The organism is Rhizobium sp. G21 (genome assembly GCF_014158035.1).
Taxonomy (GTDB): domain Bacteria; phylum Pseudomonadota; class Alphaproteobacteria; order Rhizobiales; family Rhizobiaceae; genus Rhizobium_E.
The window spans coordinates 1,356,429-1,471,236 of record NZ_JACFXW010000001.1; the positions used below are offsets into that span (position 1 = coordinate 1,356,429).

Annotated in this window: 96 protein-coding genes, 1 tRNA gene and 18 pseudogenes (2 of these 115 only partly in view); 53 read left to right on the forward strand and 62 right to left on the reverse strand. The window is 63.4% G+C overall.

Annotation, left to right across the window (positions count from 1 at the left end):
- The 4 genes from H2O14_RS28415 to H2O14_RS28805 form a co-directional block, all read right to left on the reverse strand.
- Positions 1-38 carry the 5' portion of a hypothetical protein gene (locus H2O14_RS28415; protein ID WP_281409979.1) on the reverse strand. It extends 88 nt beyond the left edge of the window, so the window shows 38 of its 126 coding nt (coding positions 1-38); it begins with the start codon at positions 36-38; its stop codon lies beyond the left edge, outside the window.
- A 355-nt stretch (positions 39-393) separates the two neighbouring features.
- Positions 394-3,852: an AAA family ATPase gene (locus H2O14_RS07015; RefSeq protein WP_182827077.1), complete on the reverse strand. Its 3,459-nt coding sequence runs from the start codon at positions 3,850-3,852 to the stop codon at positions 394-396.
- On the reverse strand, positions 3,852-4,532 hold the full coding sequence (locus H2O14_RS28800) for a hypothetical protein (protein WP_312858561.1): 681 nt from the start codon (positions 4,530-4,532) through the stop codon (positions 3,852-3,854). Before H2O14_RS28800 ends, H2O14_RS07015 begins: the two co-directional genes overlap by 1 nt.
- Positions 4,421-5,107 (reverse strand): DNA repair exonuclease, encoded by a 687-nt coding sequence (locus H2O14_RS28805; RefSeq protein ID WP_312858562.1) that lies wholly within the window; start codon positions 5,105-5,107, stop codon positions 4,421-4,423. Before H2O14_RS28805 ends, H2O14_RS28800 begins: the two co-directional genes overlap by 112 nt.
- Positions 5,108-5,273: 166 nt before the next feature.
- On the opposite strand from H2O14_RS28805, the gene H2O14_RS07025 reads away from it, so the two are divergent.
- Positions 5,274-5,642, forward strand: coding sequence for a hypothetical protein (locus tag H2O14_RS07025; RefSeq protein ID WP_246697315.1), 369 nt, complete (start codon positions 5,274-5,276; stop codon positions 5,640-5,642).
- Here the strand turns inward: H2O14_RS07025 and H2O14_RS07030 are convergent.
- The 4 genes from H2O14_RS07030 to H2O14_RS07045 all read right to left on the reverse strand — a co-directional run bounded on the left by H2O14_RS07030 (position 5,639) and on the right by H2O14_RS07045 (position 10,139).
- The gene (locus H2O14_RS07030) at positions 5,639-5,968 is read right to left on the reverse strand and encodes a TIGR01244 family sulfur transferase (RefSeq protein WP_182827078.1); all 330 of its coding nucleotides are present in this window, start codon (positions 5,966-5,968) and stop codon (positions 5,639-5,641) included. The genes H2O14_RS07025 and H2O14_RS07030 overlap by 4 nt on opposite strands.
- Positions 5,969-6,249: 281 nt before the next feature.
- Positions 6,250-8,046, reverse strand: coding sequence for a polysaccharide pyruvyl transferase family protein (locus H2O14_RS07035; RefSeq protein WP_182827079.1), 1,797 nt, complete (start codon positions 8,044-8,046; stop codon positions 6,250-6,252).
- A 263-nt stretch (positions 8,047-8,309) separates the two neighbouring features.
- On the reverse strand, positions 8,310-9,065 hold the full coding sequence (locus H2O14_RS07040) for a DeoR/GlpR family DNA-binding transcription regulator (RefSeq protein ID WP_182827080.1): 756 nt from the start codon (positions 9,063-9,065) through the stop codon (positions 8,310-8,312).
- A 63-nt stretch (positions 9,066-9,128) separates the two neighbouring features.
- Positions 9,129-10,139: a 2-hydroxyacid dehydrogenase gene (locus tag H2O14_RS07045; protein WP_182827081.1), complete on the reverse strand. Its 1,011-nt coding sequence runs from the start codon at positions 10,137-10,139 to the stop codon at positions 9,129-9,131.
- Between the two features lie 240 nt (positions 10,140-10,379).
- On the opposite strand from H2O14_RS07045, the gene H2O14_RS07050 reads away from it, so the two are divergent.
- Together H2O14_RS07050 and H2O14_RS07055 are read left to right on the forward strand one after the other, a co-directional pair.
- The gene (locus H2O14_RS07050; protein WP_182827082.1) at positions 10,380-10,589 is read left to right on the forward strand and encodes a hypothetical protein; all 210 of its coding nucleotides are present in this window, start codon (positions 10,380-10,382) and stop codon (positions 10,587-10,589) included.
- 107 nt (positions 10,590-10,696) lie between these two features.
- Positions 10,697-11,017, forward strand: a complete 321-nt coding sequence (locus tag H2O14_RS07055) for a DMT family transporter (RefSeq protein ID WP_182827083.1) — start codon at positions 10,697-10,699, stop codon at positions 11,015-11,017.
- A 5-nt stretch (positions 11,018-11,022) separates the two neighbouring features.
- Here H2O14_RS07055 and H2O14_RS07060 read toward each other — a convergent pair whose 3' ends face one another.
- On the reverse strand, positions 11,023-11,613 hold the full coding sequence (locus H2O14_RS07060; RefSeq protein ID WP_182827084.1) for a hypothetical protein: 591 nt from the start codon (positions 11,611-11,613) through the stop codon (positions 11,023-11,025).
- Between the two features lie 197 nt (positions 11,614-11,810).
- Between H2O14_RS07060 and H2O14_RS07065 the strand changes: the two genes are divergently transcribed.
- A complete protein-coding gene (locus H2O14_RS07065; protein ID WP_182827085.1) occupies positions 11,811-12,641 on the forward strand; it encodes an alpha/beta fold hydrolase in 831 nt (276 codons plus the stop codon).
- A gap of 6 nt (positions 12,642-12,647) precedes the next feature.
- Here H2O14_RS07065 and H2O14_RS07070 read toward each other — a convergent pair whose 3' ends face one another.
- The 3 genes from H2O14_RS07070 to H2O14_RS07080 form a co-directional block, all read right to left on the reverse strand.
- On the reverse strand, positions 12,648-12,920 hold the full coding sequence (locus tag H2O14_RS07070) for a DUF6074 family protein (protein ID WP_182827086.1): 273 nt from the start codon (positions 12,918-12,920) through the stop codon (positions 12,648-12,650).
- A gap of 95 nt (positions 12,921-13,015) precedes the next feature.
- The gene (locus tag H2O14_RS07075; protein ID WP_182827087.1) at positions 13,016-14,095 is read right to left on the reverse strand and encodes a helix-turn-helix transcriptional regulator; all 1,080 of its coding nucleotides are present in this window, start codon (positions 14,093-14,095) and stop codon (positions 13,016-13,018) included.
- Between the two features lie 586 nt (positions 14,096-14,681).
- Positions 14,682-14,924, reverse strand: coding sequence for a hypothetical protein (locus tag H2O14_RS07080; protein WP_182827088.1), 243 nt, complete (start codon positions 14,922-14,924; stop codon positions 14,682-14,684).
- Between the two features lie 271 nt (positions 14,925-15,195).
- On the opposite strand from H2O14_RS07080, the pseudogene H2O14_RS07085 reads away from it, so the two are divergent.
- From H2O14_RS07085 to dinB, 3 genes and pseudogenes are all read left to right on the forward strand, one after another.
- A pseudogene (locus tag H2O14_RS07085) lies at positions 15,196-16,355 on the forward strand (winged helix-turn-helix domain-containing protein).
- A gap of 165 nt (positions 16,356-16,520) precedes the next feature.
- Positions 16,521-18,595 (forward strand): annotated as a pseudogene (locus H2O14_RS07090) (ATP-dependent helicase).
- Positions 18,596-18,620: 25 nt separating this feature from the next.
- Positions 18,621-19,712, forward strand: coding sequence for a DNA polymerase IV (gene dinB, locus H2O14_RS07095; protein ID WP_182827089.1), 1,092 nt, complete (start codon positions 18,621-18,623; stop codon positions 19,710-19,712).
- A 73-nt stretch (positions 19,713-19,785) separates the two neighbouring features.
- Here dinB and H2O14_RS07100 read toward each other — a convergent pair whose 3' ends face one another.
- Positions 19,786-20,022, reverse strand: a complete 237-nt coding sequence (locus H2O14_RS07100) for a hypothetical protein (protein WP_182827090.1) — start codon at positions 20,020-20,022, stop codon at positions 19,786-19,788.
- A gap of 212 nt (positions 20,023-20,234) precedes the next feature.
- On the opposite strand from H2O14_RS07100, the gene H2O14_RS07105 reads away from it, so the two are divergent.
- Positions 20,235-21,320, forward strand: coding sequence for an ABC transporter ATP-binding protein (locus H2O14_RS07105; RefSeq protein WP_182827091.1), 1,086 nt, complete (start codon positions 20,235-20,237; stop codon positions 21,318-21,320).
- A gap of 54 nt (positions 21,321-21,374) precedes the next feature.
- Here the strand turns inward: H2O14_RS07105 and H2O14_RS07110 are convergent, their stop codons facing one another.
- The 8 genes and pseudogenes from H2O14_RS07110 to H2O14_RS07145 form a co-directional block, all read right to left on the reverse strand.
- On the reverse strand, positions 21,375-22,217 hold the full coding sequence (locus H2O14_RS07110; RefSeq protein ID WP_182827092.1) for a carbohydrate ABC transporter permease: 843 nt from the start codon (positions 22,215-22,217) through the stop codon (positions 21,375-21,377).
- Positions 22,214-23,096 (reverse strand): annotated as a pseudogene (locus tag H2O14_RS07115) (carbohydrate ABC transporter permease). The gene H2O14_RS07110 and the pseudogene H2O14_RS07115 overlap by 4 nt, the downstream one beginning before the upstream one ends.
- 73 nt (positions 23,097-23,169) lie before the next feature.
- Positions 23,170-24,444 carry an extracellular solute-binding protein gene (locus tag H2O14_RS07120; RefSeq protein ID WP_182827093.1) on the reverse strand — a complete coding sequence of 425 codons (1,275 nt, stop codon included), beginning with the start codon at positions 24,442-24,444 and terminating at the stop codon, positions 23,170-23,172.
- 46 nt (positions 24,445-24,490) lie between these two features.
- Positions 24,491-25,999 carry an alpha-N-arabinofuranosidase gene (locus H2O14_RS07125; protein WP_182827094.1) on the reverse strand — a complete coding sequence of 503 codons (1,509 nt, stop codon included), beginning with the start codon at positions 25,997-25,999 and terminating at the stop codon, positions 24,491-24,493.
- A gap of 103 nt (positions 26,000-26,102) precedes the next feature.
- Positions 26,103-27,026, reverse strand: coding sequence for an ArsR/SmtB family transcription factor (locus tag H2O14_RS07130; RefSeq protein ID WP_182827095.1), 924 nt, complete (start codon positions 27,024-27,026; stop codon positions 26,103-26,105).
- Between the two features lie 187 nt (positions 27,027-27,213).
- Positions 27,214-28,422, reverse strand: coding sequence for an MFS transporter (locus H2O14_RS07135; protein WP_182827096.1), 1,209 nt, complete (start codon positions 28,420-28,422; stop codon positions 27,214-27,216).
- A gap of 58 nt (positions 28,423-28,480) precedes the next feature.
- The gene (locus tag H2O14_RS07140) at positions 28,481-29,464 is read right to left on the reverse strand and encodes an AraC family transcriptional regulator (RefSeq protein WP_182827097.1); all 984 of its coding nucleotides are present in this window, start codon (positions 29,462-29,464) and stop codon (positions 28,481-28,483) included.
- 231 nt (positions 29,465-29,695) lie between these two features.
- Positions 29,696-29,770, reverse strand: a tRNA-Gln gene (locus H2O14_RS07145).
- A 382-nt stretch (positions 29,771-30,152) separates the two neighbouring features.
- Here H2O14_RS07145 and H2O14_RS07150 point away from each other — a divergent pair.
- From H2O14_RS07150 to H2O14_RS27225, 5 genes and pseudogenes are all read left to right on the forward strand, one after another.
- Positions 30,153-30,713, forward strand: a complete 561-nt coding sequence (locus H2O14_RS07150) for a type 1 glutamine amidotransferase domain-containing protein (protein ID WP_182827098.1) — start codon at positions 30,153-30,155, stop codon at positions 30,711-30,713.
- A gap of 155 nt (positions 30,714-30,868) precedes the next feature.
- Positions 30,869-31,165 (forward strand): cupin, encoded by a 297-nt coding sequence (locus H2O14_RS07155; protein ID WP_182827099.1) that lies wholly within the window; start codon positions 30,869-30,871, stop codon positions 31,163-31,165.
- A gap of 2 nt (positions 31,166-31,167) precedes the next feature.
- Positions 31,168-32,076, forward strand: a complete 909-nt coding sequence (locus tag H2O14_RS07160; protein ID WP_182829294.1) for an MBL fold metallo-hydrolase — start codon at positions 31,168-31,170, stop codon at positions 32,074-32,076.
- A gap of 81 nt (positions 32,077-32,157) precedes the next feature.
- A pseudogene (locus tag H2O14_RS29335) lies at positions 32,158-32,493 on the forward strand (glycosyltransferase family 2 protein); the annotation flags it as partial.
- Positions 32,494-32,530: 37 nt separating this feature from the next.
- A complete protein-coding gene (locus H2O14_RS27225) occupies positions 32,531-33,436 on the forward strand; it encodes a hypothetical protein (protein ID WP_246697316.1) in 906 nt (301 codons plus the stop codon).
- Here H2O14_RS27225 and H2O14_RS07175 read toward each other — a convergent pair.
- The gene (locus H2O14_RS07175; protein ID WP_182827102.1) at positions 33,378-34,271 is read right to left on the reverse strand and encodes a DUF1499 domain-containing protein; all 894 of its coding nucleotides are present in this window, start codon (positions 34,269-34,271) and stop codon (positions 33,378-33,380) included. The two genes, H2O14_RS27225 and H2O14_RS07175, sit on opposite strands and share 59 nt — an antisense overlap.
- A gap of 181 nt (positions 34,272-34,452) precedes the next feature.
- Between H2O14_RS07175 and H2O14_RS07180 the strand changes: the two genes are divergently transcribed.
- Together H2O14_RS07180 and H2O14_RS07185 are read left to right on the forward strand one after the other, a co-directional pair.
- Positions 34,453-34,848, forward strand: coding sequence for a hypothetical protein (locus tag H2O14_RS07180; protein ID WP_182827103.1), 396 nt, complete (start codon positions 34,453-34,455; stop codon positions 34,846-34,848).
- A gap of 78 nt (positions 34,849-34,926) precedes the next feature.
- Entirely contained in the window at positions 34,927-35,823 is an 897-nt protein-coding gene (locus H2O14_RS07185; RefSeq protein WP_182827104.1) for a DMT family transporter, read from the forward strand.
- A gap of 29 nt (positions 35,824-35,852) precedes the next feature.
- Here H2O14_RS07185 and H2O14_RS07190 read toward each other — a convergent pair whose 3' ends face one another.
- From H2O14_RS07190 to mutY, 5 genes and pseudogenes are all read right to left on the reverse strand, one after another.
- The gene (locus H2O14_RS07190) at positions 35,853-38,045 is read right to left on the reverse strand and encodes a methyl-accepting chemotaxis protein (RefSeq protein WP_246697317.1); all 2,193 of its coding nucleotides are present in this window, start codon (positions 38,043-38,045) and stop codon (positions 35,853-35,855) included.
- Positions 38,046-38,677: 632 nt separating this feature from the next.
- Positions 38,678-39,112: a type II toxin-antitoxin system HicB family antitoxin gene (locus tag H2O14_RS07195; RefSeq protein ID WP_182827105.1), complete on the reverse strand. Its 435-nt coding sequence runs from the start codon at positions 39,110-39,112 to the stop codon at positions 38,678-38,680.
- Position 39,113: 1 nt separating this feature from the next.
- Positions 39,114-41,784, reverse strand: a pseudogene (ppdK, locus tag H2O14_RS28425) (pyruvate, phosphate dikinase).
- 176 nt (positions 41,785-41,960) lie between these two features.
- Positions 41,961-42,590: an HAD family phosphatase gene (locus tag H2O14_RS07205; protein WP_182827106.1), complete on the reverse strand. Its 630-nt coding sequence runs from the start codon at positions 42,588-42,590 to the stop codon at positions 41,961-41,963.
- Positions 42,580-43,670: pseudogene (gene mutY / locus H2O14_RS07210) on the reverse strand (A/G-specific adenine glycosylase). The gene H2O14_RS07205 and the pseudogene mutY overlap by 11 nt, the downstream one beginning before the upstream one ends.
- Positions 43,671-43,807: 137 nt before the next feature.
- Between mutY and H2O14_RS07215 the strand changes: the two are divergent.
- Complete coding sequence (locus tag H2O14_RS07215) at positions 43,808-44,314, forward strand: DUF721 domain-containing protein (RefSeq protein WP_182827107.1); 507 nt, start codon at positions 43,808-43,810, stop codon at positions 44,312-44,314.
- A gap of 45 nt (positions 44,315-44,359) precedes the next feature.
- Here H2O14_RS07215 and H2O14_RS07220 read toward each other — a convergent pair whose 3' ends face one another.
- Together H2O14_RS07220 and H2O14_RS07225 are read right to left on the reverse strand one after the other, a co-directional pair.
- The gene (locus H2O14_RS07220; protein WP_210275423.1) at positions 44,360-44,611 is read right to left on the reverse strand and encodes an addiction module antidote protein; all 252 of its coding nucleotides are present in this window, start codon (positions 44,609-44,611) and stop codon (positions 44,360-44,362) included.
- A 47-nt stretch (positions 44,612-44,658) separates the two neighbouring features.
- Entirely contained in the window at positions 44,659-44,994 is a 336-nt protein-coding gene (locus H2O14_RS07225) for a type II toxin-antitoxin system RelE/ParE family toxin (RefSeq protein ID WP_182827108.1), read from the reverse strand.
- A gap of 209 nt (positions 44,995-45,203) precedes the next feature.
- Between H2O14_RS07225 and H2O14_RS07230 the strand changes: the two genes are divergently transcribed.
- Both H2O14_RS07230 and H2O14_RS07235 read left to right on the forward strand, forming a co-directional pair.
- Entirely contained in the window at positions 45,204-45,980 is a 777-nt protein-coding gene (locus H2O14_RS07230; protein WP_182827109.1) for a DsbA family protein, read from the forward strand.
- Positions 45,981-46,073: 93 nt separating this feature from the next.
- Positions 46,074-49,528, forward strand: a pseudogene (locus H2O14_RS07235) (chromosome segregation SMC family protein).
- A gap of 32 nt (positions 49,529-49,560) precedes the next feature.
- Here H2O14_RS07235 and H2O14_RS07240 read toward each other — a convergent pair.
- Both H2O14_RS07240 and H2O14_RS07245 read right to left on the reverse strand, forming a co-directional pair.
- On the reverse strand, positions 49,561-49,962 hold the full coding sequence (locus tag H2O14_RS07240) for a very short patch repair endonuclease (RefSeq protein WP_182827110.1): 402 nt from the start codon (positions 49,960-49,962) through the stop codon (positions 49,561-49,563).
- 39 nt (positions 49,963-50,001) lie between these two features.
- The gene (locus tag H2O14_RS07245; RefSeq protein WP_312858563.1) at positions 50,002-51,117 is read right to left on the reverse strand and encodes a DNA (cytosine-5-)-methyltransferase; all 1,116 of its coding nucleotides are present in this window, start codon (positions 51,115-51,117) and stop codon (positions 50,002-50,004) included.
- 177 nt (positions 51,118-51,294) lie between these two features.
- Here H2O14_RS07245 and H2O14_RS07250 point away from each other — a divergent pair, with 177 nt between their 5' ends.
- The 5 genes from H2O14_RS07250 to H2O14_RS07270 all read left to right on the forward strand — a co-directional run bounded on the left by H2O14_RS07250 (position 51,295) and on the right by H2O14_RS07270 (position 57,369).
- Entirely contained in the window at positions 51,295-53,196 is a 1,902-nt protein-coding gene (locus H2O14_RS07250) for a potassium transporter Kup (RefSeq protein WP_246697319.1), read from the forward strand.
- A gap of 3 nt (positions 53,197-53,199) precedes the next feature.
- Positions 53,200-54,711, forward strand: a complete 1,512-nt coding sequence (locus tag H2O14_RS07255; RefSeq protein ID WP_182827111.1) for an ATP-binding protein — start codon at positions 53,200-53,202, stop codon at positions 54,709-54,711.
- Positions 54,711-55,394: a response regulator gene (locus tag H2O14_RS07260; protein ID WP_182827112.1), complete on the forward strand. Its 684-nt coding sequence runs from the start codon at positions 54,711-54,713 to the stop codon at positions 55,392-55,394. Before H2O14_RS07255 ends, H2O14_RS07260 begins: the two co-directional genes overlap by 1 nt.
- Positions 55,395-55,607: 213 nt before the next feature.
- Positions 55,608-56,813 carry a hypothetical protein gene (locus tag H2O14_RS07265; protein WP_182827113.1) on the forward strand — a complete coding sequence of 402 codons (1,206 nt, stop codon included), beginning with the start codon at positions 55,608-55,610 and terminating at the stop codon, positions 56,811-56,813.
- The gene (locus tag H2O14_RS07270) at positions 56,794-57,369 is read left to right on the forward strand and encodes a hypothetical protein (protein ID WP_182827114.1); all 576 of its coding nucleotides are present in this window, start codon (positions 56,794-56,796) and stop codon (positions 57,367-57,369) included. Before H2O14_RS07265 ends, H2O14_RS07270 begins: the two co-directional genes overlap by 20 nt.
- 10 nt (positions 57,370-57,379) lie before the next feature.
- Here the strand turns inward: H2O14_RS07270 and H2O14_RS07275 are convergent, their stop codons facing one another.
- On the reverse strand, positions 57,380-58,288 hold the full coding sequence (locus H2O14_RS07275) for a hypothetical protein (protein ID WP_182827115.1): 909 nt from the start codon (positions 58,286-58,288) through the stop codon (positions 57,380-57,382).
- Between the two features lie 178 nt (positions 58,289-58,466).
- A complete protein-coding gene (locus H2O14_RS07280) occupies positions 58,467-59,600 on the reverse strand; it encodes a site-specific DNA-methyltransferase (protein WP_182827116.1) in 1,134 nt (377 codons plus the stop codon).
- A 400-nt stretch (positions 59,601-60,000) separates the two neighbouring features.
- Here H2O14_RS07280 and H2O14_RS07285 point away from each other — a divergent pair, with 400 nt between their 5' ends.
- Complete coding sequence (locus H2O14_RS07285; RefSeq protein ID WP_182827117.1) at positions 60,001-60,771, forward strand: carbonic anhydrase; 771 nt, start codon at positions 60,001-60,003, stop codon at positions 60,769-60,771.
- Positions 60,772-60,905: 134 nt separating this feature from the next.
- On the forward strand, positions 60,906-61,562 hold the full coding sequence (locus tag H2O14_RS07290) for a glutathione S-transferase family protein (RefSeq protein WP_182827118.1): 657 nt from the start codon (positions 60,906-60,908) through the stop codon (positions 61,560-61,562).
- A gap of 99 nt (positions 61,563-61,661) precedes the next feature.
- On the opposite strand, the gene H2O14_RS07295 is transcribed toward H2O14_RS07290, so the two are convergent.
- Positions 61,662-62,006, reverse strand: coding sequence for a RidA family protein (locus H2O14_RS07295; protein ID WP_182827119.1), 345 nt, complete (start codon positions 62,004-62,006; stop codon positions 61,662-61,664).
- Positions 62,007-62,140: 134 nt separating this feature from the next.
- A pseudogene (locus H2O14_RS07300) lies at positions 62,141-62,496 on the reverse strand (DUF4406 domain-containing protein).
- Here H2O14_RS07300 and H2O14_RS07305 point away from each other — a divergent pair.
- Both H2O14_RS07305 and H2O14_RS07310 read left to right on the forward strand, forming a co-directional pair.
- Positions 62,489-62,695 carry a hypothetical protein gene (locus H2O14_RS07305; protein WP_182827120.1) on the forward strand — a complete coding sequence of 69 codons (207 nt, stop codon included), beginning with the start codon at positions 62,489-62,491 and terminating at the stop codon, positions 62,693-62,695. The pseudogene H2O14_RS07300 and the gene H2O14_RS07305 sit on opposite strands and share 8 nt — an antisense overlap.
- Positions 62,692-63,822, forward strand: coding sequence for an alpha/beta hydrolase (locus tag H2O14_RS07310; protein ID WP_182827121.1), 1,131 nt, complete (start codon positions 62,692-62,694; stop codon positions 63,820-63,822). Before H2O14_RS07305 ends, H2O14_RS07310 begins: the two co-directional genes overlap by 4 nt.
- Before the next feature lie 36 nt (positions 63,823-63,858).
- Here the strand turns inward: H2O14_RS07310 and betA are convergent, their stop codons facing one another.
- From betA to betC, 4 genes and pseudogenes are all read right to left on the reverse strand, one after another.
- Complete coding sequence (gene betA, locus H2O14_RS07315) at positions 63,859-65,508, reverse strand: choline dehydrogenase (RefSeq protein WP_182827122.1); 1,650 nt, start codon at positions 65,506-65,508, stop codon at positions 63,859-63,861.
- Positions 65,509-65,698: 190 nt separating this feature from the next.
- Positions 65,699-67,162: a betaine-aldehyde dehydrogenase gene (gene betB, locus H2O14_RS07320; RefSeq protein WP_182827123.1), complete on the reverse strand. Its 1,464-nt coding sequence runs from the start codon at positions 67,160-67,162 to the stop codon at positions 65,699-65,701.
- A gap of 261 nt (positions 67,163-67,423) precedes the next feature.
- Positions 67,424-67,684 carry a DUF1344 domain-containing protein gene (locus H2O14_RS07325; protein WP_182827124.1) on the reverse strand — a complete coding sequence of 87 codons (261 nt, stop codon included), beginning with the start codon at positions 67,682-67,684 and terminating at the stop codon, positions 67,424-67,426.
- Positions 67,685-67,965: 281 nt separating this feature from the next.
- A pseudogene (betC, locus tag H2O14_RS07330) lies at positions 67,966-69,494 on the reverse strand (choline-sulfatase).
- A gap of 258 nt (positions 69,495-69,752) precedes the next feature.
- On the opposite strand from betC, the gene H2O14_RS07335 reads away from it, so the two are divergent.
- The 3 genes and pseudogenes from H2O14_RS07335 to H2O14_RS07345 all read left to right on the forward strand — a co-directional run bounded on the left by H2O14_RS07335 (position 69,753) and on the right by H2O14_RS07345 (position 73,422).
- A complete protein-coding gene (locus H2O14_RS07335) occupies positions 69,753-71,564 on the forward strand; it encodes a bifunctional diguanylate cyclase/phosphodiesterase (RefSeq protein WP_182827125.1) in 1,812 nt (603 codons plus the stop codon).
- A gap of 58 nt (positions 71,565-71,622) precedes the next feature.
- Positions 71,623-72,626 (forward strand): annotated as a pseudogene (locus H2O14_RS07340) (NAD(P)H-quinone oxidoreductase).
- Between the two features lie 106 nt (positions 72,627-72,732).
- The gene (locus H2O14_RS07345) at positions 72,733-73,422 is read left to right on the forward strand and encodes an HAD family phosphatase (RefSeq protein WP_182827126.1); all 690 of its coding nucleotides are present in this window, start codon (positions 72,733-72,735) and stop codon (positions 73,420-73,422) included.
- Between the two features lie 254 nt (positions 73,423-73,676).
- Here the strand turns inward: H2O14_RS07345 and H2O14_RS07350 are convergent, their stop codons facing one another.
- The gene (locus H2O14_RS07350; protein ID WP_210275424.1) at positions 73,677-74,267 is read right to left on the reverse strand and encodes a hypothetical protein; all 591 of its coding nucleotides are present in this window, start codon (positions 74,265-74,267) and stop codon (positions 73,677-73,679) included.
- Between the two features lie 245 nt (positions 74,268-74,512).
- Here H2O14_RS07350 and thrC point away from each other — a divergent pair.
- The 5 genes and pseudogenes from thrC to H2O14_RS07375 all read left to right on the forward strand — a co-directional run bounded on the left by thrC (position 74,513) and on the right by H2O14_RS07375 (position 81,277).
- Positions 74,513-75,909: pseudogene (gene thrC, locus H2O14_RS07355) on the forward strand (threonine synthase).
- Positions 75,910-75,932: 23 nt separating this feature from the next.
- The gene (locus H2O14_RS07360) at positions 75,933-77,234 is read left to right on the forward strand and encodes a pitrilysin family protein (protein ID WP_182827128.1); all 1,302 of its coding nucleotides are present in this window, start codon (positions 75,933-75,935) and stop codon (positions 77,232-77,234) included.
- Positions 77,235-77,263: 29 nt separating this feature from the next.
- Positions 77,264-77,874 (forward strand): annotated as a pseudogene (locus H2O14_RS07365) (GNAT family N-acetyltransferase).
- A gap of 38 nt (positions 77,875-77,912) precedes the next feature.
- Positions 77,913-80,776, forward strand: a pseudogene (locus H2O14_RS07370) (EAL domain-containing protein).
- Between the two features lie 51 nt (positions 80,777-80,827).
- Positions 80,828-81,277: a hypothetical protein gene (locus H2O14_RS07375; protein ID WP_182827129.1), complete on the forward strand. Its 450-nt coding sequence runs from the start codon at positions 80,828-80,830 to the stop codon at positions 81,275-81,277.
- 248 nt (positions 81,278-81,525) lie between these two features.
- Here H2O14_RS07375 and H2O14_RS07380 read toward each other — a convergent pair.
- Positions 81,526-82,130 (reverse strand): annotated as a pseudogene (locus H2O14_RS07380) (YqgE/AlgH family protein).
- Positions 82,131-82,235: 105 nt separating this feature from the next.
- Between H2O14_RS07380 and H2O14_RS07385 the strand changes: the two are divergent.
- The 4 genes from H2O14_RS07385 (at position 82,236) to H2O14_RS07400 (ending at position 84,609) form a co-directional block, all read left to right on the forward strand.
- A complete protein-coding gene (locus tag H2O14_RS07385) occupies positions 82,236-83,054 on the forward strand; it encodes a protein-disulfide reductase DsbD domain-containing protein (protein ID WP_182827130.1) in 819 nt (272 codons plus the stop codon).
- 54 nt (positions 83,055-83,108) lie between these two features.
- Complete coding sequence (locus tag H2O14_RS07390; RefSeq protein WP_182827131.1) at positions 83,109-83,594, forward strand: peroxiredoxin; 486 nt, start codon at positions 83,109-83,111, stop codon at positions 83,592-83,594.
- A 131-nt stretch (positions 83,595-83,725) separates the two neighbouring features.
- Positions 83,726-84,172: a MarR family winged helix-turn-helix transcriptional regulator gene (locus H2O14_RS07395; RefSeq protein WP_182827132.1), complete on the forward strand. Its 447-nt coding sequence runs from the start codon at positions 83,726-83,728 to the stop codon at positions 84,170-84,172.
- Positions 84,173-84,207: 35 nt separating this feature from the next.
- Positions 84,208-84,609 carry a DUF1398 family protein gene (locus H2O14_RS07400; RefSeq protein WP_182827133.1) on the forward strand — a complete coding sequence of 134 codons (402 nt, stop codon included), beginning with the start codon at positions 84,208-84,210 and terminating at the stop codon, positions 84,607-84,609.
- 11 nt (positions 84,610-84,620) lie between these two features.
- Here the strand turns inward: H2O14_RS07400 and H2O14_RS07405 are convergent, their stop codons facing one another.
- Positions 84,621-85,154 (reverse strand): GNAT family N-acetyltransferase, encoded by a 534-nt coding sequence (locus tag H2O14_RS07405; RefSeq protein WP_182827134.1) that lies wholly within the window; start codon positions 85,152-85,154, stop codon positions 84,621-84,623.
- A gap of 70 nt (positions 85,155-85,224) precedes the next feature.
- Complete coding sequence (locus H2O14_RS07410) at positions 85,225-85,440, reverse strand: hypothetical protein (protein ID WP_182827135.1); 216 nt, start codon at positions 85,438-85,440, stop codon at positions 85,225-85,227.
- Positions 85,441-85,941: 501 nt separating this feature from the next.
- Between H2O14_RS07410 and H2O14_RS07415 the strand changes: the two genes are divergently transcribed.
- The 5 genes and pseudogenes from H2O14_RS07415 to H2O14_RS07435 all read left to right on the forward strand — a co-directional run bounded on the left by H2O14_RS07415 (position 85,942) and on the right by H2O14_RS07435 (position 90,884).
- Entirely contained in the window at positions 85,942-87,042 is a 1,101-nt protein-coding gene (locus H2O14_RS07415) for a DUF2778 domain-containing protein (protein WP_312858564.1), read from the forward strand.
- Positions 87,043-87,142: 100 nt separating this feature from the next.
- Complete coding sequence (locus H2O14_RS07420; protein ID WP_182827137.1) at positions 87,143-87,544, forward strand: GFA family protein; 402 nt, start codon at positions 87,143-87,145, stop codon at positions 87,542-87,544.
- Between the two features lie 260 nt (positions 87,545-87,804).
- Positions 87,805-88,857 (forward strand): type III polyketide synthase, encoded by a 1,053-nt coding sequence (locus H2O14_RS07425; protein ID WP_182827138.1) that lies wholly within the window; start codon positions 87,805-87,807, stop codon positions 88,855-88,857.
- A complete protein-coding gene (locus H2O14_RS07430) occupies positions 88,854-89,360 on the forward strand; it encodes an isoprenylcysteine carboxyl methyltransferase family protein (protein WP_182827139.1) in 507 nt (168 codons plus the stop codon). Before H2O14_RS07425 ends, H2O14_RS07430 begins: the two co-directional genes overlap by 4 nt.
- Positions 89,344-90,884: pseudogene (locus H2O14_RS07435) on the forward strand (DHA2 family efflux MFS transporter permease subunit). Before H2O14_RS07430 ends, H2O14_RS07435 begins: the two are co-directional and overlap by 17 nt.
- Before the next feature lie 105 nt (positions 90,885-90,989).
- On the opposite strand, the gene H2O14_RS07440 reads toward H2O14_RS07435, so the two are convergent.
- Positions 90,990-93,185, reverse strand: a complete 2,196-nt coding sequence (locus H2O14_RS07440; RefSeq protein ID WP_182827140.1) for an esterase-like activity of phytase family protein — start codon at positions 93,183-93,185, stop codon at positions 90,990-90,992.
- Between the two features lie 215 nt (positions 93,186-93,400).
- On the opposite strand from H2O14_RS07440, the gene H2O14_RS07445 reads away from it, so the two are divergent.
- On the forward strand, positions 93,401-94,108 hold the full coding sequence (locus H2O14_RS07445; protein ID WP_182827141.1) for a pyridoxamine 5'-phosphate oxidase family protein: 708 nt from the start codon (positions 93,401-93,403) through the stop codon (positions 94,106-94,108).
- A gap of 2 nt (positions 94,109-94,110) precedes the next feature.
- Here H2O14_RS07445 and H2O14_RS07450 read toward each other — a convergent pair whose 3' ends face one another.
- On the reverse strand, positions 94,111-95,064 hold the full coding sequence (locus tag H2O14_RS07450; RefSeq protein ID WP_182827142.1) for an endonuclease/exonuclease/phosphatase family protein: 954 nt from the start codon (positions 95,062-95,064) through the stop codon (positions 94,111-94,113).
- 186 nt (positions 95,065-95,250) lie between these two features.
- On the opposite strand from H2O14_RS07450, the gene H2O14_RS07455 reads away from it, so the two are divergent.
- Positions 95,251-97,341 (forward strand): bifunctional diguanylate cyclase/phosphodiesterase, encoded by a 2,091-nt coding sequence (locus H2O14_RS07455; RefSeq protein WP_182827143.1) that lies wholly within the window; start codon positions 95,251-95,253, stop codon positions 97,339-97,341.
- On the opposite strand, the gene rnhA is transcribed toward H2O14_RS07455, so the two are convergent.
- Together rnhA and H2O14_RS07465 are read right to left on the reverse strand one after the other, a co-directional pair.
- On the reverse strand, positions 97,342-97,782 hold the full coding sequence (gene rnhA / locus H2O14_RS07460; protein ID WP_182827144.1) for a ribonuclease HI: 441 nt from the start codon (positions 97,780-97,782) through the stop codon (positions 97,342-97,344).
- Positions 97,782-98,755 (reverse strand): annotated as a pseudogene (locus H2O14_RS07465) (homoserine kinase). Before H2O14_RS07465 ends, rnhA begins: the two are co-directional and overlap by 1 nt.
- 178 nt (positions 98,756-98,933) lie before the next feature.
- Between H2O14_RS07465 and H2O14_RS07470 the strand changes: the two are divergent.
- A pseudogene (locus H2O14_RS07470) lies at positions 98,934-99,241 on the forward strand (DUF1778 domain-containing protein).
- Positions 99,242-99,324: 83 nt separating this feature from the next.
- On the forward strand, positions 99,325-99,789 hold the full coding sequence (locus H2O14_RS07475) for a GNAT family N-acetyltransferase (protein WP_312858565.1): 465 nt from the start codon (positions 99,325-99,327) through the stop codon (positions 99,787-99,789).
- 3 nt (positions 99,790-99,792) lie between these two features.
- On the opposite strand, the gene ispH is transcribed toward H2O14_RS07475, so the two are convergent.
- From ispH to coxB, 11 genes and pseudogenes are all read right to left on the reverse strand, one after another.
- A complete protein-coding gene (gene ispH / locus H2O14_RS07480; protein ID WP_182827146.1) occupies positions 99,793-100,785 on the reverse strand; it encodes a 4-hydroxy-3-methylbut-2-enyl diphosphate reductase in 993 nt (330 codons plus the stop codon).
- A 28-nt stretch (positions 100,786-100,813) separates the two neighbouring features.
- Positions 100,814-101,212, reverse strand: a complete 399-nt coding sequence (locus H2O14_RS07485; protein ID WP_182827147.1) for a DUF1304 domain-containing protein — start codon at positions 101,210-101,212, stop codon at positions 100,814-100,816.
- A gap of 78 nt (positions 101,213-101,290) precedes the next feature.
- Complete coding sequence (locus tag H2O14_RS07490) at positions 101,291-102,022, reverse strand: SURF1 family protein (RefSeq protein WP_182827148.1); 732 nt, start codon at positions 102,020-102,022, stop codon at positions 101,291-101,293.
- Positions 102,015-102,398, reverse strand: a complete 384-nt coding sequence (locus H2O14_RS07495; RefSeq protein ID WP_182827149.1) for a DUF983 domain-containing protein — start codon at positions 102,396-102,398, stop codon at positions 102,015-102,017. Before H2O14_RS07495 ends, H2O14_RS07490 begins: the two co-directional genes overlap by 8 nt.
- A 64-nt stretch (positions 102,399-102,462) precedes the next feature.
- Entirely contained in the window at positions 102,463-102,744 is a 282-nt protein-coding gene (locus H2O14_RS07500) for a GNAT family N-acetyltransferase (protein WP_182827150.1), read from the reverse strand.
- Positions 102,745-102,827: 83 nt separating this feature from the next.
- Positions 102,828-103,709, reverse strand: a complete 882-nt coding sequence (locus tag H2O14_RS07505; protein ID WP_182827151.1) for a cytochrome c oxidase subunit 3 — start codon at positions 103,707-103,709, stop codon at positions 102,828-102,830.
- Positions 103,710-103,763: 54 nt separating this feature from the next.
- Positions 103,764-104,381 carry a cytochrome c oxidase assembly protein gene (locus H2O14_RS07510; protein ID WP_182827152.1) on the reverse strand — a complete coding sequence of 206 codons (618 nt, stop codon included), beginning with the start codon at positions 104,379-104,381 and terminating at the stop codon, positions 103,764-103,766.
- Between the two features lie 3 nt (positions 104,382-104,384).
- A complete protein-coding gene (locus H2O14_RS07515; protein WP_170976514.1) occupies positions 104,385-104,525 on the reverse strand; it encodes a hypothetical protein in 141 nt (46 codons plus the stop codon).
- 2 nt (positions 104,526-104,527) lie between these two features.
- Positions 104,528-105,480: pseudogene (locus H2O14_RS07520) on the reverse strand (heme o synthase).
- Between the two features lie 64 nt (positions 105,481-105,544).
- Complete coding sequence (ctaD, locus tag H2O14_RS07525; RefSeq protein ID WP_182827153.1) at positions 105,545-107,227, reverse strand: cytochrome c oxidase subunit I; 1,683 nt, start codon at positions 107,225-107,227, stop codon at positions 105,545-105,547.
- A 23-nt stretch (positions 107,228-107,250) separates the two neighbouring features.
- Positions 107,251-108,135, reverse strand: a complete 885-nt coding sequence (coxB, locus tag H2O14_RS07530; RefSeq protein WP_182827154.1) for a cytochrome c oxidase subunit II — start codon at positions 108,133-108,135, stop codon at positions 107,251-107,253.
- A gap of 318 nt (positions 108,136-108,453) precedes the next feature.
- Between coxB and H2O14_RS07535 the strand changes: the two genes are divergently transcribed.
- From H2O14_RS07535 to tldD, 4 genes are all read left to right on the forward strand, one after another.
- Entirely contained in the window at positions 108,454-109,014 is a 561-nt protein-coding gene (locus H2O14_RS07535) for an invasion associated locus B family protein (protein ID WP_182827155.1), read from the forward strand.
- Between the two features lie 61 nt (positions 109,015-109,075).
- Positions 109,076-109,354 (forward strand): hypothetical protein, encoded by a 279-nt coding sequence (locus H2O14_RS07540; RefSeq protein ID WP_182827156.1) that lies wholly within the window; start codon positions 109,076-109,078, stop codon positions 109,352-109,354.
- A complete protein-coding gene (locus tag H2O14_RS29340) occupies positions 109,348-109,503 on the forward strand; it encodes a type II toxin-antitoxin system RelE/ParE family toxin (protein WP_182827157.1) in 156 nt (51 codons plus the stop codon). The genes H2O14_RS07540 and H2O14_RS29340 overlap by 7 nt, the downstream gene beginning before the upstream one ends.
- Positions 109,504-109,744: 241 nt before the next feature.
- Positions 109,745-111,160: a metalloprotease TldD gene (gene tldD / locus H2O14_RS07550; RefSeq protein WP_182827158.1), complete on the forward strand. Its 1,416-nt coding sequence runs from the start codon at positions 109,745-109,747 to the stop codon at positions 111,158-111,160.
- A 255-nt stretch (positions 111,161-111,415) separates the two neighbouring features.
- Here the strand turns inward: tldD and H2O14_RS07555 are convergent, their stop codons facing one another.
- Both H2O14_RS07555 and H2O14_RS07560 read right to left on the reverse strand, forming a co-directional pair.
- Positions 111,416-111,583 (reverse strand): hypothetical protein, encoded by a 168-nt coding sequence (locus tag H2O14_RS07555; RefSeq protein WP_182827159.1) that lies wholly within the window; start codon positions 111,581-111,583, stop codon positions 111,416-111,418.
- The gene (locus H2O14_RS07560) at positions 111,532-112,296 is read right to left on the reverse strand and encodes a LysR substrate-binding domain-containing protein (protein ID WP_182827160.1); all 765 of its coding nucleotides are present in this window, start codon (positions 112,294-112,296) and stop codon (positions 111,532-111,534) included. The genes H2O14_RS07555 and H2O14_RS07560 overlap by 52 nt, the downstream gene beginning before the upstream one ends.
- Before the next feature lie 146 nt (positions 112,297-112,442).
- On the opposite strand from H2O14_RS07560, the gene H2O14_RS07565 reads away from it, so the two are divergent.
- Entirely contained in the window at positions 112,443-113,576 is a 1,134-nt protein-coding gene (locus H2O14_RS07565) for a TauD/TfdA family dioxygenase (protein WP_182827161.1), read from the forward strand.
- On the opposite strand, the gene H2O14_RS07570 is transcribed toward H2O14_RS07565, so the two are convergent.
- Together H2O14_RS07570 and H2O14_RS07575 are read right to left on the reverse strand one after the other, a co-directional pair.
- Positions 113,577-114,347, reverse strand: a complete 771-nt coding sequence (locus H2O14_RS07570) for a hypothetical protein (RefSeq protein ID WP_182827162.1) — start codon at positions 114,345-114,347, stop codon at positions 113,577-113,579.
- 214 nt (positions 114,348-114,561) lie between these two features.
- Positions 114,562-114,808, reverse strand: the 3' portion of a protein-coding gene (locus H2O14_RS07575; protein WP_182827163.1) for a hypothetical protein. Its footprint extends 833 nt past the window's final position; the window shows 247 of its 1,080 coding nt (coding positions 834-1,080); its start codon lies beyond the right edge, outside the window — the gene reads right to left on this strand; its stop codon occupies positions 114,562-114,564.

Below are 114,808 nucleotides of genomic sequence, written 5' to 3' on the forward strand. Positions count from 1 at the left end.
CCGAGAAGGCCGGGGGAAAAGGGAAAACTGCGCCGCATCGGGTTTCCGAAAGTTAATGTAATAACATTACATTATATGGCGATACAATAGTGGCCGAATGTTGGCAAGGGGGAGTGTGTGGAGGACTGGTCGTTTGAGGGGGTGGGCGAGACACTTGAGGCCGCGCGTGGGGCTACCCCCTCTGGTCTGCCGACCATCTCCCCTCAAGGGGGAGATTGGCAAGAGGCGCGACATCGCCCAGCCATCAACATCGAGCTCAGGGAAACCGGAGCCCCGTCCAATCTCCCCCTTGAGGGGAGATGTCCGGCAGGACAGAGGGGGTGGCCAAGGCCACTGTGTTAGAGACCCCTGCCCCTACTCCCCGTGGACGCCTTTGCAGCGTCCCCGGCCCCCTCACAATTCATGCACCCTCACCCCCGGGCATACCTGCATGGCCATGTCGCGGATATGCTGGTGGTGGGTGAGGTAGATGACCTGGCCGGAGCGGGCCATGGCGGAGAGTTGGGTGAGCGCTTCTTCGGCGCGCATGTCGTCGAAGCTTTCCATGATGTCGTCGGCGATGAAGGGCGCGGGCGGGCGGGCGGCGGCGTATTCGCCGTAGCCGGCGATGCGCAGCGCCAGATAGAGTTGGTATTGCGCGCCCTTGGAGAGATCGCCCGCCTGTTTGGAGCCGCCGTCGGCGGAGAGCGCGATCAGCGTTTCCTGCTGGCCGTCGCGCTGGGCGGCGAGGCCGCGATAGGCGCCGCGGGTGAGTTGGGCGAAGGCGTCGGAGGCGCGGGCCATCATCGAGGAGCGGTGGCGGTCGCGATAGAGCCTCAGCGCCTGTTCGGCGGCGAGCGCGCCGAGCCGGAGTTCGAGCGTGCGGCGCGCGCCTTCCTCGATGTCGAGCAGCACCGTGCGGCGGGCGGAGACCAGCCGGGCGACGCGGTCGTCGCCATCGATTTCCTTGAGCTTGGCTTCGGCGGCGCTGGCGGCGGCGTAGAGGCGCTGGGTTTCGAGATCGAGCGCTTCGGCGGCGGGTCTGGTTTCTTCGATCTCGGCGAGCAGCGCGTCGCGGTCGAGGCCTGTCAGTTCCTGTTCTGCCGCGGCGATATCGGGGGCTGCGAGACTGTCGCGGAGATCGGCGGCAAGATCGGCGATGGCGCGGTCGAGCTCCGCGCCGCGCCGGATGAGCACCAACGCCGCTTCGACGCCATCGAGACCCTCCACGCCGAAATGCTCGGCGAGACGGGCGGTTTCGGCTGCGAGCGCATCGCGCGCCGCCTCGATTTCGGCGCGTTCCTCGGTGAGCTTGACCAGACGGGCTTCAGTATCGCGGCGACGGGCGGCATCCTCGCGGGAGTCGCGCAGGCGGCGCTCCACATCGCGATGGATCTGCAAAGGCGCGAGCGTGTCGTCGAAACTGTAATCATTGGCGAGACTGCGCATGGCGTCGCTGAACAGATCGATGTCGCGGTTCATCTTGTCGATGCGATCGGCTGTGACGGCGCGGGAGGACAGCGCGCTGTCGAGCGCCTGCAGCTGGTCGATCAGTTCACCGGCGACCGAAGGCGTCGGGGGCTCATGCCCCTCACCCGCTTCCATCAGCCAGGAGCCGGCCAGCGCTTCGCGCCAGGCGGCGCCCCATGCGGCGAGTTCAGCCTTGGCTTCGGCTTCGGCTTTACGGCGACGGAGGAGATCGGCCTTGCGGGCGGCGTAGGCGTCGGTCAGCGCGGCGCGGCGGGTTTCTGTGTCGAGAAAGCGGCGGCCGGTGAAGGTCAACGCATCGAGTTGGGCGGAGGCGTCGACGCGCAGACCGCAGGCGGCGAGCGCCTGGGCCAGCCGCTCGCGGGCGGCTTCAAAGGCGGCGACCGCTTCGTCGCGGGCGCGCTCGGCGTCGTCGAGGGCGGTGAGCGCTTCGAGCGCGGTGTCGGCGTCCTGTCGCCAGGCTTCGAGGCGGGCGATTTCGGGCTCGACGCCCGGAGCGATCTCATCGACATAGGCGGCGAAGGCGTCGCGGAGCGCGGCGAGCGCGGTGGAGGCTTCGTCGCGCTGGCGCGACAGCGCTTCGGTCTGGGCGTCCAGACGGGCGAGCGACTGGTCGAGACCGGCCAAACGGGCGGCTTCGGCGGCCTGGGTCATGCGGCGGGCGCGATAGGCGTCATCCGTGTCGAGCGCGGCGCGAAAAGCCTCGGCGGTCTCAGTGGAGAGGCTGGCGCGATGGACCGACCAGGCGGCCTCGCGGGCGGCGCGGGCGTCGGTGAGCACGGCGTCGGAGACGACGCCCTGCTGATCGGCGAGCGCCGCGCGTTCGGCGAGCAGACCGGCGCATTCCGGCAGGAGACGGCGGAGATCGGCCTCGAGGCCGGACAGCATCTTGTCCGCCTCTTCGAGGCGCTTGCGCCAGTCGGCGAGTTCGCGGACCGGCGGCAGGCGGAGATCGACGAGATCGTCGCGGCGGCCGCGCCAGGGGCGGAGTGCGGCGAGCCGGCGATCGAACTGGAGTTTGGCGGCCTCGACATCGCGCTCCAGCCGCTGGATGCGGCCGCTGAGATCGACGCCCCGGCTTTCGGCCAGGCAATCGGAGAGCCAGGCGAGCGCGGCGGCGTCCGCCCCTGCCCCGGCCTCGCGGTCGATGGCCTCCTGGGCGGCGTCCAAGGCCTCGGCGGCGGCGCGGGCTTCGCGGATGGCGGCAGCACGGCGCTCAGTAAGCGGCGCATGCGCCTTGATCAGCGGCTTTATGGCGCCAAGCCTGATAGCAGGCAGAAGCAGCCGCGCCGGGTCCTCTTCATCGGCACGGCCGAGACGGACAAGACTGTCGGCGACGCGGCGGTCGGCCTCGCGCAATTCGCCTTCGCGGCGCGGCAGATCCTGCGCTTCGGCGCGGGCGCGGGCGGCGAGATCGGCCAGGCCCTCGAAACGGCTTTCGGCATTCAGGATGGGATCGACGGGCTGCTCTTCCTCGCCGCCCGCAAGCGCCTGCTGCTCGCGGATCAGGCGGGCAAGCGCGGTCTCAGCTTCGAGCGCGCGGCGGCGAAGCGCGGCGACATCGCGGTCCCAGCCTTCGGGCGGCGCGGGCGGCAGGGAGAGTGCGGCGCGCTCCATGCGCAGCGCGGCGAGGCGGGCCGCCTGCGGCAGCGCGCTCAGCCGCTTCTCAGCGCGGTCGAGCCTGACCCGGAGCGCGGCGCGGTCGCGATTGGCGGTCTCATAGGCCGAGCGGGCGCGGTCGCGCTCGGCAGACAGACGGCTATGTTCCGTGGCGGCGATGTCGATGCGGTCGCGTTCGGCCTTCAACTCCTCCAGCCGCCGCTTGAGTTCGGCGAGTTCGGTCTTGGAGGCGCGGGGTTTGTGGAAGCCGTCGGTCTCCGTGCGGATCGCCTCGAGCCGTTGGGCGAGTTCCGACAGGCCGGCGCTGGCCGAAAACAGCAATTGTCCGAGATCGCCCTTGCTGTCGAGGATGGCGCGGCCGCCCTCTTCCAGCGTCGTCTCGTCGAGCGAGAACATGGTGCGATAGGCGTCGCGATCCAGCCCGCCGAGATCGCCGAGCAACAGGTGATCGCCGACCGGCTGGTCGGCTTCATCAAGCAGGCTGGCTTGCGGTTTCTTGATGCGGGTCAACAGGCGCGGGCCGGCTGCCGTGTCCAGCCGCGCCGCGATGCGCATGGACTTGTAGTCATGCAGGAAAGCGTAAGGCGAGCGCGGGTCGATGCCGTAAAGGAAATCGAGCCAGGCGGAGAACAGCGTCGACTTGCCGGCCTCGTTGGGGCCATGGACGATGTGGAAATCCGGACCATTGTCGGGCCTGTCGCCGAAATCGAGGCTGCGGTCGGTGAATTTGCCGTAGCGGATGAGATCGAGGGTGCGGATGCGCATCAGGCCTCTCCTGCCTCGCGCAGCCGCGCCAGCACGGTGTCGACGCCGTCGCGGGCGAGCGCGTCGAGCCTTTGGGCGAATTCCGCCTCGTCCTGGCCGAACAACCCGCGCAGTTCCGGCGGCAGGCCCTTGATCAGCTCGTTGGCGGCGTCCATGGCGAGATCGCGGAAGGCGGGGCCTGCGAGCACGTCGGCCTCGATCAGGCCGGCGAGTTCGGCGACAGGGTCGCCCGAGGTCTCGGTCTTGGTCTCCAACGGGCGGCAGGCGCTTTCGACCTGTTCGACGAACAGGCGGCCGAGCCGGCCGGCGGTCAGCTCCGCCTCGGCCTTGACGAGATCGAGTTCGCGGCGCAGGCGCCAGGCGAGCGGCGTAGAACCCGTCAGTTTCAGCCTGACGACCCCGTGATGATCGCCCGGCGTCTGGGCTTCCAGCGAACGCGCAATGCGGGCGACGGCGTCTGACCAGTCGAAAACGTCGGCGAGATCGACCTCGACGCGGTCGAAGCGGGCGCTGGCGACGCTGCGCTCCTGAACGGTGATCTCTCCGTTGTCGGAGACGGTGACGAGGCTTACGGATTTCGCGCCGGCCTCGTTGATGTCGCGGCCTGGGGGATGCCGGGCATGACCACGGTGGCGGTGCCCGCATATGCGGCGCGCTGGTGGATATGGCCGAGCGCCCAATAGCGGAAGCCCGACGCCTGCAGTTCCGGCAGGCTGACGGGGGCGTAGGGGTCATGGCTCAGGGAGCCGCCGAGGCTCGTATGCATCAGGCCGATATTGACGGCGCCCTCCACCGGCGGCTTGTAGCTGGGCAGCAGGCAATCGGGCGCACGCGGTTCGCGAAAGCTCAACCCGTGGATGACGATGTCGGGGCCGGAGGCGCGGGCGAGCGACACGGCCTCGGCGCGGCCGCCGAACAGCTTGACGCTGTCGGGCAGCACCAATTCGCGGGTGATCTTCGACAGCGCATCGTGATTGCCGCGGATGATGTAAGTGGGGATGCCCGCCTCGTGCAGGCGGCCGAGTTCGCGGGCGAGAAACAGCGCCGTCTTCATCGAGGTCTGGTCGCCGTCATAGAGATCGCCGGCGATCAGCAGCGCATCGACCTGCTCCGTGAGGCAGAGATCGACGATGCGGGTGAGCGCGGCGCGGCTCGCGGCGCCGATCACGTCTGCGAGCTCCTCGTTCTTGAGCGCCAGCGAGCGCAGCGGGGAATCGAGATGAATGTCGGCGGTGTGGACGAAGCGGAAGGGCAAGCGGGCATCCGTTGTCTGTGTGAGGCGCTAGATCATATGGACCGAGGAGAACAAAAATGCAACCTTCGGGCGGAGACAGGGCGTCGGGGAAAAGCCGCAGCGGCAGTTTCGCGGCTCATGCGGATCAGATAGAGCCTGGGACGACGCATGCTGCGGGGTCAGGATCATGGACAGAGGCGACAAGCCGGAAAAAAGCGCCGAAGAGCGCCTCGCCAAGCTGTTGAAGGCCTGGAACAAGGCGCCGGATGAGGCGCGGCAGGCCTTTCTCACGGCAATCGCAGGCGACATCGCCCCGCTGCCCGAGCCGATCGCCGATGGGCGCTACCTGACTCAAAGCGGCATCGCGCGCATCGAGGCGGCGCTCAAGCAGAGGCGGATGCGCCCGGAACAGGCCATGGCAGAGATGGGCTTCGGGCCGCGCGAAAAGCGCGCTCAGCCGCGCGCTGGCGATGGGCTACGGCTTGCGGCTTTCGGTGATTTCGGCGCTTACGGCGTGGCTCGACAAGCAGGTATGATCGGGCAGATCGCTTATTAACCGCCGATCGCCTGATAGGCGGCGGCGCAGCGCCCGCCCGAGGCGCAGAAGGCGAGCGCCGCGCCCTCCACCGTCTGCAGGATAGACTTCAGCGCATCGCCCTGCTCCGGCGTCATGCGGCCCGGAATGACCGGAATATGGTGAAGCTCGACGCCGGCGGCGCGGGCCGCAGCGGCGAGATCGGCGAAAGCGGGCTGGCCGGGGGCCTCGTCATCCGGGCGCAGGCAGATCACCGTCCTGTAGCCGAGCCGCGCCAGCTCGGACATCTGAACGGGCATGAGCTGGCCCGTGACATGGTAATGCTCGTCGATCACGCGAATGGACATGCTTTTCTCCGGGACAGGGCGGTGAAATTTCGCCACGCCATAGCTACGATTATTCGTATATATGTATCCATATCTCCGCGTCAAGGCGTCGGGGCCCCCGACGTGGGCGCAGATAGTGTCGATGTCCAGCGGGGCAAGCCTGCGGGCGTTGCATGTTTCCCCGTCGCCGGGCTCGCCGAAGCCGGGCGCCGTTGATCGTTGCAAGGCCCTACGCCAACAGCGGCGGCATGAGCGTTTGCAGGGCTCGCTTCAAGCGTTCAGCGCAAGCGCGCGGACCCGGGCTAGCTCACCACGCAGGCGGCGACATCATCGAAGGTTTTTCCAATCGAAGCGGACGCGTTCAACCGGAAGGCCGTCACCCGATCGCGTTCCTTTTGTGTATAGGGCTCGATCTCGATCGGCGAACCGAAGGTGAATTCCTTGCCCTGGAGACCGATCTCGTCGAACATGGCCTCCGTCTTGTGGCTGTTGCTCGGCGTGTACAATACCGAGCAGCCCGCCAGCAGAGCGAGACATGCGCCATGATAGCGCCCGGTGATGACGGCTTGATAGGCTGCGAACTCGTTTCCGTCCGTCGCCACCAGCGGCAACCGCCGGGAGGCCTTCAGCATCGCGTAGACATTTTTGTAATAGCCGCCCATGATCCAGTAGTCTTTGCCATGGTCGACCGCGACCTGCATCAACCTGTCGCCAAGATTTTGATAAATGCTGTCGATGAACGCCAGATCCTTTTGCGGCTCCTGCGGCGCCCCGGAGGACAGGGACCAGGTCATATCCGGATTGTAGACAACGTCGGTTTTCCGGCGCAACTCTGTTTGGCTTCGACGGTCTCGAACCGAGATGATGTCGAACTTCTCGAGCGCGGCTGTGACAAAGGCGTTGTTTTCCTGCCAGACGCCGTTCAGGAAGATCAGTTTCTTATGAAAATCCGCCTTGATCCGCTCGCAAAGCAGCAAAAGGCTGACGGCGCGGGGCGCGTTGTTGTGGAAAGTCCCTTCGCCATTGACGACGATGGCGTCCACGCCATCCAATTGAGGATCGACATCGAGAATGGCGTTGAAACCGTCGTCGAGGTCATTGACCCAACCGACCACCTGCAGCCCGCGCTGTTCCAGATGCGAGCGGATCTGGGACATCACCAATTTGCATCCGACATGATGCTTGTTGATGTCCAGACGTTCCGTATTGTTCATGAGCAAGACGCGGCCGCGTCCTTCGCGGATCAGCGAATATTCATACGTCGAACCTGAGAAATCGAAGCGTGGCTGATCCTTGCGGACGCCTTTGCCGTCGCGCCAATATTGCTTGATGACCGAGTGGGGGAAAAGATGTTCCTGCCGATCCAGCTCGTCGAGCGCAGCCATTTCGTCCAGAACGCGTGACAGGCTCGGATTTCTGTACTGAGCGTTTTCAATGAAGCGCTTGGCCAGTTTGTGTTCTCCGGCGCGCCAGAAGCCCTTGGCGATGTCGAGCATCTGGCGCGGCGCCGGCGCGGTAAAATCATAGGCTTCGCCGAAAACTCTCTCGAAAGCGGTCGTCATGGAGAGGTTCGGCTGCAATTCGCCGCCCAAAAAGGAAATCGAAGATTGCTTCTTGAGCAGCATCTGCTCGAGATCGAAATTGTGTCCGATCCAGCCTCCGTCGCTGAAATCGCCGGAGAACCCCACAAGCGTCACTCTGCCCCCGAGCATCGAGGCGTACATGGCGATCTGATAGCCGATCGACGGCGCAAAGCCGAGCTTTCTCAGATCGTAAGCGCCGAGCTTCTCCGAGAAGCACAGCATCTCGCCGCCGAATCTCGATTGGATTTGCTCGACTAGCTTATTCTCGTGGAGATCTCTGACGGCGAAATACACCTTGCCGCCCGACACGTCGCAGGGCGCTTCGTCGACATCGCTGAAGCCGTGAGGAAGTCCATACAGAGGGGTGTTGAACACATACCAGCGTTCGACATTCAGACCTGATATCAGGCTGTCATTCCGGCATTTGTTGAATTGAACAATGATGGTGGGTTCGTTTTCCGTGACGGGCAAGGCTTCGATGCTGATCTCAGAGTTCGCAATCAGGATAAAGTGCATGTAACCCGCTACTCCATTCGCATCCATCATATCCGCCGCGCAGACGCCGCGACGAGAGCCGTGTCGGCGCTCATGACGAGTTGGCTTTTGTCATCAGTTCCGATTGCGGCCCGTGCAAGAGGACGCCGGCGAAACCATGCCTCTACTAAGGTAAAATCATCGAAAGCCGCAAGGCGGCGGCAGTCGCCTTGGAAAAGTTCTTCGTCACGCGCCCACAAACACGACGATTGCGCGGTGGATTGGCGCGCCACACATCCTCATGATCACACAATCTCGATCTTGAGCCCGTGGGCGCGATAGTCCGAGAGATCCGGCGCGGCGTCTTCGGCGCCGACAAGAGCGCCCGTCAGCGACTCTAGCGGCAGCACCCGCCAGGGCGAGACGGCGTCGAGCTTGGCCGATGTCAGCAGCGTCCAGGTTTCCGCCGATTGGCCGGCGATGCGGCGCTTGATCGCCGCTTCCTCCGCATCGCCCGTGGTCAGGCCGTGGCGCGGATGCAGGCCGGTGACGCCGAGGAAGAACAGGTCGGGCCGGAGCGCATCGATCTGCTCGGCGGCGAGCGCGCCGGTCGCCACCATGGAATGTTTGTAGAGCCGGCCGCCGATCAGGACTACGTCGGCGGTGGGATGATCTTCCAGTTCGGCGGCGATGGTGGGGCTGTGGGTCGCAACCGTGAAGGCGCAGCTCTTCGGCAGCGCGCGGGCGAGCGCGGCGTTGGTGCTGCCGCCGTCGAGGAAGATCAGTTGACCGGGTTGTATGAGTTCGGCCGCCTTTCTGGCGAGCCGCATCTTCACATCCGCCGCAATTGCCCGACGGGCGCCGAGATCCGGCAGATCTGGGGCAACAGGCAAAGCGCCGCCATGGACGCGGCGCAACAACCCTTCGGCGGCGAGTTCGCGCAGGTCGCGGCGGATCGTGTCTTCGGACAGCTGGAATTCCTCGGCGAAAGCCTTGGCCACGATGCGTCCCTCGGCCTTCAGCCTTTCGATGAGCACCGCCTTGCGCTCCGTCGTCATCATCCGCCATTCCCCGGTCTATCATTGCGAGAGCCTTATGGCATGAGGAGTTCGCAGGCGAAAGTCTCAGCCATGGCCCGCCAGACGCTCCACGGAAACGCTGTGGGTCGCAGCGCCCGTATCGCGGAACGCGATGATATTGCCCAGCGTCGTCTCGGCGATATTGTCGAGCGCCTCGTGGGTGAAGAAGGCCTGGTGGCCTGTGATCAGCACATTGGGAAACGTCAGGAGGCGGGCGAAGACGTCGTCGCGCAGCACCTGGCTCGACAGATCCTCGAAGAACAGATCCGCCTCTTCCTCATAGACGTCGAGGCCGAGCGCGCCGATGCGGCCGGATTTCAACCCCTCGATCACGGCGCGGGTGTCGATGACGCCGCCGCGGCCGGTGTTGATCAGCATCACGCCCGGCTTGAGAAGCGGCAGGGTGTCTTCGCGGATCATATGACGTGTCTCCGGCGTCAACGGGCAATTGAGGCTGAGAATGTCGGATTGGCGAAACACCTCCTCCAAAGGCGCATAGACCATGCCCAACGCCTCGCAGACGGGATTGGGCGTGGGGTCCAAGCCGAGGAGACGGCAGCCGAAGCCCGAGAGAATGCGCGTCAGCACCTCGCCGATCTTGCCGGTGCCGACCACGCCCACCGTCTTGCCGTGGAGATCGAAGCCGAGCAAACCGTCGAGGGCGAAATTGCCCTCGCGCACCCGGTTATAGGCACGGTGAATCTTGCGGTTGAGGCCGAGGATGATCGCCATCGTATGCTCGGCGACCGCATGCGGCGAATAGGCCGGCACGCGCGCCACCGTCAGCCCGTATTCACGGGCTGCGGCGAGATCGACATTGTTGAAGCCCGCGCAGCGCAGCGCCACCAGCCGCACGCCAAGCGCATCGAGCCGGGCCAGCACCGGGGCGGAGAGATCGTCGTTGACGAAGGCGCAGACGGCGCCGGAGCCATCGGCGAGACCCGCCGTCTCCAGAGACAGATGCGCCTCGGTGTAGCGCAGCGACAGGCCCTGGGCCGCGCCGCGATCGAGAAAATGCCGGTCGTATGGCTTTGCGCTGAACACCGTCACCTGCATGCCGTCACACTCCCCTATCTTGATCGCCGCGACGATGGCATGGCGCGCGGCGTCGGTCCACCGAACTCGCCGCTCACCCGCATCCCGACGCAATATGAATGATTGACATGACAGGATCGTGCTATAAATCCGCGCGGACGGCGAAGGCAAAGGCGGGTGCTCCCTGCCGAGTACCGAGGTCCAGCTCCCCCGATGCAACAGAGACTTCCGCCGGCGCAGGTCGTTGGAAGACGAAACGCCATGAAACCCTTGCCCGCCTGCCAGGCCAAACCGATCCTGCGCGCCTATGAAAGCCTGACGCGCGAAAGCTGGTTCAACCGCAATGCGGTGACCGAACGGGAGCTGCTGAAAATGCTGTTCGCGTTGCGCGGCGACGGCTCAGGCCCCGAAGACGCCTTCTACAAGGCGGCCGAGGACGAGGCGAAACGGCGTTTTTCGAAGATGCGTTGAGGCCCGGCGCTCTTTTCAAATCAGGCCCAGAACGCTATATGGAATGCGCGAGGACGACCTCGCTCGATGATGACAGACGGGACGGCCCGATACAGAAGGAGGCCGTCATGGCTTGGCTCTATCTCATCACCGCCGGACTTCTCGAAGTGGTCTGGGCTTATTTCCTCAAACAATCGGACGGTTTCACGCGGCCCCTGCCGACGCTGATCACCGTGGTCGCGCTCGCCGCCAGCCTCGGGCTTCTAGCGCTGTCGCTGCGCAGCCTGCCGCTCGGGCCGGCTTATGCGATCTGGACCGGCATCGGCGCGGTCGGCGCCTTTGGCGTCGGGGTGCTGCTGCTCGGCGATGCGCTGACGCCGATGCGAGCCTGCGCGGCGCTGATGATCCTCGGCGGCATCGTGCTGATGAAACTGTCGGCCGAGGCCTGACCCCGTCAGGGCGTATAGGCCGACAGCGCCGAGATCACCGCGCTCCAGCAGGCCGGCTTGTGAAAGACCGGCCGCCGCCTTTCGGGCGGCGGTATCTCGGCGAGGCCGTGGCCGGTCATGAAGACATAGGGAATGCCGCGATCGGCCAGCGCCGCAGCGAGCGGGAAGACGGTCTCCGCCTCCAGCCTGACATCGAGAAGCGCTGCGGAGGGCGCCGGACGGCGCTCCAGAAGCGCAAGGGCGAAAGCCACAGACGCGGATGGACCGAGCACTTCGGCGCCGCCGTCGCGCAGCTGCGCCTCCGCTTCCGCTGCGACGTAATAGTCGTCCTCGACCAGCAGGATGAGCGCGCCGGACAGAGGCAAGGCGTTGGCGAATTTTCGACGCGCCGCCAGGGCGGCGAACGCGGCCAATCGATCCGGCGCCACCAGGCCCCGGCGATACTGATGGAGGATATAGGCTGCGAAATCACGCCGCGTTTTCGCGTCACGAGGGAACCAGGCTTCGCCGGAAATGTCGTCGAAGATGGTTTGCAGCAAGAGGAGTTCGGACGAGGCGAGCACGCCGGCTGTCAAATGCCGTAATACGAGTTGCATCCGCCCTGCCTCTATTGGCGCGAAAGATCATAAATGCGCGGGCGAAAGCGAAGTTCCGTTCCGGCCAACCAAAAAGACAATGGCCCGGAAAATCACGCCGGCGGCGGTTTGCGCGTTGAAGCATGGCGCGAGAACGGGTTAACTCGACCTCAAGAGCGGCTCGCCGCTTGCGAGAAGCCCGGAAAGGATGAGACCCCATGACCCATTTCCATGCCGAGGACGGCGCGAAACTCGCCTATCGCGACGAGGGACAGGGCTTGCCCGTGCTGGCGCTCGCCGGACTGACGCGCGACGGCCGCGATTTCGATTATCTCGCGCCGCATCTCGAGGGCGTCAGGCTGATTCGTCTCGACAGCCGTGGACGGGGCGGTTCGGACTGGACGGGGCACGCCACCTACACCGTGCCGCGCGAGGCGGCGGATGCGTTGGCGCTTCTCGATCATCTCGGCCTCGACAAAGCGGCGGTGATCGGCAGTTCGCGCGGCGGGCTGATCGGCATGTTCCTCGCCGCCACCGCCAAGCATCGGCTTTCGGGCCTGTGCATGAACGATGTCGGGCCAGTTTTGGAACAGGCGGGGCTCGACCGCATCGTCGGCTATCTCGGCGTCAGACCGCAGGCGAAAACGCTCGACGACATCGCCGCCGCGCTGCCGCTGGCCAATCCCGGCTTTTTCAACGTGCCGACGTCGCGCTGGCGCGAGGAAGCGGAGCGGCATTTCGTCCAGACGGAGACGGGCGTCGATCTGACCTATGATCCCGAACTGCGCCAGAGTTTCGAGACGGCGGTGTCCGGCACGTCGGTCGATCTCTGGCCGCTGTTCGATGCGCTAAAGGACCTGCCGATCGCGCTGATCCGCGCCGAGAATTCCGATCTCTTGAGCCGCGAGGCGACCGAGGCCATGCAGGCGCGGCGTCCAGACATGATCTATGCCGAGACAGCCGATCGCGCCCATATCCCCTTCCTCGACGAGCCGGAAGCGCTCGACGCCATCAGGGCCTGGCTGGAACGGGTGAAAGAAACGTCGTAGGGACTGTTATTGCGGCGCCTGGGCGCTCTGGCTGTCGTTTTCATAAAGACGGGTGAGCGTGAAGAACACCGCGCTCTGGAAATCGGCGACCTCGTGGGAGACTTCTTCTTCATCGACGCCCGCGGCGCGCAATTCGGCGGCCATGCGGCGGGCGCGGCTCTTCCACCACGCCTCCGCCTCGCCCGTGGAAAGACGCTTGATGACCAACGCCGCCTCCTGAACCTCGGAGGCGCGGGCTGCGGCGGGAAACGCGACGATCTGACACGATGAAGCACTCATGCGGCCCGGTATAGCCGAACATGCCTAATGTCCGGTTAATGACCGCGAGAGGTCTGGATTGTTTCGGAACGGATCATCGCCCGAACCCGCCCGGATCACGGCGCAGAAAGACCCAGCAACAAGGCGACGAGTTCCGGTTGCCGGTTGGAGCCCGTCTTGGCGAAGATATTCTTGACATGGGTGCGGACTGTTTCGACGGAGACATTGTGCGCGGTGGCTATCTCTTCGAGGGAATTTCCCCGCGCCAATTCGCGCGCCACCTTGCCTTCGGCAGGAGTCAGATCGAAGAGGCCGGACAGCACGCGCATATCCGGCGCGGTCCTTTTCCCCGGCGACGTCACCACCAGCAGCGCCAAGCCGCGGCCGAAGACGTCATGGGCCGACCGCCGCACCGGCAGGAGATGCAGGATGAGCGGCTCCAACCCTTCGGGCGAGATCATCGGGAAGGATTGGACGGCGCCGTTGGTGAAAGACGTCAAGGCCGAAAAGGCGGTCTTGACCAGCGCCGCCGTCGCCTTGCTCTCCAGGATCAGCCGATCGAAGGGCCCGGCCGAGATCCGCGGCGCCAGCGCCTCGGCCTCCTCGTTCATGGCCAGGACATTCAGGCCGGCGCCCAGCACCACGGCCGCGAGCCCGAGCGAGGAGAGCGTCGTCGCCATGGCCCGGGCCTCGGAGAAAGCCAGGCGGGACGCGAGGAACACCGAGCGCGCCAGATCGGGCTTCAACGCATTCAAGTGAGCGATCTCGGCGTCGCTATAGTGGTCCATGCCCGTGCGGCGAAGGAGATCGAACATGATCATATGTCCGGTCGGCTCCTGGAACGCGCAGCCCGCCGACCAGTTCATACCCGCCGGGCGTATGAATTCGGTGAGAACGACGTCGCTCTCGAGCTCGTCCTCGGTCAAAAGATCCAGTTCCCGCGTGAAGGTGAAGGGAAAGCGCTCCAACGCGCGCGCCGGACGCGGATTGTCCAACCGCCGCGGATCCGACGAGAACCTGAGAATGCCTTCACGGATGTTCGGCGTGCAGACGAAGCGATGCCCGCCCTGCTCGTCGATGGCGAAAATCGTCGCGGTGGTCGCATCGACCTCGCGGGCGAGCGCCTCACAGGCCATGGGCCAGAGTTCCGGCAGCAATGCCGCTTCGTAGAACTGGTCAATCGTTTGCAGCAACATCGTTCGGGGGCGCCCGCATCACAATCAAAATGACTATTCGTATAAAAATCCTATCCGAAACCGGGTCTCAAGATAAGCCATGAACAACAAAGCAATCGGAAACACTTGAGATATTGCCGATATAATCCGGCTAGGCTGCTTTCTGCTGCGAATGAAGTCCGGGGCTCGCCGAAGTAAAGGCAAATCCCGCGGGCGCGGATCGCCAGCCGGCGCAAAGCCCATGAAGTGCTGGAGGAGATCGAAATCGTTCCTTTTAAGATCGCGGTCCCGACCGAGGCGATGGCGCATGCGCCTCAATCCCTCGCCATCGCGCCGATGATGAAACGGTTGTCACCCTTGCTCTGGCAGCGGGTGCAGCGGAGCAACGGCTGCAGGTCAACCAACAGGACCGCGCCGAAGCGGCGTTGTAGATCATATCGGTCGAGCCAAGCTTCATGGGCGCAGCGGGAGCAGAGGCCTCCCAACCGCTGCCATTGGCGCAGGGATAGAAAAGTCGCCGGAGGCGACTCCTCTGCGTCCGGAACGCGCTCGTCGCCGGAACTTTCGGATATCAGCAGAATGGAGCGCGCGTGCCGCATGTCGCGCCTCACAGCCGTTCATAACGCGGCCTCCATCCCCGGCCGATGCCGTGGCTGATGAGGCAGGAGGCGGTGTAGAGCTGATCGCGCAGGAAGTCGGCGTCGAGTAGCAGTTCCTCGATCGCCTTGCGATAGTCGCCCTGGTAGAAATCGAGCACGCTGGCGATGATGTCCACCTCCGCCTGATCCGCCTCTTCCGGGGCGATAGCGCCGAGATCAAGACGCAATTGTTCGACCGCCGATGTCGCCATGGGACGTCTCCTTTCACGAGATAGGATTGGGTTCCGCACTGCGGATTATGTTCCTATTTTGTTCTTGTTTGTTTTAGGAGTCAAGCAGAGAAACCATCCGGGATTTCCAATCGCTTCCGATTGCCGACAATTCACATCGATCTTAAAAACCGTTACGTTCTCACTCTGTTCCTGATCTTGATTCTCTCAGCGCCAATCGACATCGGCTGGTTCTGGGGCATGTCGGGCCGCCGCAGAGAGTTTCGCTTGAAAAGAAATCGGTGCTGAGAGCATGAGAAACGTCAAAGTCGGGAGCGTCGAACCGAAGGAGATTTCGCGTCATCGCGCGCGTCGGATCTGGCTCGACGCACAGGGGTTCGGACGACGCATCGTTTCAGGCAAGGGGCCGAAGGCGGTGACCGACCTGGTCCGTCACCTCGGTTACGTTCAGATCGACACGATCAACGTCGTGGAGCGTTGCCATCACCATATTCTCTTCACACGGCTGCCGTCCTATAGCCGCAGCGATCTTCACAAGGCTCAGTCGAAAACCAGGGGCGTTTTCGAATATTGGGCGCATGCCCTCGCCTATATCGCCAGCGAAGACTATCGCTTCTTCATGCCGGCGATGCTTGCGCGCAAGGCGTCGCCGCATCTGCACTATCCCACGGTGCTGGAAGACGATACGAACCGTCTGCTCGAACGCATCGATCGCGAGGGACCGATCTCCATCCGCGACATCGAGGATGATGTCCTCGTCGAGAAGGATCACGCCTGGGCCAGCCGCAAGCCGAGCCGGAAGGTGTTGTCCAAAGCCTTTTTCGACGGCTCCCTGACGGTATGCGCGCGCTCGGGCATGCTGAAAACCTACGACTTGACCGCCAGACATTTCGGATGGACGCAATCGCCCGAACCGGCCTCAGCCGGCGAGGTCGATGTCTATGTGCTGGAGCGGGCGCTGCGGGCGCAAGGCATCATCAGCCTCGACTCCGTGTGTCATCTCGATGCGGGGCGCAAGCCAGCCATACGGGCGCTGATCGAAGAGCGCGTCGCCGCGGGCGCGCTTACGCCCGTAATCCTCAAGGGCGATCGGACAGAACATTGGGCTGCGCCCGAAGTCTTGGAGAAGCGCTTCGTGCGGCGGGAGCCGGAGGCGCATGTCCTATCCCCTTCGATCCCTTGGTCATCCAACGCAAACGTCTCGAACTCTTCTTCGGCTACGCGCATCGATTCGAGGCCTATGTGCCTGCCGAAAAACGGGTTTTGGGGTATTTCGCGCTTCCGGTCCTCTATGACGGGCGTATCGTTGCAGCCATCGACATCAAGGCGGAGCGGAAAACCAAGACGCTGCTGATCAATAAATGGACGCGCTTCGGCGACGAAAGTCCGGAAGAACGGTCGGCTGTCGAGGCGGCGCTCGGAAGGTTCGAGCAATTTCAGTTCGCACCATAATCACGCGGCTCTCGGAGTGCGCGCACGGCGTTGCGACCTTCCGCCTTCGGCAAATTGACCGGCGCCCGCGCGAGCCCGGTTCACACACCCGATCAACCTTGCTATGTTCTATTTTCGTTCCGGTGGTGAGAATCATCCTGCCGGGTCCGGAAAGCCTGCGTGGGGATCAATGACTGCTGCCATCTCGAGAAACTGAATGATCGCCAGCGTGAGGCCGTCGAGCATGGCGTGGGCTTGGCCGATGCAGGGATCGGCGGACCGCTGCTGATCATCGCCGGGGCCGGTTCCGGCAAGACCAACACGTTGGCGCATCGGGTCGCCCATCTCATCGTGAATGGCGCAGATCCTCGCCGCATTCTGCTGATGACCTTTTCGCGTCGCGCGGCCTCTGAGATGGCCCGTCGCGTCGAGCGGATCTGTCGTCAGGTGCTGGGCGACAACGCCGCCATCATGACCGACGCGCTCGCCTGGTCCGGCACCTTCCACGGCATCGGCGCGCGGTTACTCAGGATCTATGCCGAGCAGATCGGGCTCAATGTCGATTTCACCATTCATGATCGCGAAGACAGCGCCGATCTGATGAACATCGTGCGTCATGATCTCGGCTTCTCCAAGACACAGAACCGCTTTCCGACCAAGGGAACGTGCCTGGCGATCTATTCCCGGGTGGTCAATTCAGAGAGCAGCAGCCTCGGTGAGGTGCTGAAGACGGCCTACCCCTGGGTGCTCGAATGGGAAAACGAACTCAAGCAGCTCTTTGCTGCTTACGTCGAGGCCAAGCAGGCGCAGAACGTGCTCGATTATGATGACCTCCTGCTCTACTGGGCGCAGATGGTCTCCGATCCTGATATTGCCGAGGATGTCGGCGGCCGTTTCGATCATGTGCTGGTGGATGAGTATCAGGACACCAATCGCCTGCAGTCCTCGATCCTGATGGCGCTGAAGCCGGGCGGACGCGGCCTGACCGTGGTCGGCGACGACGCCCAGTCGATCTATTCCTTCCGCGCCGCCACCATCCGCAACATCCTCGACTTTCCCGACGCCTTCTCGCCCAAGCCAGCAGACGTCATCACGCTTGATCGCAACTATCGCTCCACCGCCCCCATCCTCGCCGCCGCCAATGGCGTCATCGATCTCGCCCGAGAACGATTCACCAAGAACCTCTGGACGGACCGGGCGTCAGAACAACGCCCTGTTTTGGTGACGGTGAAGGACGAGACGGATCAGGCCGGCTATATCGTCGAGCAGGTGCTGGCCAATCGTGAGGTCGGCGTGCCGCTCAAGCAGCAGGCCGTGCTGTTCCGGGCCTCCAACCATAGCGGCCCGCTCGAAGTGGAGCTCACCCGCCGCAACATCCCCTTCGTCAAGTTCGGCGGGCTGAAGTTTCTCGACAGCGCCCATGTCAAGGACATGCTGGCGGTGCTGCGCTTCGCCCAGAACCCGCGCGATCGCGTCGCGGGCTTTCGTCTCCTGCAGATGTTGCCGGGTATCGGACCGCAGACGGCGGCCCGCATTCTCGACACGATCGCCGCCGATCCCGAGCCGCTGCTGTCCTTGATGGAGCTGCCTCCCCGCCCAAGAGCGGCGAGGACTGGCCGAGCTTCACCACGCTGGTCTCCGCCCTCAGAAAGTCCGAAGCGGGCTGGCCCGCCGAGATCGGGCTGGCGCGCACCTGGTATGAGCCGCATCTCGATCGCATCCATGAGGACGCCGACACGCGCAAAGCCGATCTTCTTCAGCTCGAGCAGATCGCGTCAGGCTACGCCAATCGCGAGCGCTTCCTGACTGAGCTGACGCTCGATCCGCCGGACGCCACCAGCGACCAGGCGGGCGTGCCGCTGCTTGACGAAGACTATCTGATCCTCTCGACCATCCATTCCGCCAAGGGACAGGAATGGCGCTCGGTCTTCATGCTGAATGTCGTCGACGGCTGCATTCCCTCCGATCTCGGAACGGGCACGACGGCGGAACTCGAAGAAGAACGCCGCCTGCTCTATGTCGGCATGACGCGCGCCCGCGACAGCCTGCATCTGGTCACGCCGCAGCGCTTCTTCACCCACGGCCAGAACGCCCAGGGCGACCGGCATGTCTATGCCGCGCGCACCCGCTTCATACCGGCGACTCTTCTGCAGTTCTTCGAGACCACCGCCTGGCCGAAGGTGAGCGCCGCCGCCAGCGAGCGCAGCGCCAAACAGATCCGCATCGATGTCGGCGCGCGCATGCGCTCGATGTGGACCTGAGAGACGAGACCGGGGAGCCCGCGCCATGACGGATCTGTCGCCGCCGCCCCTGCGCAAGATCATCCATGTCGACATGGACGCTTTCTATGCATCGGTGGAGCAGCGCGACAATCCGGAGCTGCGCGGCAAGCCCGTCGCGGTCGGCGGGGCGGCAGCCCGCGGCGTGGTGGCGGCCGCGAGCTACGAGGCCCGCGCCTTCGGCGTCCGCTCGGCCATGCCGTCGGTCACGGCGGCGCGGAAATGCCCTGATATCATCTTCGTCAAGCCGCGCTTCGAGGTCTACCGCGCCGTGTCGCAGCAGATCCGCGAGATCTTCGCCGATTATACGCCTCTCATCGAGCCGCTGTCGCTCGACGAGGCCTATCTCGACGTCACCGACAACCTCAAGTCCATGCCGATCGCCACCGAGATCGCCGAAGAGATCCGCGCGCGCATCAAGGCCGCGACAGGCCTCAACGCCTCGGCCGGCATCTCCTACAACAAGTTTCTCGCCAAAATGGCGTCGGACCTCAACAAGCCCAATGGCCAGGCGGTGATCACGCCCAAGAACGGCCCCGCCTTCGTCGAGAGCCTCGCCGTCAGCAAGTTCCATGGCGTCGGCCCCGCCACGGCCGAGAAGATGCATCGGCTCGGCATCGAAACCGGAGCCGATCTCAAGGCGAAGTCGCTGGAATTCCTGGCGGCGCATTTCGGCAAATCCGGCCCCTATTTCTACGGCATCGCTCGCGGCGTCGACAACCGGCAGGTCAAGCCGGATCGGGAGCGGAAGTCGGTCGGCGCGGAGGACACTTTTGCAGAAGATCTCGTTGCCCTGTATGACGCGCAGAGCGAGATCGCTCCGCTCGTCGCCAAGGTCTGGAGCTACTGCCAGAAACACGGGATCAGCGCCAAGACCGTGATGGTGAAGATCAAGTTTTCCGACTTTCAGCAGATCACCCGCAGCCGGACGATCGAACGACCGCTCTCCGACCACCAAGACATCGAGCAGATCGCCAGACAATTGATCGAGACGGCGTTTCCGTTTCGCAAACCGGTGCGATTGTTGGGGGTTACTCTTTCGAATCTGGGCGAGAAAAGCCAACCGACGCAGGCGCAGCTGGATTTCGCGGGCTTGTAGCGAAAACGGGCAAACAGGTGACGGGCAACCGGCGCGCCGTGGGACGCTCTTCGAGCCGCTCCACGACCCGAGGTCAATTTCCAGGCTGGACGAGAGCGGCGATGTAAGCCCGGGTCCATTTGGCGAATTGCTCTTCCAGCTCAGACTCTGGAAGCGCCTCGAGATAGACATCGATGTCAGCGACGATCCGGTCTTTGATCGTCGGGTCATTCCTGGCGGCATGCTCGATCAGCGCCTTCAGCACCGTATCGATCGCCAGCTTCCTCGCCCCAGCCGCCACGCCGAACGGATCGGTTTCGTTTTTCTGCATGGGTTCAAACTCCTCGATAGATCGATAGCGAGCCATAAGACGGCGGCGCCTATGCGAAGCCGCCAGGCTGAACGAGGCGCCAATTGACGCGCCGTCGACGGCGAAAGCATGACCGACATGGGCCGAGGGGCCCGAAACGCTGAAATGAACCGATCTATATCTTGACTTGCGATACATATCGGGAAAAATGATGCGAACTCGTGGAGGAGTGCATGGCCGAAATACGCTTGGAAAACATATCGAAGAGCTTCGGCTCGGTCTCGGTGATCCGAGACATATCGCTTACGGTGAACGCCGGAGAATTGGTCGTGTTCCTCGGCCCTTCCGGATCGGGGAAATCCACGCTCCTGCGGATGATCGCCGGCCTCGAAACGATAGATTCCGGCGCCCTGACCATCGGCGGCGTCCGCAGCGACACCCTGCCTCCCGGCCAGCGCAACATCGCCATGGTGTTCCAGAATTACGCCCTCTATCCGCATATGAGCGTCCGGGACAACATGGCATTCGGCCTCGAAAACATCGGGGTGGACAAGACCGAGATCGAGACGCGCGTGACGACGGCCGCGCGCATGCTCGAAATGGAGCATTTGCTCTCCCGAAAGCCCGCACAATTGTCCGGCGGCCAGAGACAGCGCGTGGCGATCGGCCGTGCCATCGTCAAGGAGCCGAAAGCGTTCCTGTTCGACGAGCCGCTGTCGAACCTCGATGCGGCGTTGCGGGTGCGGACCCGGGTCGAACTCGCCCAGCTGCACCAGCGCCTGAGGTCCACCATGATCTACGTCACCCATGATCAGACGGAAGCCATGACGCTCGCCGACCGGATCGTGGTGCTCAATCAGTGCAAGATCGAACAGATCGGCACACCGATGGAGGTCTATCTCAAGCCCGCGTCGCGCTTCGTCGCCGGCTTCATCGGAAGCCCGGGGATGAATTTCCTCTCTGTCGATGTCGTCCGCAGCGGCCGCACGCCCATCCGGTTTCCGAACGGCTTCGAGCTGGAGATCGAAGCGCCGGTTCCGGCCCCGGGCAAGTTCGATCTCGGCATCCGGCCCGAATCCGTACGGATCGTCACGGGCGAGGATGATCCCGCCCGGCCCTCGACCGAAGCGAAGGTCGATGTCGTCGAGCAGCTCGGCGAGCGCACGCTGGCCTATTGCACGCTCGAGGACGGGTCGCCGTTCATCGCCCAGGATAGCGGACGCTCCCAGGTGCGGCCCGGCGATCGCGTTCGCGTGGCGCTGGACACGTCCGCCATTCATCTGTTCGACGCCGACGGACGATCCTATCAGGCGGCCTGAGACAAAGGCGCGGCCCCGTTTCGACGGGGTCCGCACAGTCCGAGACGACATCGGCTAGCCCTTGATGCCGGCCGACAGGGTGATGGCTTCCGTGACGCGCCGCTGGAAGACGAGATAGGCCAGGGCGACCGGCAAGCCCGCCAGCACCGCCGCGGTGAGCTGTCTGGCGTAATAGACGCCGAAAGCGTCGTTGACCTGGGTTATGCCCACCGTGATCGTCATCATATCCGTCTTGGTCACCGCGAGGAACGGCCATAGGAACGAGTTCCACGACCAGATGAAGCAGACGATCGACAGCGCGGTCGTGACGCCCCAGTTCATGGGGATATAGACGCGGGTGAGGATCCGCCATTCCGAGGCGTTGTCCATGACGGCGGCCTCGCGAAATTCCTTCGGCACGCCGTCGAAGAACTGCTTGTAGACGATGATGATGACCGGGTGGATGAGCTGCGGCAGGACGATGCCGGCCCAGGTGTTGATCAGGCCCAGATCCGCCACCAGTTCGAAATGGTTGATGATCAGGGTCTGCATCGGCACCATGAAGCTCACCAGGATGAGCCACCAGAGAAGATTGCGGAACGGAAACTTCAGCTGGGAAATGGCGTAGCCGCAAAACAGCGACGAGCTCACCGTCAGCACGGTGACGGCCGCGGCCGTGACGATGGAATTGACGTACCAGCGTCCGATTTCGGTCTGGGTCAGCGCAAACCAATAGTGCGACACCGTGAAGGTCTCCGGCCAGAGCTCGATATATGGCCTGACGACTTCGTCCTCCGGCTTCAGCGAGGAGACGACGCCCCAATACATCGGAAAAGCCCAGATGACGGCGCAGAACACGGTCAGCAGCGTGATGATCAGGCCGATCAGATTGATGCGGCGCGCAGTGGTCACATTCATCGATCCCGCCCTCCCGACAGGCGCGTCAATTGGAAATTCAGCACCGAAACGACGATCACGAGGACGAACAGCACCACCGCGACTGCGGCCGCCCTTCCCCTGATCCGATTGAAACGATCGCTGGAAGACGTAGTAGACGAGGACCACGTTGTCGTTGGGACGGCCGCCCGTGGAGAACAGATAGACCTGATCGAAAATCTTGAGCTGCGAGATCAGCTGAATGGTCAGGACCAGCGCGGTGATCGGCCACATCAGCGGCCAGGTGATGCGGCGAAAGGTCGACCAGAGACCGGCATTGTCCAGCGCGGCCGCTTCATAGATTTCAGCCGGAATCGCGCGCAGGCCCGCCAGGAACAGCAGGATGGAGAAGCCCGCGGTCCACCAGATCGTGATCACGCCGACGGCCGGCATGAACCAGGCCGTCGATTTGAACACCGGAATGCGCGGGATGCCCAGAAGGTCGAACACATACATGGCGATGCCGAACTGGAAGTTCAGGGTCCAGTCCCAGAGGAGATAGACCACCGACACCGGCAGAATGTAGGGCAGGAAAAACAGAGCCAGGATGGCGGCTTGAAGCCGGCCGGCGAGCCGGTTAACGCCGAGCGCGATCGCAAAGGCGACGAGCGTTCCGGGTATGACGGTGATCAGGACGAAATAGGCCGTATTCCACACCGCGGTGCCGAACCGACGATCGGATGGAAGACGCGCGTAATTCTCGAGGCCGACATAGGCGCCGTCGCCGATCAGGGGCGCATCCGTAAAGCTGATCATGAACAGCTTGATGGTCGGATAAATGAACACCAGGCCGTAAATCGCGACGAAAGGCGCGACGAGCGCCAAGGCGAAAAGGGTCTCTTTGCGTCGATTTCTGAGCATCATCCCCGCTCTTCCCTTGATTTCAGACGAGGATGGCCCCGGCGAGCCATGAGCTCGCCGGGGCCGTGTTCTGTCAGAGGTCGGCCAGACCGGCCTTGATCTCTTCCACCGCCTTGGCGGGCTCCATTTCCCCGTTGAGCGTCGGCACGAAGAAGTTCGACATGACGTCGAAGATCGGTCCCGCGATGCCGGCGAGCGGCGTCCTGGGATCGAAGATCATATGGGAGGTGAGCGACGAATAGGTGCTGTTGGGCTCCATCGCCTTGTATTCGGCGGAATTGGTCACGGGACCATATGCGGGAATATGACCGGCCGTCGCCCAGAACAACGAGTTCTTCGACATCCAGCTCATGACCTCCAGCACCGCAGCCCGCTTTTCGGGGTTCATCTCCTTGCCCTTGTTGGCGGGGATCGCAAAGGCGTGGCTATCGGCATAGGTCGAGGGATGATCGAAGATGACGGGGAGTTCGACCGCGCCCCATTCGAACAGTTTGCCGTTCTTCTGGAGATCCGTCATGGTCGGCACTTCCCAGACGCCGTTGATCATCATCGCCGCCTCGCCCGAGGTGAAGAGCGCGACGGTGGCGGGATAGTCGGTATAGGTCGACTGAAGCCCTTCCTTGGTCCAGTCCGACAGGACCGCCAGCGCGTTTTCAAGCTTCTTGGCGTTGTCCCCGGCCAGGAACTCGCCGTCGGTCATGAGTTCGCCATCCTGCTGACCCACCAGCGAATAGATGGTGCGGAACATGAAGTTGCCGTCGGCCGTGACGGAGCCGAGCGGGAACTTGACGCCGGCGTCCTTCAGAGCCTTGAGCGTGGCGGTGAAGTTCTCCCGCGAACCCATTCCCTTCGGCTTGCCGTTGTCGTCCAGCATGCCGGCTTTCTTGAGCAGGTCCTTGTTGTAATAGAGCACGATCGGGTGGGTATCGAGCGGCACGGCATATTGCTTGCCGTCGCTGCCGATCGCCTCCCAGGTCGCCGGGGCGTAGTCGGACTGTGCGAGGCCCATGGTCTTCCAGTCGTCGGCGGTGATTTCCTGCAGGATGCCCTGCTTCACCGCGAGCGGGATGCGGCTGGCGTGATAGGTCATGATATCGGGGGCCTCCCCGACCGCGGCGGATGTCTGCACCTTGGAATAGAAGGGTGTGCCCCATTCCAGCGTCGTCGCGTCGATCTTGATCTTGCCCTTGTGGGCCTCGTTGAAGTCCGCGACCATCTGCTTCATCCGGACGCCGTCGCCGCCGCCGAAGAAGTCCCACCAGGTGATCGTTTCCTCCGCATGGGCGGCTGTGGTCATCAGACCGCCGGCGATGAGCATCGCTTTCGAAAGTTTGAACCAATTCGGCATGTCATTCTCCTCCCTAGACAGGCGGCATCGCCGCCACCGATTGATTTTAAAGGTGAACCCTGATCATCGAGTAGGAATACGGCGGAACGGTCAGGCTGATCCCGTCGCCCTCCACGACGGCGTCCGTTGTCTTCCGCGGCGAAACGTTGTCGGGATTCTCCTTGGTGTTGCGCGCTTCGAGATCGTCGTGCTTGATCAGGATATGCTCGACGCCCTTGACGGGGCCGAAGCGCTCGATGCCGAGCTTGATGTTGGCAGGCTCGACGCCGTTCCGGTTGACGGCGAAGAAAGTCAGAGTGCCCGCATCGCCGTCGTGAACGCCGGCGATGTCGAGATAGGACACCGCGTCGGCGACATTCGAGGCATAGCTCGCGCAGTCGACATCGAGACGCAGCGCCGTGCCGCGTCCATGGCGCGAGGCCAGATGGAACGGATGGAAGATCGTCTGGCGCCACGCGGCGCCGCCCGGCTCGGTCATGATCGGCGCGATGACGTTGACCAACTGGGCGATGCAGGCCACCCGCACGACGTCGGAGCGCCGGATGAAGGTGTTGATGATGCAGCCGACCTGCAGCACGTCCTCGAAATTGTAGATGTCCTCGAGCAGCACCGGCGCATGCGGCCAGTCCCATTCGCGCATGCGCTTGGCGTCGTTCTTCCGCTCGTGGTACCAGACGTTCCACTCGTCGAAGGAAATCTTGACGTCGCGCTTGGAGCGCTTGCTCCCCTTCACGAAATCGATCACGCCGCTGATCGTGCCGATATAGCGGTCGAGCTTCTCCGGCAGGGCCAGGAATTCCGCGGTCTTCTTTTCGTAATTTTCAAAATACATGTGCAGCGAGATGTAGTCGACCTGATCATAGGTCGCATCCAGCACCGTCGCCTCCCATTGCGGATAGGTCGCCATGTCGGAATGGGATGAACCGCAGACGACGAGTTCGAGCTTGTCGTCGAAGGCGCGGATGGCCTTGGCGGTCTCGTTGGCGAGATGGCCATATTCGGCCGCGCTCTTGTGGCCGACCTGCCAGGGGCCGTCCATCTCGTTGCCGAGGCACCAGAGCTTCACGTCCCAGGGATCGGCGCGGCCGTTCTTGCGGCGAAGGTCCGACCACTGGCTGCCGCCGGGATGGTTGACATATTCGACGAAATTCCGCGCGGCGTCCAGGCCGCGCGAGCCGAGATTGACCGCAAGCATCATGTCGACGCCGGCGGCTTCCGCCCATTCGGCGAATTCGTGAATGCCAACCTGGTTGGATTCGGAGGTGCGCCAGGCGAGGTCGAGCCGCGTCGGACGGCTCTCCTTCGGGCCTATGCCGTCCTCCCAGTTATAGGCGGAGACGAAGTTGCCGCCCGGATAGCGGCAGATCGGCGTATCGAGTTCGCGCACGAGATCGATGACATCCTTGCGCATGCCATTGGGAAGAGCCTCGGGATGGCCGGGTTCGTAGATGCCGGTGTAGACCGCCCTCCCCAGATGCTCCAGAAAGGAACCGTAGAGCCGCTTGTCGATATCTGCGATTGTATAGCGCGCATGCGCGGTGACGCGAGCCTCCAAAGTCCTCTCCTCCCAGATTCAATATCAATAATTTCGGTTCGTATCCGAATCTTTGGTATATGAAGCCAAAATGGCGGGCGCCGTCAAGTGAAACTATGGCTTTTCACACCTGGATGCGGAGGATGATGTCCTGGCCGTAATTGCCGAAGCCGCTGCCGAATATGTTGATCCCGCCCGGATGCTCGGCGTCGTCCTTGACGCCGACGCGCATGCGGATGGACCGATGCTTGTCCAGATCGAGCGCATCCAGGGTGACGTTGGATATCTTCACGCCGTCGACGAAACTGCCCTGGCCGTTGATGCGCCAGTTCTTCAGCTTGCCGTATTGCGAGCCTGCGAGCTTCCACCAGTCCGGGGTGAAGGCGCCCCGCTTGTCGCCGTAATCGCCCGGCGAGGTCCAGGTCCCGATCTCGACGCCGTTGACCTGGAGGAAGATGTCCGACGGCCAGTTTTCCGACGTTCCCGGGACCTCGGAACTCAATTCCATCGAGAATTCGATCGCCCTGGGCTTGGCCTTTTTCAACAAGGTATTGTTTGGAAACTGATATTCGACGTAGCCCTTGTTGAACCACAAGAGAACGGCCTTCATGCGGTCAGGATCGAGAAACGTATCCGGAACATCCAGGAGACCGATGACGCCGTCCTTGGAGCACATCCCGCAGGGAGCCGAAACTTCGAACTGCGTGTAGAGTCCCAGCGGCATGGAGACTTCGATCGCATCCGCCCGGGGATCGGCGACGGGTTCGGAAAACGAGATCAGTATTTCCTGAAACGCCGAATAGCAGAGCTTCTGGCTCCCCTTCTTCGCCCGCTGCCCCTCCGTGTAGATCAACCCGCAATCCTCGAGAATCTTCAGATTGATCGACGCGGTTGACTGCGGCAGCTTGAGCTCTTCGGCGATCTCGTTGACGTTCTTCGGCCCGCTCGACCGGAGAAGCTTCAACATCATGACGCGAACATCGCTGGCGAGACCCTTGATGAGGTCCTGCCGTTCGATCGGATCGATCACCAATACCTTGCCAGTCATATCGTCCCCTGTCTTCCAGTGCTCCATATCAGAATTTACGATATGTATGCAACCGGTTCGACGGAGCCCGCGGAGCGGCCGCGCCGGGCTCCCGGCCCGGGACGAAAGAGGTCTTCGGTCCCGGAAAGGCCATCGCCATCACCTCTTCGCCGGAGATGAAACCGCTCTCGCGCGCCGATGCTGGGCGTCAGCTGCGGGGCTGCGTCATCGCCAGGACGATGGTCGCCGACGCCAGCACGGCGGTCAGCGTCAGGGGCGCGGACGGGCCGTAACCATCGACCAGATAACCGCCGACGACCGCGCCGATGCTGATGGCGACTTGGAACGACACCACCATCAGGCTGCCGGCCGATTCCAGCGAATCCGACGCGCCCCGCGACAGGTTGGTGGGCAGCACCACCGGCGCCATGCCGAATGCGAGACCCCACAGCGTCACCAGCGCGAAGGCGACGGCGCTGTTGACGCCCCAGAGGACGAGCGCGAGCGTGGCGAACATCATCAACCCGGCGGTGACGGTGAGCGCCATGCGGATATCGGCGTCCGCCAGACGACCGCCGACGACGTTGCCGACCACGGCGGCGATGCCGAAGCCGAACAGCGCCACGGCGATCGACCCGGCGCCGAGCAGCGTGACCTGTTCGAGGAACGGCCGCACATAGACCGAGCCGGCGAAATGTCCCGTCATCAGCAGGAGGATGGCGAGCATGCCCAATTGCACCGTGCGCCGCTTCGTCAGCCGGAAGACGTCGGACAGGCTGTTGCTGGCGCTTGCGGGCAGAGACGGCAGACTGAGGATCTGAAGCAGCATGGCGACCACCGCGAGACCCGCCGTCATGGCGGTGGCGGCGCGCCAGCCGATCCATTCGCTGATCAGAGCGCCCATGGACGGCGCGGCGATGGTGGCGAGGGAAACGCCGAGGGTGACGATGGCCATGCCCCGGCCGGTCGCATTGGCGCCGACCATTCTCGCCACGACGGCGACCGAAAGCGCCCAGAACCCGCTGAGCGCGACGCCCAGCCCGGCGCGGCCCAGCAGCAACAGCCAGAAATCCGTCGCGAGCGCGGCGAGGAGATTGGAGGCGATGGCCAGGGCGCTCAGGCCGACCAGCACCGTCTTGCGGTTCAATTTGCCGATGAGGACATTGCTCAGCAGGGCCGTGACCGCGCCGACGGACGCGGTGGCGGTGACCACCTGGCCGGCGGTCCCTTCGCTGACGCCGAGGTCGCGCGCCATGGGCGTCAACAGGCCGGCCGGCAGAAATTCCGCCGACACCAGCGCAAAGCTGGTGGCCGCCATCGAGACGACGGCGAACCAGGTCGCGGGGCTCCATGGACGCGGGGCGTTGGAATCGAGCTCGATCGCAGAGCCGTCGAGCTGGGATGTCGTATCCGTCATTGCACTATCTCCTGGGTTTGGAGCTCTCATAGCGAAGTCCGCCAGGATGATCTGTGATCTAAAGTCCGAATTCCATGTCCGTTCGTCCGGAATTGATGCGGCGCACAACGCCCGGGGATAGGCTGGTGATGCGCTTGAAGGCGCGCGCGAAGGACGCTTCGGATTCATAACCCAGTTGCGAGGCGACTTCGGCCACCGACCTGTTCTGGCCGAGCAATTCGCGCGCCAGCTGCATGCGGAGGCGGGCGAGATAGCGCGCCGCGCCCTCGCCCAGGATGGCGCTGAAGCGTTCGGCGAAGATCGAGCGCGACTGACCCGCCACGGCCGCAAGGGTTTCGAGCGTCCAGTCATGGCCGGGATTGCGGTGCATGGCGGCCAGCGCGCGGCCGATATGAGGATCGCGGATCGCGGTGAGCCAGCCGCTGGTCGAGGCTCCGCTGCAATTGACCCAGCAGCGAATGAGCCGCGCCACCAGCACGTCCGCCATGCGCGACAAGACCGTGGCGCTGCCGATCTGGGGCTGACACGCCTCCACCGTCATGGCGGCGAGCAGCGGGCTGACGATGGGATCATTGCCTGCCACGTCACACCCTTTGATGATCGGCGGCATCAGGGCGATCAACGGATTGAGCGCATTCGCGCCCAGAGCCATCGAGCCGCAGAACAGCGTGCTCGTCGCCCCGGTCCCCTCCTTCACCACTTCGCAGACATTGTCGCCCAGCTTGGTGACCTGGCAGCTCTTTAGACAATCGCCGACCACATCGGGATTGCTGGCCAGTCGATGTTCGACGCCCTGCGGCAACAACACCAGATCGCCGCTCTGCAGCGCCTGCCATCCCGAGGCGTCCGTATGAATCCAGCAGGGCCCTTCGCTGACGAAGTGAAAGCGAAGCAGCTGTTGCTGCGGAAAAGCGAGGCTCCAGGGATGACGTAACTCGCAGCGCCCATAATTGACGCCGCTCAGGCGAAAGTCCTGGAGAACTTCGCTGAGCGCGTCGGTGGGGATATGGGTCGTCGGCGACTGGGATGAACGATCAAGCATTGAGGGATTTTACACGCAGTTCGTCCGACCCGCAATCCGGCTTTCAGGCGCCGAGGACAAAACGAACCGATGACGCAGCTTTCAGGACGCTTGCGCAGCCATGCTTCAAGCCGCTTCGCGCTCGCCGCGCGACAGGTAGGGTCGTTTACAGACGACGGAGCGGAGTGGAGTTTTGGCGCGGACAGAGGGTGAAGGTCACGTTTCTTAAATCCGTGGGAGTCGCCGTCGTGGTGGCTGGGGCGCCAGGATTCGAACCTGGGAATGCCGGTACCAAAAACCGGTGCCTTACCGCTTGGCGACGCCCCAACAGCGCCGGTCCAACTGTCGGGGCCGGCGAAGTGGGGCCTGATTAGCAAAGCGCGCGCCGCGCCGCAATCGGGTCGGCAGGATTTTTTGGGGAGATTTTCCGGCGCGGAACGAGGCGTCGCTCGAGGCGCGCGCACGGTTTTCTGCGCTTCGTGCGGAACGAAGCGGCGGCTCAGGACTTCTTCCCAGGCGAAGCGACGAATGAATGGCGGCGGCGCTCTCAGCCGGGCCGGACATCCGGGCAGGATGAAGAGCATCTTGCCGCATCGTTTCGCATGAGTTCCGGCGCCGCATTGCGGCGCAGTTCATGGCGTCGATCCCGACGCCGGGCGTCCGAATCGGCGCCCTGAGATCAGAACGTTTCAAGGAAAGGAAACAGCCCATGGCTTCGATCAATTCCGCGCGCATCCTCATTCTCGCCACTCACGGCTACGAGCGTTCCGAACTGCACAAGCCGCTCGAACAGCTGAAGGCCAAGGGCGCCGACGTCAAGATCGTTTCGCTTCAGAAAGAGCCGATCAAGAGCTGGGACGAAAAGAACTGGGGCGACACCGTCGACGTCGACCTCACGGTGGCCGACGCCCGCGTCGAGGAATTCGACGCGCTGGTCATTCCCGGCGGCCAGATCAATCCGGACATCCTGCGCGCCGACGAAAAGGCCGTCAAGCTGGTCAAGGATTTCGTCGCCTCCGGCAAGGTGGTCGCCGCCGTCTGCCACGGTCCCTGGCTGCTGGTCGAGGCCGGCGCCGTGCGCGGCCGTCGCGTGACGTCCTATCCGTCGATCAAGACCGACGTGGTCAATGCCGGCGGCCAGTGGGAAGACAGCCAGGTCGTCACCGACCAGGGCATCATCACCTCGCGCAATCCCGGCGATCTCGACGCCTTCGTCGCCAAGATCGTCGAGGAAGTCGAAGAAGGCAAGCATCAGCGCCGTGCGGCATAACAGGCAGCAGGCAATAGCCAATAGGCAGTAGCGAGCAGACAGGCGGGCGATGGAGAGTAACCTCCATCGCCTGCTTTTTGTGTTTCTTACCTCTTGCCTATTGGCTATTGCCTATTGCCTACTGCCTTTTCGCCTCTTCCCTTCAGGAGCCGCCGATGTCGACCTTCAGAGCCCGCCCGCCCGCCGAACCCACCGTGCTGCTGGACGACGCCGTGGTGCGCGTTACGCGCTGGGATTTCGTCCCCGGCGCCGACACCGGCCATCACGTGCACGGCATGGGCTATGTGGTGGTGCCGATGACCGATTGTCATTTCCTGATCGAGGACAAGGACGGCGCCCGCGAGGTCGACGCCGCCCAGGGGCAGGTCTATCGCCGCGAGGCGGGGGTCGAGCACAATGTCGTCAATCGCGGCGACAGCTTCATGAGCTTCATCGAGATCGAGTATAAGTGAGCATGGACACCGCGGAGTTCGACCGCGCCTTCGAGCCGCGCCATGGCGAGGCCGTGCCCGTGGCGTCAGGCGTCCAGCGGGTGACGGTCAACAATCCCTCGCCTTTCACCTTCCATGGCACCAACAGCTATATCGTCGGCGCCGACACCGTGGCGGTCATCGATCCCGGCCCGGAGAACGAAGCGCATTTTCAGGCCTTGATGACGGCGCTCGCCGGCCGGCCGGTCAGCCATATCGTCTGCACCCACACCCATCGCGACCATTCGCCCTTGGCGCGGCGACTGAAGGAAGCGACCGGGGCGCTGATCGTGGCGGAAGGACCGCATCGGCCGGCGCGGCCCCTGCATGACGGCGAGACCAATCCCTTCGCGGAAAGCTCGGACACGGACTTCTCGCCCGACATCATCCTCGGCGATGGCGAAACGATCGAGGGCGACGGCTGGCGGCTGAGCGGCGTCGCCACGCCCGGACATACCGCCAATCACATGGCCTTTGCGCTGGACGCCGAAGGCGTGCTGTTCTCCGGCGATCACGTGATGGCCTGGGCGACCTCCATCGTCGCGCCGCCGGACGGAGCCATGGCCGATTACATGGCCTCGCTCGACCGGCTGCTCCTGCGCGACGACCGGATCTATCTGCCCGGCCATGGCGGTCCCGTCAGAGATCCCCTCGCCTTCTGCCGGGGACTGCGCACCCACAGGCGCATGCGCGAACGGGCTGTGCTGGAGCGCATCCGGCTGGGCGACCGTCTGATCCCCGACATGGTCCAGGCGATCTATCGCGACACCGATCCGCGGCTGCACGGCGCGGCGGCGCTGTCGGTGCTCGCCCATATCGAGGACCTCGTCGACAAGGGCGCCGTCGTCACCGATGGCCCGCCGCTGTTGAGAGGCGCCTACCGACCCGCCTGATCTCATCAAGGCTCGGGAAAGGCGCGGGCGCTAGACCCGGAGCGAGACCGGATCCGGAGCTAAGGCTTGACCACGCCCTATTTGTCCATCTGCGTTCCCTCGCGGAACCGGCAGCGCTATTTCAAGGAGCTTATACTGTCGCTTCTCGCGAGCCCTCGCGCGGATGTGCAATTCGTGCTGGCCGACAATTCCGACGACGCCGAGGATATGGCCGCCTTTGTCGCCGCCCGGCCCGATCCGCGCGTCACCTTCCTGCGGTCGGCCGATCGCGTGCTATCGATGCAGGAAAACTGGGAGCGGGCGGTGGACGCCGCCTTAGGCGACTGGGTCAGCGTCATCGGCGACGACGACCAGATCGATCCCGATCTCGTCGAGGCGTTGAAACTGGCCGAGGCGCTGAAGCCGGGGCTCGACGCCTTCGCCTGGACCAATCTGCATTACGGCTGGCGAACGCGTGAGACGCCGCGGCACACCGTGCGTGCGGCTGCCCGTCAAGGCGACGTTTCACGACATGCCCGCCTGGTTCGTGCGTCGGCGCGCCTTCGGCTGGGCCGACGCCTCCGCCACCATCGTCAGCGGCTTTTCGATCTATCACGCGGCGCTGTCGCGGCGGCTGCTCAATCGCATCCGCAAACGGTTCGGCGATGTCTGGTTCGGCCATCCGATCGTCGATTACGACGCGGCGCTGAAGACGGCGGCCGAGGGCGAGGCCTTCGTCTATTGCACGCGGCCCTTCTCCACTTTCGGCGCCTGTCCCGAGGCCAATTCGGCGGCGCTCTACGACCTCACGAAACTGCGCGAGGCGCATGACCGTTTCGACCGCGAGACCGGCCGCGAGACCGATCGCGACCCCTGGCTTTCAGACTTTCCCTTCCCCACCACGCTCGGCCTGCCGGCGGCGGTGGGCCAGGTGCAAATGTGGCTGACCTATGCGCATGGCGTGGCGATGGAGCCGGGCTGGGAGGCCAATTCGCGCCCGCGCCTGCGCCGCCTATTGCCGGGGCTTCGCGGACAGGGCCGATTTCGAGGCGATATCGACGGCCTTGCGGGCGGCGTTCGCGCGGTGGCGCGGCGGCGCCTTCGCCGCCGCCTTCCAACCGGAATTCCGGTCGAGACCTTCCGGCGATGTCTTTACCGGGCTGAGCGGCGACGCGCTCCATGTGGCCGACGACATCTGTGGAGCGGCGACGCCCACCGCCTTCTACGCGGTCGTGAACGGGCTTCTCGAACGCCCCTCGGAGATCAAGCCGGAATTGCGATCGGCCGGACGGGAATTCGCGCTTCTCAATTCGTTGTGAGCCTCAGCCGCCGGCGAGGCCGAGAAGGGCGGCGTCCAGCGCCTTCAGATAAGCGGAGATGAGCGCCGCGCCGCCGCCGAGATCGTGACGGCCATAACGGGCGGCGACGCGGACATCGACCAGCGTCGTCTCCTCTTCCTCACGCAGTCTGATGACGATATCCTGGCGGAAGCCGAAGACCATCGTGCGGTATGCGCCCTGGATGAGGGCGTCCTGCGGCTGGGCGGCGGCCAGGAATTCCTCGAGATCGGGCCGCGGCTCCGGCACCGGCACGACGTCGGGCGCGTCGGCGGCCGGTTCGTTGGTCCGGCCCGACGGCAACGCCCGGAGATCGTCGCTCGGCCCGCCCTTTTCGGCGACGACCCTCACCCCCATGTCGAGCGCCACCTGACGGGCGGCGGCGTAGACGCGGTCGAGCCCGCCTTCGTAGCGGCGCCCGGTCAAGCCGGGATAGCTCGCCTGCTGCAGAAGCCGGTCCGCCTCGCCCACCGGCAGGCGCGGGCCGAGCCAGGATTGATCGGCCTCGACATCCGTCAGCCATTGCGGACGCCGGCCAAGATCGGTGGCGACATCGTAGATCGGCGGCGACTGCAGATAATCACGCGTGATCCAGCCGGCGGCGCCGAGAATGGGAAGCGCGACGAGAATGGCCTGGGCCGAGGCCGCGCCACCGCGCGCGCCATGCCGCCAAAGCATGGCGAGACCGACACAGGCCATCGCGGTCGCGGCGAGGGTGACGGTGACGGCGACGGTCGCCACCGCGAGAAACAGCGGCGTTTCGAAGCTTCCGAACCGGTGCAGCACCAGAGCGACCACGAAGAACAACAGGGAATACAGGGCGAGACGGCGGGCGGAATAGGCCGATTGGGACACTGGGCGTTCATACCGGACCGGCATTCGGGCTCCTCGACTGGATCGTCCAAGGCTGCTTCTCAAGGATTTCGACATAGGCGGTTTCGACACATCGGGCAATGGCTGCGTCGATCTCCTCCCCACCTTCCGGCGACGCGGCGCCTCAAAACCGCCCAGCTTTGCCGGAAGGGTGCCTCACGGCGGGGACGACGAACAGGAGAACGACATGCGACTGTCTGATAGCCTCGCCCTGCCGGCGCCCGCCTCGATCAACGGCCCGACCACCAGGGCGCCCGAACCGATCGAGTTTACCGAACTGGCGCTGACAGTCGACCTGCTGCTGGAAAGCCATCCGCTGTTTTCGGATGCCGTCAAGGCGGCGCTTCTGCCGCTCGACGGCGAATTCCTGTTCGACCTGCCGCATGCCGACAAGCCCGGCGGCAAGGGACGCGTCGCGGCGGTCCGGATCCGTTATGCCGGCTCCGACGCCGTCAAGCTCGCCTTCGTCTTCCTTTCGGACGACGCCATGGATGCGCGCGTCGCCCCGCCCGATACGGAGCTCGACCATCTCAAGAGTTTCGCGGAGAGTTTCGTCGGCGTATTGGAGAAGATCGCCGACTGATCCATGCTTGCGCCCCGGACAGCGTCGCGATAGAGGCAGACAGTCCCGCCCTCTCGCGCCAGAAGCGACGCACGTCCCATGACCTCGATCCCCGCAGATCCCCACCGCCGCCGCGCGGATTTTTCCATCGGCCTCACCGCCATGATCGCCGCGGCGCTGGCCATGAGCATTTCGCCGAGCCTGGTGCGGTTCGCCGATGTCGGGCCGCTCGCCAGCGCCTTCTGGCGCGTCTTCCTGGCGCTGCCGGTGCTCTATGCCTGGATGAAGGCCGACGAGAAGAGCGCAGCCGGCGGCAAGGGCAAGAGCTGGTCGCTGCCGATCCTGCTCTCGGGGCTGGCTTTCGCCGGCGATCTCCTGATGTGGCATCTCGCCATCATGAAGACCACGATCGCCAACGCCACCTTTTTCGCCACCATGGCGCCGCTGTGGGTGGTGATCTTCGGCTGGGTGCTGTTCCGACACAAGGCGGCGGCGACGACGCTGATCGGGCTGGCGCTCTGCCTGTTCGGCGGCGGGGCGCTGGTCTATCAGAGCCTGTCGATCAACCCCGCCCATATGCTGGGCGATGCGCTGGGCATCGGCACCGGCGTGTTTTTCGGCCTCTACTTCCTCGCCGTCGGGGCAGCCCGCAAAGGCTCGGGCGCGGCGCGGGTGACCTTCGAAATGAGCATCATCACCATCGTGGTGCTACTGGCGGCCGCGCTTGTCATCGAGGGCGACATTCTGCCCAAGACCGGCTTCGGCTGGGGCGTGCTGTTCGCGCTCGCCTTCGTCAGCCATGCCGGCGGCCAGGGATTGTTGTCGGTGGCGCTCGGCCGGCTGCCGACGGTGTTTTCCTCACTGGTGATCCTGCTCGAAGCCGTGGTGGCGGCGGGCTTCGCCTGGCTGTTGCAGGGCGAACCGGTGTCGCCGCTACAGGCCGTGGGCGGCGCGATCATCCTCGCCGGCATCTGGGTGGCCAGACCCAGAAGCTGACGCCGCCGCGGCGAGGACGACGCAGCGCCTCAGGCCGCCCTCCTCGCGGCTGCGGCTCCTTCTTCGACCTGGAATTGGGAGAGGAGCTCGCTCAGCCGAACGCTTTCCAGCGCCAGAGCAGATCCCGCCGACCGCATTTGCTCGACCATGGCGGCGTTTTGCTGCGTGCCCTGATCCATATGGTTGACCGCCACATTGACTTCCGACACGCCGGTCGACTGCTCCTGCGAGGCGATGGCGATCGCCTCCATGTGACTATTGGCCGAAACGACCAGATCCGAGATCGCGGCCAGGCACCCGCCGGTGTCGCCGACCAGCTTGACGCCCTCGCCCACCGCCGATGCCGAATCCGTCACGAGTTGACGGATTTCGCGGGCGGCCTCCGAGGCGCGCTGGGCGAGGCCGCGCACTTCCTGCGCCACGACCGCAAAACCCCGTCCGGCGTCGCCGGCGCGCGCGGCCTCGACGCCGGCGTTGAGCGCCAGCAAATTGGTCTGGAAAGCGATCGCGCCAATCACTTCGATGATCTGCCCGATCCGCTGCGACGAACTTTCGATCCGCTGCATCGCCGCGATGGTGTCGCCCACCACCTGTTCGGATTGATCCGCCTTGGCGCGCGCGCCATGCACCGTGGTCCGCGCCTCGCTGGTGCGGGTCGCCGTCGATTTGACATTGGCGGTGATCTGTTCCAGCGCGGCGGCCGTCTGCTCGAGCGAGGCGGCTTGCTGCTCGGTGCGCCGGGCGAGATCGTCGGACGCCGCCGAGACGTCACGGGCGCCTCTGGTGACGATGGCGACGGAAGCTGCGACATCCGCGAGCACGCCGCGCAACTGCCGGACGGAACTGTTGAAATCCTGCCGCAAGGGTTCGAGCTGCAATGAGAACGGCGTGGCGATCTCGCACATCATGTCACCCGCGGACAGGCGGCGCAGGCCTTCGCCCAGCGCCGCCGTCGCCTGGTTCAGCCGCTCCTCCGCCTGCGCTTCCGCGAGGCGCTGGAGTTCGAGGCGCTCCTTCTCGGCGCGCTCGCGGCTCGCCTGAGCGTCGGCCTCCAGATCCCGATTGCGGATGCCGGCGTTGCGAAAGACCTCGACCGAGCGCGCCATGCCGCCGATCTCGTCGCGCCTGATGACGAAGGGAACGGTGATGGCGAAATCGCTGTCGGCGAGACGGCGCATCACGCTGGTGATCTGTTCGATCGGTCGTACGAATTGGGTCGAGGCGACAAAAGCCGCAATCAGGGCCGCCGCCAGAATGTCGGCGGCGATGAGCAGCATCTGGTTGCGGGCGGTTGTCGCGCCCTCCACCATGGCGCTTTCAGGCGCGGAGAGAACGAGAAGCCAGGTTTCCTGGATGCCGGGAAACGTCACGGGGATGGCGGCTTGATAGAGGCCATTGTCGAGAACCCGCTCGGCGACACTCTCGCGTCGGGCGAGGTCGCCCAGTTGGACCACGGAGGGATCATCGACCTTCTTGCCCAACAGCTTCTGGTCGGTATTGGCCAGCCACTGGCCGCCGCCGTCGATCAGGGCCATCGTTCCGGCGCCGAACGGCTTGAGCGCGCCGATCATCGCGGAGATATGCGAGAGCGCGAAATCGACGCCGGTCGCGCCGATGACTTTGCCATTCTGCTTGATCGGCGTGGCGATGGTGGTCAACAGCGTCTCCACGCCACCGACAGTATCGCTGTAAGACGGCGTCAGAAGCGTGCGGCCTGCGTCGCGCGGCCCGACATACCAGACCTCGGCCGCCGGATCGGTCATGTCGAGCTTCTCGACGGCGATGTCGCGTCTGTCGTCGCGGTAGATATAGGTGGCGAAGCGGCCGCTATTGGCCTCGGCATAGGGATGGCCGACAAAGTCCGCATCTCGGCCGTCCAGCGCATTCGGCTCGAACACCAGCGTCATGCCGAGAAGATCGGGATTGTCATCCACAAGACCCGTGACCACGCGACCGAGATCATCGCGGCTCTTCGTCTCGGACGCGGCGAGCGCCTGCGCGGTCGTCGCCAACTGTTTGGCGAGCCCCGCGGCGCGGACGATGTCACCCCGGATCGCGTTGGCGTATTCCCGCAACAGCCCCTGGGCGGCCGCTGCGGCGTCTGCTCGGCTCGACGCCGCCATCAGCGCAGATCCCGCCAACGTGACGGCGACGAGGCCGATGGTGAAGCCGAGGGCGGTGAGAATGAGCAGGCGGCCGCGCAGGGAATGAAAGATTGTCATGAGGGTGCACCGGTAAAAATGCTCGATAAATCAGAGACTTCGAGCTGCAAATGAACAATGAAAAAGCGTGCGGCGTATAAGGCGGATGAAAAGGGAAAGGCGTCAGCAAGGCGAGGACATCAGGGTCTCCAAGGGATGCGGAACGTTTAATCTGCTCCGCATTGTTCGAACTTCGTCCGGAAGAACTCCGAGGCCGCGAATGCGCCGCAAAGGTTTGATGCACAGCCGCAAAATATTGATTCGAAAGCGGTTAATTTTCAGGAAAAGTGCAGGCGGGTCGGAGATTTTCTGAATTAAAGGCTTTTAACGCCAGTGGGCTGAGACGTCGCTTTGCACGTGGTCGGCGGGCTGACCGCGAAGCAGATAGTGCTACCGGATCGACGGCTTGCGCATCTTACGCTTCAATTCCCCGATGCACGCGGTCTGCGAATTGCGCAACTTCCAGAAAGCCGCGACAGTGACTCGAATGGCGGACGACGACATGCCAATCTCGTGGCGATCCGGATGCTGGGAACAACTCCAAGGAACCGGCGGGTCGATCCTGACGGCATGGCGCGCGCGGGAGAAACTGCGCGCGTGACGTTTCGCGCGGCCTACCTTCGGCGAGGGACGCACGCGACGCTGGATCTGGTCTATGCAGCCGCACTGACATCGGCAGTCGGTTTTTCGACCTTCTCTTCCAGCGCCTTCTGAACCCAACCGTTCAGGGACATACCACTTTCCGCCGCTCGCATCGCCGCCTTTCGATGAAGCTCCGGCGGAATGCGGATGTTGAAACTGCCCTCGAAGGGTTTGGACGGCTCGCGGCCAGCTTCGGCGCAATCGGCCAGATAGGCTTCGACCAGGTCTTCCAGCATTTTCGGCGCATCGCTGGCGGCGTCGCATTCGCCGATCAGGAGGTCGTCGAGATGCAGGACCTTGACGAACAGAGCTCCGTCTTCGAACTCGACGGAAGCTTGGTATCCTTTGTAGCTCAGCGGTTGCATGGCGCGCCTCTTTGGTCGAGCATGGACGCCCAAGATTAACGTCAACGCGCTCGGATTGGCAACACCACGCTCTTTCAGCACCCTACCGTTTCTTCCCGTTCCTGATCGTCGCCTGCGCCGCCGCGAGCTTGGCGATCGGCACGCGGAAGGGGGAGCAGGAGACGTAGTCCAGGCCCCATTGTTCGCAATAATTGATCGAGACGGGATCGCCGCCATGTTCGCCGCAGATGCCGAGTTTCAGGCCCGGTCGTGTTCGGCGGCCGCGTTCGGCGGCGATCTGGATCAGTTCGCCGACGCCGTCGAAATCGAGATTGACGAAGGGGTCGCGCTCGATGATGCCCTTCTGCATATAGGTCGGCAGGAAGCTCGAGGCGTCGTCGCGCGACATGCCGAAGGTGGTCTGGGTCAGGTCGTTGGTGCCATAGGAGAAGAATTCGGCGACTTCGGCAATGACGTGGGCGCGCAGCGCGGCGCGCGGCAATTCGATCATCGTGCCGACGAGATAGGCGATCTTGAGGCCGCTTTCGGCGATCACCGAACGGGCGACTTCGTCGATGCGGGCCTTGACGTAATCGAGCTCGGATTTCAGGCCCACGACGGGGACCATGATCTCGGGCTCGACCGGTTCGCCGGTCTTGCGGGCGGCTTCGACAGCGGCTTCGAAGATGGCGCGGGCCTGCATTTCGACGATTTCCGGATGGGAAATATGCAGCCGGCAGCCGCGATGGCCGAGCATGGGATTGAATTCGTGCAGCGCCTCGATGCGTTCGCGGAAATGGATCGGCTCCATGCCGAGCGTGGCGGCGACTTCGTCTATCTCTTCCTCGCTTTTCGGCAGGAACTCGTGCAGCGGCGGATCGAGCAGGCGGATGGTCACGGGAAGGCCATGCATGATCTCGAACAGTTCGACGAAATCGTCCTTCTGCATCGGCAGAAGCTTGTTGAGCGCGGCGCGGCGCTTGTCGACCGTCTCGGCGATGATCATTTCGCGCATGGCGGCGATACGGTCGCCTTCGAAGAACATATGCTCGGTGCGGCACAACCCGATGCCTTCGGCGCCGAAGGCGCGGGCGGCGCGGGCGTCGGCCGGCGTCTCGGCGTTTGTGCGCACCCGCATGCGCCTGATGCGGTCGGCCCAGGCCATGATGCGCTCGAAATCGCCCGAGAGCTCCGGCTGCAGCATCGGTTGGTAGCCCTTGAGCACATGACCCGAGGAGCCGTCGATGGAGATGATGTCGCCTTCCTTCAGCTTGACGCCCGGCGCGATCAATTCGCGATTGCGCATGTCGACGCGCAGCGAGCCGACGCCGCAGACGCAAGGCAGGCCCATGCCGCGCGCCACCACCGCCGCATGGCTGGTCATGCCGCCGCGGGTCGTCAAAATGCCCTGGGCGGCGTGCATGCCGTGAATATCCTCGGGGCTGGTCTCGGTGCGGACGAGGATGACCTTGCGGCCCTCCTTCTCGGCGGCGACCGCGCTTTCCGACGTGAAGACGATTTCGCCCGAAGCCGCGCCCGGCGAAGCCGGCAGGCCCGAACCGATCACGTCGCGACGGGCGGCGGGTCGATGGTCGGATGCAGCAACTGGTCGAGGCTGGCCGGATCGATGCGATCGACCGCGTCCTCGGCGGAGATCAGCCCCTCCTCCACCATGTCGACGGCGATCTTCAGCGCCGCCTTGGCGGTGCGCTTGCCGGAGCGAACCTGCAACATCCACAATTTGCCGCGCTCGATGGTGAATTCGAGATCGAGCATGTCGCGATAATGCGCTTCGAGCCGGTGGCAGACCGAGACGAAGTCGCGATAGGCCTCTGGCATCAGCTTTTCCAGCGACGGCTTTTCAGAGCCGGTGTCGATGCGGGATCTTTCGGTAATGGATTGCGGCGTGCGGATACCCGCCACCACATCCTCGCCCTGGGCGTTGACCAGGAACTCGCCATAGAGCGCGTTTTCCCCCGTCGAAGGATTGCGGGTGAAGGCGACGCCGGTGGCCGAGGCATTGCCCAGATTGCCGAACACCATGGCCTGAATATTGACCGCCGTGCCCCAGTCGGAGGGGATGTTGTGCATCAGCCGGTAGGTGATGGCGCGCGGGTTCATCCAGCTCGAGAAGATGGCGCCGACTGCGCCCCAGAGCTGGGCCATGGGATCTTCGGGAAAGCTCTCGCCGAGTTCCTCGTCCATCATCTCCTTGTAACGGGCGACGACGCCGCGCCACTCCTCGGCCGTGACATCGGTGTCGAGCGCGCGGCCGAGCCGGGCCTTTTCGTCTTCGAGGATTTCTTCGAAAATGTCATGTCCGAGGCCCAGCACGACGCCGCCATACATTTCGATGAAGCGGCGATAGCTGTCCCAGGCGAAACGCGGATCGCCGGAATCCTCGGCCAAGGCCTCGACGGTTTCCTCGTTCAGTCCGAGATTGAGCACGGTATCCATCATGCCGGGCATGGAGACGCGGCTGCCGGAGCGCACAGCGAGCAGGAGCGGTCGTTTTGCCGCGCCGAATTTGCGGTCGGTCAGCCGCTCGACCACCTGCAGTCCTTCGACCACGGCGGCTTTCAACCCATCCGGAAAGGCGCGGCCATTGAGTAATAGAAGGCGCAGGCCTCCGACACGATGGTCAGGCCGGGCGGCACGGGCAGGCCGATCGCGCTCATCTCCGCGAGATTGGCGCCCTTGCCGCCGAGTTTCTCCACCATATCGGCGCGCCCATCGGCGCGGCCGCCGCCAAAAGCATAGACCCATTTGGTCATTCCGACCCCTCCCGGCGGAATTCACAGTCTTGTTATATGGATAGCTATCTCATTCCAGCCGCTTTGGAAATGGGGGCGAGGCAGATTGTTGCTGCAATGCAGCATGAGAGATGGAGCGACTTTGCGACGATCCAAACGCCTATCGGTCTTTTATATACTCGTGTCGCGCCTTGATCCTACCCCATCAGCCCATAGCGCCCCAGTTCCACATCCAACTCATCAGCCCCGACATAATGAATGGCGTTCCAGCCATAGGCGCGCGCGGCTTCGACATTGGCGAGCGCGTCGTCGATGAACAGCGTGGCGGCGGGGTCGAGGCCGAAGGTCCTGGTGTGGCTGTCATAGATCCGCGGATCGGGCTTGATCAGTTTCACCCGCGCCGACACTGTTACGCCGCGCGTCGCCTTGAGGAACGGAAAGATCTCCTGCGCCTGGTCGAATGTGTCGTCGGAGAAATTGGTGAGCAGCGTAACGTCGCGGCCCTCGGCGAGGAAGCGCTCGAGATGGGCGACGGAACGCTCATAGGCGTGCGGCACCATTTCATGCCAGTATTGGCGGAAGGCGCGGATATGCTCTTCGCGGTCGGGAAATTTTTCGAGCAGCAGTTCTTCCGCCTCCAGCCAGGTGCGTCCGCGATCCTGCTCGACATTCCAGTCATGGGTGCAGACATGCTCGAAAAACCATTGGCGTTCTTCCGCATCCGGGATCAGCCGCGCATAGGGCAGGTTGGGATCGTAATGGATCAGCACCTTGCCGATATCGAAGACGATGTGGCGAATCTCTGGCAGGGACGTGTCAGCGGACATGCGGTTTCCTCTTGGGCTTGAATGCGTCGGGTATAGCGGCGGCGATCGCCTTTTTCATGACGGTCGGCAAAGCCTGATCGGCAAGCGTCGCGATCGGCTCCCACCAACCATCGGCCGTGGCAGGCGCGGCGTCGAGATCGGCCCTGTAGACGGTGAGCCGCAATTCGAAATGGGTGAAGACATGAGTAACGAGCCCGCATAGACGCCAGTCAGCGGCGAAGGGCGCGGCCTCGGCCGCGTCTTCGCCGTCGCGCGAGGCGGTCCAGCCGGTGCCGGGCGGTTCGGTCATGCCGCCGAGCAAGCCGCTGTCGATCCGCTTGCGCAGCAGTACGCGTCCCTTAGCGTCGACTGCCACGAAGGCCGCGCCCTTGCGCGCCGGCTTGGCCTTCTTGGCGGCCTTGACGGGAAATGTTTCGGGATCATGTTCGGCAAAGGCGCTGCAGGCGTCGCGCCAGGGACAGAGCGAACAGGCGGGACGGCGCGGCGTGCAGATGGTCGCGCCGAGATCCATCATCGCCTGGGCGAAATCGCCGGGTCTTTCCTCCGGCGTCAGCGTGTCGAGCAGCGCCTTCAATTTCGGCTTGGCTCCCGGCAGCGGATCTTCCACCGCGAAAAGCCGGGTCAGCACCCGCTCGACATTGCCGTCCATCACCAGCGCGCGGCGGTCGAAGGCGATGGCGGCGACGGCGGCGGAGGTGTAATCGCCGATGCCCGGCAGCGCCCGCAGACCATCCACGGTATCGGGAAACACGCCGCCATGCTCGAAGGCCACCGCCTCGGCGCATTTCTTGAGATTGCGGGCGCGGGCGTAATAGCCGAGCCCCGCCCAGGCCTTCATCACATCCTCATTGTCGGCGCGGGCGAGATCATTCACCGTGGGCCATAGTTCGAGGAATTTCAGGAAATAGGCGCGCACGGCCTGCACCGTGGTCTGCTGCAGCATCACTTCCGACAGCCAGATCCGGTAGGGATCGGGCGTCACGCCCTTTGCCGCATCGGCGGCGAGACCCGCCAGGGCAGGTCGCGATGATGCCGGTCATACCAGGCGAGAAGGCTTGCCGCGTCAGGCTGTTCCGGCATGTGTGTCTGTCGATCCCATTGTCGCGGCCGGCAACGCTTTGCCGCGCCGGCCGTTATACACGGACCCCGGCGGTTGCCGCCGCGGCCGATGAAAGCTATGATTCTCTAACACTTATTCGCACGGGCCCGAAGAGACGATGTCTTCCTTCCAGAGAAAAGGCGCGCTTCAGATCGCCGAAGCCGCCAACCGGCTGATCGACCCGGTGCTCGCCCGCAAGGCGGGCATCAACACCGCGCTGATCGGCTCGTGGGACGAGATCGCCGGCGCCGATTTCGCCGAATGCACCCGGCCGGAAAAGATCACCTGGCCGCGCGCCAATGTCGATCGCTATGGCGACGCCGGCGGCGTCGAGCCCGGCGTGCTGACCATCGCCTGCGAAGGGGCGCGCGCGCTGTTTCTCGCCCACGCCCAGGGCGAACTCATCCAGCGCATCAACGGCTTCTTCGGCTACCCCGCCATCCGCCAGGTGCGCATCGTCCAGAAGCCGGTGAATATGGGCCACAAGCATCGCCCCAAACCCCGGCCGCTGACCCGCGACCAGCAGGCCAAACTGACCGACATGACCGCCGATATCGACAACGAGAAGCTGAAGGCGGCGCTGGAGCGTCTGGGGCGAGGCGTGATGGGGCGGCGGGTGAAGTGAGGGAGGTGACGAGGCGCCGCAGTCCTTCAATGGATGAAAGTGGCCTCAGGCCGCGGTAATCGAGATCCTCAACCCGAGCGCCGCAAGGGTCTTGTTGATCGTGTCAAACTGCGGTTTGCCGCCTTTGGACAAGGCGTCATAGAGATTTTCACGGTTCAAATTGGCTTTTCGGGCGACCCCGGCGACCCCGCCTACTTGGGCCTTGGCCACATGCCGGATCGCCTCTTGAAACAGCTCCATATCACCGCCTTCGAGGATCTGTTCGAGATAAAAAGCGGCATTTTCCGGATCGCGCAATAATTCGTCCCGCATGCCGGTGTCGAGAGGCTTGCTCGCTTGAGACATCAGGTTGTCCTCATCTTGTAGTCTTCGAAATACTCGATTGCTTTTGCGATGGCTTTGTCCTGCTCCTGCTTGGTCGATCCAGCGAGAAGGAGAACGATTTTTTGTCCGATGACGGTGTAGAAGACGCGATACCCTTGAGCATATGATATCCGCATCTCAAACACGCCTTTGGCGCCGCTCAACTTCTTCCAGTCGCCAAAATCGCCACGGCCAGCCCTTTCGACGCGCGCCTGCAAGGCAAGGAACGCTCTCGCGTCCTTGAGCGAGTGATGCCAGATCTCGAACGGAGCCCTTCCGTCCCGTCTTGTATAGATCTCGATCTCATACCGTTGCATGGACTGGAGTGTAGGTTATAACCTACACCTAGTGCAAGCTCCGTCATCAGGAATGTGCAGTTCGGCCTGCCCCTGTCAAAATACGCAGTTCCGGCGCCTTCGCGTGTAATCATGTCACATTTGTTTGAACGGAGGACCATCCGTCATACTTGCGGCGTAAGAGCCTGCGGTATATCGACAATACCACATTGGCCTTTTTAGGAGCACTCATGTCCTACCTGTTCAAGAGCGCATCGCCGCGCCTGATGACCGTCGCGCTTCTGGCAGCCGCGAGCCTGGCGCTCGCCGCCTGCAGCGACGAGAAGAAGGCCGAGACGGCCGCGCCCGCCGCCAAGACGGAAACCGCGCAGTCGACGCCCGCCGCGACGCAGGCTGAGCCCGCCGTGAGCCCGGAGACCACCGCCTCCACGACGCCGGCGCAATTGCCGACGCCGGATGGCGAAGTGGATGTCGCGACGTTGATGGCGCCCGGTCCGCTGCCGGAAGTGTCGCTCGGCAAGGACGACGCCAAGGTGACGATCGTCGAATATATGTCGATGACCTGCCCGCATTGCGCCCGCTTCCACAATTCGGTCTTCGAAGAGATCAAGCAGAAATATATCGACAGCGGCAAGGCGCGCTTCGTTCTGCGCGAATTCCCGCTCGACAACCGCGCCGCCGCCGCCATCATGCTGGCCCGTTGCGCGCCCAAGGAACAGTATTTCCCGATGGTGTCGGCGCTGTTCAAGAGCCAGATGACCTGGGCGACCGCCGAAGACGGCCGCGCCGCCCTCCTGCAGATGGCGAAACTCGCCGGATTCTCCGAGCAGAGCTTCGAAGCCTGCTTGACGAACCAGAAGCTTCTGGATGAAGTGAACGCCACGCGCGAAAAGGCGTCCAAGGATTTCGGCGTGGATTCCACTCCGACCTTCTTCATCAATGGCAAGCGTTACGCCGGGGAAATGAGCGTTGCGGAAATGTCGGCTCTCATTGACGCCGCTGAATAAGCACTCCCGACCGTTCACCGAAACGGGCGACAGCCTCTGGCTGTCGCCCGTTTCGGCGTTTAATGTCCTGTCGTCGGCGCCGGGGACCGCGCGATGAAATTCACCAAGCTGCGCATCACCGGCTTCAAATCCTTCGTCGAGCCCTCGGAATTCCTGATCGAGCCGGGGCTGACCGGCGTCGTCGGTCCGAACGGCTGCGGCAAGTCCAATCTTGTGGAATCGCTCCGCTGGGTGATGGGCGAGAATTCCTACAAAAACATGCGCGCCTCCGGCATGGATGACGTGATCTTTTCCGGATCCGGCCAGCGCCCGGCGCGCAACTCCGCCGAAGTCGGGCTGTTCATCGACAATTCCGACCGCACCGCGCCGGCCGCCTTCAACGACGCCGACGAATTGCAGGTCAGCCGCCGCATCGAGCGCGAACAGGGCTCGGTCTACCGGATCAACGGCAAGGAAGCCCGCGCCCGCGACGTGCAACTGCTGTTCGCCGACGCCTCGACCGGCGCGCGCTCCCCGCCATGGTCGGCCAGGGGCGCATCGGCGAACTCATTCAGGCCAAGCCCCAGGCGCGCCGGCAATTGCTCGAAGAGGCGGCCGGCATTTCCGGCCTGCATTCGCGCCGCCACGAGGCCGAACTTCGCCTTAAGGCCGCCGAGACCAATCTCGAACGGCTGGAGGATGTGACCACCCAGCTCACCAGCCAGATCGAAAGCCTGAAGCGCCAGGCGCGCCAGGCCAACCGCTTCAAGCAGCTTTCGGCCTCGATCCGCGCCGAAGAGGCCAAACTGCTGCATATCCGCTGGGCCGAGGCCAAGACGGCGGAAGCCGAGGCCGACAGCCAACTCAACCAGACCACCAATCTGGTGGCCGAGCGCGCCCAGACGCAGATGGAGGCGGCCAAGACCCATGCGATCGAGGGGCTCCGCATGCCGGAACTGCGCGAGGCCGAGGTTCAGGCCGCCGCCGCGTTGCAGCGCCTCACCATCGCCCGCAGCCAGCTCGACGAGGATTTCCGCCGGCTCGACCAGCGGAGGCAGGAGCTCGAACGCCGCATTGCCCAGCTGTCCGCCGACATCGCCCGCGAAAAGCAGATGATCGCCGGCAACAGCGAAATCCTCTCCCGCCTCGACGAGGAAGAGGAGGAGTTGCGCGCCCATGCCGAAGACGCGGCGATCCGCGCCCAGGAGCTGAAAGAGCAGTTGGCGGAGGCCGCCGAAAACGTGGACGACGCCGAGCGCCGCATGCAGGAACTGACCGCCGAACGCGCCGAAGCCGCCGCCGGCCGCCAGCAGACGGAACGCTTCCTGGCCGATATCGCCCAGCGTCGCCTGAGGCTGGAGCGGCAAGTCATGGACGCCCGCCGCGATCTGGAAACCATCGAGGCCAAGCTCGCCGCACTCCCCGATCCCGACGAAAAGCGCGAGGCGCTGGAGGCGGCCGAGATCGCCCATGACGATGGCGAACAGGCGGCGCTCACGGCTGAAAAGCGACTGGCCGACGCGCGTCTGCAGGAAGGCGCCAGCCGCCGACCGCTCGAAGAGGCGCGTTCGGCGCTGCAGATGCTGGAGACCGAGGCGCGCACCATCCGCAAGATGCTGGCCGCAAGCGGCGAAAGCGCGGCCGCACCCGTTTCGGAACTCGTCGAAGCCGCCTCGGGCTGGGAAACTGCCTTGGGCGCAGCCCTCGGCGACGATCTCGATTCCCCGCTCGATGCCGCGGCCGCCAAATATTGGCGGCTCAATCCCGGCCAAGGCGACCCAGTGCTTCCCGCCGGCGTCGAGCCCCTGTCGCGGCATGTCACGGCCCCTGCCGAGCTGTCGCGCCGTCTCGCCCAGATCGGCGTCGTCTCCGAGGATGATGGTCCCCGGCTGATGGCGTCGCTCGCAGCCGGGCAGCGGCTGGTGTCGCGCTCGGGCGCGCTCTGGCGCTGGGACGGGCATGTCACGGAAGCCGGCGCGCCGAGCGCGGCGGCGCTGCGCCTGACGCAGAAGAACCGGCTCGCAGCCCTCGAGAACGAAATCGAGGAAGCCCGCTTCCGGCTGGAAGATTGCGAGGCGGCGCATGAGGCGGCGCGCGAGGCTCTGCAAACGGCCGAGACACGCCTGCAACAGGCCCGCGACATGGCTCGCCTTCTCGCCCGCAAGCTGACGGAAGCCCGCGAGGCGCTGTCAGCGGCGGAAAAAGCCAGCGCCGATCTCGCCCGCCTTCGCGATCTCGGCGCCGAACAGATCGCCGGCTACGAGACCCAGATCGAGGATTTTGCGGTCCAGGAGGAAGAGGCGCGGCTGACGCTTGCCGATACGCCTGATCTTTCCGCGCTGGATCTCGCGCTCCGTGAACAGACGGCGCTCGTGGCCGAGCATCGCGCCCGGTTGGCGGAAGCCCGCGCCGCCCATGACGGCGAAGCCCGCGACAACGACGCCCGCGCCCGCCGCCTGACCGCCATCGCCAGCGAGCGCCGCTTGTGGCGCGACCGCGAACAGAGCGCCGCCGCCCAGATCGAGACGCTGGAGACGCGCGAGGAAGAGGCGCGGATCGAGCTCGAGGATCTGCTCCAGGCGCCCGAGGAATTCGAGGATCGCCGGCGGGCGCTGCTCAGCGAATTGCAGAAGGCCGAGGCCGCGCGCAAGGACGCCGCCGACCGTCTGCAGGCGCAGGAAAATCGCGAGCGCGACGCCGACCGCGCCGCAAGCCAGGCGCTGGCTGCCCTTGCCGATGCGCGCGAAAAACGCGGCCGCGCCGAAGAACGGTTGCTGTCGACCCGCGAAATGCGGATCGCGCAGGAACTCCGCATCCGCGAAACGCTGAACGTCGCCCCGCATGAGGTGTTCCGGCTGACGGGGCTTGCGGTCGACGACAAGCTTCCCGAGATCCGCGGCATCGAAATCGAGGTCGAGCGGCTGAAGATGGAGCGCGAACGGCTGGGCGCCGTCAATCTGCGCGCCGAAGAAGAACAGGCCGAACTGACCGAAAAACTGAACAACCTGATCCGCGAACGCGACGACGTCATCGATGCGATCCGCAAATTGCGCTCAGCTATCCAGAACCTCAACCGCGAGGGTCGCGACCGGCTGATGGTGGCTTTCGACGCCGTCAATCAGCAGTTCAAGCGACTGTTCACCCATCTCTTCAATGGTGGCGAGGCGGAGTTGCAACTGATCGAAAGCGACGATCCGCTCGAAGCCGGCCTCGAAATCCTCGCCCGTCCACCGGGCAAGAAGCCGCAGACCATGACGCTGCTGTCGGGCGGCGAACAGGCGCTGACGGCGATGGCGCTGATCTTCGCCGTCTTTCTCACCAATCCCGCGCCGATCTGCGTGCTCGACGAAGTCGACGCGCCGCTCGACGACCACAATGTCGAGCGCTATTGCAACCTGCTCGACGAGATGGCCAGCACCACCCAGACCCGTTTCCTCGTCATCACTCACAACCCCATCACCATGGCCCGCATGAACCGCCTCTACGGCGTCACCATGGCCGAACTGGGAGTCAGCCAGCTGGTCAGCGTCGACCTGCAGACGGCGGAACGGCTGGTGGATGTGGCGTGAGGATCTGACGTTGGGACCGGATTGAAGCTGCGCTACGCCAGAAAGTCCTGCAGCCTTTCCGCCAGCGCCGCGTCGTCCCTCATCTCGCATTCCCATACCGTCAGCACGCGCCAGCCGGTCTCGGCGAGCGCGGTTTGATGGGCGGCGTCGCGGGCGCGGTTGCGGGCGATCTTCTGGGACCAGTATTCGGCATTGGTCTTCGGCGCGCGGGCGCCGCGGGCGCAGTCATGGCCGTGCCAGAAACAGCCATGGACGAAGATCAGCTTGCGGCGGCCGGGAAAGACGAGGTCGGGTTTTCCGGGCAGGTCGGCGCGATGGAGACGGTAACGGTAGCCAAGGCCGGTCAGCAGCTTGCGCAGCTCGAGTTCGGGAGCGGTGTGCTTGGATTTGACCCGCCGCATCACCGCGCTGCGCTGTTCGGGCGTCTCGCTCACGCCGCCCGTCTCCCGATCTTGGAGGCGGCCAACAGCGGCTCAAACAAATGACGGGCGAGATGGCCGACCACCGGCACGGCGACGACGGTCGCCGGTCAGGTGATAGGCGTCGGTGTAGGAGCCGGGCAGGATGTAGCTGTCGGGCAGCCCCATCAACCGCGCCGTCTCGCGGGCGGTCAGGAGACGGGCGGCGAGTTTTCCGCCCTCGACGATCAGGATCGATTGCCGGCTGGAGCCGCCGGCGGGGGTGCGCAGGCAGCCGGCGAGGCCGTCGAAGCGGATTTCGGCCCGCTGGATCTTGCCGCCCTCGCCATCGGGCCGGGTGCGCTTGTAGAGCGCGCCGACGCGGCGGACGCCATCGGCTCTAGCGGCGTCGAGTTTAGTGCGGTTGTTGGCGTCCATCATCGACAGCAGCGTCTCGAGCCGCTCTTCCGACAGCCAGCGGGCGCCGGCGGGATCGGTCTCGATGACGTCGATCAACGCGATATTGCGGCGGGCGGGCGCAGGCAGCCGCCACCACAGCCAATGATCGGCGGCCTCCTCCGAAAGGCGGGCATGGGCGGCGATCAGCGCCGGCGAATGCCAGTCCGCGGAGGGACCGGCGGCGATGCAATCGGAAGGAAGATCCAGTCCTTGCTTCACTGCGACGATGAACAGGCGCGGCCGCGACTGCGGCAGGAAGCGCGCGGCGTCGATGACCATGGCGCCGAAGCGATAGCCGCCGGAGACGAGCGCCTCGCCGATGGCGGCGAAATCGCGGCCGCCATGCGAGGTGAGCGCGCCGCAGACATTTTCGAGCGCGATGATCCCGGGGGCGCGGCCTTCGGCGTCGAGCGCCTGCATCAGCCGCCAGAAGGTCCAGAAGGTTCCCGAGCGCGCGCCGCCGAGACCCGCGCCGACGCCGGCCAGCGACAGATCCTGACAGGGGAAAGAGGCCCACGCCAGATCGGCGCGTCCGGGGAGGTCGCTCGCCTGGAGAAGGTTGATGTCCTGAAGCTTCAACCAGTCGCCGCCCCAATTGGCGCGATAGGCGCGGGCCTTGCCGGCGTCGAGATCATTGGCGAGCAGGCAGGACCAGCTTTCGCCCAGCCCGGCGCGGACCATGCCGCCGCCGGCGAAGAATTCGTAATAGCGCGGTGATTCCGTCTTCTGCATGCGCCATCCTAATCGATCTCGGCGGCCGGCGCAGCGGTTTTGAGCGAAGCGCTCATCGGCCTCGCCTATACGAAAACTATACGCGCCTTTATGCGGATTTTACGCCGTCCTTATGCGCCCTCGCCTATAGACTGGAGGCCGCCATGCGCGGCTCTCACCAGTAAAGGCGCCCGCAGCATGCATGCTCCCCAGTCCCAAACCGGCTCGAAAACCTCGATGGGCCGGCTTCTCGCCCTCTCGCTCGGCTCGATCGGCGTCGTCTACGGCGATATCGGCACGTCTCCTCTTTATGCGTTTCGCGAGGCGCTTCGCCCCGTGGCGCAAGACGGCGTCACGCCCGACGAGGTGATCGGCATCATCTCGCTGATGCTGTGGACGCTGACCATCATCGTCACGGTCAAATATGTGGTCTTCCTGCTGCGGGCCGACAATAAGGGCGAAGGCGGAACGCTGTCGTTGCTGGCCTTGCTGTCGCGCAAGCTGGAAGGTCGGCATGCCCATGTGCTGATCCTGCTCGGGCTGATCGGCGCGGCGCTGTTCATCGGCGACGCCATGATCACCCCGGCGCTGTCGGTGATGTCGGCGGTCGAAGGCATGAAATTCGTCGCTCCCGGCCTCAGCCGCTTCGTGCTGCCGGTCAGCGTCGTGATCCTCATCTTGCTCTTCGCCGTGCAGTCGCGCGGCACAGGCGCGGTGTCGAAGGCCTTCGGCCCGATCACGCTGGTCTGGTTCATCACGCTGGCCGCAGCCGGCGTCAGCCATATCGCGGATGATCCCCGCATTTTCGCGGCGCTCAATCCGTTCAACGCCGTGAGTTTCCTGATCCATGGCGGATTTTCGGCGCTGATCGTGCTGGGCGCGGTGTTTCTGACGGTCACTGGCGCGGAAGCGCTTTACGCCGATCTCGGCCATTTCGGCCGCAAGCCGATCCAGCTCGCCTGGCTGGCGGTGGTCTATCCGGCGCTGACGCTCAATTATCTCGGACAGGGCGCCTTCGTGCTGAACGACGCGCGCGCCATCGAGGACCCGTTCTATCTGATGTTTCCGGAATGGTCGCTGATTCCGGTGATCCTGCTCGCCACCGCCGCCACCATCATCGCAAGCCAGGCCGTGATCACCGGCGCCTTCTCGCTGGTCAGCCAGGCGATCCATCTCGGCTTCCTGCCGCGCATGGACATACACCACACCTCGCATACCGACACCGGCCAGATCTATCTGCCGATGGTCAACACCTTCCTGTTGTTCGGCGTGATGATGCTGGTGCTGATCTTCCAGACGTCGGAATCGCTCGCCACCGCCTATGGCATTTCGGTGACCGGGGCGATGGTGGTGACCACCATCATGTTCTTCGATTTCCTGCGCATCGAATGGAAATGGTCGCTCGGAGCGGCGCTGTCGCTCATCCTGCCGCTGGCGGTGCTGGAACTGGTGTTTCTCGGCGCCAATCTCATCAAGATCCATGACGGCGGCTATGTGCCGATCGGCATTGCGGCGCTGGTTGTGCTGGTGATGTGGACCTGGCGGCGCGGCGCGGCGATCGTCTCGGACAAATCCCGCCGCAGCCATGTCGCGCTCCGGGCTTTCGTGAAATCGATCGAAAAGGAAAGCGCGCATGGGCCACATCCGATTCCCGGCTGCGGCATCTTCCTGACGTCCGAGCCGGATGCGACGCCGTCGGCGCTGCTCCACAATATCAAGCACAACAGGGTGCTGCATCAGCAGAACATCATCCTGACCATCCGCACGGACGCGGCGCCGACCGTGCCGCCCTCCGAACGCGGCAAGATGGAGCGGATCTCCGAACGCTTTTCGCTGTTGACGCTGACCTTCGGCTTCATGGACACGCCGAATGTGTCGCAGGCGCTGGCCCAGATGCGCAAAGAAGGGCTGAAATTCGACATCATGTCGACCACCTTCTTCGTCGGCCGCCGCAAGCTGGTGTCCGATCCCAATTCCGGCATGCCGGCCTGGCAGGACAGGCTGTTCATCGGTCTCGCCGGCATGGGCACCGACCCGTCGGACTACTTCCGTCTGCCGGCGAACCGGGTTATCGAACTGGGATCGCATGTCAGCGTGTGAGTCATGACCGAAAACACCCGTCGCATCATCGCTGCGAACACCAGCCGCCCCGAGACGTCGGGGCGGGCCTATGTCTGGGCGGCGGCGATGGCGGCGGCGGCGACGATGATCGCCCTGCCCTTCCGCTCGCTGACCGATTCCGACACGCTGACGCTGGTTTATATGACGGCTGTGGTCGCGACCGCGCTCCGTTACGGCCTCGGACCGTCGGTTCTCGCCTCGGTGCTGTCGGTGGCGGCGTTCAACCTCGTCTTCGTCGAGCCCTATTACACGTTCGAGGCGCTGAGCGCGGACGCCTATTTCACTTTCGCGATCATGTTCGCGACCTCGCTGATCGTGGCGGCCATGACCTCCGGACTGTCGCGGCGCATGTCGCATGCAGGGCGCGAACAGGCGCGCACGCGGCGGCTGCTCGATTTCGCCCGCGATCTGTCGCGCGCCACCAGCCCGGCGGAAATTCACGCCGCGGCCGTGGCGCATCTGGCGCGGGACTATGAAGGGAATGTCAGCCTGCATCTCGCCGACGCATCGGAGACCCGCTTCTGGCAAGGGCCAGAGCGTGACCGAACACGCGTCGCCGAGGCTATCCGCATGAACGCCGGCGCCAATCTCGCCGTTGAGGAAGAGATCTGGATCGCCAGGCTGGAGGCCGCCGGCGAGACAGTGGGATGGTTGGCGCTGGAACGGATGGAGGCGGGTTCGCCCTCGGGAGAGGCGTCGCTGGAGTTTGAGACATTGGCCGCACTGATGGCGGGCGCGGTGGCGCGGGCGGAGAAGACCGAAGAAGCGGCCCATGCCGAAGCCGCGCGCGAGGCCGAAACGCTGCGCAACGTGCTGCTGTCCTCGCTGTCGCATGATCTGCGGACGCCGCTGACCGTGCTCGGCGGCACCATCGGGGCGCTGGCGCGCATGCGGCGCAAACTGCCGCGCGAGGCGATGGAGGAAGTGGCGAGCCTGTCGCGCCAGATCGCCTATCTGCAAAAATTCACCGGCAATCTTTTGAAGATCTCGGCGATTTCGTCCGGCGATCTCAAGCTCAACCGGCAGGTCTATACGATCCAGGAGATCGTCGGGGCGGCGCTCACGCGCATGTCCGAGCGCAAGGGCGGACGAACGATCCGCACCGCAATTTCAGGCGACATTCCGCTGGTGGAGATCGACGGGGCGCTGATCGAACAGGTGGTCGCCAATCTCGTCGAGAACGCCATCGAACATACGGACAACGACGGCGAGATCGCGGTGGAGCTTGCCACGCGCGGCGCCTTCGTCCAGATCTCGATCTCCGACAATGGGCCGGGCCTTTCGCCAGGAGACGAAGACATGGTGTTCGAACGCTTCCGCACCGGCAGCCATATCGGCTCCGATCGCAAATCGGCCGGTGCCTCCGGCCTCGGCCTCGCCATCTGCCGCGGTGTGGTGGAGGCGCATGGCGGCCGCATCGACGCGGGCAACAATCCCGGCGGCGGCGCGCGCTTCTATTTCACCCTGCCCGCGCTCGAACAGGCGGCGGCGTGATGGGCGCTTCCGTGCTGATCGTCGAGGACGAACGCGAGATCCGCCGGCTGGTGTCGGCGGCGCTGAGACTCGCCGATTTCGAGGCGATCGAGGCGGAAACCGGCAAAGCGGGACAACAGGCGCTGATCGGCCGGCGCCCCGATCTCGTGCTCCTCGATCTCGGCCTGCCCGACATGGACGGACAGGACTGGATCCTCAGTGTGCGCGAATGGTCCAAGACGCCGATCATCGTGCTCTCGGCCCGCGACCAGGAGGCTGAGAAGATCGCGGCGCTGGAAAACGGCGCCGACGACTATCTCACCAAGCCCTTCTCCTCCGGCGAACTCATCGCCCGCATCCGGGTGGCGCTCAGACATGCGCATGCGACCGAGGACGCAGACGAGCCGACCTTGCGTTTCGAGGAGCTGGAGATCGACCTCGCCGCCCGTCGCGTCAGCCTGGGCGACGACGAGGTGCGGCTGACGCCGATCGAATACAAGTTGCTGATCACGCTGGCGCGCCACGCCGGAAAGGTGCTGACCCATGGGCAATTGATGAAGGAAATCTGGGGCAAGCGCGCCGCCGACAACAATCAGGGCCTTCGCATCCACACCCAGCATCTGCGCGAGAAACTGAAAGACGACCCGCTCGCGCCGCGCTTCATCATCACCGAGCCGGGGATCGGTTATAGATTCAAGGGGTGAACGCAAGGCGGCGCGCGCGACGCAACCCCGGCTATGCCGCGAATATTTTTACAATTGACAACTTTTGATTTATGCTCCTATATTGCCGATATCAGAATGTATAGAGCCGTCGAAACTCAGTTCACGACGACCGCTTCAGCATTTCAACACCTACATTCCTACAATTAAACGCGTCAATATCGCTGGCTTTCCGCAAAGCGTGGGAGAGATTACATGCGCATGACCAACGGCGACACCGACAAGACATGGGAAGTTGCGGCGCACACATTCGCAGTGGGCGTCGGAAGCTTTACCAAGAGCTTGAACCACAATGAGTATGGCGAGGTCGACACCGCGCAATTTCTGAAATTCGTGGCCGCCACCCGCGGCGACGGGCATGGCTTCCAAGACGTCCCTTCCGGCCCGGAGCGTCAGCCCGGCAAAGGCAGCGCCGCATTCACCAATCCACAGGCCGGACTTGCAGCAGACCGACTGACACACCATCCCGCCGGCTATTCGATGCCGCCGGCCCCCTCGGTCAATTCGCTCTCGACAGCCGCGGAAATGGTCGAACTTTATTGGATGGCGTTGCTACGCGACATTCCACTCAATGAGTTGGACGCGCATGGAGAAGTGGCCGAAGCCGCCGAGGAGCTAAATCAGGTCTTTGAAGACGCCTTATCCCATGACAAAGAAGCCGGACGATTGACACCCGGCGTGGATCTTCCGGGACACGGGTCGACTTTCATCCCCTTCACATCCGCAACACTCTTTCGACTGGGACTGCCGGGCGATCACACCGGTCCGTTGGTCAGCCAGTTCTTCGTTCGACCGGCGGCGTTCGGCACGCAGACGATCGACCAGAGACAGCGGCCCTATGCGGGCAATTGCGATTTTCTGACCGATTTCGACGACTGGCTGTGCGCGCAGAACAGCGGCAAGGATCGGCACGACCAAGCCTATCCCGCCGCCAACGAACACGACGACAGTTTCTACGATCCCGCCGGAGCCCGCTATATCAGCACGATGCGGGATCTGGCGAGATTCGTGAACAAGGACGCGCTGCATCAGGCCTATTTCAACGCCACCCTGATCCTGCTGTCCGGCAAGGCGAAGTGGACGGACGGCAACCCCTATTCCGACGTCGGTCCGTTGAAAGGTCGCGAAGCCGGTTTCGCGTGCTGGGTGGACCGCATATTCTCGCTCTGGTCTCGGAAGTGGCGACGCGCGCCCTCAAGATCGTCTGGAACCAGAAATGGCAGGTGCATCTACGGCTTCGGCCGGAGGCCTATGGCGGATTGGCGCATGTCCAGACGGTCGGCGTGGGGGCGTCAAGCGAAACTACGGACTGCCGTCTTTCCTGTCCGAAACCTGCGCCGCAAAGATGATCCTGGAGAGGCACAAATCGCTGCTTCTTCCGATGGCGTTCACGCCGGGTAGTCCGACCCATCCGGCCTATGGGGCCGGCCACGCCACGGTGGCTGGCGCCTGCGTGACGATCCTGAAGGCATATTTCAAGACTTTTTCCAAGACCGCGGACAGGACCGTCGTGCCCACGCCTTTCAACACTCTGTTCGAGCGCCTGGAGCCCGGCGGCGAAACCATCCGGCCTTATGGCAAGCCGGATCCCATCAAAGGCTATGTCACCGGCACGGCGGAGAACGGGGATTGGGGGCGCATCCCATTGGCCAAATCGGTGTTCAACGAACTGACGATCGAGGGCGAGCTCAACAAGCTGGCCGAAAATGTCGCGATGGGCCGCAGCATGGGCGGCGTTCACTGGAGAACGGACAATGCCCGCAGCTTGATGCTCGGGGAAGCGATCGCGGCGGAAATCCTCGCAGACATCACCGCCGACGTGAATGAAAAGCCGGAATTCACCTTCCGCACCTTCGGTCGCAAAGCAGATGGAGAGCCGGCCATCGTCCGCATCGCGCATGGGCGCATCCATGTCGACGACGTGCTGCACGACACCCATACCAGCAGCCTTCTCTGATAGACGAGGACTATTTCAGGGGATGCAGGATGCCGGCGCTGTGGATCGAGCGGTTCAGCGCCGCTTCCAGCATCATCAGCTTGGCGACCTGATAGGTGAGATATTCATCGAAGAAATTCTGCGAGATCCAGAGCGGCGAGCGGCCCGGGCGACCGGTCCAGCCGATGCTGTCCATGCGCATGGCCTGCGCGAATTTCCGGCTGAGATGGGTGACGGAGAGACCGGCGAGCTTGGCGAGGCCCGCGATGGAGTGACCGCCGCGGGTGCGCCAGCGCGGATCGCTCGCATCCGGCGCGACGATTTCCGAGAAGATGCGATCGAGAATGACGCTGCCGTCGTCGATCCAGACGAACAGCGAGAAGGTCGGCGCGGACTGGCTGATCGAAATGGATTTCATGAGCGTTTCGCAGACCAACGGCTGCACTTCGTCGAACAGACGAGGATCGGCGCGGAAGCGGGCGGCGCGTTCGCCGCCGTCGAGCGCGTCCAGCGTTTCCAGATGCACGGCGTGCCAGTGGCAGGCGAGATCGAGCGTCTCCTGGGTCACGACGACAGGCTTCAAGCGCTTGTCGGTGGGCGATACCTTGCGCTCGATGATGCGGTAATGCTCCATCTCCTTGAGAAAGGCGTCGGCGGTGTTGCGCGAGACGATGCCATAGTGTTCGACCGCATCGAGGAAAGCGGCGACATGGATGCCGGTGCGGCCCGACTTCACATACATCGACAGAGCGAGATGCGCCATCAGATAGCGCTGATGCGTGGCCATGATCGATGCCGCGCGCGGATGGGCCTCGGCCGTGGCGAGCAGCTTGCCGGCTTGCGCCCGCAATGCGTCGATGAGCCCGGGATGGCTGGCCAGGCTGGAAAACAGGCTGTTCTTGGCGAAATCCGCCTCATGCGCGGACGCGATCTTATGCACGGCGACGACCCCGGTTTTCCCGCCATAGGCGGATGATCAAGAGCCACATGGCTCGTGATCATAACGGGGACACATTAAGAAAAATTCTGTTCTGTTTCAATAAATCTGAAGGCGGGCGCTTGCGCGTCCGCCAGCAACTTTGAGGGGAGAAGATGGGGGCGCGGTCGGCTGCTGGAGGTCAGCCGGCCGCGTCTCCCATTCCTTTGCGGACGACGGCCCGGAGATCATCGATCGGGCGCAGGGTGGAGCCCTCCTCGAAATGCCAGAACGTCCATCCGTTGCACGCATCCAATCCTTGGACCTTGGCGCCCAGGCGGTGGATGGATCCTGCTTCGCCGCCCGAGGCGAGCGTCCCGTCGGCGCGGACGATGGCCGCGTGGCGACGCTTGGCGTCGGTGAGCACCGCGCCGGGCTTGATGAGGCCGCTTTCGACCAGCGTGTTGAAGGCGACGCGCGGCTCCTGCTTCTTGCCGGTCATGACCGTCAGTTCGGCCGAGCCGAGCGGCTGGACGGCGGCGATGCGGGCGGACGCGGCGTCGATGTAATCCTGCTCGCGCTCGATGCCGACGAAGTTACGGCCCAGACGCTTGGCGACTGCGCCTGTGGTGCCCGAGCCGAAGAAGGGATCGAGGATCACGTCGCCGGGCTTGGTGGACGCCATGATCACACGGGCGAGCAGCGCTTCCGGCTTCTGGGTCGGATGCACCTTCTTGCCGTCGTCGCCCTTCAGGCGCTCGCCGCCCGAGCAGATCGGAAACAGCCAGTCCGAGCGCATCTGCACATCGTCATTGGCAGCCTTCATGGCGTCGTAATTGAAGGTGTAGCTCTTGGCGTTCTGGTCGCGCGAGGCCCAGATCATCGTCTCATGGGCGTTCTGGAACCGGCGGCCCTTGAAATTCGGCATCGGATTGGTCTTGCGCCAGACGATGTCGTTGAGGATCCAGAAATTCATGTCCTGCAACGTCGCGCCGACGCGGAAGATGTTGTGGTAGGAGCCGATCACCCAGATCGTGCCATGCGGCTTGAGCACGCGCCGGCATGCCAGCAGCCATGCGCGGGTGAAGGCGTCGTAAGCCTCGAAGGAGGCGAACTGGTCCCACTCGTCGTCGCAGGCGTCGACCAGGCTCTGGTCGGGACGATGCAGCGCGCCGCCGAGCTGGAGGTTGTAGGGCGGATCGGCGAAAATCACGTCGACGGATTTATCCGGCAGCGCCTCGAGCGCGGCCACGCAATCGCCCTTGATGATGGAATTGAGCCAGGAATTCGACTGGACGCCCGAACGGGCTTCCCTGAGCGACAGGACAGATGCCATTTTTTCAAACTCACCAATACGCGTTACGCATTTACTGAGCGTTATGGTTACCGAGTTTGGTTACCAAATGCTGAAACCCTTGCGGAAAATTGGAGATTTTTCATCGTGGCGCCGGTCGCCGCCGCCTGCCCTGCTCTGTGGACCCGGTCGATCGCTTGCGTTTGCAGCCTCTTGCGACCGTAGCGTCGAATTTGTCGGATCGACTGCACTCGGACCGGCGCCGCCACACCGTCCGATATCGAGCCACAGCAAGATCCAACCCTTCTCGGCAAATAGACTTATTTTGGGCGATCGGTTTCGCCCTTCGTTAAACAATCAGAACTAGTATGCGCAATCATCGTCTCGCGATCGTCGCAGGGGCTCGCGACGGCGCTCGCCATCGGTTTCGGGGGAAAAACGCATGTGCCTGGATTGTCTGCCGAAGCGGCTCAACCGCCGCACCATGATCAAACTCGCGGGCCTCGGACTGGCGGCCGCCGGCATGCCGTCGATGGCTTCGGCCTCGGAAACCAAGCACGCGGTCCAGCATGAGGAAAAACCGGCGGATGCGCATCAGGCGGACGCTGCGCCAGCGCTTTCGCCGGAGGAGGCGCTGAAACGGCTGAAGGACGGCAATGCGCGCTTCATGAATGACGCCAACGCCTGCGCGGCCGATCTCGCCGGGCGTCGCAAGGAGCTGGCGGCCGGCCAACACCCCTGGGCGATCATCCTCACCTGTTCGGACAGCCGCGTGACGCCGGAACTGGTGTTCGGCGGCGTGACGCTGGGCGAACTCTTCGTGATCCGCAACGCCGGAAACGTGCTGGACACGTCCGCGCTCGGCACGATCGAATATGGCGCCGAACATCTGCACGCGCCGCTGATCGTGGTGATGGGCCACAAGAAATGCGGCGCGGTCGCCGCGGCCTGCGACGTGGTGCAGAAGGGAGTCCAGCTCGAAGGATCGATCGGCAAGATGGTGCAGCCGATCCTGCCGGTGGCGCTCAAAACATTGTTCAAATCGCCTGATTTCGTGGCGGAAACCGTGGCCAACAACGCCATCAGCGGCGCCCATCGCATCACCGAGGAGAGCCATATCGTCGCCCATCTGGCGAACGAAGGCAAGGTGAAGATCGTCTCGGCGGTCTACGACATCGAAAGCGGCAAGGTCGATTTTCTGGACATGGCCTGAGCACTCCTCCGGCGCAGCCGCAGACTGCGCCATCAGCGCCTTCGATCAACGGCGCTGATGGCGGACTTTGACGATTTTCATTGGACGCGCGGCGGCTCGTCGTGTTCGATGGCGCATCAATCGAAGGAATCCGCATGCTGACGATCTACGGCGTCTATCAATCCCGCGCATCGCGCGTCTACTGGACCGCGCTCGAACTCGGGCTCGACTTCGAGAGCGTGCCGGTGATCCAGACACGGCGCTTGCCGCAACCGGTCGCGCCCGACGCGCCCATCCATACCCATGCGGCGGAATTCCTGGCGATCAACCCCAACGGCCATATCCCGGCGATCGCCGATGACGGGCTGGTGATCGACGAATCCCTCGCCATCACCCTCTATCTCGCCCGCAAGCATGGCGGCCCGATTGCCGCGGATACGCTGCGCGAAGAGGGCGAGGTTCTGGCGTGGACATTTTGGGCTGCGACCGAAGTCGAACCGCATACGGTGAAAATCGTATTCGCCTATGACGACGGGCTGGAAGCGACCGAGGGCGGACGGGAAACTATCTCGGTGGCGCGGCGGATGCTGAAACGTCCGCTGACGCGGCTGAACGATCATCTCGGCGAGAACGACTATCTGACGGGCGGCCGTTTCACAGTCGCCGATCTCAATGTCGTGGAGATCATCCGCTACGCGCTCAGCGAGACGGATTTCATGGCCAATTATCCCGCGATCCTCGCCTGGGTGGCGCGCTGCCACGAGCGACCGGCCTTCCGCGAAATGATGGCGCGGCGCAAGGCCGAAGGGTGAGCCCTCACCATTGCTGAGCGCGCTCGGCCGGTCCGCCCCCTGCCCGCTTTCAGATAACGGCCGCGCGGCGCCATGCCCGCGGCCGTTTGCGTTCCAGGCTCAGAGAGCGACGATCGCCGTCATCTCGACCTTGTAGTTCGGGGTCGCCAGACGGGCCTCGACCGTGGCGCGGGCCGGCGGGTTGGCCTTATCGACCCACTGGTCGTAGACGCCGTTCATGGCGGCGAAATCGCCGATCGAGGCGAGATAGACGTTGATCGACAGGATCTTGGCCTTCTCCGTGCCGGCTTCGGCGAGGATGGCGTCGATGGCCGCCAGCACTTCCTTGGTCTGCTGTTCGATCGAGCCCTTTTCATCGTCGGCCACCTGGCCGGCGACATAGAGGACGCCATTGTGGGCGACGGCGGCGCTCATGCGCGGGCCGGGCTGATAACGCTTGATCATCGGGGTCTCCTTCAAAATATCTCGGCAAACATCCAGACGAATGAGCCGGGTGTTTTCGTAGAGATTTGGACGGAAGGGGCAAGCGTTTTCGTGGAAATAGGCGCTTGGCCGCTGCGATTTCCCCCACTCGGCGCTCAGGCGACGCCCGGAACGTCGTTGAGATCGAACCAGACGGGAATGCCGCGCTCGCGGGCGATGCGCACGTCGTTGTCCGCCCCTTGGACGCGCCCGGCAGCCGCAGCACGCCCTCGCACAGCGCCAGCAGCCGGTGGGCGACCGGATGGAAAATCTCCTCGTACAGATCATCGCCCACCACCCCGCCGCCCGCCGCCGCCCAGACCGGCAGCGCCACCCATTCGCCGATCATCGGCACATGGCCGGCCTTGAACAGCGCATAGGACGGCGCTTCGAGCGTTTTCAGATTGTCCGCCATTTTCTGTGGATCGTCATCGGTTCCGGAGCGATAGGGGCCGGCGATGAGAATGAGCATGGGATTTCCTTTCATTGTTTCCGTCGTCACTCATGCGATTTCGTGCAATATCGTTTATTTTCATGCAATGTCAAGCGCGATGCAAATCCTTGGCGAGCCGATCGGCGACGACCAACGGCGCGGGGCAAGTTTGACTGGCGCGGGCAAAGACGCGCTGTTATGGAGAGTGGAAACGCCACCACATGCGAGACCGACATGACGACGCGCTATTTCCGGCCCGATCTCCCGAAAGCCGTCCTCGCCCTCACGCTCACGGCGTTCGCGCTCACGGGCTGCGGATCGCGCCCCTCGCCGGAAACGCTGGCGAATGTGGACACGCGCGGCATCCCCAAGCTCGCCACGGAGCAGGTCTTCGCGATGACCACACGCGGCCGCACCAAGCCGGACGCCAATATGTTCGACAATTCCAAGGCCCGCGACGCCTCCTATGCCGAGTTCACCGTGTCGATTCCGCCCAATCACAGGAATTCCGAGGTGGAATGGCCGGGCGCGAAGGCCGATCCGAAAAAGACTTTCGCCGTGGTGGGCCAGAAACGGCTCGACCAGAGAGACTTCATCGACGCGATCGATCATGCCGACCCGAAAAGCCGCGATATCGGCATTTTCGTGCACGGCTACAACAACAGCTATCAGGAGGCGCTGTTCCGCATGGCGCAGATGGCGCATGACGCCAACATCCCCGGGGCCAAGGTGGTGTTCTCCTGGCCGTCGCAGGCGGAACTGGCCGGCTATGTCGCCGACAAGGAAAGCGCGACCTATTCGCGCGACTATCTGGCTCAGTTCCTCACCGAGGCGACCAAGCGGCGCAAGACCGGCGAGGTCTATGTGTTCGCCCATTCGATGGGGTCATGGCTGACGGTGGAGGCGCTGAGGCAGTTGCGCCTCGCCAAGCGCGACGACGTGCTCGACAAGCTGAAAGTGGTGCTGGCCGCCCCCGACATCGACGCCGACGTGTTCCGGACGCAGATGCAGGTGATCGGCCGGATGAAACTGCCGATCACCATTCTGGTCGCCCCGGACGATCGGGCGCTAGAAGTGTCGAAATTCCTTTCCGCCAGCAGCCAGCGCGTCGGCGCGCTCGACGTGAAAGACCCTGATGTGATCGCCGCCGCCCGGAGCGTCGGCATCCAGTTCATCGATATTTCCAGCGTGAAGCCGCTCGATTCCACCAATCACAACCGCTTCGCCGACGTCGCAGTGCTGGCGCCTGCTCTGCGCGACGACAGGAAGGCCGGCCTCAAAGACGCGGGCGCCTTCGTGTTCAACGCGGCCGCGGACACCGTGTCGAGCCCGTTCCGCATCGTGTCGGGCGTGTTGAGCCAGTAAAGGCCTGCCAATTTCCGTCAGCGATGAAAACGCTGCCTACCGATCGCTCGTCTCCCAGCGCGGATTGACCCAGGGCTCCTGGTTCGACCGGGCCAGCGGCTGTTTGCCCAGAATATGGTCGGCGGCTTTTTCGCCGGTCATGATCGAGGGGCCGTTGAGATTGCCATAGGTGATGTGCGGGAAGATCGAGGAGTCGGCCACGCGCAGGCCGTCGACGCCGATGACGCGGGTCTCGGGATCGACCACGGCCATGGGATCGTTCCTGTCGCCCATCTTGCAGGTGCCGCAGGGGTGATAGGCGCTTTCGAGATGTTCGCGCAGGAAGTCGTCGATCTCGGCGTCGCTTTGCACGGCGGCGCCCGGCTGGATTTCGCGGCCGCGATAGCGATCGAAGGCCTGTTGGCCGAAGATCTCGCGCGTCAGGCGCACGCAATGGCGGAATTTGATCCAGTCTTCCTCATGGCTCATATAGTTGAACCGGATGAGCGGATCGGCCTTGGGATCGGAAGAGCGCAGCGTGACGGCGCCGCGCGATTTCGACAGGTTGTAGCCGACATGGGCCTGGAAGCTGTGGGTTTTCGCCGCCGACTTGCCGTCGTAGCGCACCGCCACCGGCAGGAAATGATACTGGATATCCGGCTGCTTGACGCCCGGGGCCGAGCGGACGAAGGCGCAGGATTCGAACTGGTTGGATGTGCCCAGGCCCTTCTTGAAGAACAGCCATTGCGCGCCGGCGAGGCCCTGCATGTACCAGGGCAGCCAGCTATAGAGCGACACCGGCTCCGTGCACTCCTGCTGGAAGTAGAACTCCATATGGTCCTGCAGGTTCTGGCCGACGCCCGGACGATCCACCTTCACCTCGACGCCGAGTTGGCGCAGATGCTCGGCCGGACCGACGCCCGACAGCATCAAGAGTTTCGGCGAATTGAAGGAGGAGGCCGAGACGATGACCTCGCGATTGGCCTTGATCACCTCGATCTGGCCGTTGCGCTCGATCTCGACGCCCACGGCGCGACCGTTCTCGATCACAACCTTGCGGGCGAGACAGCGCACCAGCTCGACATTCGGCCGTTTCAGCGCCGGCTTCAGATAGGCGGTAGCGGCGGACCAGCGGCGGCCCTGCCAGCTCGTCTGCTCCATCTCGCCGAAGCCTTCCTGCTTGTGGCCGTTATAATCCTCGGTCACCTCGAACCCGGCCTGGCGGCCGGCGTCGATAAAGGCCTTGTAGAGCGGGTTGGGCGAGCCGCCGCGACGGACATGCAGGGGACCATCGGTTCCGCGCCAGCCCTCTTCGCCGCCATGGGAATTTTCCTGGCGCTTGAAATAGGGCAGCACATCGGCATAGGCCCAGCCGCGCGCGCCGAGGGCTTCCCAGCGATTGAAATCCTCCGAATGGCCCCGGACATAGACCATGCCGTTGATCGAGGAGGAGCCGCCGATGACCTTGCCTCGGGGCGCGGTGATGCGGCGATTGTTGAGGTTGGGCTCCGGCTCGGAGAGATAGCCCCAGTTATACTGCTTCATGTTGAGCGGCCAGGCGAGCGCCGCCGGCATCTGGATAAACGGGCCGGCGTCGGTGCCGCCGAATTCCAGCACGATGACGCTGTTCTTGCCGTCTTCGGAAAGACGCGCCGTGAGCGCCGAGCCGGCCGAGCCGGAACCGATGATGACGAAATCAGCTTGCATGCGTGTCCCCTGTTCGTTTGTTTTTAAAGAACCCCTCCCAACCCTCCCCACAAGGGGGAGGGTTTAACGTGTGGCGGCGTCCCCACGCCATCCATCCTCATCGCATCTGGCGCGCCCTTGCATTTGGACCGAGGCGGCGCGGCAGTTTAAGCCCCTCCCATTGTTAGGAGGGGTTTAGGGCGGGGTCCTCTTAGTACGGCGCCTCGCACGGTCCCATCGCCACATAGACCGTCTTCAATTCGGAATAGTGGTTGAAGGCGGCTAGCGAGTTTTCGCGGCCGAAGCCGGATTGCTTGACGCCGCCGAAGGGGATTTCCACCGGGCAGAGATTGTAGGTGTTGATCCAGAACGTGCCGGCTTCGATCTGTTCGGCCATGCGGTGGGCGCGGGCGATGTCCTTCGTGAAGACGCCGCCGGCGAGACCGAATTCGGAAGCGTTGGCGCGGGCCACGACATCGTCCTCACCCTCGAAATCGAGCACGCACATCACCGGGCCGAAGATTTCTTCGCGGGCAATGGTCATGTCGTCGGTGACATCGGCAAACACGGTCGGCTGGATATAGCAGCCTTCGGCCGGCACGGCGTTGGGAATGGCGCCGCCGGTGACGAGGCGGGCGCCCTCGGCCTTGCCCTTGTCGATATAGGACAGGATCTTTTCCTGCTGGGCGCGGTTGATCACCGGGCCCATCTGGGTCGCCTCGTCCATCGGCTCGCCGATGACGATGGCTTCGGTGCGCGCCTTGAGGCGGGCGAGGAACTCGTCCTTGACGCCCTTGTGCACGAAGACGCGGGTGCCGTTGGAGCAGACCTGGCCGGTCGAATAGAAATTGGCGAGCATGGCGCCGGAGATGGCGGAATCGAGATCGGCGTCGTCGAACACGATCAGCGGCGACTTGCCGCCCAATTCCATGGTGACGTGCTTGAGATGGCCGGCGGCGGCTTCGGCCACTTTGCGGCCTGTCGGTACCGAACCGGTCAGCGAGACCTTGGCGACATCGGGATGATTGACCAGCTGCGGGCCGGTGGCGCGATCGCCCTGGATGACATTGTAGAGGCCCTTGGGCAGGCCGGCTTCGATGAGGATTTCGGCGATCTTCAGCGCGCCAAGCGGCGTGTTTTCAGACGGCTTGAACACCATGGCGTTGCCGCAGATCAGCGCCGGCGCGCCTTTCCAGCAAGCGATCTGCTGGGGATAGTTCCAGGCGCCGATGCCGACGCAGACGCCGAGCGGAATGCGCTTGGTGTAGGCCCAATCGCCGCCGAGCGGGATATGTTCGCCATTCAGCGCCACGGCGGCGGCGCCGCCGAAGAATTCGAAGGCGTCAGCGCCCGAAGTGGGATCGGCGACGATGGTTTCCTGGATCGGCTTGCCGGTGTCGAGCGTTTCCAGCTCGGAAAGCTCGCGGTTCTTGGCGCGCATGATCTCGGCTGCGCGCTTGAGGATGCGGCCGCGCGCGGTGGGGCTCATCTTGGCCCATTCGACCTGGGCCGCCTTGGCCGAGGCGACGGCGCGCTCGATGATGGCGGGGGTGGCGGCATGCAGCCGGGCGATGACTTCGCCGGTGGCCGGATACAAGCAATCAAAGGCCGCGCCGGCCGTATCTTCGATATATTCGCCGTCGATGAAATGGCTGGCGGGTGGTTGTGCGCGCATGATTTTCCCCTTGCCGGCAGGAGCCCCGGACATGCTGTAATTACACAAGCATATAACGGGCCTGCGACAAAGCGACCTTGCTGGCGCATCCTATTTTTATCCCGATTGCGACATTTCCACTTCGCAGGAACGCCGTGCGGCGCCGAAAGCAAAAAGGCGTCCGATGGGGCGGACGCCAGATGAGCCTTGAAAACAGTCACAAACCGATCGGCCGGCGCGGCTGGAGAGGGGGCGGTGCGCGCCGGCCGAGAGCGGCAGCGATCAGTTGACGACCGTGACCTTCTCCGCTTCGAGCTTCTTGCCGGTTTTCTGGTAGGCGACCTTCACCTTGGCGCCGGCCTTGATGTCCTTGGCGTCGAAATTCTTCGGAAGCATGAAAGTGTCGCCATTGGCGAGCGTCAGCTGATGATGCGAACTGTTGATGGCCTTGACCGTGCCGGTCACCATTTCACTTGCTGCGAAGGCGAGCGGCGCCATGGCCAGCGAAGAAGCAACGAGAGCGGAAGCGAAGAGAATACGCATTGTATAACCTCCATGTAAAACGGGCATGTTCACTCTTTGCATGCCCGACTTACCTACGGATCGTCCGGATTTGTCGCGTCGCGCTTCCCGTTGTAGTGAAGCGCCGGCAAATTCCCGATCCGCGAGGCCAATTGATAGTCGCATTCCGGCGAAACTCAAATTAATTCAAGGAAATGGTTGTGGTCGAACCTTGTCGCGAATTTAATTCGGCCGGTTAGGAAAAGGCCCTGATTTCGCCAGGATCGGAGGCGGCTGCGCCAAAGCAGCCGCCTTTGGTTTTGTTATTCGCCGCGCGGGTAGCGCTTGTCGCCTTCGAGATTGTCGAGGTTCATGTGGTTGCGCATATAGCGCTCCGACGCCTTCTGCAGCGGCTGGTGATCCCAGGGATAATAGGCGCCGTTGCGCAACGCTTCATAGACCACCCAACGCCGCGCCTGGCTTTCACGGACTTCCTTGTCGAAGGCGTCGATGTCCCATCGGGCTGCGATCCGGGCGCGGAAATCGGCGACGACGTCGGCGTAGACAGGATCGGCGGCGAGGTTGCGCAGCTCCCTGGGATCGGCGTCGAGATCATAGAGCTGATCGGGATCGAGAGCGCAGTGTATGAACTTCCACTTGCCTTCGCGAATGCCGACCAGCGGCGAATAGGACGCCTCGGCGGCGTATTCCATCAGCACGGGCGAAATGCGCGGCGCGCCGTTGATCACGGGGACGAGGCTTTCGCCATCGGTCCAAGGCAGGATTTCGTCGATGGACAGACCGGCGAGATCGGCGATCGTCGGCGTCACGTCGAGGTTTGAGACAGGCGCGTCGTGGCGGCCGGGAGACACGCCGGGGCCGGCGATCATCAAGGGCACGCGGGCCGAGCCTTCGAAGAAGTTCATCTTGAACCACAATCCGCGCTCGCCCAGCATGTCGCCGTGATCAGAGCAGAACAGGATCATCGTGTCGTCGAGCTGGCGGGTGCGGGTCAGCGTGTCGATCAGTTCCCCGACCTTTTCGTCGAGATAGGAAATGTTGGCGAAATAGGCCCGGCGGGAACGGCGGACATTGTCCTCGGTCAGGTCGAAATTGGTGTAGTCGCAGGACATCATGATGCGCTGGGAATGCGGGTCCTGCTCATCGAACGGGATGGGCGCGACCTCCGGCGTCAGATGCGCGCAGTCCTCGTAGAGATCCCAGAACTTGCGGCGCGCGACATAGGGGTCGTGCGGATGGGTGAAGGATGCCGTGATGCACCAGGGACGGCGGTCGGCGTCGTCATTCTCGCGCGCCAGCTGATAGATCTTCTGATTGGCGAAGAAGGCGACTTCGTCGTCATACTCCATCTGGTTGGTGATTTCGGCGACGCCTGCGCCGTGACCGAGCCGAGATTGTGATACCACCAGTCGATGCGTTCGCCCGGCTTGCGGTAATCCGGCGTCCAGCCGAAATCGGCGGGATAGATGTCGGTGGTCAGGCGCTCTTCGAAGCCATGCAACTGGTCGGGGCCGACGAAATGCATCTTGCCCGACAGACAGGTGTAATAGCCGGCGCGGCGAAGGTGATGGGCGAAGGTGGGAATGGAGGAGACATATTCGGCGGCGTTGTCATAGACGCGGGTGCGGCGCGGCAGCTGGCCGGCCATGAACGAGGCGCGGGCCGGCGCGCAGAGCGGCGACGACGTATAGTTGTTGACGAAGCGGGCCGAGCGGGCGGCGAGCGCCTTGAGGTTGGGCGCATGCAGGAAGTCCGCCGGGCCGTCGGGAAAGAACGTCCCGTTCAGCTGGTCGACCATGATGATGAGGATATTGGGCTTCTTGGCGGACATGGACCCCTCTTGGGCGTTGAATTCAGGCGATGACGGAAGTTAAGGCCAAGCTCCCCGCGCAAGCGGCGCAGGAGCCGCGTTTTCTGTTCCGGTTGCGACAGATGCACGCCGCTGACGGGGGCGAGCTTCCCTGTCGGCAACCAAGGCTTTCATGCGCGATCAATCATTCACGACAGTCATAAAACTATCACGCTTCACAAAGGAAATATTCAATAATTTCATACAGCTTGTGCACGACTTCAATTGCTGGAGCCGCGCATGGCCGCCTTGACCAAAGAAATTTCCGCGTTTCCGCATACCTATGCGGGCGAAAAACTGTTATCCATTGCGAAACTCGTGCTCGACCCGGCTTTCCAGCCCGTTGTCGAAACCGCCACCGGCGCCGTCTTCGGCTATGAATCCCTGATGCGCGGCCATGATCAGATGGGCTTTTCCTCGCCCCTCGACCTCATCGATCGCATGGCCGAGATCGGGCAATTGAGCGCGCTCGACCAGATGATGGCGGGACGCGCTCTGGCGAAATTCTCAACTTTGCCCGATTTCCGCTCCTCGACGCTGTTCATCAATCTCGATTTCCGGCTGATCGCCGAGAGCGCGCCGATGCTGGACGCGCTGGTCCGTCATTTGAAGACGCATATGGTGCCGCCCTCGTCGATCTGCTTCGAACTCTCCGAACGCTTCGACAATACGACATCGCCGGAATTCGGGCCGTTGATGGCGCGGCTGCGGCGCTCCGGCTTCAAGGTCGCGATCGACGACTTCGGCGTCGGCCGCGGCGAATATAAACTGCTCGCCGATTATCCGATCGACTACCTGAAGATCGACCAATATTTCATCCGCGATATCGGCGACAGCGCAAAGAAGCAGCATCTGGTGCGCAACATCGTCGGCATGGCCCACACGCTCGGCATCAGGGTCATCGCCGAGGGGGTCGAGACCGAGGAAGAGTTTCTTTCCTGCCGGGAATTCGGGGTGGATATGGTGCAGGGCTATTACATCGCGCGTCCCTCGGTGAACGTGGACGACCAGAAGCGCAACTATCCGCATCTGCGCGACAAATCGAAAAATCGCGCCGCCGGCCGTTCGCTCGACGAATTGCTGATCCGCAAGCAGGTCGAAGCCATTCCGAGCGTCTATGAAAACGACTCGGTCGAAACGGTTTTCGAAATGTTCCGGCAAAATCCGGACCAGAGCTATTTTCCTGTGTTGAACGTCAACAACGAGCCGCGCGGCATCATCCAGGAAAAGGAATTGAAGGAGTATATCTACCATCCCTTCGGTCGCGACCTGCTCAAGAACCGCGACTATCTGCGTTCGATCTCCTATTTCGCCAAAGCTGCGCCGATCGTCAGTCTCGATTCCGGCACCGACGATCTGGTCACCGCCTTCGCCAATATGGAAGGCTGCCACTGCGTGCTGCTGACCGAGAACATGCGTTATTCCGGGGCAATCTCGGCGGCGTCGCTGATCAAGATTCTCAACGAGAAGCAGCTCAAGACCGCGCAGGACCAGAACCCGCTCACCGGCCTGCCCGGCAATCTCGCCATTCTCGATTTCCTGCGCCACACCTCCAAGGACGGCGACGAGCGGCGCTATTACTGCTATTGCGACTTCGACAATTTCAAGCCGTTCAACGATCGTTACGGCTTCCATGCCGGCGACCACGCGATCTCGTTGTTCGCCGCGCTGATGCGCCGCTACTTCTTTCACGAGAGCGAGTTCATCGGCCATGTCGGCGGCGACGACTTCTTCATCGGGCTCACCGGCTACACCGAAGAAGAGATGATCCACCCGCTCGGCCGTCTGCTGAACGACTTCGCCTCGGAAGTCGCCGATCTCTATTCGGAGGAAGAGCGCGGCCGGGGTTACATCATGGGCCACGATCGCCAGGGCGTCGAGCGCAAGATCGGGCTGATGCGTTGCTCGATCGGCGTCTTGGAAATCCCCGAAGGCGCCGTGATCAGCGACATCGACCGGATCAGCGCCGAGATCGCCCATGTCAAGGCGGGCGCCAAGATCAGCGACACCGGACTGTGCATCGCTCGCCTCGGCGAAATCGAGCGGGCGTGAACCGACTTTCCCCAACAGGCGTTCTCCGGTAACACTCGCCGAAACACGGAGAACGCCGATGACCGCTTCCCTGCCCGCCTCCATGCGCTATGTCGACCTGCCCGCGCCCGGCGCGCCCGAGGCCATGACGATCGCCGAAGGCCCCTGCCCCAGCTGCGCGACGGCGAGATCTTGATCCGCGTCGAAGCCGCCGGGGTCAACCGTCCGGATGTCGCCCAGCGGCAGGGAACCTATCCGCCTCCTCCGGGAGCAAGCCCGGTGCTGGGACTGGAAGTCGCCGGCGAGGTGGCGGCAATCGGCCCCGGCGTCAGCGACTACTCCGTCGGCAATAAGGTGACCGCGCTCGCCAATGGCGGCGGCTATGCGCAGTATTGCGCCGTACCGGCAACGCAGGCGCTGGCCTGGCCGCAAGGCTATGACGCGATCCGCGCCGCGGCGCTGCCGGAGACCTTTTTCACCGTCTGGGCGAACCTGTTCGTGATGGCAGGCTTGAAAGCGGGCGAAAGCGCGCTCATCCATGGCGGCTCTTCCGGCATCGGCACCACCGCGATCCAACTCGCCTCCGCGCTCGGCGCCAAGGTCTTCGTAACGGTGGGATCGGAAGACAAGGCCGAGGCCTGCGTGAAGCTCGGCGCCATCAGGGCCATCAACTACAAAAGCGAAGACTTCGCCGAGGTCATCCGCGAGGAGACCGGCAAGGCCGGCGTCGACGTGATCCTCGACATGATCGGCGCAGCCTATTTCGACAAGAACCTGCAATGCCTCGCCAAGGACGGCCGCCTTTCGATCATCGCCTTTCTCGGCGGCGCAGTGGCGGAGAAGGCCAATCTGAGCCCGATCATGATCAAGCGCCTGCGGGTGATGGGTTCGACCATGCGTCCGCGCACGGCGGCGGAAAAAGCGGAGATTCGCGATCAGTTGCAGGCCCGCGTCTGGCCGCTGCTCGAAGCCGGCAAGGCCGCGCCCGTGATCCATGAGGTCTTCGACTTCGCCCGGGTCGTGGAGGCGCATCGGCTGATGGAGTCGAGCGCCCATATCGGCAAGATCATGCTGAAGATGTGATTGGGCAGCGAATGACCCTACAAGGCAGCCATGCGCGGCCACGCATTGCCTGACAGAGGCCAATCATGTAGGCGGAGCCTATCCCGATCCAACACAGAGACCCCAAATGTCCGGCTTCGACCTCATCCTGTTTGACTGCGACGGCGTGCTCGTCGATTCCGAAATCATCGCGGCGGAAGTCGAGTCCAAGCTGCTGCGCGACAACGGCTTCGAGATCACCGCCGAGGAGATGTGCATCCGGTTTGCCGGCCTGGACTGGAAGAACATTCTGTTGACCGTCGAGAAGGAGGCGGAATTGCCGTTGTCGGCCGCGCTGATCGACAAGTCGGAAGCGCTGCTCGACCGCGCGCTGTCGATCCGCGTCAAGATGATCGACGGCGTGCGCACGGCGCTGTCGCGGCTGACCGAGCAGCGTTGCATCTGCTCGAATTCCTCGTCCAAGCGGCTCGACATGATGCTGACCAAGGTCGGGTTGAAGCCCTATTTCGAGGGCCATGTCTATTCGGCCAAGGATCTCGGCCCCGACCGCACCAAGCCGAAGCCCGATATCTATCTGCATGGCGCCAAGCAGTTCAACGCCGATCCGGCGCGCTGCCTGGTGATCGAGGATTCGGTGCATGGCGTGCATGCGGCGCGCGCCGCCGGCATGCGGGTGATCGGCTTCACCGGCGGCTCGCACACCTATCCCACCCATGCCGACCGGCTGACCGACGCCGGCGCCGAGACGGTGATCAGCCGCATGACGGAACTGCCGCAGATGGTGGATGCGCTGAAGAGCTGGTCGGAACTGGCGTGATATCGAGGGCGGCGTCTGTCGCCGCTCGTTTGGCTATTGCGGTCCTCTTTTGAGTTGACAGGCGTGCGCCGCCCCTCATCCGGCTGCCGGGACCTTTCCCGCAATGCGGGGCGAAGGCGGATGGAGCGGCGACATTGCCGCAATCGCCCTTCTCCCCGTTCTACGGAGAGAAGGTGGCGGCAGCCGGATGAGGGGCAAGCCGCGACATGTCATGTGTCAAAGCGCAGGGCGACCAAAGTCGCCACCCCCAAATCTCACTTCGTGTTATACGGACCTTCGTCGATGCCTGCGAACAAGCGGGTTAGGCCGGTAGCGCCCTGGCTCAGGATCACATCTTCCTTGGTGAACAGGAATTGGGTGGCGCCGAGATTGTCGGGCACGGTGACCGGGAACTTGGTCAGCTCCGAATAGAGTGTGGCGTCGCCGTCGGTGGCGGCCACGCGGATCGGCAGCGTATAGGTTCCCGCCTTGCCGGCCGGACCGGGAATGATGCGGCCCTGGACGACGACCGTCATCTTGAGGCCCTGATCGGTCTGGAAGCACTGGCGCGTGGTGCGCTCGAGCGTCGCCTGGAACACCAGCTTGCTCGGATCGGCCGTGCCGTCAGCGCCCTTCTTGACGCCGCCCTGATACTGGCGGAACACGGCCGTGCCTTCGCGCAGATAGATCTGCGGGCACTGCCCCTGCACGACCACTGGGTTCTGCGTAGCGTTGGCCGGCGCGGGCTCGGCTTTCACGACCTGCTTGAAGCCGCGATTGCTGTCGGGATAGGACGGAGCCGTGCAGCTCGCCAGAGCCGCGAGAGCGGCGAAGGAAGAGATAAGTCCGAGAAGTCTCCGAGACACGTGCTACGCCCCACCCTGATGTGACCACGCCGCGCGAGGCGGACGATTCACCACTGTTTTCTTTCTCTTTCGGACCTTTTCATGGCCCGGCGATGTGGTCTATACCAGCGCCCAAACAAAAAATCGATTGGCCGGAATAAAGATTCAGCCATTTTCCGGGGCTTTCCGGACGCAAAATGGACAATCGCGCGGGCCCCGCGCTGATAGGTTTCACCCGGCTCAAGCGACATCAGGAGAGGCAGCACGTGCGCTATATTTCCACCCGGGGCGAAGCCCCAAGCTCGGTTTCTCGGACGCCCTGTTGACGGGCCTGGCGCGTGACGGCGGCCTCTACATTCCCGAGGAATGGCCGCGTTTCTCCAAGAAGGAGATCCGCTCCTGGCGCGGCCTCTCTTATCAGGATATCGCTTTCAAGGTGCTGGCTCCGTTCGTCGGCGGCGAGATCGACGACGCCGATCTCAAGCGCATGATCGACGAGGCCTATGCGACCTTCAAGCATCCGGCGGTGACGCCGCTGGTGCAGTCGGGCGCCAACGCCTTCATCCTCGAACTGTTCCACGGCACGACGCTCGCCTTCAAGGACGTGGCGATGCAGTTGCTGGGGCGTCTGATGGATCATGCGCTGGCCGCCCGCGGCGAACGCGCCACCATCGTCGGCGCGACGTCGGGCGACACCGGCGGCGCGGCGATCGACGCCTTCGGCGGCCGCGACCGCACCGACATCTTCATTCTCTTCCCGCATGGCAAGGTCTCGCCGGTGCAGCAGCGCCAGATGACCACCACCTCGCACGCCAATGTCTACGCCATCGCCGTGCAGGGCGATTTCGACGACTGCCAGAATCTCGTCAAGGCGATGTTCAACGACATCAAGTTCCGCGATTCCATGGCGCTGGCCGGCGTCAATTCGATCAACTGGGCCCGCATCATGGCCCAGATCGTCTATTACTTCACCAGCGCCGTCGCGCTCGGCGGACCGGACCGCAAGATCTCGTTCACGGTGCCGACCGGCAATTTCGGCGACATCTTCGCGGGCTACGCCGCCAAGCGCATGGGCCTGCCGGTGGGCAAGCTCGTGATCGCCACCAACGACAACGACATCCTCGCCCGCACGCTGAAGACGGGCCGCTACGAGATGAAGGGCGTGAAGGCGACCACCTCGCCGTCGATGGACATCCAGATCTCTTCCAACTTCGAGCGACTGCTGTTCGAGGCCTATGGCCGCAAGCCCGAAAAGGTTCGCCGCGCCATGGACAACCTCAAGCAATCCGGCGCCTTCGAGATCGAAGCCGAGGCGCTCGCCTTCATCCGCAAGGACTTCAAGGCCGGCCGCGCCACCGAAAAACAGGTGGCCGAAACAATCAAAAATCATCTTTCGGAAACCGGCTATCTGCTCGATCCCCATACCGCGATCGGCGTGCATGTGGCGGCGAAACACGAGAAATCCAACGCTCCGATGGTGACTCTGGCCACCGCGCATCCGGCAAAATTCCCCTTGGCGGTCGAAACCGCTTGCGGTATTAATCCCGCGCTGCCATCGTGGCTTGCAGGTCTGATGCAAAGGGAGGAGCGCTTCGAAGTGCTTAATGCGGACATCGAGACGGTGGAGAATTTCATCGCCAAACATGCCCGGATCAGGTCCTGACCGAGGCGACTTGAATATTGGTCATGAAAGTTGAGTCCACCAGACTTCCTTCGGGATTGACTGTCGTTACCGAGGATATGCCGCATCTGGAGAGCGCTGCTCTCGGCGTGTGGGTGAAGTCGGGTTCGCGTAACGAAGCCGCCGATGAACACGGCATCGCCCATCTTCTCGAACACATGGCCTTCAAGGGCACGGCGCGCCGGACGGCGCGCCAGATCGCCGAGGAGATCGAGAATGTGGGCGGCGAAGTGAACGCCGCGACATCCACCGAATCCACATCCTATTACGCGCGCGTGCTGAAGAACGACGTGCCGCTGGCGGTCGACATCCTCGCCGACATCCTGACGGAATCGGCTTTCGAGGAGGAAGAACTCGAGCGCGAGAAGAACGTCATCCTGCAGGAAATCGGCGCGGCCAACGACACGCCCGACGACGTGATCTTCGACAAGTTTTCCGAGCGCGCCTATTTCGGGCAGACGATCGGCCGACCGATCCTCGGCACGTCCGAAACGGTGATGACGTTTACGCCGGACCAGATCCGCCGCTATCTTTCCCGCAATTATGTCGCCGACCGCATGTTCGTCGTCGGCGCCGGCGCGATCAAGCACGACGAATTCGTCGAGCAGGTGGCGCGCCGCTTCTCGTCGCTGCCGACGACGCCGTCGGCGCCGATCATCATGGATCCCGCCCGCTATATCGGCGGCGACATCCGCGAAGATCGCGACCTCATGGACGCGCAGGTACTGTTCGGCTTCGAAGGCAAGGCCTATCACGCCCGCGATTTCTACTGTTCGCAGATCCTCGCCAATGTGCTGGGCGGCGGCATGTCGTCGCGCCTTTTCCAGGAAGTGCGCGAACATCGCGGCCTGTGCTACTCGATCTACGCCTTCCATTGGGGTTTTTCGGACACCGGCATTTTCGGCGTGCACGCCGCGACCGGCGGCGAGAACCTGCCCGAACTGATGCCGGTGGTGATCGAGGAGCTGCGTCGCGCCTCCGAGAAGATCAATCAGGACGAAATCGATCGCGCGCGCGCCCAGATCCGCGCCCAACTGCTGATGGGCCAGGAAAGCCCTGCCGCGCGCGCCGGCCAGATCGCCCGACAGATCATGCTCTATGGTCGGCCGATCCCGAACGAAGAACTGATGCAGCGGCTGAACGACATCACCACGGATCGCCTGACCGATCTCGCCGGCCGGCTGTTCTTCGACACCACGCCCACCCTGTCCGCCATCGGTCCGGTGGAGCAACTCGCGCCGATGGAAGACATCCTGCAGGCGCTCGGCAGCTCACGGGCTCCGGAACACAAGTCCGCCGCCGAATAGCGGCGGGCTGCTTCCGGAGCGCGCGTCGCATGGCAAGATCAGTGTTCGGCTTCTTGTCGCGGCAGGGCTCGGGGAGGAGATTTCCGGTCCCGACCACTACCTACGGCTTCCGCGCAACAGCGACTACAAGGCCTGGCGCAAATTGCGCAGCGAAAGCCGGGCCTTTCTCGAGAAATGGGAGCCGGCCTGGGACCCGGACGCGCTGACGGAAGGATCGTTCCGGACACGGGTGATCCGCGCCAACCAGGAATTCGCCTCCGGCGTGGCCGTGCCGCTCCTGCTTTTCCACCGCGACACCGAAGAATTGCTGGGCGGCGTCACCATCGGCCATATCCGCCGAGGCGCCTCTCAAAGCTGCATGATCGGCTACTGGATGGGCGAGAAACATGCGGGCAAAGGCCATATGAGCCAGGCGATCGGCCCGGTCATCAGCTATATCTTCATTCGCATGAACTTGCACCGCATCGAGGCAGCCTGTATTCCAGACAATGATCGCTCCATCCGCCTACTTGAAAAAGCCGGATTTGAGCGCGAAGGCTATATGAAGTCGTATTTGAAAATTCGGGGCGAATGGCGTGACCACCTTCTCTACGCGCTCGTCCCCAATAAAAACAACAGGTACGGGGCGTTAGGCATTTGAACCTTCTGATTGGAAAGCCGGTTGCCGGCGGCCGGGCGATGTTGTTTTGCCTGCTGACGCTCATGGCGCTCGCGGTCACGACCCTGTCGGCGCTGGCGCTGGAGCCGGTGAAGATTTCCCGCGAGGACAAGGCGCTCGATCTCACCAAGATCGCCGAAATCTACGCCAACCAGGGCGAGGCCTTCCAGGTGTCGACCGCCGCCGGCACCGACGGCATCGTCCGCCGCATCGAGGTGCGCGCCTCCTCCCCGGCCACAACGGCGACTGGGCGGTGTTTGCGCTCGCCAATGTGTCGGACGAACAGCTCGAACGACTGATCGTCGCGCCCCATTACCGGCTGGTCAATTCACATGTGTTCTGGCCCGACCTCGGGTCCGACCGCATCCTGTCGATCACGCCGTCGGAAGGCTTCGCGCTCGATCGCGTGCCGTCCAACGACGCCGACGTGTTCGCGATCACGCTCAACCCGGGCGCCGTCATCACCTTCGTGGCCGAGATCACCTCGCCGCAGCTGCCGCAGCTCTATCTCTGGGAGCCGGAGGCCTATAAGGACACGGTCAACGCGTTTACGCTCTATCGCGGCATCGTGCTGGGCATCGCCGGCCTTCTGGCCGTGTTTCTCACCAATCTCTTCGTGATCAAGGGCACCTCGATGCTGCCGGCGACCGCCGCGCTCGCCTGGGCGGTGCTCGGTTATGTCTGCGTCGATTTCGGCTTTCTCGAACAGTTGTTCGGCGACAACACGCTCGACGAACGCATATGGAGGGCGGGCGCAGAGGTGGCGCTGGCGTCGGGACTGGTGATCTTCCTGTTCACCTATCTCAATCTCAGTCGCTGGCACGCCAATCTCGCTTATGCGACGCTCGCCTGGGTTCTCGGTCTCGGCACGCTGTTCGGAGTGGCGATCTATGATCCATCGATCGCCTCGGGCATTGCGCGCCTGTCCTTCGGCCTGACGGCGGTCGTCGGCGTGGCGCTGATCGTCTTCCTCGGCTTCCGACGCTATGATCGCGCCATTTTGCTGATCCCCTCCTGGCTGACCATCATCGCCTGGCTCTTCGGCGGCTGGCTGGCGGTGACGGGACAGCTCGACAACGACATCGTGCAGCCGGCCCTGGCCTTCGGCCTGGTGCTGATCGTGCTGCTGATCGGCTTCACCGTGATCCAGCACGCCTTTGCCGGCGGCGCCTATCAGCAGGGCCTGTTCTCCGATCTCGAACGCCAGTCGCTGGCGCTGACCGGCTCCGGCGAGACGATCTGGGACTGGGATGTCAGCCGCGACCGCGTGACCACCATTCCCGATATCGCGCTTCGGCTGGGGGCGACGCCCGGCGCCCTGCATGGGCCGGCGCGCAACTGGCTGCCGCGGCTGCATCCCGACGACCGCGACCGTTTCCGCGCCACGCTCGATATCCTGCTCGCCCAGAAGAAGGGCCGGCTCTGCCATGATTTCCGCCTTCGCGCCGAGGACGGCCAGTATCACTGGCTGTCGATCAAGGCGCGGCCGGTGCTGGCTGGAAACGGCGAAATCGCGCGTTGCGTCGGCGTGGTGCAGGACGTGACGGAACAGAAGAACATCGTCGACCGCCTGTTGTCGGACGCGCTCAACGACAATCTCACCGGCCTGCCGAACCGACAGCTGTTCCTTGATCGCCTGCAATCGATCCTGGCGCTGACCGGTCAGGAAGAAAAGCTGATGCCGACGGTGCTGACCATCGACATCGACCGCTACAAACAGGTCAACGATTCCCTCGGCATCGCCGCCGGCGACAATATCCTGATCGCGCTGACCCGCCGTCTCAGGCGGCTGCTCAAGCCGCAGGATACGCTGGGGCGTCTGGCGGGCGATGAATTCGGCATCGTGCTGGTCTCGGAAAGCGATCCCAAGCGCATCGCCGATTTCGCCGACGCGGTGGTGAAGGCGGTGTCGGCGCCGATCAATTTCGCCAATCAGGAGATCATCCTGACCGCCTCGATCGGGGTCGCCTCCTGGACCGATCCGTCCATCTCCGCCGAAGGCCTGCTCAACGACGCGGAGCTGGCGATGTATCGCGCCAAGAAATCCGGCGGCGACCGCGTCGAGCCGTTCCAGCCCGCCTTCCGCATGGCGGTATCCGATCGCTTGCAACTCGAAAGCGACCTGCGCCGCGCCATCGAACGCAAGGAGCTCTCGATGGTCTATCAGCCCATCGTGCGGCTGGTGGACGCCGAAATCGTCGGCTTCGAGGCGCTGATGCGTTGGGACCATCCCAAGCGGGGCAATGTCCCGCCCGGCGAATTCATTCCGCTGGCCGAAAACGCCAATTTCATAAGCGATCTCGGCCAGTTCGCCATCGAGCGCGCCACGAGCGACCTCTCGGGCTGGTTGGCGCAAACCGGCGACGTGCCCTATTTCGTCTCGGTCAATCTCTCCAGCGCCCAGTTGATCAACAGCGCTCTGACCGACGACATCAGACGCGCGCTCAACCGCGCCGGCTGCCCGCCGAAACGGCTGAAGCTGGAACTGACCGAAACCGTGGTGATGGAAAATCCGGAGCAATCGCGCCTCGTGCTCGAAAAGATCCGCGATTCCGGCATCGGCTTGTCGCTCGACGATTTCGGCGCCGGCTTCTCCTCGCTGGGCTACATCACCCGCTTTCCTTTCGATACGATCAAGATCGATCAGGCGCTGGTGCGCGACCAGAGCGACAAGCGCGACGTGCTTCTGCGCTCCATCGTCTCCATGGGCGTAGAACTGGGCATGACGCTGGTGGCCGAAGGCATCGAGAGCGAGGAAGACGCCATCAAGCTCGGACAGATGGGCTGCCATTACGGCCAGAGCTTCCACTTCGGCCCGCCGATCGGCGCCGATGCGGTGTCGCGGCTTTTGAGAGAGCGCTTTCCGCTGACGCGGAAGGGGTAATGTTGAGCAATTAAGCTTGCATTCGGCAAATCCATCACCTTAAAGTTGGGGATGGCGTACTGGCTTCCGCTCGACATCAATGGCTTCGCGATAGACTTATCGCATCTTGAACCATTCGAATTCACCGTCCTGCCGAAGGGCGGCGATACCGAAGCCACTGTCAGCGTTCGGTTTCACGATCATTGCTTTACAGAAACGTTCGATGCGACCAAACATTCCAGCGTCATGACGACAGGTCATGCCTCTTCACATGAACAGCGATCTTTCTCGCCGACACGCTATGAACTGAGCAAGCGATTACCTTCGATCATTCTCGAACTGCCCCAGCGCCGAATATGTTGGACCAGGCAAGGTAACCTTGTGCGCATAACGACAGACGACGGCAAAGTTTACCCGGTGTTTTTTACATTGCGGCGTGCGGGAGGCGGGCGACTGGAATTATTTTTCGTCAGCGCCTACGAATGGACGAGACAGGATAAAATTGCGATACGGGCGAAATGAAGTTCACGGTGGCAGTTGCTAAAATCCTGCGCGGAGAAAAGCCACGCTTCCCACCCAAATAACAGAAAAAGGCCCCGAAGGACCGTTGTCAGCGTCTGGCAACCACTTTCATATCCCGCTTTGCGCGTAGACCCTTTCGGGCGGGGGAGGCTATCTCAGCCAGTTCAGCGCTCCGTGACACTAAGATTGTTTTGGTCGACTGGAATGTCAAGATGTCGTCGTCCGCCCAGCCCCCAGGTCAGCGCCCCTCACCCATGGCCCGCTTCCATCGACAGCATGGCCGGATTGACGCCCATCAGCGCCAAAGCGCGATTGTATTTGCCGTCGAGCATGCGGTCGAAGATCAGGGTTTCGTCCGCCGGGCAGGTCAGCCAGCCATTGTTAGCGATTTCGGTTTCGATCTGGCCGGCGCCCCATCCGGCATAGCCCAGCATCAGCGCCGCCTTGGCCGGGCCTTTGCCGCGCGACATGGCGCGGATGATGTCGACGGTTGCGGTGAGGCAGATCTCGTCGCTGACGGGGATCGAGGATTGGGTCAGATAATCGTCGCTGTGCAGCACGAATCCGCGGCCGGTTTCGACCGGTCCTCCGCGCTGGATGGGCATGCTGCGGGCCGCATCCGGCAGGACGATGGCGTCTTCGTCGCCGATCACCTTGAGATGCAGGAGAATGTCGACGAAGGTCATCTGCTGCGGCTGGTTGATGACGATCCCATGGCGCCCTGATCGGAATGGGCGCAGATATAGACGACGGCGCGGGCGAAATTCGCGTCGGCCATTCCCGGCATGGCGATCAGGAAGTGACCGTCAAGAAAACCGCGTTCGCCTTTGCTCTTGAGCGTCTTAATATCCACCATGATCCCAGCCTATCAATTCATGGTGAAATTAAAAGGTCGAAGATGCGTTCCATCGGTTTTTTTCGTAATCGCTCAAGAACGATCATTTGTGCGGACGGCGTGATGAAAAAGCAGAGTATGACGGGTTTGAAGGCGGCGCTCGGCGCCCTGGCGATCGCGGCCCTGGCCGCGCCTGCGGCGCATGCCGCTGCGAGCCGATGGGCTGAATCGGACGGCGGCCGCATGCGGCTGGTGGCGCTGCCCAATCAGCATGGCGGCTATGATGCGGCGCTGCAGATCGAGCCCGCGCCGGGCTGGAAAACCTATTGGCGGCATCCGGGCGAAGCGGGACTGCCACCGTTGGTGGACATCCGGGGATCCGACAATGTGACGCTCTCCTCAACCCGCTTTCCCGCGCCCGAGATCGGCCAGGACGAAGGCGGGCGGTTCTACGGCTATTACAAAGCCGTCGGCGTCATGCTGGAATTGACCAGCGCGAAGCCCGCCGCGCCCGCTCGACTGAAGGCAGCGGTGATGATCGGACTGTGCAAGGAGATCTGCCTGCCCTTCCAGGCCGAGTTCGACCTCGCGCTCAGTCCCGAGGCGCGCCCGGAAAGCGACGAATTCATGGCCCTCGCCACGGCGCGTTCGGCGCTGCCGGAAACGCCGTCCGACGACTTCGGCATCCATGCGAGCCGGATGAGCGACGACGGAAAGAGCCTGCAACTGACGCTTCGTCTGCCGTCCGGCGCTACGCCCGAGGTCGCGCTCTCGCCTTCGGCCGGACTGGCGTTCGGACCGGCTCAGTTTACCCCCACCGGCCCCAGGGAAGGCGTGCTCGACCTGCCTGTGACGCGGCGACCGGAGAGCGGCCCGGCGGATGTGACGATCCTGATCAAATCGGGATCGCGGGCGATGGAAACCACGCTTGCGGCCGAGTGAGAGCGCCCTATAGTGGCGCGCGAAAGAATCCCGCATAACAATGGAGAGACGCCCATGACCATCGCCATCGGAGACAAGATCCCCTCCGTCAAGCTCAAGGAAAAGACCGCCGACGGCGCAGCCGACATCGACAGCGCCGAGTTCGCCGCGGGGCGCACGGTGGTCATCTTCGCCGTGCCCGGCGCCTTTACCCCCACCTGCTCGCTCAACCATCTGCCGGGCTTTCTCGACAAGCGCGACGAAATCCTCTCCAAGGGCGTCGACGAGATCGCCGTCGTGTCCGTCAACGACCACTATGTGATGGGAACCTGGGCGAAGAGCTCCGGCGGCGACGGCAAGATCCGCTTCTTCGCCGACGGCAACGGCGATTTCGCCAAGGCCGTGGGTCTCGACATAGACCTCTCCGGCGGCGGCCTTGGCTTGCGCTCCAAGCGCTATTCCATGCTGGTGAAAGAAGGCGTGGTGACGCAGCTCAATGTCGAAGCCACTCCCGGCACGGCCGACACCTCGGGCGCGGAAACGCTGCTCGGCCAGCTCTGATATCCGGCGCGGCGCCTTCGCCCGCGTTGGCGCCGCCCCAATCATCGATGCCTCGGCCACTGCTCCAAGATTGTAGTTGACAAGGAAACTTATTCACGATAGTTTCCTAGTCAACAAATGAGGGCTGCGGCATGGTGTCGACATTGACGGATCACACCGGTTACTGGCTGCGCATGTCGTCCAACGCGGTGTCCCACGGTTTTGCCCAGGCGCTGCAGAGCGAGGATGTGACGGTGGCGGAGTGGTGCCTTTTGCGCACGCTCTACGACCACGATAGGCTCTCTCCCTCCGCGCTTGCGGACGCCATGGGCATGACCAAAGGCGCCATCAGCAAGCTTGCAGAGAGGCTGCTGGCGAAGGATCTGGTTGCGCGCCTCGACAATCCCGACGATCGCCGCGCCCACAGCCTGTCGCTGACGGCGACGGGACGAGCGAAGACGCCGCGACTGGCGGCCCTGGCCGACCACAACGACGCCGCGTTTTTCAGCGTGCTGTCCGATGACGAACAGGCCACGCTTCTCGCACTTCTCAAGGCGCTCGCGCAACGGCGCGGCCTCACGGCGCCGCCGACCGTCTGACCGCCTCCTCCAACATCCATGAAAAGGACGCCGCCATGCATGCGGACCGCATCGCTATCGCCGAAACCTGCCTGAAAGGCGCCGAAACCGGCGCGATGAGTTTTCCCGAGATCATCGGCGCCTTGGCCGGGGCCGGCTTCGAAGCCTATCTGGTCGATTATCGCGCCGGTCGCCAGACTTTCTATACCCCGGACGGCGGCAAGGTATCGCTCGATCTTCATGCCGGCGCCTGCGCCGTCGCCGCCGCATTCGACACGACGGCGATGGCGCAACTGATCCGCTGGGCGCAGGCAGGGGGCGCCGATTACAGCTATCTGGCCTTCAGCGAAAAAGCCAAGGCCGCCGGCTGCGCCTTCTACCTCGCCTCGATCATCGGGCGCCGGGTCGTTTATTTCGGCCGCTCGGGCGACATGCATGTGGAGCATTTCCCGCAATAGGCCCTTCCGGATCAGGGCCTGCGCCAGGATGCGCGGGTCGCCTCATACCAGACCTCGCCCTGCTCGGCGCCGGGGATCGGATGAGGCCAGCGCGGATGTTCCGTTCGGGCGTGTCGAAGGCCGATCTTTTCCATCACCCGGCGCGACGCGTGATTGACCGCCATGGTCGAGGCCGTGATCGTGTCGTATCCAGCCTCCCGAAAGCCCCAATCGACAAGTGCGACCGCTCCTTCCGAAGCGAGCCCCCGGCCCCAGGCGTCGCGCCGCAGCCGATAACCGAGCTCCGCCCGCCTTTCATCGTCCGGCCACAGGCAGAACCAGCCGACGAATGCGCCGTCCGCGGCCATCCGCCCGGTCCAGACATGGGGCTCCGTTCCGCGTGGCATCAGATAATCGGCGTCCGGATCGACACGTTCGGGATCGAGATCACGCCCGCCATTGAGAAAGCGCATCACCTCGGGATCGCGCTCCAACGCGATGAAATCATCCCGATCCTGCGGCTCTGAGGGCGACAGCATCATGCGCGAGGTGTGAAGACGGGTCATGTGGGCTCACGCGTCGAGGAATAGACCCATTATGGCCTACAGAGCGCCTGTCGCAAGCCCCGAGACGACGTCACCTGTCCCAGGTGATCAGGATCAGCGCCACGAACATCGACGGCACGGCGGCGAGCGCCGGGATGATGATGGCGGGGTAACCGAAGGCCAGGATGGCCAGCAGCCAGCAGGCGATGAGATTGACGATGAACAAAAGTTTCGTCGCCGCCGGCCCGCGCATAGCTTCGCGCAGCGCCCAGCCGAAAACCGGGATGTTGTACACCAGCGTCGTCATCTCTCTCTCCTTGTGTTGTTAGAGCTTGCAGGAGTTGATAATTGACAGATGGAGCTTAACGGAGAAGACGCGGCGCCGCAGGGCGGATTGCCGCAGGGGCGACGACGTCCTCGTCTTGTCTTCCCGCGCGCCGGGTCGCGCCCCCTGCCCGCTGCGCGGCTCGCAAGAGCGAAACGCTTTCTTAGCCATTCCCACGCCGCATTCCCGTGACATGCAGGCCTCGCCGGTCGCTTTCGACCGCCATTCCGCACATTCCCAATCAGATCGAGGCGACGTTTAGAGTTTGCTTACCATAATTGTTCATTCTGACCCGGTTCGGTCGGGTCGCGGCGGCACAGGCTCCGTGCGTCCCGAAGTGTGTAACGACCCGTCGAGGGCGGCTTCGTCGTCGCGTCGGGTCACGAGTTTCGGGTAAGTGTAGCCATGGCGTCTGTGAGTAAGTCCGCGCGTTCCGCGGCAAAGTCCGATCGAAGCCCTGTCCTCCTGCTCGCGGCGAGCGTCGTGGTGTTGGGCGGCCTGGTGGCCGGGTCGGTCTGGGGAGTGGCGTCCATGGTCGGCGCCATGCACGATGCGCGCCGGACATTGGCCGAAGGACCGAACACGTTTCTTCCATCCCCTCGCCCGGTTCAGGTCGCCGCAGCCGAGGCATCGGCCGGCGAACGCCGGGTGAAGATCGCCAAATTTTCGAGCCTGTCGGCATTCGCCGGCCTGCCGCTCGACCAGACGCAGATGGCGTCCGCCGCCGACCGGCTCGCCCATCAGCGCCAGATCGACACTCAGCTCGCGCTCGCCGAGCAGAAGAAGAAGGCCGAACAGGCCAGGATCGCGGCGGCGGAAAAAGCCAAGGCGACCGCGCTCGCGGCGGCGACGACCGAGACGCCCTCCATGGCGGCGGCGATGCTGGAAGATACGACGAAAACCGACACGCAGCCCTTCAACCTGGTGCTGGCGAAGCCCGGGATGGACGAGGAGACGGCGCTGCCCCGCGAAGTTCCGCTGCCGGAAACCAAGCCTCTGATCGAGACAGCCTCGATCGAGCGCAAGCCTGCCGAGGACAAGCCCACCGCACCCAGAACACGCGACGACCGGCAGGACAGCGCGCGCGAAAAACCCAAGCGCTCGCTGTTCAGCGATCTCTTCGGCGGCGGCGCGGCCGAACGCGGCTGGCCGGGCAAGAACACCAAGGTGGCGATCTACGACGTCTCCAACGCCACCGTCTACATGCCCGACGGTACCAAGCTGCGCGCCCATTCCGGCATCGGCCGCATGCGCGACAATCCGCGCTTCGAACATGTGAAGATGAACGGCCCGACGCCCGCCGGCATCTATCGCCTGTCGATGCGCGAACAGCGCTTCTATGGCGTCGAAGCCATCCGCATGACCTCGATCGACGGCCGCCATCCGAAGAACCGCACCGGGCTTCTCACCCACACCAATCTGCTGCGCGGCCAGATCGGCTCGCATGGCTGCGTCGCTTTCAGGAATTACGAACCGTTCCTGCGCGCCTTCAAGCGCGGCCAGATCAACATGATGGTGGTTGTGCCGGAACTGCCGTCGTCGCGCAACCAGCTGGCGGCGCTTTACCGCAAGGCGGGGGCGTAAGCGCTCGGGGTGGCCGCTCACACTCGACAAATCTCGGCGATGGGCTTTATCCTCCGTCGGACGCGGGCAAGCGACGTCCGACTGGAGGCGAAAACGACCCATGCTGATCGGATCCTGTCATTGCGGAAAAGCCGGCTTCAGGCTGAGAGGCGACCCCGGCTCGATCACCGCCTGCAACTGCACGCTCTGCCGCCGTTACGGCGCACTCTGGGCCTATGACTACGAGGGCGAACGCATCGCCGTCACCGGCGAGACGGCGTCCTACACGCGCGTGGACCGCACTGAACCCAGCCTCGAAATCCTGTTCTGCCCATCTTGCGCCTGCGTGGTGAGCTGGCGAGGTCTCAGACTTCAAGCCGACGGTCGCAGGCGAATCGCGGTGAATGTCAGGCTCGCGCCGCCGGAAGAGGTCGCCGATCTGGCGATCGATCATTTCGACGGGCTGGACAGTTGGGACGATCTGCCCTCGCAGGGCAAATGCGTGCGGGATTTGTGGTTTTAGATGTCTTGAGCGACCATCGCTTGCCACGCTTTCGCAGACACCGACATCCGTTTCTGTGCAGTCCTGGATTTTATGCGAAAAGTCGGGCGCGTGAACGAATGATTTTCCTTCGCGCAGTCCGCAAAAACTGAAAGCGTCATCTTTAGGAAGCTCTAATTCAACTCGTCGCCTCGCGAAACTTTTGTCGAAACAATACGTTCCTGTGTCGGACCCGCTTTTGCGCAGCAGGCCCATGCCCTGAAGCCTTAGCAGGAATTTTCATGTCTCAGTCCGTGAAGCTTGTTTCCATAGGGACCGCGGTCCCTCCGTACGCCATCGCTCAACAAGACGTCGCATATGCCGCCCATCGGGCGTTCTCCTCCAGATATGCTGACTTCGACCGCCTCGCGAAAGTGTTCGAGAGCTCGGGAATACGCAGACGATATGCGGTCCGCCCTCTCGACTGGTATTTCAAAACGCCGGGCTGGCCGGACAGAAACGAGGCTTTCATCGACGGAGCAGGCGCTCTCTTCGTTTCCGCCGCGGAAAAGGCCTTGCAGGATGCAGGCCTGTCGGCGGCAGATGTCGATACGATCGTTACTGTAACGTCAACCGGTATCGCGACGCCGAGCCTCGAAGCACAGATCAGCGCGACAATCGGATTTCGCGCCGATGCCGAACGCGTTCCTGTGTTCGGTCTCGGCTGCGCGGGCGGGGTTTCCGGCTTCTCGATCGCAAGCCGGCTCGCCGCATCGCGCCCGGGAACGGTGGTTCTGCTGGTGGCCGTCGAGACCTGCACGCTGGCTTTCCGCATCGACAAGCTGACAAAAGCGAATATCGTCGCCACCGCGCTGTTTGGCGACGGAGCTGCAGCCTGCGTATTGCGCGCGACTGACGGCGGTATTGCCGAAGTGGAGATGAGCGGCCAGCATACCTGGCCCAACACTTTGGACATCATGGGCTGGAGCGTAGACCCCGAGGGGCTCGGCGTGATTTTTGATCGGGCCATTCCGCCGTTCGCCGCCGACAATATCGCGCCGGCCATGTCGACCATCCTGGGACGATCAGGCCTGACATCCGGCGACGTCGATCGATTTGCCTGCCATCCCGGCGGCGCGAAGGTCATCGACGCGCTGGAATCGGCGCTGCAACTGGGTCAGGGAAGCCTCAATCATGAGCGTGACGTCCTGTCCGATTACGGCAACATGTCCTCGCCGACAGCCCTGTTCGTTCTGGATCGCCTGATTGCGTCCGGCCTTCCAAACCGCACCATGCTCACCGCGATGGGTCCGGGTTTCACACTCAGCGGCGTGTCGCTGAAGGCGGCGGCATGATCTGGTCCATTCTGCTCTTGACCGCGGTGACGCTGGAACGGCTGGGAGAACTCGTGCTCGCACGACGCAACACCCGAGCCCTTCTCGCAAAAGGCGGGCGCGAGGTTGGGGCTGCGCACTATTCGACGATCGTATCGTTGCATGCCGCTTGGCTGATTGGACTGTGGCTCTTTGCCTGGAACGCCCCGCTCGAGACGGGCTGGGTGGTCGTTTTCGCAGGCCTTCAGGTTTTGCGGTTCTGGACACTGTCTACGCTCGGACGGCGCTGGACGACGCGGATCATCGTTGTGCCCGGCGAGACGCTGGTCACGACGGGTCCCTACCGTTTCTTGCGCCATCCGAATTACGTCGTGGTGATCGGCGAGATCGCAGTTCTTCCACTCTGCTTTGACATGCCGATTTATGCGCTGGTCTTCACGCTCGTCAACGCGCTCGTCCTCACGATACGCATCAGGGCGGAAAACGCAGCCCTGTCGGGATCATCACATGCACAGCAGCCCTGACTTTCAGCAGACGACCTCGCCCCTGCTGATCTGGACAGGGTTCATGGCGATGTGCGTCGGGATGTTCATGGCGATCCTGGATGTTCAGGTGGTCGCGACCTCGCTTCCAACCATCCAGTCGGCGCTCGACATCGGTCCCGACCAGATGAGCTGGATTCAGACGGCCTATCTCATCGCCGAAGTGGTGGCGATACCCCTCACCGGCTTTCTGACCCGTTTTCTGACCATGCGGTGGCTGTTCGTCATCTCACTGACGGTTTTCGTCATAGCGTCGGCCGGCTGCGCCGTAAGCGGAAGCTTCACCGAACTGGTGTCTTGGCGGGTGCTGCAGGGTTTTTCAGGCGGAACCTTGATCCCATCCGTGTTTTCGGCCGTTTTCGTGTTGTTCCCGAAGGAGCGGCAGGCCATCGCTACGACGATCGCCGGCGTTCTCGCCGTCCTTGCCCCCACCGTTGGGCCGATCGTGGGTGGTTGGTTGACGGAGACTTACTCGTGGCATTGGCTTTTTCTGATCAATGTCATTCCCGGCGTTGTCGCAGCCGTGATCGCGGTGGTCTCGCTCCCTCGTGAAAAGCTCGACTTCGGCGAACTTCGCCAGCTTGACATCGTTTCTCTGCTTCTGATGGCGGTAAGCCTTGCTTGCCTCGAATTGGCCCTTAAAGAGGCCCCCACCAACGGATGGACATCGCTTCCGATCACCGGTCTTTTTGCCTGTCGGCATTCTGCGGCGCAGCCTTTGTCTGGAAGACTCTGCTGTGCGCGCCTCCGCTGGTGGAGCTCCGAAATTTTCGTGATCGCAATTTCCTGATCGGTTCCGTCCTGAGTTTCGTTCTGGGGATCGGACTGTTCGGCTCGGTTTATCTGATGCCGGTTTTCCTCGCATTCGTCCGGGGCCACAATGCGCTGGAGATCGGCGCAACCATGCTGGTCACCGGCGTCGCGCAGTTGGTGACTGCGCCGATTGCGGTGGCGCTGGAAAAACGCCTCGACGCGCGGCTGCTGTCCACGATCGGTTTCTCGATGTTTGCGGTCGGCATCGCCATGAGCGCCTTCCAGGATCCGCGGTCCGACTATGACGCGATGTTCTGGCCGCAGATCGTGCGCGGCGTCGCCATCATGTTCTGCCTGCTGCCGCCGACACGACTGGCGTTGGGAACGCTGGCGCCGTCCAAGGTTCCTGACGCCAGTGGTCTTTTCAATCTGATGCGCAATCTGGGCGGCGCCATCGGCATCGCAATGATCGATACGATCATCTACACCCGCTCCGAACCCCTCGGTGAAGCGCTGCTCGAGAAGCTGAAAGCCGGAGACACGGATACGGCAAACTTCATCGGCATACCGCTCGATGTCATGGCGGCCAACAAAGGCGCAGTCGACAGTGCTGCGATGGAGATGCTGGAGCCGCTGCTGCAGACCGCCGCGACCGTGCAGGCCCTTAACGAAGCCTGGATGGTGGTTGCCGCGTTGACAGCCTGCGCGATCATCTGTGTGCCGTTCGCCAGGCGCGTGGCGCCGTCCGAGTAGTTGAGCCGCTCGGCCGGGCCGCCTCGCCGGGCGGAGCCATCAAAAAGGCGGGAGCGCCCCCGCTCCCGCCTTCGACCGCCTCTGTATGACCAAAGACGCCCCGTGTTACATGCCGGCCTTCATCTGCACGGCCCAGAACATCGTCTCGCCCGAGGAGTCGTCGACGCCGTCATTGTCGGTCACCGCGAAGGGCTTGCCCGAGGCGTCGAAGGCGAAACCTTCGAGCTTGTCAAGCACATAGCCGTTGGCGGTCTTGAGGTCGGGCAGGAAGTCGTGGACTTCTTCCTTGGCGACCACCGGCAGTTCGCCGCCGAGCTTGGCAGGCTTCAGCTGGTCGAGCGAGACGCGATAAAGCTTCTTGATCTTGGCCTTGTCGCCGATCTGGTTGTCGCGTTCGACGATATAGGCGAAGCCGTCATGGAAGGTGAGTTCCGACAGGCCGACCCAGCCGTCTTCGGCCTTGTCGAGCGGGTAGCGCACCGCGCCCCATTCTTTGCTCGAAGGCTTGTAGGAGACGAGCTTGACGTGGGCCTTGTCGTCGTCCTTCCAGGGGCGCTGCACGGCCATCCAGAGCACGGTGTCGTCGCCCTTGCCGGAGATGGCGACGCCTTCGAAGCCGAAGCGGGTCTCGTTGGCGGTCAGTTCCGCCGGCAGCGCGATCTCGTCCTTGATCTCGCCCTTCTTGTTGACGTGATAGAGCGCATGCGGCAGCAGCTTGTCGCTGTTGCCTTCGGAGGCCAGCCAGAACCAGCCTTCTTCATCCACCGCGATGCCTTCGATGTCGAGCTTCTGGGCGTTGTCGCCATTGCGCTTGACCACCATGCGGTCGACGATCTCGGCCGGGCTCTTGGTCGCGTCGATGGTGAAGATCGACGGCTGGTTGCCGTAGAAGCTGTCATTGACCGCATAGAGCATGCCGGGCTTTTCCGGCACGGCGGCGAGGCCCGAAAGCGCGCCCCAGCCGATCACGTCGCCGTCCTTGTCCTTGGAGACGATCTGCGGATAGGCAGGCTTGCCGTCCTGCAGTTCATAGAGCATGACATGGCTGCGCGCGCCGCCGTCTTCGACGAGGTCGAGCTCATTGGCGGTGGCGAGCAGCTTGCGGCCGGCAATGGCGACTGCGCCTTCCGGCGAAATGCCCGAGGGCAGCAGCTGGACGAATTCAGGCTCGGCGCCGGTGTCCCTGTAGACGGCGACCAGCGAGGCGCGCTCGGCCAGCACGAAGATGTATTTGACGCCGTCGATGGTGGCGACTTCGAGGCCTTCCGGCTCGACGCCTTTCTTGCCGGCGCGCTTTTCCGGATAGTGGCCGACGCGGGCGGCTTCGAGCTCGAGCGCATTGCCCGAGTCGAACAGCACCTTGCCCTTGGTGTCGAAGATGGTGAAGCTGCGGCTGCCGCCTTCCCAATCGCCTTCATTGGCGACCACGAGACGGTCATTGTCCAGCCACTTCACGGCGTCCGGCTCGCGCTTGACGTCTTCCACCTTGCCGGTGAAATCGAGCTTGCCATTGGTCTTGGCGTCGGTGTTTTCGACCGTGGTCGAGCCGGCGGAGAAGTGGTTGACGATCGAGCCGGTCTTGCCGTCGACGATGACGATGTGGTTGTTTTCCTGCAGCGTCAGGGCGATCTGGCCGGCGTCGTTGATGGCGACGAATTCGGGCTCGGGATCCTCAGGCGCGATCGCGGCCAGGCCGGTCATGGCGACATGCTTGAGGCCGGCGCAATCGGCGGCTCCGTCCTTGATCGGCACGATCACGAGATCGCCGGCGGGCGCCTGCGGCAAGGCGCCGTCATTGACGTCTTCGTCGCGCTCGTTCTCGATGGCGATGGCGAGGAAGGATTTGTCCTTGGAAAGCGCGATGGAATCGGGCTGGCCGCCGAGATCGCAGGTCGAGGTGACCTTCTTGGCCGCCATGTCGATGGTTTCGAGCTTGCCGGCCGGCTTGGACTTGCTCTCGCCGGTGTTGACGGCGACCAGCGCGGTCTGGCCGAGAATGGTGACCGAGGTCGGTTCGCCGTCGAGCATGACCGAACCCAAAGCCTTCGGCGCCTTGGCGTCGGTGATGTCGATCATGCCCACGGCCTTGAGCGGGCTGGAGGTGTAGACGAGCGTCTTGCCGTCTTCGGTCGCTGCGATAATTTCCGCCGAGGTCTGGGCCTTGGCGTCCTGGTCGGCCGGCGTGTTGGACGCGACCGGGAAGGCGGCGACGCGATTGAAGGCGGATTCGGCGAGTGCGCCCTGCGCCACGGAGGCGAGCAGCAGGGACAGAAAGGCTGCCTGCGACAAACGGTTGGCCATGAAATATCTCCCTCTTGTATCGAATACTGTTCCGTCACATGCGGCATGGACATGACACGCGGATGACAGAGGGAGCCGTGCGGCGTCGGTCGTCCGAAACGAACATCAAGGCCGTCGCGCGACGATCGTCCGTGGAGGTCGCCTCCCCGAACATTGCTTCGAGATGGAAAGTGAGTTACGTACATCAGAAATTGCGGAAGAGGGAGAAGAGGATCATGGACGGCTATACCCCAAAACCGGAGCATCGCATCGCGGACGAGGCGTCACTGCGAAAGCTGTTTGCTCCGACGCATGATCTGGCGATTCAAAAATGCCGCGCCTCGCTCAGCGAGCATGCCCAGGCGTTCATCAGGCGCTCGCCGTTTCTCTGCATCGGCACGCAGAGCGCCGATGGGCGGGCGGATGTGAGCCCGCGGGGCGATCCCGCCGGTTTCGTACAGATCCTCGATGAACGGACGCTGGCGATCCCGGATCGGCCGGGCAACAACCGTCTGGACACGCTGGTCAACATCGTCGCCAATCCCACGGTCGGCTTGTTGTTCATCATTCCCGGCTTCGACGATACGCTGCGGATCAACGGCCAGGCGATCGTCGTCGACGACCCCGATCTTCTTGCCGGCATGGCGATCCAGGACAAGGCGCCCAAGGTGGCCATCGTGGTGACCGTCACCGAAGTGTTCATGCATTGCGCCAAGGCGTTCAGGCGTTCGCATCTGTGGGATCCGGATCATTTCCAGGACCGGTCGAGCATGCCGTCGCTGGTCAAGATCATCCTGGACGACACCACCGGCGCGCCCGAGGACGCCAAGGAGATGCGCGCGCTCGACGAAGCGCTGGAGCAGGGTTACCAGAACGCATGTATTGACTCATGCGCGCCGTGCGGGCTGCATCGATGGCCCGCATGGCCGATGAGGCTCCCGTGACCTCAGAAGCTGACCCGCGCCATCGTGGCGCGATGATCGGCGGGCCAGGGGGTGACGACGATATCGGCTTCGGGCTTCTTCTCGCCGACGACGCCGGCCTCGAGCACCTTGAGACCCTTGGCGCGGCCGAGGGTATAGTCGATGCGATCGTGATGATCGTCCTTGGCAGTCGGCTCCGACGTGGGCGTCCAGGTGAAGGCGGGCTTGGCGGCGACGTCCGGCCAGGCCGCCCGGAAGAGATCGGTGAAGCCCCAGCTTTCGATCCGCTCGGCCGAGGGATAGGTCACGGCCATCGGCTGCAACCCGGCTTTCACGGCGGCTTCGGTCCAGTCGTGATGGGACGGCTCGTTGAAGTCGCCGAACACGAAGGCGGCGTCGGCGCCGTCTGCGGCCTTCATGTCCTGTTCCAGCAGATCGAGCGCGGGTCCGCGTGTGGCCGTGGCGGCGGCAATCGCCTCCTCGGCCGTCTTGAGGAAGGGCGCAGCGCCGTATTCGATATTGAGCAACTGATAGGGCTGGTACGGGTAGTCGGTCAGGTGAATGTTGTAGGCCATGATCCGCTTGCCTTCGATCACGATCTCGACGCCCAGATCGTTTTTCGTGGCCTTGCCGATCGGGTAGCGCGACAGGATGGCGTTGGCCCAGATCGCGGGATTATTCGCCGACTGGTCGTAATAATAATAGCCGAGCGCCTTGGCGATATCGGCGGCGACCGACTTGCCGGTCGGGACGCAGTTCTCGGCCGTGCAGGGGTCGGGCTCGGGCTTTGTTTCCTGAATGCCGATAATGTCGGGATCGACGGCCTTGATTGCGGCGACGGTCTCGTCGATCGGCTTGCCGGCATTGACGCCGCCGCCCCAGATATTGAAGCTCATGACCGTCAGCTCCATCGCCGAGGCGGAGAGAGGCCATGCCGAGAGCGCCGCAACGACAGCCGCGGACAGGGTGATGTTCATGAGGAGCCTCCGAGCAGCGGCGGTCCCACCGCCCAGTTCAACGTCTTGTACCGCGCCAAGATAACATCAAGACGACAGCGATCGGCAACCAATCATTAAGCATATGCCGGAAACAAATTCGATGTTTTAGATTCACATCATACTTTTCGACGTAAGTGAAGCGGACCTCGTTTCGCTACGGACGCCATGATCACCATTCTCGACTGCCTCATCAACGAACATGACCTGCGCCTCGTCGTGGTGGCCGCGCTCATCTGCATGGCCGGCAGTTGGACGGCGATCCGGCTCTATCGACGCGGCAAGGATGGCGAGGGCGCTGAGCGGTTCGGGTGGCTGTTTCTGGGCGCCACAGCGGCGGGGTCTTCGATCTGGTGCACTCATTTCATCGCCATGCTGGCCTATGAGGTGCCGACGGGTGTGAGCTTCAATCCGGTGGTGACGGTGATTTCGCTGCTGGTGGCGATCGTCGGCGGCTTTGCCGGTCTCGTGATCGCCGGAGCCCTGCCCCTGCGCTTCGCCCCAACTGTCGGCGGCGCCGTCTTCGGACTCTCCATCGCCGCAATGCACTATATCGGCATGAACGCTTATGTCGTGGACGGCGTGATCGATTGGGATCTGGGTTTGACATCGGTCTCCATCGGCTTGTCCGCTTTGCTGTCTTCGATCTCCGTCCACATCGCCAGCCGCGACCGGCGGATGACCAGCAAGAGCATCGCGGTGGCTCTGATGGCCACAGGCGTGGTGCTGCTGCATTTCACCGGCATGGCCGCCTTTCGGATCACGCCGCTGTCGATCGGCGTTCACTACAGCGATCCGACCGCCATGCAGGGCATGGCGATCTCGGTGGCCATGGTGGGACTGATCGTGCTTGGAGCGGCCTTCGCCAGCTATCTCATAGACGGCCAGACACAGGCGCGCTCGCTCGGCGAACTCAGGCGCATGGCGCTCAGCGATGTGCTGACGGGCTTGTCCAACCGTGCGCATTTCACCGAAGAGCTCGAGGCGAGAGCGCGCCGGAGCCGCAAGACCGGGCAACGCTTCACGCTCGCCGCCATCGATCTCGATCGGTTCAAGGAAATCAACGACATGCGCGGCCACGCGGCCGGCGACCGCACGCTCGTCACCATCGCCGAGCGCATGGACGCTTTCAAAGCGGAGGGCGCCCATGTATTCCGCATCGGCGGCGACGAATTCATCGCCCTGGTGGACGACGCCTCCAGGGAGGCTGCCGCGGCGCTTCTGGCGCGGTTGCGCGAAGCCGTGATCGCTCCTTTCGTGATCGACGGCTATGAGCTCAGCGTCGGCGCCAGCATCGGCGCGGCGCGCTTTCCGGACGATGCTGCGGACGTGGAGCAGTTGCAGCGCAACGCCGACCTCGCGCTCTATCGCGCCAAGGCGGATCCCTCAGACAAGATCTGTTTCTTCGACACCGAAATGGACGAAGCGGCGCGGCTGAAGCGCGAATTGGCGATCGATCTCAGGCGCGCCATCGAGAATGACGAGCTCAGGTTGCATTATCAGGTGCAGACCTCGGTCTCTTCGGGCCTCGTCGCAGGATTCGAGGCGCTGCTGCGCTGGACGCACCCGACACGCGGCCGCATTCCGCCGTCCGATTTCATTCCGCTGGCCGAGGAAAACGGCTTGATCCTGCCGCTTGGCGAATGGGCGCTGAAGACAGCCTGCCGCGAATGCGCGCATTTTCGCAAGCCGCTCAAGGTCGCGGTCAACCTGTCGCCAGTGCAGTTCCTGCATCCGGATCTTCCGGGTATGGTGGCCGCGACGCTGGCGGAGACCGGCATGCGCCCGGAATGTCTGGAGCTCGAGCTGACGGAATCGGCGATCATCGCCGACAAGGCGCGCACGCTGGCGACGCTCAAGAAGATCCGGGCGCTGGGCGTGACCATCGCGCTCGATGATTTCGGCACCGGCTATTCATCGCTCGAAACGCTGCGGAGCTTCCCTTTCGACAAGATCAAGCTCGACCGGTCCTTCATGAACGAACTCGAGAGCAATCATCAGGCGCGCTCGATCATCCGGGCGGTTCTGGCGCTCGGCCGCAGCCTCGACATCCCCGTGCTGGCCGAGGGGATCGAGACGCGCGACCAGCTGGAAATCCTGCATGAAGAGGGATGCGACACGGCGCAAGGCTATCTGCTCGGCCGCCCCGCCCCGTTCGAGGAGATCAATCTGCTGACCGACCACGCGGTGCACACGCTGCGCAACACGCTGTGGGAACTGCGCGCCAAGCCCGGCCTGCCGCGCAGCCTGGCGGTGTGATCAGCGCTTCTTGAACGGCTCCATGCCCTTGCGGGCCAGTTCGTCGGCGCGCTCGTTTTCGGGATGGCCGGCATGGCCCTTGACCCAGTGCCACTTGACCTTGTGGCGCTGGTTGGCGGCGTCGAGCGCCTGCCAGAGCTCGCCATTCTTGACCGGCTTCTTGTCGGCGGTCTTCCAGCCGTTCTTCTTCCAGCCGAAGATCCATTTGGAAATGCCGTCCATGACATATTTGCTGTCGGTGTGCAGATCCACCTCGCAGGCGTCCTTGAGCGCCGTCAGCGCCGAAATCGCCGCCAGAAGCTCCATGCGGTTGTTGGTGGTCTCGGCCTCGCCGCCGAAGAGTTCCTTCTCGGCCTCGCCATAGCGCAGCACCGCGCCCCAGCCGCCCGGGCCCGGATTGCCGGAGCAGGCGCCGTCCGTATAGATCTCGACACGCTTCATCAGTCTGCTTTCACTTCCAGGCCATATTCGCGGGCGTGCGCCACCTTCTGATGGAAGCGCAGCTTGCGCAGATATTCCTTCGGATCCTTTTTGGTGACCATCGCGCCCGCAGGCGTCATGATCCAGTCATAGAGACGGGTGAGGAAGAAGCGCAGCGCCGAGCCGCGCGCCAGGATCGGCAGCGCCTCTACCTCGCCCGCAGACAGCGGCCGCACGGATTGGTAGCCGGCGATCATCTCCATGCCCTTGGTGAGATTGAAGGAGCAATCCTTCTCGAAGCACCAGGCATTGATGCAAACGGCGAGATCGTAGACCAGATAGTCGTTGCAGGCGAAATAGAAATCGATCAGGCCCGAGAGCCTGTCGTTCAGGAAGAAGACATTGTCCGGGAAGAGATCGGCGTGAATGACGCCGGACGGCAAATCTTTTGGCCAATGCGCTTCGAGAAAATCGAGCTCCGCCGGAATTTCCGCCGTCAATCCCTCCTCCACAGCGTCCGCGCCATCGACCGATTTGTCCCAGAGCGGCCGCCAGCCGGACACCGACAGCGCATTCTCGCGGCGGATCTGAAACCCCTCGCCGGCCAGATGCATGCGGGCGAGCGCCTCGCCGACATCCCGGCAATGCCGCGCCTCGGGCTTTCTCAGCCACATGCCTTCGAGGAAGGAGATCAGCGCGGCCGGACGGCCCGCCAATTCCCCAGTTGCGCGCCGTCCTTGCGCGGCACCGGCAGCGGGCAGGACAGGCCGCGATCGGCGAGATGCTGCATAAGGCCGAGAAAGAACGGCAGGTCGTTGCGATCCACCCGCTTCTCATAGAGCGTCAGAATATAGGGCGCCTTGGTGGTGTGCAGTAGGAAATTGGAATTCTCGACGCCTTCGGCGATGCCCTTATAGGACATCAGCTCGCCCGCATCATACTGGGTGAGGAAGGACTTGAGTTCGTCCTCGGAAATATCGGTGTAGACGGCCACGGCGGCGTTCCCATGCTGAAGGCTCGGATGCCGCACGCATAGCGCGGGCGTGGGATGATCGCCAGTCCCGCTGCGACACGGGGCACAGGTTTTCGGGGGCGGCCACGCGCTTGATCGACGGCGCCTTGTCAATGTACGTCGAGTGTGCGCACAATGCATGGAGTAAAGGAGCTCAGATATGCGCGGCTTTCCCAATATCGCCGATGACGTCGACGAACCTAATGATGCACGCATGAATTTCCGCACCAAGGCGCGGATCAAGGCGACGATCCAGCGCGCCGCAGCCCTATCCGGGGTGGACGACACCGCGTTTACAATCAACGCCGCCTACAAATCCGCACTGGAGACGATTGCGGCGCATGAGCGGACTTTGCTCCAGCCCGCGGATCATGCCGCTTTTTTGACGCTTTGGATAATCCGCCAGCCCCGACGCCTCAGCTTAGGCAGGCCTTTGATCGCTATCGGAAAACAGTGATTTCGCGCTGATGGCTCAACTCGAAGAGCCTTCGCTTGTCATTGAGCCGCTCGACCCGGCTCGGCATGATCGGGACGGTTTTTCAAGCGGCGTGATGCAGGTTGACAACTTCCTCAAGAAAACGGCCAACAAGCTTTCTCAGGCAGACAATCTCCGGACTTACGTGATGACGGAGGATGGCCAGACCATCACCGGCTTTTACGCGATCAACAGCCACGCAATCGACTATCACGACCTCCCCACCCGCTACGCGCGGACGCGACCGGGTCATGGCATGATCCCTGCGGCCTTCATATCCATGATCGGGCGAGACCAGCGCTACTACGGCAAAGGTTATGGCGGCATTCTCTTGATGGATTGTCTCGTGCGATTGACTCGGGTCGCGGACCAGATCGGCACCGCCATGGTCATGCTCGACGTCCTCGACTGCGGCGATCTCGAACGGACAACGCGGCGGATGGAGCTTTACCGCAGTTACGGCTTCATGCCGCTTTCGGCACAGCCCCTACGCATGTATCTGCCGATTGCGACGGTGCGATCGATGCTGGGATCCGGCTAATTCTTACCCGTTCACCCAGGCCATATCCTCATGCGTGAGTTCGATATGGCGGATTTCACGGTTGACGGGGAAGTGTTCGTTTTCCTCGGCCATTTCGGCGAGTTCCACCGTGGCGTCGTAGCGCTCGCGGAAGGCTTCGATGATTTCGTTGACGATCACTTCGGGCGCCGAGGCGCCGGCGGAAAGGCCGACGGTGGTGAGCGGCCCATAGGCTGCCCAGTCGATTTCGCTGGCGCGCTGGACGAGCGCCGCGTGGCGGGCGCCGGATTTCAGCGCCACTTCCACCAGACGCTTGGAATTGGACGAGTTGGGGGCGCCGACGATGAGGAACAGGTCGCAATCGGGCGCCGCCATCTTCACGGCGTCCTGGCGGTTGGTCGTGGCGTAGCAGATGGAATCGGCGGCCGGGTCCTGCAGATTGGGGAAGCGTTCCTTGAGCTTGGCGATGACGCCTTCGGTGTCGTCGACCGACAACGTGGTCTGGGTGACGTAGCCGAGATTGTCGGGATCGACAGGCTGATATTTTTCCGCGTCCTCGACCGTGTCGACCAGCGACACCGCGCCTTCCGGCAATTGGCCCATCGTGCCGATGACTTCGGGGTGGCCCTCATGGCCGATCAGGATGACGTGGCGGCCGAGGCGGCGATGGCGGAGCGCCTGCTTGTGAACCTTCGACACCAGCGGACAGGTGGCGTCGAGATAGAAAAGATTGCGCGCCCTCGCATCCGCCGGCACCGATTTCGGCACGCCATGGGCGGAAAACACCACCGGCTGGGCGCGATGCTCCTCGGGGATCTCGTCGAGTTCCTCGACAAAGATTGCGCCCTTGGCCTCTAGTCCCTCCACCACATAGCGATTGTGGACGATCTCGTGGCGGACATAGACGGGCTTGCCATAGGCCTTGAGCGCCAGCACCACGATCTGGATCGCGCGGTCGACGCCGGCGCAGAAGCCGCGCGGAGCGCAGAGGCGGATGGTGAGCGGCGTCTTGGTCATGTCGGGGCGTGCCTTAGAAATCTGTCGTTCAGCCGGATACCGGCGCAACCGCCATATAGGGATTGGCGAAGGCCAAGGTAATAGCCAGCGCGACAAGAGCGGGCAAGCCTTGAATGATCAGGATGCGGCGGGAGACCGACCAGGCGCCGTATAGGGCCGCGACGGTGACGCAGCCGAGGAAGAAGGCTTTCAACTGAAAAGCCATGACCGGATCGGGGTGAACGAGCGACCAAAAGAGGCCGGCGGCAAGAAAGCCGTTATAGAGCCCCTGATTGGCCGCCAGAACTTTGGTCAGCTCGGCTTTTTCCGGCGTATTGCGGAAGGCCTTGAGGCCCGGCGGCTTGGTCCAGAGGAACATTTCGAGGATCAGGATCCAGACATGCAGCAGCGCTGCGAGCAAGACGAGGATGGTGGAGAGGTGGTGCATGCGGGGCCTTTCGTAAATGGATTCGGGTGGAACAGTGGTAAGCTGGGTCGCTTCGCTGTCCAGGTCGTGCGCCGCCCCTCATTTTGTCCCGCCCCGCCGCTTGCGCCAGCTCAGCGCCCCGATGACCAACAATACCGCAGCCAGTCCGTACCAGGTCAGCGCATAGCTCAGATGGTTGTTGGGAAGGTCCACCTGGGTGACGCCGCCTTTGGGCCAGCCGCCGGGATTGGGGCTCGCGTCGGCGTCGATGAAATAAGGTTCGAGCTCATCAGCCGCGACGCCGGCGGAGGCCGCCATGGCGTGGATGTCCTTCCAGAAATAGATGCGCTTGGCGGGCTCGTTTTCCGGCGTCACCCAGGAGGGCTTTGCCGCGAGCGGAGCGCGGTAGAGGCCGGTGATGGTCACCTCGCCCGCGACCTGCCCCTCGGCGCGCCTGGCCGGATCTATCAGCGCTTCGGACACGAAGCCGCGATTGATGAACACGACATGGCCATCGGGCCGGATCAGCGGCGTATAGACGTGATAGCCGACATCGCCGTCGAGGGTCGCGAAGAAATATTGCTCATGGGCGTGATCGAAACGCCCCGTCGCGGTCACGCGGCGATATTCGCCTTGGACATCCGGGTTCGGCAGAGCCCGGATCGTCTCGACCGGGACAGGCGCGGCGTTGCGGTTTTTCTCGATCTCGGCGAGCAGCGCCTGTTTCCATTGCAATCGCTCGACCTGCCAGGTGCCGAGTGCCAGCAGGGCTGCGAGTACGATGAGGAAGGCGGCGATCCAGCCGATCCGCGGGGAACGGCGCTCAGCCATGATCGATCTCGCCGGGGCGCGCCTTGTTCTTGTATTGCAGCGCAATCAGCAGGCTCTTCATCACCCGGAGCAGCCATAGGCTGAGGCCGATGGCCAGCGGAATCCACAAGAGGAGATGCAGCCAGATCGGCGGATTGTAGTTGACCTCCATCCATAGCGCGAGGCCGACCACGAGGAAGCCGATGATCAAGATCACGAAGACGGCGGGACCGTCGCCGGAATCGGCGAAGGAGTAATCCAGCCCGCAGGCCGTGCAGGCGGATCGCACCTTGATCAGCCCGTCATAGAGCTTTCCCTGCCCGCAGCGCGGACAGGCGCAGGAAATCCCCGCCTTGACGGGATCGATGGGCGCGAACAGGGCTTTGTCTTCGGTCATGTTGTGGTCTCCCCTCGCCTTGTCCTTTGATAGCCGCGCGCCATCAGGAAGGCGGCAAATCGCATCATCGGCTGATGATGTCGGCCCAGTCCGGATGCCGCTCCACTTGCGCCTTGAAGAAGGGGCAGAGCGGTATGATCTTCCAGCCGCCGGCGCGCGCCGCCTCGACCGCGAATTCGGCCAGTTTCGCGCCGACGCCCTGGCCGCGATAGATGTCGGGCACGCCGGTGTGATCGATGATGATCAGGCGCGGCGAAGCGCGGGAGAAGCTCATCTCTGCTTCGGCGCCGGCCTCGCCGGTCACGTAGCGGCCGCCCTTCGGTCCGTCTTCGGTTCTGATATCCATGTCGAAATCCTCCAATGAAAAAGGCGCCCGGCATGTCCGGACGCCTCGATGGTCAGATGCAAGCGGCGCTCGCCCCTGATGTCTCAGCCATGCACCGGAGCGCCCCAGCCGCCCCAGATGTAGATCGAGAAGAACAGGAACAGCCAGACGACATCGACGAAGTGCCAGTACCAGGCGGCGGCCTCGAAGCCGAAATGCTGCTGCGGCGTAAAGTGGCCCGCAGCGGCTCGGAACAGGCAGACCAGCAGGAAGATGGTGCCGACGAAGACGTGGAAGCCGTGGAAGCCGGTGGCCATGAAGAAGGTCGCGCCGTAGATCGACTCCGAAAAGGCGAACGGCGCATGCATATATTCATAGACCTGAACGAAAGAGAACAGCACGCCGAGCAGCACGGTGAGCACCAGGCCCTGGATCACGCCCTTGCGGTCATTGTGCAGCAGCGCGTGATGCGCCCAGGTGACCGTCGTGCCCGAGAGCAGCAGAATCACGGTGTTGTAGAGCGGCAGGTGCCAGGGATCGAGCACTTCCATGCCCTTGGGCGGCCACTGACCGCCGGTGAAGCCGACGCGGCTGGCCTGGATGGCTTCGGCGGGGAAGAGGCTGGCGTCGAAATAGGCCCAGAACCAGGCGACGAAGAACATCACTTCCGAAGCGATGAACATGATCATCCCATAGCGCAGGTGGATGGCGACCACGCGCGTGTGATGTCCCTGATGCGCTTCCTTGATCGTATCGGCCCACCAGGCGAACATCGAATAGAGCGTCAGGATCAAACCCACCACGAAAGGCCAGTAGGCCGCCTTGGCGAAATCGACGCCGAACAGGTTGAACGGCGCATCATGCACCCAACGGAACAGGCAGACCGCGCCGAACATCATGACGAATGCGGCAAACGAGCTCAAGATCGGCCAGGGGCTAGGATCTATGATGTGATAGTCGTGATTCTTCTGATGCGCGGTGGCCATGTCTCTTCCCCTCTTCCAGTCCCTCTGACGACTGCCTGCAACGGCAGTGGTCGATTACAATTTCGCGGGCGCCGTGTCCTTTACGGGCGTCATCTCGGCGACAGGCTTCGGCTTGTCGCTGGGATAGAAGGTGTAGGACAGCGTCAGCACCTTCAGATCCTTGGTCTCCTGCGTCGTGACGATCTCCGGATCGACGAAGAACACCACGGGCATATCCCGCGTTTCGCCCGGCTTCAGCGTGATGTCCGTGAAGCAGAAGCATTCGAGCTTGTTGAAATAAGCGCCGGCCACCATGGGCGTGACGTTGAACACGGCCTTGCCGGTCTCCGTTTCGCTGTTGGTGTTGGTGACGCGGTAGTTGATCTGCACCGTTTCGCCGATCTTCGGCGTCACGGCCTTGTCGACGGGCACGAAATTCCAACCCAGCGTCTGGGCGGAATTGGCGTCGAATTCGACCCGGATCGTCTGATCGAGAATGCGATCGGAGGCTTGTTCGACCCGTTGCGTCGTGCCGTTATAGCCGGTCACCCGGCAGAACATGTCGTAAAGCGGCACGGCGGCGTAGGCCATGCCGACCATGGCGGTCACGAAGGCGCCGCAGGCGATCACCACGGTGCGATTGCGTCTCGCCGCGTCTTTCGCCTCGGACTGAACCACGCTCTCCTCCCGCATGGTTCAGCCTCCCGCGCCGGGCGTCATTTTGATGATGGTGATGGCGTAGAAAATAACCACCAACGCCGCCAGCGACACGCCGAGCGCGATGTTGCGGTTACGGCGCGACCGCCTCTGCAGTTCCGTCAGCTCGATTCTGTCCATTCTCATACCTCCCCGTAAAGACCTGAGATCAGCGACACCGCGAAATGATCGAGCATCAGGCACGAAAAGATCGCGAAGAGATAGAGGATTGAATAAGCAAACAGCTTCTTGGCCGGCCGCATGGCGTCGTCGCCATCCGGCATGCGGCGACAGAGGACGCCATACCAGACGAAGCCCGCGCCGAGCAGGCCGCTGCCACGCCGTAAACGGGCGTGGCGAGACCGGTGAGCGCCGGCGCGACGCCGACAGCGGCGGTGAGCACGGCGTAAATCAGGATCTGGTCCTTGGTGACTTTCTCGCCGGCGACATTCGGCAGCATCGGCACGCCGACCGCGCCGTAGTCGCGCATCTTGAACAAAGCAAGCGCCCAGAAATGCGCCGGGGTCCAGAGGAAGATGATCATGAACAGGATAACGCTGTCGAAAGATACGTCGCCGGTTACGCAGGCCCAGCCGATCATCGGCGGGAAAGCGCCGGCGGCGCCGCCGATGACGATGTTCTGCGGCGTCCAGCGCTTGAGCCACATCGTGTAGATGACGGCGTAAAAGAAGATGGTGAAGGCGAGCAGGCCGGCGGCGAGCGTATTGACCGCCAGGCCGAGCACGGCGACGGAAAAGCCCGACAGCGTCACGCCGAAGGCGAAGGCTTCGCGCGGCAGGATGCGGCCGGCGGGAATGGGGCGGGTGGCGGTGCGGCTCATCACCGCGTCGATATCCGCGTCGTACCACATGTTGAGCGCGCCAGACGCGCCGGCGCCGACGGCGATGCAGAGAATGGCAATCAGCCCGATGATGGGGTTGATGTGTCCGGGCGCCGCAACCATGCCCGCGACCGCGGTGAAGATGACGAGCGACATCACACGCGGCTTCAGAAGCGCGAAGTAATCCCGGAACGTCGCCTCGGAGATGACGAGCGGTTCGCTACCAACCAGATTGTCGCCGTCGACAAGCGCCATTGTAATTCTCTATTCCTGACTTCGGGAGGCGGCCGCGCCTTAGAGGCGCGGCCCGCCTTTGGCGTTACTTGATGCGGGGAAGCTGTTCCCACTGGTGGTAGGGCGGCGGAGAAGACAGCTGCCATTCCAGCGTTTCCGCGCCTTCACCCCAGGGATTGTTCCCCGCCAGGCGCTTCTTCGCAAAGGCTTCGAAGATGCCGTAGAAGAAGATCACCAGGCTGACGGCCGAGACATAGGAGCCGATCGACGAGATGCGGTTCCAGTCGGCATAGGCGTCCGGATAGTCGATGTAGCGACGCGGCATGCCGGCGAGGCCGAGGAAGTGCTGCGGGAAGAACACCAGGTTGACGCCGATGAACATGACCCAGAAATGCAGCTTGCCGATGAAGTCGCTATACATATAGCCGAACATCTTCGGGAACCAGTAATACCAGGCCGCGAAGATGGCGAAGACCGCGCCGAGCGACAGCACGTAGTGGAAGTGGGCCACGACGTAATAGGTGTCGTGGATCACGCGGTCGAGGCCGGCATTGGCCAACTGCACGCCGGTGACGCCGCCGACGGTGAACAGGAAGATGAAGCCGATCGCCCAGACCATCGGGGTCTTGAATTCGATCGAGCCGCCCCACATCGTAGCGATCCAGGAGAAGATCTTCACGCCGGTGGGCACCGCGATCACCATGGTGGCGAACACGAAATAGCGCTGCGCATTCAGCGACAGGCCGACCGTGTACATGTGGTGCGCCCAGACGATGAAGCCGACCGCGCCGATGGCCGCCATTGCGTAGGCCATGCCGAGGTAGCCGAAGACCGGCTTCTTGGAGAAGGTCGAGACGATATGGCTGACGATGCCGAAGCCCGGCAGGATCAGGATGTAGACTTCCGGGTGACCGAAGAACCAGAACAGGTGCTGGAACAGGATCGGATCGCCGCCGCCTTCAGGCGCGAAGAAGGTCGTGCCGAAATTGCGGTCGGTGAGCAGCATGGTGATGCCGCCGGCGAGAACCGGGAGCGACAGCAACAGCAGGAAGGCGGTGATCAGCACGGACCATGCGAACAGCGGCATCTTGTGGATGGTCATGCCGGGGGCGCGCATGTTGAGGATCGTGGTGATGAAGTTGATCGCGCCGAGGATCGAGGACGCGCCGGCGACGTGCAGCGCGAAAATGGCGAGATCGACCGCCGGACCCGGCGTGCCGCTGGTGGAGAACGGCGGGTAAAGTGTCCAGCCGCCGCCGACGCCATGGCCGCCGGGCGAGCCTTCGGCGAACAGCGACAGGAGAAGCAGCAGGAAGGCCGGCGGCACCAGCCAGAACGAGATGTTGTTCATGCGCGGGAAGGCCATGTCCGGCGCGCCGATCATGATCGGCACCATCCAGTTGGCGAAGCCGCCGATCAGCGCCGGCATGACCATGAAGAAGATCATGATCAGCGCATGCGCGGTGGTGAAGGCGTTGTACATCTGCTTGCCGGCGTCGAGCGCCGCGCCGTCGTCCACGCCATAGACCATCTGGGCCAGACCGTGGAAGATCTGGATGCCGGGCTCCTGAAGCTCGATGCGCATGGCGAGCGACAGCAGGAAGCCGATCACGCCCGCAAAGATCGCGAAGATCAGATAGAGCGTGCCGATGTCCTTGTGATTGGTGGAGAAGAACCAGCGCGACACGAAGCCGGGCGTGTGGTGATGTTCTTCATGGGCGGCGTCATGATGAGCCGCATGTGCGTCGTGTGAGCTATGTCCAGCCATTGCGATAACTTTCCTCTGCGCGCTCAGTTTGCGGCGTTCTGCGCGACGTCGACGGACTTGTCGGCCTCGACGGCGGCCATCAGCGCCTTGTTGGCGCCGGGAAGGTCGGTCGCGGCGGCGGCGAGCCAGGCCTTGTATTTGTCTTCGGAAACGACGCGGATGGCGATCGGCATGAAGGCGTGGTCCTTGCCGCAAAGCTCGGAGCACTGGCCGTAGAAGATGCCTTCCTTCTCCGCCTTGAACCAGGTTTCGTTCATGCGGCCCGGAACGGCGTCGACCTTGACGCCGAAGGACTGCATGGCGAAGGAATGGATCACGTCGGTGGGATCAGCCGTCACGATGACGCGAACGGTTTTGTTGAGCGGCACGACCATTTCATTGTCGACGGCGAGCAGACGCGGATAGGCGTTCTTGTCGCTCTTGCCGAGCGCGTCGCGATCGGCGTCTTCGAGCATCAGCGAATCGAACGACACCGGGGTTTCGCCGGCATATTCGTAGGACCACTTCCACTGGGTGGCGATGGCCTTGACGGTGAGATCCGGATTTTCCGGCTGCGTCAGCTGGTTCGTCAGAAGCTGGAACGAGGGGATGGCGAAGAACAGAAGAATGATGACGGGCGCCACCGTCCAGACCACTTCGATCAGCGTGTTGTGGCTGGTCCGCGACGGGACCGGATTCTTGCTGGCGCGGAAACGCACCATCACCACGAGCAACAGGCCGAGCACGAGAAGCGTGATCGGAATAATGAACCACAATGTATAGTGGTTGAACCAGCGCACCTGTTCCATGATCGGCGTAGCCGCCGCCTGCAGATCCATCTGCCAATCGACCGGCTTGTCTGCAAAGGCTGAGGACGCTGTCCCAAGACAGAAAAGCGTCGCCAACGCCCCAAGAGCTTTGTTGTTCACGGATACCTCTCCCCAAGCGTTTGATCGAGATCAAACAATACCGCAGAATCCCTGCTATGTTTGAATTTAAAACCATATATCGCGACTTGTCGCAACCTCGGGCTCGCGCGGATCATGCGTCATTTTTGCGCAACATCAAATCCGCCGTGAAAAACCGAATTCCGCAGGGAAAAATTCGTTTTTTTAACCACAGCAAGGGCTTGCCGCGCTTTCGCCGGGTCGACCGAGAGGATCGAGGCTCACCGTTTACGGGGCCGGTTCTTTCCTCTAGAGACATCGGAAGGTGAACGTTTGGCTTGATTCGACACCGAGGTTTTCATGGATTTCCGCGTTATTTCGCGTCTTGCCGCCGCGACGGTTTTTGTTTCCGGCCTTGCCGCCGGATCGGCGGCGTTCGCCCAGACCGCCACCCCGCCGAGTGCGGCCCAGCCGCAGCAGAGCGGCCAGCAGCCCGGCGTGGTCAAGGCCAATCACGGCGCCTGGTCGACCGTGTGCGACAAGCCGGCCGGCGCCAATGAAGAACAATGCGCGCTGATGCAGAACGTCATCGCCGACGACCGGCCGGAAGTCGGCCTGTCGGTGGTGATCCTGAAGACCGCCGACCGCAAGGCGAAGATTCTGCGCGTGCTCGCGCCGCTCGGCGTGCTGCTCCCCAACGGCCTCGGCCTCAATATCGACGGCAAGGATATCGGCCGCGCCTATTTCGTCCGCTGCTTCACCGACGGCTGTTATGCCGAAGTGGTGCTGGAGGATAATCTCCTGAAGGCCTTCCGCGCCGGCAAGACCGCCACATTCATCGTCTTCCAGTCTCCCGAAGAAGGCATCGGCATCCCGGTCGACCTCGCCGGCTTCGGCGAAGGGTATGACGCGCTGCCGTGAGGCCTTGACGCGATATAGCCGACGCCTCCCTTCAATGGCATAATCCCTGCTGGAGGCTTTGATGAACGACATGACCGTGACATCGCCTGGAGACCTCAAGGAGCGGCTGAAGCTGCGGGCGGACGCCCATGGTTTTTCGAGGCCAGAGAATTATGTCGTCGATCTTCTCGCGCGCGATCTCAAGTTCACCGATGCCGAGAGCCGATTGCGCGCACTGGACGCCGCCATCGCAGAAGGGCGCGCCGATGTGGCCGCCGGTCGGACCATGGACATGGACGACGTGTTTGACGCTCTAGAAGCAAAGCTTGCCGGCATGGGCGCACGGCGAAGGTTGTGCTGACGCTCAAAGCTGCGTCCGACCTTCGAGCGATCAACGACTATATTTCCCTGACGGATCCAAACGCCGCGCTTTCCGTCATTCGCCGCCTCAGAGCGTCGATGCGCTCGCTGGGCGATGCCCGAGAGGTTTTCAGTCCTTCCTGTCTATGAGGAGACTGGCCTGCTCAGGCGCGTCGAAGGCAACGACCTCATCGTCTATGAGATCTTCCTGGGCCGCGTATACATCGTTCACGTCGTCCATGGCGCAAGCGATCTCGAGACATTGCTGCGTGTAAAGGGCCCTGAGCGGCCCAGTGGCGCATGAACAGGCGTTGAAACCGCCCCTGCCCTTGCCCCGGACCCCGCGCATGCCTAGTTTACACTCCTGATTCAAATCGTAGAAAAGCTCCCTATGACCCACAGCCTCCTTTCCAAGTTCGATCTGTCCGAAGCCGGCGCGCAGGCGCTCGTGTCCGAGACGCTGGCCCAAGCCGACGATGGCGAACTCTTTCTCGAATATGGCGAGGCCGAGAGCCTGAGTTTCGACAATGGCCGGCTCAAGGGCGGAAGCTTCAACACCGACCAGGGGTTTGGCCTGCGCGCGGTGGCGGGCGAAGCTGTCGGCTATGCGCATTCCGGCGAGATGACCGAAAGCGCGTTGAAGCGGGCGGCCGACGCCGTCTCAGCCGTCACCCGCGGCTATTCCGGAACGATGGCGGCGGCGCCTATGCGCTCCAATTCCCGTCGTTACGGCGAGGAAAACCCGATCGGCGCGCCGTCCTTCGAGGAGAAAGTCGCGCTGCTCGGCGAGATCGACGCCTATCTGCGCGCCAAGGATCCCAAAGTGCGCCAGGTGACGGCCTCGGTGTCCGCCGGCTGGAAGATCGTCGAGATCCTGCGCGGCGACGGCGAGAGTTTCCGCGATGTCAGGCCGATGACGCGGCTCAATATCTCCGTCGTCACCGGCGACGGCGACCGGCAGGAAACAGGCTCCTATGGCATTGGCGGCCGGCGCGGCTTCGGCGATTTCGTCTCGACCGAAAACTGGCGCTTCGGCGCCGATGAGGCGCTGCGGCAGGCGCTGGTCAATCTGGAGGCGCGCGATGCGCCGGCGGGATCGATGGACGTCGTGCTCGGAAACGGCTGGCCGGGCGTGATGCTGCATGAGGCCGTGGGCCATGGCCTCGAAGGCGACTTCAACCGCAAGAAGACGTCCGCCTTCGCCGGCCTGATGGGCGAAATGGTCGCCGCTCCCGGCGTCACCGTCGTCGATGACGGTACGATCGATCAGGCGCGCGGCTCGATCAACATCGATGACGAAGGCACGCCCGCCGCCTATAACGTGCTCATCGACAACGGAAAACTGGTCGGCTACATGCAGGACCGCCAGAACGCCCGGCTGATGGGCATGAAGGCGACGGGTAACGGACGCCGCGAATCCTATGCGCATACGCCGATGCCGCGCATGACCAACACCTATATGCTCTCGGGCGACAAGACCAAGGACGAGATCATCGCCTCGGTGAAGCGCGGCCTCTACGCCGTCTCCTTCGGCGGCGGCCAGGTGGACATCACCTCCGGCAAATTCGTGTTCGGCTGCACCGAAGCCTATATGATCGAGGACGGCAAGATCGCCTATCCGGTCAAGGGCGCGATGCTGATCGGCAACGGCCCCGAGGCGATGAAGCGCATCACCATGATCGGCAATGATTCCAGCCTCGACACCGGCATCGGCAATTGCGGCAAGGGCGGCCAGTGGGTCCCCGTCGGCGTCGGCCAGCCGCATCTTAGGATGAACGACGTGACGGTGGGCGGGACCAAGGCGTGATTGCGGAGTGAGGTAGTGCTGACTGAGTTAGCGGCAGCAAAGCAAGGATCAGCCGAGTGTGTGGCTACCCCCTCTGTCCTGCCGGACATCTCCCCTCAAGGGGGAGATTGGCTGGGCTGACGCGCCGACTGCCCTCTCACCCTTAAGCATGCCGCAGATTCCCCGGTGCTTGGGACTGGACTGTCGCCGCGATTCGATCTCCCCCCTTGAGGGGAGATGTCCGGCAGGACAGAGGGGGTGCAACGGACTCTGCGCCTACCCCGCCAACAGCCACCGCGCCAGAAGCTGGGCGGCGTCGCGCGCGGCGATGCGGGGCGACGAGACGAGGTAGAACGCATCGCGCGGAATGAGCGCGTGAGGGGCGGCCTCGATCAGGCGGCCGTCGCGGACCAATTGGCCGGTGATGGATTCCCAGCCGAGCATGACCCCTGCCCGTCCAACGCCGCTTGCGTCGCCTGAACGTAATTGGTGAACTGGCGGCGGCCGATGGCGGCGTTTTCGGGCAGACCCGCGCGCTTCAAGAAGGTCGACCAGCCGATCCAGCTCGTATCCTCGACATTGACATGGATGAGGGGCGCCCGCTCCAACTGCAGAGGCTCTGAGCGGCGGGCGAGAAAATCGGGGCTGCAGACCGGCACGACCCGTTCGTCGAACAGTTTCGCCACCTCGCCATCGGTCCAGAGACCCGCGCCGTAGCGGATGGCGAGGTCGAGCGTCGGCGTCAGACGCGGCGCGCCCTGAGCCGTGGTCATGACATTGACGGTGACATGCGGATGATCGGCTGAAAAACGCGCGAGCCGCGGCATCAGCCAATAGGTGGCCACCCCGACCGAGCAGGCGATGGTAACCGAATCGGCGGCGGCCTGCAGGCCGCGAATTTGCTCGACGGCGTCGGTGATGCGGCCGAGGCCGTCGACGACGGCGGCCTCCAGAATTTCGCCGGCGGCGGTGCGGGCGGCCGGCCGCGTGCGGCGGTCGAGAAGTCGGGCGCCGACATGCTCCTCCAATTGCCGCAGCGCTTGGCTGATCGCCGGCTGGGTGACGTTGAGTTCCTGGGCGGCGGCCCGCACGCCGCCGGTGCGCAGCACCGCCTCGAACACGCTGAGAAGACGCAAAGGGGGAAGATATTTCGCCAAGATTATAACCTAAAGCTTATCTTATGATTAGAGCTTCCACGCTTCCAGAAAACGCGCTTGCTTGCTAAAAATCAAGCCGTAAGCCGCTCCCAAGGCTTTAAAAAACACCCTACGCAAGTTAATTCCAGAGGATAGGATAATACCAGATGGACGCTCATCTCAGCCATAGCGTGAGCCTGACCGCGACCGGCGTCAACGTGCCGATGCTCGACGGCACGGTGGCTTACTTCAACAATTACTGGCTGCGCGACAACTGCCCGACCTCCTTCGACAGCCAGACTCGCGAACGCACCTTCGACATTTTCCACGAAGCCGACGCGCCGAAGCCCGCCAAGGCGACGATCCAGGACGAAGCGTTGGTGATCGAATGGGCCGGCTCCGGCCATGTGACGCGGCATGCGCTTTCTTTCCTGGCGCTCTACGCCAAGGGCGAGAAGCGCCGCGACCCGGCCGACCTGCCGCGCCGCGCCTGGTATTCCGACCATTACCCGACCATCGCCCGCTTCTCGCAGCCGGCCTTGAAGGCCGACAAAGGCCTCGTCGCCCAATGGATCGAGGCGATGCTGGTGGAAGGCGTCGCGATCGTCACCGACATGCCCGACAGCAATGAAGGCCTCGACGATCTCGTCAAGCTGATGGGTCATGTGCGGCCGACCTTCTTCGGCGAATATTTCGACGTGCGCACCCATATCAAGCCGACCAACCTCGCCTATACCGCCAAGGCGCTGGAAATGCATACCGATACGCCGGCCGAAGACGAGGCGCCGGGCGTGCAGTTCCTGCATTGCCGCGCCAATTCCGTCTCGGGCGGCCAGAACCTGTTTCTCGACGGCGTGGCTGTGGCCAACGACCTGAAGAAGGAGTTCCCCGAGGACTTCGCGTTGCTCGCGGGCACCGACATTCCCTATTATTGCGAGCACGACCACTACGACATGCGCTCGCGCCAGCGGGTGATCGAACTCGACCAGCACGGCGAAGTCTCGGGCGTCACCATCAGCCAGCATATGGCCGACATCTTCGACCTGCCGCAGGAGTTCCTGGACACCTATTACCCGGCCTTCTGCCGCTTCGGCCGCATGCTGCAGTCGGACAAATATCTGATGCGCTTCCGGCTGGAAGCCACCGAATGCATCGTGTTCGACAATCACCGCATCGTGCATGGCCGCTCGGCCTATTCGGCCACCGAAGGCGACCGTTATCTGCGCGGCTGCTACGCCGATCGAGGCGAAATGCGCTCGACCTATCGCGCGCTGGTGTCGGAAGGCCGCTTCAAGGCCTGATCATCCCCTCGTTTCGCCGAAGGCCGCCGCCTCGAAATTCCAGGCGGCGGCGCGGTTGCGAATGCGCCGGAACGCCGGCGACAGATCCGCGAACGCCCGGTCCCATTCGGGATCGGGCGTTTGACTGTCCGCCAGCCGGAAGAAGATCGGCGTCAGCGCGGCGAGCGCGAAGGGATCGAAAAAGGCGCTCTTGATCGCCCAGGCAAACAGGGCGGCGCCGAGCAGCGACCAGGCCGACACGCTGTCGGGAAAGGACGAAAACAGTCCGCCCATCGGCGGCGTCAGGATCAGGAGCACGAGCAGCGAGGCTGCCCAGACCACCGCGCTCGCCGCCAGCCCATTGACGATGAGGCGTCGAGAATTCTGACCGTAGAGAACCAGCCCCTGTCGCGCCGCCTGCCAGGGGTTGGCGGCGCGCAGATGAATGATATAGGCATGGACAAGATCGACCATCGGGGCCATGGCGAGCGCCATCAGCCAGGTCAGCATGGCGGCGAGCCCATCCATGCCCCGCATGGTGACGAACAGCCGCGCGCCGCCGATCAGGCCGGGAATGGCGCCGGCGGCCTCGCGGATCTGCGGATCCAATTCCGACAACAGCACGGGGCCGGTAAAACGGTCCGAGACGAGCGCCTGCGCCTCGGCGACCTGCTCCTCGCCTTCCGACAGCGGGGGATCGCGCAGGCTCTCGCCGAAAGCGGCGACATGCGGAATCCCGACGGCGAGCCGCACGCGCCAACGAATGCGGCTGAGACCGAAAGCTGCCCCCACAGCCCCATCAAGCCGCCCCAAGCGCCCAATAAGCCGCTCTGCCCCGCCACGGCTTCCAGCAGCCATGCGCCTACGACCAGGCCGAACAGACTGGCGACGGACACGGCCAGACCAGCGGCCAGGCGCAACAGGAGAAAGGGCCAGGCGCGCTTGTAGATCAGCCAGGCGCGCTCGATGGAAAGTTCCAGCATCGGCGCCCCTCCCCCGATCCCGCTTATAGACCGATACGTCGCATGATTGCGCGCAGTCGCGCCGCGAGGCCGGTTCTTCCCCAGCGAAAAGGCTGGCGCCCGAGCTTTCGTTTCGACATGTCGACCAGAGCGACGATCTCCGGATGATTTTCGAACCGGGCGATGTCGTAACTCACCGCCTCGACATGCTCGCCGGCGAAGAGCGGACGTCGCGATGTCGGCGGCGCGATCCGACCGTCGAGCGCCGTCCGCGCCCGTTCATCCAAAGCC

Coding starts and splice junctions, on each gene's coding strand:
- tldD (WP_182827158.1), top strand. CDS start 109,745: ATGACCCACAGCCTCCTTTCCAAGTTCGATCTGTCCGAAGCCGGCGCG.
- H2O14_RS07500 (WP_182827150.1), bottom strand. CDS start 102,744: ATGGATATCAGAACCGAAGACGGACCGAAGGGCGGCCGCTACGTGACC.
- H2O14_RS07205 (WP_182827106.1), bottom strand. CDS start 42,590: ATGTCCGCTGACACGTCCCTGCCAGAGATTCGCCACATCGTCTTCGAT.
- H2O14_RS07445 (WP_182827141.1), top strand. CDS start 93,401: ATGGACGGCTATACCCCAAAACCGGAGCATCGCATCGCGGACGAGGCG.
- H2O14_RS07015 (WP_182827077.1), bottom strand. CDS start 3,852: ATGCGCATCCGCACCCTCGATCTCATCCGCTACGGCAAATTCACCGAC.
- H2O14_RS07345 (WP_182827126.1), top strand. CDS start 72,733: ATGTCCGGCTTCGACCTCATCCTGTTTGACTGCGACGGCGTGCTCGTC.
- H2O14_RS07030 (WP_182827078.1), bottom strand. CDS start 5,968: ATGTCCATTCGCGTGATCGACGAGCATTACCATGTCACGGGCCAGCTC.
- H2O14_RS07105 (WP_182827091.1), top strand. CDS start 20,235: ATGGCCGAAATACGCTTGGAAAACATATCGAAGAGCTTCGGCTCGGTC.
- H2O14_RS07150 (WP_182827098.1), top strand. CDS start 30,153: ATGGCTTCGATCAATTCCGCGCGCATCCTCATTCTCGCCACTCACGGC.
- H2O14_RS07495 (WP_182827149.1), bottom strand. CDS start 102,398: ATGACCGAAGACAAAGCCCTGTTCGCGCCCATCGATCCCGTCAAGGCG.
- H2O14_RS07070 (WP_182827086.1), bottom strand. CDS start 12,920: ATGAGTGCTTCATCGTGTCAGATCGTCGCGTTTCCCGCCGCAGCCCGC.
- H2O14_RS07375 (WP_182827129.1), top strand. CDS start 80,828: ATGGCGTACTGGCTTCCGCTCGACATCAATGGCTTCGCGATAGACTTA.
- H2O14_RS07385 (WP_182827130.1), top strand. CDS start 82,236: ATGAAAAAGCAGAGTATGACGGGTTTGAAGGCGGCGCTCGGCGCCCTG.
- betA (WP_182827122.1), bottom strand. CDS start 65,508: ATGCAAGCTGATTTCGTCATCATCGGTTCCGGCTCGGCCGGCTCGGCG.
- H2O14_RS07050 (WP_182827082.1), top strand. CDS start 10,380: ATGAAACCCTTGCCCGCCTGCCAGGCCAAACCGATCCTGCGCGCCTAT.
- H2O14_RS07290 (WP_182827118.1), top strand. CDS start 60,906: ATGCTGACGATCTACGGCGTCTATCAATCCCGCGCATCGCGCGTCTAC.
- H2O14_RS07505 (WP_182827151.1), bottom strand. CDS start 103,709: ATGGCCACCGCGCATCAGAAGAATCACGACTATCACATCATAGATCCT.
- H2O14_RS07390 (WP_182827131.1), top strand. CDS start 83,109: ATGACCATCGCCATCGGAGACAAGATCCCCTCCGTCAAGCTCAAGGAA.
- H2O14_RS07230 (WP_182827109.1), top strand. CDS start 45,204: ATGTCCTACCTGTTCAAGAGCGCATCGCCGCGCCTGATGACCGTCGCG.
- H2O14_RS07155 (WP_182827099.1), top strand. CDS start 30,869: ATGTCGACCTTCAGAGCCCGCCCGCCCGCCGAACCCACCGTGCTGCTG.
- H2O14_RS07540 (WP_182827156.1), top strand. CDS start 109,076: ATGAACGACATGACCGTGACATCGCCTGGAGACCTCAAGGAGCGGCTG.
- H2O14_RS07515 (WP_170976514.1), bottom strand. CDS start 104,525: ATGGACAGAATCGAGCTGACGGAACTGCAGAGGCGGTCGCGCCGTAAC.
- H2O14_RS07140 (WP_182827097.1), bottom strand. CDS start 29,464: ATGCTTGATCGTTCATCCCAGTCGCCGACGACCCATATCCCCACCGAC.
- H2O14_RS07360 (WP_182827128.1), top strand. CDS start 75,933: ATGAAAGTTGAGTCCACCAGACTTCCTTCGGGATTGACTGTCGTTACC.
- H2O14_RS07135 (WP_182827096.1), bottom strand. CDS start 28,422: ATGACGGATACGACATCCCAGCTCGACGGCTCTGCGATCGAGCTCGAT.
- H2O14_RS07260 (WP_182827112.1), top strand. CDS start 54,711: ATGGGCGCTTCCGTGCTGATCGTCGAGGACGAACGCGAGATCCGCCGG.
- H2O14_RS07250 (WP_246697319.1), top strand. CDS start 51,295: ATGCATGCTCCCCAGTCCCAAACCGGCTCGAAAACCTCGATGGGCCGG.
- H2O14_RS07100 (WP_182827090.1), bottom strand. CDS start 20,022: ATGCAGAAAAACGAAACCGATCCGTTCGGCGTGGCGGCTGGGGCGAGG.
- H2O14_RS07440 (WP_182827140.1), bottom strand. CDS start 93,185: ATGGCCAACCGTTTGTCGCAGGCAGCCTTTCTGTCCCTGCTGCTCGCC.
- H2O14_RS07430 (WP_182827139.1), top strand. CDS start 88,854: ATGATCTGGTCCATTCTGCTCTTGACCGCGGTGACGCTGGAACGGCTG.
- H2O14_RS07215 (WP_182827107.1), top strand. CDS start 43,808: ATGTCTTCCTTCCAGAGAAAAGGCGCGCTTCAGATCGCCGAAGCCGCC.
- H2O14_RS07490 (WP_182827148.1), bottom strand. CDS start 102,022: ATGGCTGAGCGCCGTTCCCCGCGGATCGGCTGGATCGCCGCCTTCCTC.
- H2O14_RS07175 (WP_182827102.1), bottom strand. CDS start 34,271: ATGCCGGTCCGGTATGAACGCCCAGTGTCCCAATCGGCCTATTCCGCC.
- ispH (WP_182827146.1), bottom strand. CDS start 100,785: ATGACCAAGACGCCGCTCACCATCCGCCTCTGCGCTCCGCGCGGCTTC.
- H2O14_RS07185 (WP_182827104.1), top strand. CDS start 34,927: ATGACCTCGATCCCCGCAGATCCCCACCGCCGCCGCGCGGATTTTTCC.
- H2O14_RS07120 (WP_182827093.1), bottom strand. CDS start 24,444: ATGCCGAATTGGTTCAAACTTTCGAAAGCGATGCTCATCGCCGGCGGT.
- H2O14_RS07110 (WP_182827092.1), bottom strand. CDS start 22,217: ATGAATGTGACCACTGCGCGCCGCATCAATCTGATCGGCCTGATCATC.
- H2O14_RS07065 (WP_182827085.1), top strand. CDS start 11,811: ATGACCCATTTCCATGCCGAGGACGGCGCGAAACTCGCCTATCGCGAC.
- H2O14_RS07310 (WP_182827121.1), top strand. CDS start 62,692: ATGACGACGCGCTATTTCCGGCCCGATCTCCCGAAAGCCGTCCTCGCC.
- H2O14_RS07080 (WP_182827088.1), bottom strand. CDS start 14,924: ATGGCGACATCGGCGGTCGAACAATTGCGTCTTGATCTCGGCGCTATC.
- H2O14_RS07245 (WP_312858563.1), bottom strand. CDS start 51,117: ATGCAGAAGACGGAATCACCGCGCTATTACGAATTCTTCGCCGGCGGC.
- H2O14_RS07255 (WP_182827111.1), top strand. CDS start 53,200: ATGACCGAAAACACCCGTCGCATCATCGCTGCGAACACCAGCCGCCCC.
- H2O14_RS07040 (WP_182827080.1), bottom strand. CDS start 9,065: ATGATGACGACGGAGCGCAAGGCGGTGCTCATCGAAAGGCTGAAGGCC.
- H2O14_RS07565 (WP_182827161.1), top strand. CDS start 112,443: ATGGACGCTCATCTCAGCCATAGCGTGAGCCTGACCGCGACCGGCGTC.
- H2O14_RS07025 (WP_246697315.1), top strand. CDS start 5,274: ATGGACAGAGGCGACAAGCCGGAAAAAAGCGCCGAAGAGCGCCTCGCC.
- H2O14_RS07060 (WP_182827084.1), bottom strand. CDS start 11,613: ATGCAACTCGTATTACGGCATTTGACAGCCGGCGTGCTCGCCTCGTCC.
- H2O14_RS07285 (WP_182827117.1), top strand. CDS start 60,001: ATGTGCCTGGATTGTCTGCCGAAGCGGCTCAACCGCCGCACCATGATC.
- H2O14_RS07510 (WP_182827152.1), bottom strand. CDS start 104,381: ATGCGGGAGGAGAGCGTGGTTCAGTCCGAGGCGAAAGACGCGGCGAGA.
- H2O14_RS07295 (WP_182827119.1), bottom strand. CDS start 62,006: ATGATCAAGCGTTATCAGCCCGGCCCGCGCATGAGCGCCGCCGTCGCC.
- H2O14_RS07225 (WP_182827108.1), bottom strand. CDS start 44,994: ATGCAACGGTATGAGATCGAGATCTATACAAGACGGGACGGAAGGGCT.
- H2O14_RS07130 (WP_182827095.1), bottom strand. CDS start 27,026: ATGACTGGCAAGGTATTGGTGATCGATCCGATCGAACGGCAGGACCTC.
- H2O14_RS07280 (WP_182827116.1), bottom strand. CDS start 59,600: ATGGCATCTGTCCTGTCGCTCAGGGAAGCCCGTTCGGGCGTCCAGTCG.
- H2O14_RS07335 (WP_182827125.1), top strand. CDS start 69,753: ATGGCCGCCTTGACCAAAGAAATTTCCGCGTTTCCGCATACCTATGCG.
- H2O14_RS07160 (WP_182829294.1), top strand. CDS start 31,168: ATGGACACCGCGGAGTTCGACCGCGCCTTCGAGCCGCGCCATGGCGAG.
- H2O14_RS07400 (WP_182827133.1), top strand. CDS start 84,208: ATGCATGCGGACCGCATCGCTATCGCCGAAACCTGCCTGAAAGGCGCC.
- H2O14_RS07045 (WP_182827081.1), bottom strand. CDS start 10,139: ATGCAGGTGACGGTGTTCAGCGCAAAGCCATACGACCGGCATTTTCTC.
- H2O14_RS07410 (WP_182827135.1), bottom strand. CDS start 85,440: ATGACGACGCTGGTGTACAACATCCCGGTTTTCGGCTGGGCGCTGCGC.
- H2O14_RS07450 (WP_182827142.1), bottom strand. CDS start 95,064: ATGAACATCACCCTGTCCGCGGCTGTCGTTGCGGCGCTCTCGGCATGG.
- H2O14_RS07535 (WP_182827155.1), top strand. CDS start 108,454: ATGGATTTCCGCGTTATTTCGCGTCTTGCCGCCGCGACGGTTTTTGTT.
- H2O14_RS07420 (WP_182827137.1), top strand. CDS start 87,143: ATGCTGATCGGATCCTGTCATTGCGGAAAAGCCGGCTTCAGGCTGAGA.
- rnhA (WP_182827144.1), bottom strand. CDS start 97,782: ATGAAGCGTGTCGAGATCTATACGGACGGCGCCTGCTCCGGCAATCCG.
- H2O14_RS07555 (WP_182827159.1), bottom strand. CDS start 111,583: ATGCTCGGCTGGGAATCCATCACCGGCCAATTGGTCCGCGACGGCCGC.
- H2O14_RS07035 (WP_182827079.1), bottom strand. CDS start 8,046: ATGCACTTTATCCTGATTGCGAACTCTGAGATCAGCATCGAAGCCTTG.
- H2O14_RS07305 (WP_182827120.1), top strand. CDS start 62,489: ATGAGCATGGGATTTCCTTTCATTGTTTCCGTCGTCACTCATGCGATT.
- H2O14_RS07055 (WP_182827083.1), top strand. CDS start 10,697: ATGGCTTGGCTCTATCTCATCACCGCCGGACTTCTCGAAGTGGTCTGG.
- H2O14_RS07425 (WP_182827138.1), top strand. CDS start 87,805: ATGTCTCAGTCCGTGAAGCTTGTTTCCATAGGGACCGCGGTCCCTCCG.
- H2O14_RS07325 (WP_182827124.1), bottom strand. CDS start 67,684: ATGCGTATTCTCTTCGCTTCCGCTCTCGTTGCTTCTTCGCTGGCCATG.
- H2O14_RS07475 (WP_312858565.1), top strand. CDS start 99,325: ATGCAGGTTGACAACTTCCTCAAGAAAACGGCCAACAAGCTTTCTCAG.
- H2O14_RS07180 (WP_182827103.1), top strand. CDS start 34,453: ATGCGACTGTCTGATAGCCTCGCCCTGCCGGCGCCCGCCTCGATCAAC.
- H2O14_RS07265 (WP_182827113.1), top strand. CDS start 55,608: ATGCGCATGACCAACGGCGACACCGACAAGACATGGGAAGTTGCGGCG.
- H2O14_RS07270 (WP_182827114.1), top strand. CDS start 56,794: ATGGCGTTCACGCCGGGTAGTCCGACCCATCCGGCCTATGGGGCCGGC.
- betB (WP_182827123.1), bottom strand. CDS start 67,162: ATGCGCGCACAACCACCCGCCAGCCATTTCATCGACGGCGAATATATC.
- dinB (WP_182827089.1), top strand. CDS start 18,621: ATGACGGATCTGTCGCCGCCGCCCCTGCGCAAGATCATCCATGTCGAC.
- H2O14_RS07075 (WP_182827087.1), bottom strand. CDS start 14,095: ATGTTGCTGCAAACGATTGACCAGTTCTACGAAGCGGCATTGCTGCCG.
- ctaD (WP_182827153.1), bottom strand. CDS start 107,227: ATGGCTGGACATAGCTCACACGACGCACATGCGGCTCATCATGACGCC.
- H2O14_RS07455 (WP_182827143.1), top strand. CDS start 95,251: ATGATCACCATTCTCGACTGCCTCATCAACGAACATGACCTGCGCCTC.
- H2O14_RS07405 (WP_182827134.1), bottom strand. CDS start 85,154: ATGACCCGTCTTCACACCTCGCGCATGATGCTGTCGCCCTCAGAGCCG.
- H2O14_RS07395 (WP_182827132.1), top strand. CDS start 83,726: ATGGTGTCGACATTGACGGATCACACCGGTTACTGGCTGCGCATGTCG.
- H2O14_RS07190 (WP_246697317.1), bottom strand. CDS start 38,045: ATGACAATCTTTCATTCCCTGCGCGGCCGCCTGCTCATTCTCACCGCC.
- H2O14_RS07485 (WP_182827147.1), bottom strand. CDS start 101,212: ATGCACCACCTCTCCACCATCCTCGTCTTGCTCGCAGCGCTGCTGCAT.